At 73.6% G+C, this 115,343-nt stretch carries 96 protein-coding genes and 2 pseudogenes (2 of these 98 cut by a window edge); 44 read left to right on the top strand and 54 right to left on the bottom strand.

From position 1 onward, the window contains the following. From IEY99_RS08005 to IEY99_RS07980, 6 genes are all read right to left on the bottom strand, one after another. A protein-coding gene (locus IEY99_RS08005) for a galactose oxidase family protein (protein ID WP_229798315.1) crosses the window boundary here: on the bottom strand, positions 1–422 show its start. Its footprint begins 2,458 nt before the window's first position; only the first 422 of its 2,880 coding nucleotides appear in the window; its start codon is at positions 420–422; its stop codon lies beyond the left edge, outside the window. 126 nt (positions 423–548) lie between these two features. Further along, a complete protein-coding gene (locus IEY99_RS08000; RefSeq protein ID WP_189200993.1) occupies positions 549–1,280 on the bottom strand; it encodes a class I SAM-dependent methyltransferase in 732 nt (243 codons plus the stop codon). 15 nt (positions 1,281–1,295) lie between these two features. Further along, complete coding sequence (locus IEY99_RS07995) at positions 1,296–2,078, bottom strand: ABC transporter permease (protein ID WP_189200991.1); 783 nt, start codon at positions 2,076–2,078, stop codon at positions 1,296–1,298. Further along, on the bottom strand, positions 2,075–3,043 hold the full coding sequence (locus tag IEY99_RS07990; RefSeq protein WP_189200989.1) for an ATP-binding cassette domain-containing protein: 969 nt from the start codon (positions 3,041–3,043) through the stop codon (positions 2,075–2,077). Before IEY99_RS07990 ends, IEY99_RS07995 begins: the two co-directional genes overlap by 4 nt. Before the next feature lie 80 nt (positions 3,044–3,123). Further along, positions 3,124–3,969 carry a DUF4097 family beta strand repeat-containing protein gene (locus tag IEY99_RS07985; RefSeq protein ID WP_189200987.1) on the bottom strand — a complete coding sequence of 282 codons (846 nt, stop codon included), beginning with the start codon at positions 3,967–3,969 and terminating at the stop codon, positions 3,124–3,126. 26 nt (positions 3,970–3,995) lie between these two features. After that, positions 3,996–4,511: a toxin-antitoxin system HicB family antitoxin gene (locus tag IEY99_RS07980; protein ID WP_189200985.1), complete on the bottom strand. Its 516-nt coding sequence runs from the start codon at positions 4,509–4,511 to the stop codon at positions 3,996–3,998. Positions 4,512–4,668: 157 nt separating this feature from the next. Here IEY99_RS07980 and IEY99_RS07975 point away from each other — a divergent pair, with 157 nt between their 5' ends. Next, a complete protein-coding gene (locus tag IEY99_RS07975; RefSeq protein ID WP_189200983.1) occupies positions 4,669–5,319 on the top strand; it encodes a cyclodehydratase in 651 nt (216 codons plus the stop codon). A 164-nt stretch (positions 5,320–5,483) separates the two neighbouring features. On the opposite strand, the gene IEY99_RS07970 is transcribed toward IEY99_RS07975, so the two are convergent. The 3 genes from IEY99_RS07970 to IEY99_RS07960 form a co-directional block, all read right to left on the bottom strand. Then, entirely contained in the window at positions 5,484–6,407 is a 924-nt protein-coding gene (locus IEY99_RS07970; protein ID WP_189200981.1) for an ATP-binding protein, read from the bottom strand. A gap of 92 nt (positions 6,408–6,499) precedes the next feature. Next, positions 6,500–7,846 carry an ABC transporter substrate-binding protein gene (locus IEY99_RS07965; RefSeq protein WP_189200979.1) on the bottom strand — a complete coding sequence of 449 codons (1,347 nt, stop codon included), beginning with the start codon at positions 7,844–7,846 and terminating at the stop codon, positions 6,500–6,502. Positions 7,847–7,857: 11 nt separating this feature from the next. After that, entirely contained in the window at positions 7,858–9,501 is a 1,644-nt protein-coding gene (locus IEY99_RS07960) for a methyl-accepting chemotaxis protein (RefSeq protein WP_189200977.1), read from the bottom strand. A gap of 360 nt (positions 9,502–9,861) precedes the next feature. On the opposite strand from IEY99_RS07960, the gene IEY99_RS07955 reads away from it, so the two are divergent. From IEY99_RS07955 to IEY99_RS07945, 3 genes are all read left to right on the top strand, one after another. Next, complete coding sequence (locus IEY99_RS07955; RefSeq protein WP_189200975.1) at positions 9,862–11,385, top strand: Re/Si-specific NAD(P)(+) transhydrogenase subunit alpha; 1,524 nt, start codon at positions 9,862–9,864, stop codon at positions 11,383–11,385. A 4-nt stretch (positions 11,386–11,389) separates the two neighbouring features. Beyond that, positions 11,390–12,838, top strand: a complete 1,449-nt coding sequence (gene pntB / locus IEY99_RS07950) for a Re/Si-specific NAD(P)(+) transhydrogenase subunit beta (RefSeq protein ID WP_229798313.1) — start codon at positions 11,390–11,392, stop codon at positions 12,836–12,838. A gap of 74 nt (positions 12,839–12,912) precedes the next feature. Further along, a complete protein-coding gene (locus IEY99_RS07945) occupies positions 12,913–14,427 on the top strand; it encodes a gluconokinase (RefSeq protein WP_189200973.1) in 1,515 nt (504 codons plus the stop codon). On the opposite strand, the gene IEY99_RS07940 is transcribed toward IEY99_RS07945, so the two are convergent. Continuing rightward, positions 14,412–15,035 (bottom strand): DUF4360 domain-containing protein, encoded by a 624-nt coding sequence (locus IEY99_RS07940; RefSeq protein WP_189200971.1) that lies wholly within the window; start codon positions 15,033–15,035, stop codon positions 14,412–14,414. The two genes, IEY99_RS07945 and IEY99_RS07940, sit on opposite strands and share 16 nt — an antisense overlap. Positions 15,036–15,116: 81 nt before the next feature. On the opposite strand from IEY99_RS07940, the gene IEY99_RS07935 reads away from it, so the two are divergent. After that, positions 15,117–15,959: a hypothetical protein gene (locus IEY99_RS07935; protein ID WP_189200969.1), complete on the top strand. Its 843-nt coding sequence runs from the start codon at positions 15,117–15,119 to the stop codon at positions 15,957–15,959. 245 nt (positions 15,960–16,204) lie between these two features. Here the strand turns inward: IEY99_RS07935 and IEY99_RS07930 are convergent, their stop codons facing one another. The 3 genes from IEY99_RS07930 to IEY99_RS07920 are packed head-to-tail and all read right to left on the bottom strand — an operon-like array spanning position 16,205 to position 18,839. Then, complete coding sequence (locus tag IEY99_RS07930) at positions 16,205–16,600, bottom strand: ATP-binding protein (protein WP_189200967.1); 396 nt, start codon at positions 16,598–16,600, stop codon at positions 16,205–16,207. Then, positions 16,597–18,525, bottom strand: a complete 1,929-nt coding sequence (locus IEY99_RS07925; RefSeq protein ID WP_189200965.1) for a SpoIIE family protein phosphatase — start codon at positions 18,523–18,525, stop codon at positions 16,597–16,599. The genes IEY99_RS07930 and IEY99_RS07925 overlap by 4 nt, the downstream gene beginning before the upstream one ends. Then, a complete protein-coding gene (locus IEY99_RS07920) occupies positions 18,525–18,839 on the bottom strand; it encodes an STAS domain-containing protein (protein ID WP_189200963.1) in 315 nt (104 codons plus the stop codon). Before IEY99_RS07920 ends, IEY99_RS07925 begins: the two co-directional genes overlap by 1 nt. Before the next feature lie 157 nt (positions 18,840–18,996). Between IEY99_RS07920 and IEY99_RS35240 the strand changes: the two are divergent. Then, positions 18,997–19,086 (top strand): annotated as a pseudogene (locus IEY99_RS35240) (hypothetical protein); the annotation flags it as partial. A 23-nt stretch (positions 19,087–19,109) separates the two neighbouring features. Further along, the gene (locus IEY99_RS34070; RefSeq protein ID WP_229798311.1) at positions 19,110–19,400 is read left to right on the top strand and encodes an MFS transporter; all 291 of its coding nucleotides are present in this window, start codon (positions 19,110–19,112) and stop codon (positions 19,398–19,400) included. Between the two features lie 59 nt (positions 19,401–19,459). Here IEY99_RS34070 and IEY99_RS07905 read toward each other — a convergent pair whose 3' ends face one another. Beyond that, on the bottom strand, positions 19,460–21,685 hold the full coding sequence (locus IEY99_RS07905) for a M4 family metallopeptidase (protein ID WP_229798309.1): 2,226 nt from the start codon (positions 21,683–21,685) through the stop codon (positions 19,460–19,462). Between the two features lie 87 nt (positions 21,686–21,772). Then, positions 21,773–24,520, bottom strand: coding sequence for an AAA family ATPase (locus IEY99_RS34860; RefSeq protein WP_373293324.1), 2,748 nt, complete (start codon positions 24,518–24,520; stop codon positions 21,773–21,775). A 208-nt stretch (positions 24,521–24,728) separates the two neighbouring features. On the opposite strand from IEY99_RS34860, the gene IEY99_RS07895 reads away from it, so the two are divergent. The 5 genes from IEY99_RS07895 (at position 24,729) to IEY99_RS07875 (ending at position 33,104) form a co-directional block, all read left to right on the top strand. Continuing rightward, positions 24,729–26,573, top strand: a complete 1,845-nt coding sequence (locus tag IEY99_RS07895; RefSeq protein WP_189200959.1) for a GGDEF domain-containing protein — start codon at positions 24,729–24,731, stop codon at positions 26,571–26,573. A 159-nt stretch (positions 26,574–26,732) separates the two neighbouring features. Then, on the top strand, positions 26,733–29,363 hold the full coding sequence (gene lanKC, locus IEY99_RS07890; protein WP_189200957.1) for a class III lanthionine synthetase LanKC: 2,631 nt from the start codon (positions 26,733–26,735) through the stop codon (positions 29,361–29,363). 4 nt (positions 29,364–29,367) lie between these two features. Further along, positions 29,368–29,487 carry a SapB/AmfS family lanthipeptide gene (locus IEY99_RS07885; protein ID WP_189200955.1) on the top strand — a complete coding sequence of 40 codons (120 nt, stop codon included), beginning with the start codon at positions 29,368–29,370 and terminating at the stop codon, positions 29,485–29,487. 96 nt (positions 29,488–29,583) lie between these two features. Beyond that, complete coding sequence (locus IEY99_RS07880) at positions 29,584–31,284, top strand: ABC transporter ATP-binding protein (protein WP_189200953.1); 1,701 nt, start codon at positions 29,584–29,586, stop codon at positions 31,282–31,284. Continuing rightward, positions 31,281–33,104 (top strand): ATP-binding cassette domain-containing protein, encoded by a 1,824-nt coding sequence (locus IEY99_RS07875; RefSeq protein ID WP_189200952.1) that lies wholly within the window; start codon positions 31,281–31,283, stop codon positions 33,102–33,104. Before IEY99_RS07880 ends, IEY99_RS07875 begins: the two co-directional genes overlap by 4 nt. Here IEY99_RS07875 and IEY99_RS07870 read toward each other — a convergent pair. Together IEY99_RS07870 and IEY99_RS07865 are read right to left on the bottom strand one after the other, a co-directional pair. Beyond that, entirely contained in the window at positions 33,024–33,632 is a 609-nt protein-coding gene (locus IEY99_RS07870) for a response regulator transcription factor (protein ID WP_189200950.1), read from the bottom strand. The two genes, IEY99_RS07875 and IEY99_RS07870, sit on opposite strands and share 81 nt — an antisense overlap. 157 nt (positions 33,633–33,789) lie before the next feature. Then, a complete protein-coding gene (locus IEY99_RS07865; protein ID WP_189200948.1) occupies positions 33,790–34,563 on the bottom strand; it encodes a hypothetical protein in 774 nt (257 codons plus the stop codon). Positions 34,564–35,195: 632 nt separating this feature from the next. Here IEY99_RS07865 and IEY99_RS07860 point away from each other — a divergent pair. Together IEY99_RS07860 and IEY99_RS07855 are read left to right on the top strand one after the other, a co-directional pair. Further along, positions 35,196–35,603, top strand: a complete 408-nt coding sequence (locus IEY99_RS07860; protein ID WP_189200946.1) for a nuclear transport factor 2 family protein — start codon at positions 35,196–35,198, stop codon at positions 35,601–35,603. Positions 35,604–35,790: 187 nt separating this feature from the next. Further along, a complete protein-coding gene (locus tag IEY99_RS07855; protein ID WP_189200944.1) occupies positions 35,791–36,588 on the top strand; it encodes an ElyC/SanA/YdcF family protein in 798 nt (265 codons plus the stop codon). Positions 36,589–36,635: 47 nt separating this feature from the next. On the opposite strand, the gene IEY99_RS07850 is transcribed toward IEY99_RS07855, so the two are convergent. After that, positions 36,636–36,932, bottom strand: coding sequence for an antibiotic biosynthesis monooxygenase family protein (locus tag IEY99_RS07850; RefSeq protein WP_189200942.1), 297 nt, complete (start codon positions 36,930–36,932; stop codon positions 36,636–36,638). A 59-nt stretch (positions 36,933–36,991) separates the two neighbouring features. Here IEY99_RS07850 and IEY99_RS07845 point away from each other — a divergent pair, with 59 nt between their 5' ends. Both IEY99_RS07845 and IEY99_RS07840 read left to right on the top strand, forming a co-directional pair. Next, positions 36,992–37,339, top strand: a complete 348-nt coding sequence (locus tag IEY99_RS07845; protein ID WP_229798307.1) for a PadR family transcriptional regulator — start codon at positions 36,992–36,994, stop codon at positions 37,337–37,339. Continuing rightward, positions 37,336–38,388 carry a hypothetical protein gene (locus tag IEY99_RS07840; protein ID WP_189200940.1) on the top strand — a complete coding sequence of 351 codons (1,053 nt, stop codon included), beginning with the start codon at positions 37,336–37,338 and terminating at the stop codon, positions 38,386–38,388. Before IEY99_RS07845 ends, IEY99_RS07840 begins: the two co-directional genes overlap by 4 nt. Here the strand turns inward: IEY99_RS07840 and IEY99_RS07835 are convergent. Then, on the bottom strand, positions 38,385–39,302 hold the full coding sequence (locus IEY99_RS07835; RefSeq protein WP_189200938.1) for a LysR family transcriptional regulator: 918 nt from the start codon (positions 39,300–39,302) through the stop codon (positions 38,385–38,387). The two genes, IEY99_RS07840 and IEY99_RS07835, sit on opposite strands and share 4 nt — an antisense overlap. A gap of 80 nt (positions 39,303–39,382) precedes the next feature. Between IEY99_RS07835 and IEY99_RS07830 the strand changes: the two genes are divergently transcribed. From IEY99_RS07830 to IEY99_RS07815, 4 genes are all read left to right on the top strand, one after another. Further along, complete coding sequence (locus tag IEY99_RS07830; RefSeq protein WP_189200936.1) at positions 39,383–40,165, top strand: NAD(P)-dependent oxidoreductase; 783 nt, start codon at positions 39,383–39,385, stop codon at positions 40,163–40,165. After that, entirely contained in the window at positions 40,162–40,578 is a 417-nt protein-coding gene (locus IEY99_RS07825; RefSeq protein ID WP_189200934.1) for a RidA family protein, read from the top strand. The genes IEY99_RS07830 and IEY99_RS07825 overlap by 4 nt, the downstream gene beginning before the upstream one ends. Before the next feature lie 18 nt (positions 40,579–40,596). After that, positions 40,597–40,929, top strand: a complete 333-nt coding sequence (locus IEY99_RS07820; protein WP_189200932.1) for a TfoX/Sxy family protein — start codon at positions 40,597–40,599, stop codon at positions 40,927–40,929. 227 nt (positions 40,930–41,156) lie between these two features. Further along, positions 41,157–42,404, top strand: a complete 1,248-nt coding sequence (locus tag IEY99_RS07815; RefSeq protein ID WP_189200930.1) for a BtrH N-terminal domain-containing protein — start codon at positions 41,157–41,159, stop codon at positions 42,402–42,404. A 13-nt stretch (positions 42,405–42,417) separates the two neighbouring features. On the opposite strand, the gene IEY99_RS07810 is transcribed toward IEY99_RS07815, so the two are convergent. Beyond that, positions 42,418–44,016: a methyl-accepting chemotaxis protein gene (locus IEY99_RS07810; RefSeq protein WP_189200928.1), complete on the bottom strand. Its 1,599-nt coding sequence runs from the start codon at positions 44,014–44,016 to the stop codon at positions 42,418–42,420. A 136-nt stretch (positions 44,017–44,152) separates the two neighbouring features. Between IEY99_RS07810 and IEY99_RS07805 the strand changes: the two genes are divergently transcribed. Continuing rightward, positions 44,153–45,013, top strand: coding sequence for an ABC transporter substrate-binding protein (locus tag IEY99_RS07805; RefSeq protein WP_189200926.1), 861 nt, complete (start codon positions 44,153–44,155; stop codon positions 45,011–45,013). On the opposite strand, the gene IEY99_RS07800 is transcribed toward IEY99_RS07805, so the two are convergent. Beyond that, positions 45,010–47,268 (bottom strand): molybdopterin oxidoreductase family protein, encoded by a 2,259-nt coding sequence (locus IEY99_RS07800; protein WP_189200924.1) that lies wholly within the window; start codon positions 47,266–47,268, stop codon positions 45,010–45,012. The genes IEY99_RS07805 and IEY99_RS07800 overlap by 4 nt on opposite strands. Before the next feature lie 121 nt (positions 47,269–47,389). Here IEY99_RS07800 and IEY99_RS07795 point away from each other — a divergent pair, with 121 nt between their 5' ends. From IEY99_RS07795 to IEY99_RS07780, 4 genes are all read left to right on the top strand, one after another. Next, the gene (locus tag IEY99_RS07795; RefSeq protein WP_189200922.1) at positions 47,390–47,851 is read left to right on the top strand and encodes a MarR family winged helix-turn-helix transcriptional regulator; all 462 of its coding nucleotides are present in this window, start codon (positions 47,390–47,392) and stop codon (positions 47,849–47,851) included. Positions 47,852–48,017: 166 nt separating this feature from the next. Beyond that, entirely contained in the window at positions 48,018–49,550 is a 1,533-nt protein-coding gene (locus tag IEY99_RS07790; RefSeq protein ID WP_189200920.1) for an FG-GAP repeat domain-containing protein, read from the top strand. Between the two features lie 282 nt (positions 49,551–49,832). Further along, positions 49,833–50,471 carry a calcium-binding protein gene (locus IEY99_RS07785; RefSeq protein ID WP_189200918.1) on the top strand — a complete coding sequence of 213 codons (639 nt, stop codon included), beginning with the start codon at positions 49,833–49,835 and terminating at the stop codon, positions 50,469–50,471. A 204-nt stretch (positions 50,472–50,675) separates the two neighbouring features. Continuing rightward, entirely contained in the window at positions 50,676–53,066 is a 2,391-nt protein-coding gene (locus IEY99_RS07780) for an nSTAND1 domain-containing NTPase (protein ID WP_189200916.1), read from the top strand. Positions 53,067–53,105: 39 nt separating this feature from the next. On the opposite strand, the gene IEY99_RS07775 is transcribed toward IEY99_RS07780, so the two are convergent. From IEY99_RS07775 to IEY99_RS07765, 3 genes are read right to left on the bottom strand one after another with little or no spacing between them, the layout of a single operon-like run. Next, on the bottom strand, positions 53,106–53,279 hold the full coding sequence (locus IEY99_RS07775) for a hypothetical protein (RefSeq protein ID WP_189200914.1): 174 nt from the start codon (positions 53,277–53,279) through the stop codon (positions 53,106–53,108). Next, positions 53,276–53,770 (bottom strand): hypothetical protein, encoded by a 495-nt coding sequence (locus IEY99_RS07770; protein ID WP_189200912.1) that lies wholly within the window; start codon positions 53,768–53,770, stop codon positions 53,276–53,278. The genes IEY99_RS07775 and IEY99_RS07770 overlap by 4 nt, the downstream gene beginning before the upstream one ends. Positions 53,771–53,811: 41 nt before the next feature. Beyond that, positions 53,812–54,426: a TetR/AcrR family transcriptional regulator gene (locus IEY99_RS07765; RefSeq protein ID WP_189200910.1), complete on the bottom strand. Its 615-nt coding sequence runs from the start codon at positions 54,424–54,426 to the stop codon at positions 53,812–53,814. A 65-nt stretch (positions 54,427–54,491) separates the two neighbouring features. Between IEY99_RS07765 and IEY99_RS07760 the strand changes: the two genes are divergently transcribed. Both IEY99_RS07760 and IEY99_RS07755 read left to right on the top strand, forming a co-directional pair. Further along, entirely contained in the window at positions 54,492–56,126 is a 1,635-nt protein-coding gene (locus IEY99_RS07760; RefSeq protein WP_189200908.1) for an FAD-binding oxidoreductase, read from the top strand. Next, positions 56,123–56,656, top strand: coding sequence for a gamma carbonic anhydrase family protein (locus tag IEY99_RS07755; protein ID WP_189200906.1), 534 nt, complete (start codon positions 56,123–56,125; stop codon positions 56,654–56,656). Before IEY99_RS07760 ends, IEY99_RS07755 begins: the two co-directional genes overlap by 4 nt. Here the strand turns inward: IEY99_RS07755 and IEY99_RS07750 are convergent. After that, positions 56,646–57,599, bottom strand: a complete 954-nt coding sequence (locus IEY99_RS07750; protein WP_189200904.1) for a hypothetical protein — start codon at positions 57,597–57,599, stop codon at positions 56,646–56,648. The genes IEY99_RS07755 and IEY99_RS07750 overlap by 11 nt on opposite strands. 364 nt (positions 57,600–57,963) lie before the next feature. Between IEY99_RS07750 and IEY99_RS07745 the strand changes: the two genes are divergently transcribed. Next, on the top strand, positions 57,964–59,394 hold the full coding sequence (locus IEY99_RS07745) for a hypothetical protein (protein ID WP_189200902.1): 1,431 nt from the start codon (positions 57,964–57,966) through the stop codon (positions 59,392–59,394). Between the two features lie 97 nt (positions 59,395–59,491). Here the strand turns inward: IEY99_RS07745 and IEY99_RS07740 are convergent, their stop codons facing one another. The 3 genes from IEY99_RS07740 to IEY99_RS07730 all read right to left on the bottom strand — a co-directional run bounded on the left by IEY99_RS07740 (position 59,492) and on the right by IEY99_RS07730 (position 62,445). Further along, a complete protein-coding gene (locus IEY99_RS07740; protein WP_189200900.1) occupies positions 59,492–59,779 on the bottom strand; it encodes a hypothetical protein in 288 nt (95 codons plus the stop codon). Continuing rightward, the gene (locus IEY99_RS07735) at positions 59,776–60,654 is read right to left on the bottom strand and encodes a hypothetical protein (protein ID WP_189200898.1); all 879 of its coding nucleotides are present in this window, start codon (positions 60,652–60,654) and stop codon (positions 59,776–59,778) included. Before IEY99_RS07735 ends, IEY99_RS07740 begins: the two co-directional genes overlap by 4 nt. Positions 60,655–61,377: 723 nt before the next feature. After that, positions 61,378–62,445 (bottom strand): alkene reductase, encoded by a 1,068-nt coding sequence (locus IEY99_RS07730; protein WP_189200896.1) that lies wholly within the window; start codon positions 62,443–62,445, stop codon positions 61,378–61,380. 179 nt (positions 62,446–62,624) lie between these two features. On the opposite strand from IEY99_RS07730, the gene IEY99_RS07725 reads away from it, so the two are divergent. Then, the gene (locus tag IEY99_RS07725; protein WP_229798303.1) at positions 62,625–63,128 is read left to right on the top strand and encodes a MarR family winged helix-turn-helix transcriptional regulator; all 504 of its coding nucleotides are present in this window, start codon (positions 62,625–62,627) and stop codon (positions 63,126–63,128) included. A gap of 179 nt (positions 63,129–63,307) precedes the next feature. On the opposite strand, the gene IEY99_RS07720 is transcribed toward IEY99_RS07725, so the two are convergent. Next, positions 63,308–64,003, bottom strand: a complete 696-nt coding sequence (locus tag IEY99_RS07720; RefSeq protein ID WP_189200894.1) for a response regulator — start codon at positions 64,001–64,003, stop codon at positions 63,308–63,310. Beyond that, positions 64,000–64,788, bottom strand: coding sequence for a sensor histidine kinase (locus tag IEY99_RS07715; RefSeq protein ID WP_373293323.1), 789 nt, complete (start codon positions 64,786–64,788; stop codon positions 64,000–64,002). The genes IEY99_RS07720 and IEY99_RS07715 overlap by 4 nt, the downstream gene beginning before the upstream one ends. A 153-nt stretch (positions 64,789–64,941) precedes the next feature. On the opposite strand from IEY99_RS07715, the gene IEY99_RS07710 reads away from it, so the two are divergent. The 3 genes from IEY99_RS07710 to IEY99_RS07700 all read left to right on the top strand — a co-directional run bounded on the left by IEY99_RS07710 (position 64,942) and on the right by IEY99_RS07700 (position 69,322). Further along, entirely contained in the window at positions 64,942–65,649 is a 708-nt protein-coding gene (locus tag IEY99_RS07710; RefSeq protein WP_189200890.1) for an ABC transporter ATP-binding protein, read from the top strand. Then, the gene (locus IEY99_RS07705; protein ID WP_189200888.1) at positions 65,646–67,982 is read left to right on the top strand and encodes an ABC transporter permease; all 2,337 of its coding nucleotides are present in this window, start codon (positions 65,646–65,648) and stop codon (positions 67,980–67,982) included. The genes IEY99_RS07710 and IEY99_RS07705 overlap by 4 nt, the downstream gene beginning before the upstream one ends. A gap of 116 nt (positions 67,983–68,098) precedes the next feature. Continuing rightward, entirely contained in the window at positions 68,099–69,322 is a 1,224-nt protein-coding gene (locus IEY99_RS07700) for a PQQ-binding-like beta-propeller repeat protein (protein ID WP_189200886.1), read from the top strand. Here IEY99_RS07700 and IEY99_RS07695 read toward each other — a convergent pair. The 4 genes from IEY99_RS07695 to IEY99_RS07680 are packed head-to-tail and all read right to left on the bottom strand — an operon-like array spanning position 69,319 to position 75,987. Beyond that, the gene (locus IEY99_RS07695) at positions 69,319–70,302 is read right to left on the bottom strand and encodes a hypothetical protein (protein ID WP_189200884.1); all 984 of its coding nucleotides are present in this window, start codon (positions 70,300–70,302) and stop codon (positions 69,319–69,321) included. The two genes, IEY99_RS07700 and IEY99_RS07695, sit on opposite strands and share 4 nt — an antisense overlap. After that, positions 70,299–72,278, bottom strand: coding sequence for a dynamin family protein (locus IEY99_RS07690; protein WP_189200882.1), 1,980 nt, complete (start codon positions 72,276–72,278; stop codon positions 70,299–70,301). Before IEY99_RS07690 ends, IEY99_RS07695 begins: the two co-directional genes overlap by 4 nt. After that, positions 72,275–74,023: a P-loop NTPase family protein gene (locus IEY99_RS07685; protein ID WP_189200880.1), complete on the bottom strand. Its 1,749-nt coding sequence runs from the start codon at positions 74,021–74,023 to the stop codon at positions 72,275–72,277. The genes IEY99_RS07690 and IEY99_RS07685 overlap by 4 nt, the downstream gene beginning before the upstream one ends. Continuing rightward, positions 74,020–75,987, bottom strand: coding sequence for a dynamin family protein (locus IEY99_RS07680; RefSeq protein WP_189200878.1), 1,968 nt, complete (start codon positions 75,985–75,987; stop codon positions 74,020–74,022). The genes IEY99_RS07685 and IEY99_RS07680 overlap by 4 nt, the downstream gene beginning before the upstream one ends. A 333-nt stretch (positions 75,988–76,320) precedes the next feature. Between IEY99_RS07680 and IEY99_RS07675 the strand changes: the two genes are divergently transcribed. Then, the gene (locus tag IEY99_RS07675; RefSeq protein WP_189200876.1) at positions 76,321–77,175 is read left to right on the top strand and encodes a S1 family peptidase; all 855 of its coding nucleotides are present in this window, start codon (positions 76,321–76,323) and stop codon (positions 77,173–77,175) included. 95 nt (positions 77,176–77,270) lie between these two features. Here IEY99_RS07675 and IEY99_RS07670 read toward each other — a convergent pair whose 3' ends face one another. Continuing rightward, a complete protein-coding gene (locus IEY99_RS07670) occupies positions 77,271–78,485 on the bottom strand; it encodes an FAD-dependent monooxygenase (protein ID WP_189200874.1) in 1,215 nt (404 codons plus the stop codon). A gap of 93 nt (positions 78,486–78,578) precedes the next feature. Here IEY99_RS07670 and IEY99_RS07665 point away from each other — a divergent pair, with 93 nt between their 5' ends. Further along, positions 78,579–79,259, top strand: a complete 681-nt coding sequence (locus IEY99_RS07665) for a TetR/AcrR family transcriptional regulator (protein ID WP_189200872.1) — start codon at positions 78,579–78,581, stop codon at positions 79,257–79,259. 13 nt (positions 79,260–79,272) lie between these two features. Here IEY99_RS07665 and IEY99_RS07660 read toward each other — a convergent pair whose 3' ends face one another. Together IEY99_RS07660 and IEY99_RS07655 are read right to left on the bottom strand one after the other, a co-directional pair. Beyond that, positions 79,273–80,109, bottom strand: coding sequence for a LacI family DNA-binding transcriptional regulator (locus tag IEY99_RS07660; RefSeq protein ID WP_189200870.1), 837 nt, complete (start codon positions 80,107–80,109; stop codon positions 79,273–79,275). A 13-nt stretch (positions 80,110–80,122) separates the two neighbouring features. Further along, positions 80,123–81,325, bottom strand: a complete 1,203-nt coding sequence (locus IEY99_RS07655; protein ID WP_189200868.1) for an ROK family transcriptional regulator — start codon at positions 81,323–81,325, stop codon at positions 80,123–80,125. A gap of 171 nt (positions 81,326–81,496) precedes the next feature. On the opposite strand from IEY99_RS07655, the gene IEY99_RS07650 reads away from it, so the two are divergent. From IEY99_RS07650 to IEY99_RS07635, 4 genes are read left to right on the top strand one after another with little or no spacing between them, the layout of a single operon-like run. Beyond that, positions 81,497–82,810, top strand: coding sequence for an ABC transporter substrate-binding protein (locus tag IEY99_RS07650; RefSeq protein WP_189200866.1), 1,314 nt, complete (start codon positions 81,497–81,499; stop codon positions 82,808–82,810). Further along, positions 82,807–83,676: a carbohydrate ABC transporter permease gene (locus IEY99_RS07645; protein ID WP_229798302.1), complete on the top strand. Its 870-nt coding sequence runs from the start codon at positions 82,807–82,809 to the stop codon at positions 83,674–83,676. Before IEY99_RS07650 ends, IEY99_RS07645 begins: the two co-directional genes overlap by 4 nt. Beyond that, positions 83,673–84,494 (top strand): carbohydrate ABC transporter permease, encoded by an 822-nt coding sequence (locus IEY99_RS07640; protein ID WP_229798300.1) that lies wholly within the window; start codon positions 83,673–83,675, stop codon positions 84,492–84,494. The genes IEY99_RS07645 and IEY99_RS07640 overlap by 4 nt, the downstream gene beginning before the upstream one ends. Before the next feature lie 14 nt (positions 84,495–84,508). Beyond that, a complete protein-coding gene (locus IEY99_RS07635) occupies positions 84,509–86,971 on the top strand; it encodes a glycoside hydrolase family 2 protein (protein ID WP_189200862.1) in 2,463 nt (820 codons plus the stop codon). 27 nt (positions 86,972–86,998) lie between these two features. Here the strand turns inward: IEY99_RS07635 and IEY99_RS07630 are convergent, their stop codons facing one another. The 11 genes from IEY99_RS07630 to IEY99_RS07580 form a co-directional block, all read right to left on the bottom strand. Further along, a complete protein-coding gene (locus IEY99_RS07630; protein WP_189200860.1) occupies positions 86,999–88,000 on the bottom strand; it encodes a glycosyl hydrolase in 1,002 nt (333 codons plus the stop codon). Between the two features lie 391 nt (positions 88,001–88,391). Then, the gene (locus IEY99_RS07625) at positions 88,392–89,192 is read right to left on the bottom strand and encodes an isocitrate lyase/PEP mutase family protein (RefSeq protein ID WP_189200858.1); all 801 of its coding nucleotides are present in this window, start codon (positions 89,190–89,192) and stop codon (positions 88,392–88,394) included. Between the two features lie 100 nt (positions 89,193–89,292). Then, positions 89,293–90,690: a M36 family metallopeptidase gene (locus tag IEY99_RS07620; protein ID WP_229798298.1), complete on the bottom strand. Its 1,398-nt coding sequence runs from the start codon at positions 90,688–90,690 to the stop codon at positions 89,293–89,295. Positions 90,691–90,776: 86 nt separating this feature from the next. Then, entirely contained in the window at positions 90,777–92,786 is a 2,010-nt protein-coding gene (locus tag IEY99_RS07615) for a purple acid phosphatase family protein (RefSeq protein ID WP_229798296.1), read from the bottom strand. Between the two features lie 47 nt (positions 92,787–92,833). Beyond that, positions 92,834–93,847 (bottom strand): NADP-dependent oxidoreductase, encoded by a 1,014-nt coding sequence (locus IEY99_RS07610; RefSeq protein ID WP_189200855.1) that lies wholly within the window; start codon positions 93,845–93,847, stop codon positions 92,834–92,836. Next, positions 93,844–94,998, bottom strand: coding sequence for a phosphotransferase family protein (locus IEY99_RS07605; RefSeq protein ID WP_229798295.1), 1,155 nt, complete (start codon positions 94,996–94,998; stop codon positions 93,844–93,846). Before IEY99_RS07605 ends, IEY99_RS07610 begins: the two co-directional genes overlap by 4 nt. Then, positions 94,995–95,741 (bottom strand): SDR family oxidoreductase, encoded by a 747-nt coding sequence (locus IEY99_RS07600; protein WP_189200853.1) that lies wholly within the window; start codon positions 95,739–95,741, stop codon positions 94,995–94,997. Before IEY99_RS07600 ends, IEY99_RS07605 begins: the two co-directional genes overlap by 4 nt. Next, a complete protein-coding gene (locus tag IEY99_RS07595) occupies positions 95,738–96,550 on the bottom strand; it encodes an SDR family NAD(P)-dependent oxidoreductase (protein WP_189200851.1) in 813 nt (270 codons plus the stop codon). The genes IEY99_RS07600 and IEY99_RS07595 overlap by 4 nt, the downstream gene beginning before the upstream one ends. After that, complete coding sequence (locus tag IEY99_RS07590) at positions 96,547–97,812, bottom strand: acyl-CoA dehydrogenase family protein (protein WP_189200849.1); 1,266 nt, start codon at positions 97,810–97,812, stop codon at positions 96,547–96,549. The genes IEY99_RS07595 and IEY99_RS07590 overlap by 4 nt, the downstream gene beginning before the upstream one ends. A 71-nt stretch (positions 97,813–97,883) precedes the next feature. Then, entirely contained in the window at positions 97,884–98,894 is a 1,011-nt protein-coding gene (locus IEY99_RS07585) for an AraC family transcriptional regulator (protein ID WP_189200847.1), read from the bottom strand. 38 nt (positions 98,895–98,932) lie between these two features. Beyond that, positions 98,933–99,751 (bottom strand): DUF4142 domain-containing protein, encoded by an 819-nt coding sequence (locus IEY99_RS07580; protein WP_308427022.1) that lies wholly within the window; start codon positions 99,749–99,751, stop codon positions 98,933–98,935. A gap of 173 nt (positions 99,752–99,924) precedes the next feature. On the opposite strand from IEY99_RS07580, the gene IEY99_RS07575 reads away from it, so the two are divergent. Next, positions 99,925–100,935, top strand: coding sequence for a radical SAM protein (locus tag IEY99_RS07575; RefSeq protein WP_189200843.1), 1,011 nt, complete (start codon positions 99,925–99,927; stop codon positions 100,933–100,935). Between the two features lie 26 nt (positions 100,936–100,961). Here the strand turns inward: IEY99_RS07575 and IEY99_RS07570 are convergent, their stop codons facing one another. Both IEY99_RS07570 and IEY99_RS07565 read right to left on the bottom strand, forming a co-directional pair. After that, entirely contained in the window at positions 100,962–101,771 is an 810-nt protein-coding gene (locus IEY99_RS07570; protein WP_229798293.1) for a DUF8832 domain-containing protein, read from the bottom strand. Positions 101,772–101,845: 74 nt separating this feature from the next. Then, on the bottom strand, positions 101,846–103,150 hold the full coding sequence (locus IEY99_RS07565; protein ID WP_189200841.1) for a choice-of-anchor B family protein: 1,305 nt from the start codon (positions 103,148–103,150) through the stop codon (positions 101,846–101,848). A gap of 230 nt (positions 103,151–103,380) precedes the next feature. Between IEY99_RS07565 and IEY99_RS07560 the strand changes: the two genes are divergently transcribed. The 4 genes from IEY99_RS07560 to IEY99_RS07545 are packed head-to-tail and all read left to right on the top strand — an operon-like array spanning position 103,381 to position 106,607. After that, positions 103,381–104,160, top strand: a complete 780-nt coding sequence (locus tag IEY99_RS07560) for an esterase/lipase family protein (protein ID WP_189200839.1) — start codon at positions 103,381–103,383, stop codon at positions 104,158–104,160. Positions 104,161–104,205: 45 nt separating this feature from the next. Then, the gene (locus IEY99_RS07555) at positions 104,206–104,622 is read left to right on the top strand and encodes a MarR family winged helix-turn-helix transcriptional regulator (protein ID WP_229798291.1); all 417 of its coding nucleotides are present in this window, start codon (positions 104,206–104,208) and stop codon (positions 104,620–104,622) included. Then, positions 104,619–105,041, top strand: coding sequence for a hypothetical protein (locus IEY99_RS07550; RefSeq protein ID WP_229798290.1), 423 nt, complete (start codon positions 104,619–104,621; stop codon positions 105,039–105,041). Before IEY99_RS07555 ends, IEY99_RS07550 begins: the two co-directional genes overlap by 4 nt. Before the next feature lie 54 nt (positions 105,042–105,095). Then, a complete protein-coding gene (locus IEY99_RS07545) occupies positions 105,096–106,607 on the top strand; it encodes a GGDEF domain-containing protein (RefSeq protein ID WP_189200837.1) in 1,512 nt (503 codons plus the stop codon). 41 nt (positions 106,608–106,648) lie between these two features. On the opposite strand, the gene IEY99_RS07540 is transcribed toward IEY99_RS07545, so the two are convergent. Beyond that, positions 106,649–108,016, bottom strand: coding sequence for a M14 family zinc carboxypeptidase (locus IEY99_RS07540; protein WP_189200835.1), 1,368 nt, complete (start codon positions 108,014–108,016; stop codon positions 106,649–106,651). A gap of 132 nt (positions 108,017–108,148) precedes the next feature. Further along, positions 108,149–108,934: a hypothetical protein gene (locus tag IEY99_RS07535; protein WP_189200833.1), complete on the bottom strand. Its 786-nt coding sequence runs from the start codon at positions 108,932–108,934 to the stop codon at positions 108,149–108,151. Between the two features lie 214 nt (positions 108,935–109,148). Here IEY99_RS07535 and IEY99_RS07530 point away from each other — a divergent pair. Next, positions 109,149–111,555, top strand: a pseudogene (locus tag IEY99_RS07530) (phosphoketolase family protein). Positions 111,556–111,621: 66 nt separating this feature from the next. On the opposite strand, the gene IEY99_RS07525 reads toward IEY99_RS07530, so the two are convergent. Further along, positions 111,622–113,151, bottom strand: coding sequence for a M4 family metallopeptidase (locus IEY99_RS07525; protein WP_189202071.1), 1,530 nt, complete (start codon positions 113,149–113,151; stop codon positions 111,622–111,624). Positions 113,152–113,494: 343 nt separating this feature from the next. Then, positions 113,495–115,343: the 3' end of a hypothetical protein gene (locus tag IEY99_RS07520; protein ID WP_189200831.1), read on the bottom strand. Its footprint extends 2,204 nt past the window's final position; 1,849 of the gene's 4,053 nt are visible here — the last part of the coding sequence; the start codon falls outside the window, past its right edge — the gene reads right to left on this strand; it ends in the stop codon at positions 113,495–113,497.

Here is a 115,343-nt window from a genome sequence, read left to right as displayed (position 1 = left end):
TCGTCGTCGGCGAACGTCCCGCTCGCCACGTCGGTGTACGCGGTGCCGTCGGCGCTGACCGAGATCCGGTAGCGGCCGATCCGGCCGTTCGCCGAGTCGGACGGCGGCAGGTAGGTCAGGCCGCCGACCGCCACCACGTTGCCGGTGTCGATGGTGAGGGTGTGCGGGAGCGCGGTCGCCGCCGTACGCCAGGTCGTCGCCGGATCGCCGTCGATCGCGTTACCGGCGCCCGTCCCGCTCGGCGAGCTGTCCGCGGTGACCGTCCACCCGGCACGCGGCAGCGGCGCGGGCGCGGCGACCGCGACCGGCACCATCCGCGGCATGATGTGCGCGGCGTGCGGATCGCGCGCCGCCGCGGCCTGTCCATCGTGGTGGGTGGCGACCACCACCGCGCCGGTGCAAGCGCACATGATCAGGCTCACCGCGCTCCGCGACCACCGTCTCGCGTCCATTGCGCCCCCCGGGGAGTCCCGCCAGATGCGGTCACTCAACCCCGGGTGGCGCGCCGGAGAAATCGAAGAATCAGGTCCCGGACAATGGCAAGTTGCTTACCGGAGCACCAACAGATCCAGGGCGTCGACGACCGGCCCGGACTCCGTGCGCGCGGCCTCCCGCAGCCGCGCGACGCCGGCCGCGTACGCGTCGTCGCCGATCAGCTGGAGCGGGGTGTGCGCCGCGCGCCGGAGCCCGGCGGCGGCCTCGGCCAGGCTCGCGGCGGTCACCTGGGGAACCGGCTCGCAGCCCGCCGTCGCGAACCCGGCGGCCGCGAACGCCGCCTCGACGCCGGCGATGCTCGGATAGCGGTCCAGCACCGCGACGGCCTCCGGGAACCAGCGGAACAAGCTGATCGCCTCGTGCCGGCCGGCGAACGCGGACCGGATCAGCACCGGCGCACCCGGCTTGAGCACCCGCCGGATCTCCCGGGCGGCCGCACCGAGGTCCGCGACGTGATGGATCACAGTGGAGAGCCAGACGCCGTCGAGACTGGCGTCGGCGGCCGGGATGTCCTCGGCGGCCCCCGGCACGACCGGCTGGAACACCGCGCGCTCGCGCATCGCCGCGGAGGGTTCCACCGCGACGACGTCGACGCCGGGCCACCAGGTCCGGAATGCGCGCGCCCAGCTGCCGGTGCCGCATCCGAGGTCGAGCAGGCGCATGCCCGGGCGCGGGTCGAGGTGCCGCCCGATCGCCGCACGCCAGGCGGCGAGGGCGTCGTCGCTCAGGTGGCGGGTGGCTTCGAACGCGGCCGCGTCCGTGCTGTCGTACGCGATCAGAGCCATGCGGCGACCCTCCGGTCAGGCCGTCGCGCGCCGCCGGTACCTGCGCCTGGCCCACAGGTACGACAGCAGCGAGATCCCGGCGCACCAGGCCAGCGCGGTGACCGCGGCGGTGCCGATCCCGGAGCCGAGCAGCAGCCCGCGCAGGGTCTCGATGATCGGCGTGAAGGGCTGGTACTCGGCGAAGGTGCGCAGCCCGGCGGGCATCGTCTGGGTGGGCACGAACCCGCTGCCGAGGAACGGCAGCAGGCTCAGGAACATCGGGGTGTTGCTGGCCGTCTCGACGCTGTCGGCGACCATCCCGAGCGCGACGGCGAACCAGGTCAGGGCGAACGCCGTCGCGGTCAGCACGCCGAGCGCGGCGAGCCATTCGAGCGGGGTGGCGTCCGGGCGGAAGCCGGCGAGCAGGGCGACCCCGAGGACGGCGGCCAGCGCCAGCAGGTTCTGCACCAGGCTGCCGAGCACGTGCCCGGTCAGCAGCGCGGACCGGGCGATGGCCAGGCTGCGGAACCGGTCGACGATGCCCTCGGTCATGTCCATCGCCACCGAGACGGCGGTGCCGGTGGCGACGCCGGCCACGGTGAACAGCAGGATGCCCGGGGTCAGGTAGTTGACGTACGCGGCGCGGCCGCCGCCGATGCCGGCGCCGAGCGTGCCGCCGAAGACGTAGACGAAGAGCAGCAGGAAGATCACCGGCAGGCCGATCAGCATCACGGTCAGCGACGGGTAGCGCCGCAGGTGCAGCAGCTGCCGGTGCAGCATCGTCCGGGAGTCGGCGAGGGTGTGGGCCAGGGTCGTCATCGGGTCTCCTCGAGGGCCGCGTCCGCGGCCGGTGCGCCGGTGAAGGCGAAGAACACGTCGTCCAGGTCGGGGGTGTGGATCGTCAGGCTGCCCGGCTCGGCCCGGACGCGGTCGAGCGTGCCCAGCACCGCGCGCAGCGAGGCGACGTCGCCGTCGCCGGGCACCTGCAGGGTCAGCGCGTCCTCGTCGCGGTGCGCCGTGGCCAGGGCGGCGGCCGCGGCGCGCCACGCGGCCGGGTCGGTGAAGCGCAGCAGCAGGTGCCCGCCGGGGATCCGGCGTTTGAGCTCGTCCGGGGTGCCCTCGACGACCACGCGGCCGTGGTCGAGCACGGCGATCCGGTCGGCGAGCTGGTCCGCCTCGTCGAGGTACTGGGTGGTCAGGAACACCGTGACGCCCTCGGCGACCAGCTCCCGGACGATCTGCCACATCGCGTGCCGGCTGCGCGGGTCCAGGCCGGTGGTGGGTTCGTCCAGGAAGAGCAGACGGGGGTCGCCGACCAGCGTCATCGCCAAGTCCAGGCGGCGCTGCTGGCCGCCGGAGAGCAGCGACGCCGGCTTGCGCGCCGACGCGCCGAGGTCGAGACGCTCGATCAGGCGGGCCACCCGCCGGCCGGCCTCGGCCCGGCCGAGCCGGTGCAGGCGGGCCATCAACCACAGGTTCTCCCGCACGGTCAGCAGCCGGTCGACGGCCGCGAACTGGCCGGTGAGCCCGATCGCCGCCCGTACGCCGTCGGGGTCGCGGGCCAGGTCGTGCCCCGCCACGCGGATCGAGCCTCCGTCGGCCGGCAGCAGCGTGGCGAGGATGCGCACCATGGTCGTCTTGCCGGCGCCGTTCGGGCCGAGCAGCGCGAAGACCGTGCCCTCGGTGACGGTCAGGTCGACGTCGTCGAGGACCACCGTCGAGCCGAAGGTCTTGCGCAGGCCGGCCGCCGAGATGGCGGGCCGGGTGGTGAGTGTCGCTGTCATCGACGCCTCCTGGGGGTGTTCGGCGGGCAGGGGCCGTCGCCGGCCGGGCCACGGGCCCGGCCGGAGGACGGCGGGACGGGTCAGCAGCGGCGGATCAGGATGTCGCCGAAGGCGGTACGCGCGCGCACCTCGGCCTGCTCGTCGGTCTCGGCCGGAGCATCGGTGGCCGTCATCTCGTTGCGGATCTTGCCGTACTGGGTGTGCACGTCGAGGCGGGCCGCGGTGCCGGGCCGGATGCCGATCTCGATGCGGCCGGCGGCGCTGCGCAGGGTCGCGGACCCGCGGACCAGCTCGCGGACGCGGATGTCGCCGTTGGCGGTGTTCGCGGTCAGCGACGCGGCGGCGTGGTCGGCCGTGATGTTGCCGTTGGCCGAGTTGATCTTCAGCTCGCTGCCCGCGTGCCCGACCCAGGTCTCGCCGTTGCCGTTCTTCAGCACGGCCGCACCGGTGACCGAGCGCACCTGCAGCGTGCCCGATCCGGTGGTCAGCCTGGCATCGCCGGTGACGGTCTCCGCTGCCACGAGCCCCATCCCGGTCGTCACCGCCAGGGTGTCGGCGTGCTCGACCTGCAGGTCGCCGGCGCCGCTGCGCAGCCGGCAGTCACCCAGCGCCCCGGTGCAGCGGATCCCGCCGGCGCCGAGCTTGGCCTCGACGCCGGAGCCGGCCGGCAGCTCGACGACCACGTCGACGGCGCCGACCCGGCCGAACATCCCGAGCCCGGGCTGGCGGGGGCCGCGCACGGTCAGGGTGCCGGACGCGAACTCGACGCGGGTCTGCTCGGCGGCGCGGACGTCGCGGGTCTCGGTCTCGTCCGCCGGGCGTACGTGCACGACGGTGTCCGGCCGCTCGCTCGCCACCACCCGCAGGTCGCCGACGGCGAGCTCGACGGCGGCGGTGACGGGTCCGGGAGTGTCGAAGGTGGGCATGGGGGTCTCTCCGTTCTGGTCGGGGTTCAGCGGACCCAGCCAGTGAAGCGCTGGCCGCCGCTGGACGCGGTCCCGGTCGCGGGACGGGCGTGGTCGTCGTCGGCCGCGGCGGCCGCGGCGCGGATCAGCCAGGTGTTGATCGAGACGCCGGCGGCGGCGGCGGCCTGCTCGACCCGCGTCTTCAGGTGTTCCGGCAGGCGCAGGCTGATCCGCACGGTCGCCTCGTCCTCGCCCGGTGCCGGTGCCGGTGGCGGACCGGGTGGGGCCGGCGTGGCCGGCTGGTCGCTCCACGGGTCGGCCGGAGCCGGGGTCACGACGAAGCTCGGCTCGCGGTGACGCAGCCGCAGATCCACCGAGCCGGGGGCGAGCTCGCGGGTGATCTCGGCGGCCGCCTCGGAGAGGGCGTCGAGCAGGGCCAGCCGGGCCGCCGACTCCAGCGGCGCGGTGAGCCGCTCGGCCAGCTCGCGGGCGTCCTCGCCGCCGGCCGCGGCGGCGAGCGCGAGCTCGTGGCGCAGGGCGTCGATGTAGGGGCGCAATTCCATGATGCCACTATGGCATCACCGTGATGCCATGGCAACCCCGTATGGCATCACCTTCGGCCGTTCTCACTCATTACGAGAACATTTCACGTCGCTCCCCGCGGACCGATCAATTGATGGTGGTCTATCTGCATCCATGTCTCTCATGAGGGGAGTCCGGATGAGACGCCTCGTCCGAACCGCGGGTCTGCTCTGCGCCACCGGAGGTCTGCTGCTGGCCGGCCTGCTGGGGGCGGTCCCCGCCGCCCACGCCGCGGCCACCGTCCCGGTCACGCTCGACTGTCAGGGCCGGCCCCCGCTGGGCCCGCCGCAGCAGCTGACCCTGTCGACCTCCATCCAGGCCGACGCCCCGGCCACGGTCGGCGCGGGCACCGACTTCGAGGTGGCGCTCGCGCCCGATCCGATGACCGCGCCGCCCACCGCCGGCGGGTTCACCGTCGACAACCTCCGTACGCTCGTGCTGCGCGTCGCCGTGTCGCCCGGCGCCACGGTCCGGTCGGCCACCCTCAGCGGCGGCTCCAACCTCGGCTCCGGCACGCCGGCCGTCAGCCACGCCGGCAACCTGGTCACGGCCACCGTGCCCGGCCCCATCGCCGGCGGGAGCACCTTCCAGCTGCCCGCGCTGCACCTGCGGCTGACCGCCACCGGGGCCGCCGGCACGGCCGTCGTCACCACCCTGGCCGGCACCGGTTACGCCGACCCGAGCCTGACCTTCACCGCCGGCGTACGGGCCGGCCCGCTCACCCTGAACGTGCCGACCGCGTGCTACCCCACGCCCTCGCCGACCTTCACCAGCACCACGATCGCGTGAGCCGCGGGCCGGCGGCGCCACCGGCGTGACGCCGCCGGCCAGCTCGGTGCCGGTGAGCGCCGGCCGGATGATGCCGACCACGACCACGCGCGCGCTTCACGGGGCGACGGTGCCCGGCGCGATCGTGACCGGGCCGGGCGACGCCGGACTCACGGCTGCCCGCGCTACCTGTCGGAGGTCCGCCGCGCCGCGGACGCGTCGTGCACCGGGCCGGTAGGGAGACGGTGGTCGTGCCGGCCGGTGCGGGGGCCGACCGTGGCCCAGACCACCTTGCCGCTGGCCGTCGGCGTCGCACCCCACAGGGTCGCGGCCGCGTGCACGATGTGCAGCTCGAGCCCGCGCTGGTACGGCAGCACGTCCAGCGGCGCCGGAAAGGTGTCGCAGAGCCGGGGCAGCCCCGGATCGTCGTCGCCGACGGCGAGGTGCATGCCGGAGCCGCGGCGGGAAAGGATCACGGTGATCGCGGTGCCGGCGTGCTGGACGGCGTTGCTGACCAGCTCGGAGACCACCATGCGGGCACGGTCGTGCAGCTCGGGCAGCTGCCACGCGGCGCAGGCGTCGGTGACCGCGGCGCGCGCCCGGGCCGGGGCCCTCGCGCTGGGATGGAGGTGCACCACCAGGCGGTCGGTCAACGGCCGCTGCCCGGCCGCCGTCCGCGCCCGCTCGATGGTGGGGTAGACGGGCAGGAACCGCGCGGCGCCCAGCCGCTGGAGCCGGGCCGCGACCGCGGCGCCCGGCGGAACGCAGGCCAGGATCTGGACCGGTGGCTCCATGCCGTCGCCGAGGCGCCGGGCGGTGATCCACGTCGCCACGCTGGCGGCGTACGGATCCGTCAGGTCCCGCAGGTCGATGAGCAGCGTCACGGGATGCTCGCTCAGGCACTTCACCAACGCGGCGTAGGTCTTGTGCCGCAGGCGGGGCTCCCAGGTGCCGTGGACGGCGAACGTCACCATCGACGACTCCATGTCCATGGTGACGTCGACCCCCGTGTGCAGGGCATCACGCCGGACGAACAGATACGGCGGCTGCGCGCCCGGCACCTCGCGCGCAGGCGGGTTGTCGTTTCCCCCGCTCCGTGGACGATTCACGGTGGACCCGCTTCGTCGGACCGCCGCCTCGCTGGCGGCGGTGTCCCGCCCAGCGTCCCAAATGCGCATGCATGGTCACAAGCTGTTCACACTTAGTCCTTCCAGGACGCCTCGATGGCGTCGAGCGTGTCGCGCGTGTCCTTGCCCTTGATCCAGTCGGTCATGCCGGTCCAGAAGGAACCCGCGCCGACGGCGCCGGGCATCAGGTCGGAGGCGTCGAAGCGGGCCACCGCCTTCGGGTCCTGCAGGATCTCGGCCGACAGCCGGTCGATCGCGCCCGCGTAGGCGCCGAGGTCCACGCCACGGTTGGCGGACACCCAGGAGCCGAGCCGCACGCGGGCGGTGGCGAACTCGGCGCTGGCCAGGAAGGTCTGGAACGCCTGCACCTCGGGGCGGTCCGCGAAGGCGACGGCGAACTCGCCGCCGACGAGCACCGGCTTGCCCTTGGCCGGGTCGACGGCCGGGAAGTAGAACGCGTAGACGTCGCCGTCCTCGGCCACCTTCGTGCCGGACGGCCACTGGGTGGCGTAGAACGACGCCTGCCGGTGCAGGGCGCAGCGGCCCTGCAGGACCGGCAGCCCCGCCGTCTGGAACGGCGTACTGGCCACACTGGTCACGCCGCCGAAGCCGCCGTTGACGAACCGCGGGTTCTTCAGGATCGAGCCGGCCTTGTCCAGCGCGTCGACGACCGCGGGATCGTTGAACGGCAGGTCGTGGGAGACCCACTTGTCGTAGACCTCGGGACCCTGGGTACGCAGCATCACGTCCTCGAGCCAGTCGGTGGCGGTCCAGCCGGTGGCGCCGCCCGACTCGATGCCGGCGCACCACGGTTTCACGCCGTCGGCTGCGATCTTCTTGCTGAGCGCGATCAGATCATCCCAGGTGTCCGGTACGGCGTACCCCTTCTTCTCGAAGGTGGTGGGGGAGTACCAGACGAAGGACTTGACGTTCGCCCCGAGCGGTGCGGCGTAGAAGGTGTCCTTGACGGTGCCGTAGGCCAGCCAGTCCGCGGACCAGTTCTGCGACGCGAGCTGTTTGGTGGCGGCCGACGCGGGCTTGGCCGCGCCGTCCGCCGCCAGCTTGGGGATCATGCCGGGCTGCGGGAGGAACGCGATGTCCGGGGCGTCGCCGCCGGCCACGCGGGCCTGGAACTCCTTCTCGAAGTCTCCGCTCGCCGCGTACGCGACCTTGATGCCCGTGCAGTCGGAGAACAGGCGCCAGGCCTGCTCCAGGTGGACGCCCTCGACGTCGCGGATCGACGAGAAGACCGAGACGGTCGTGCCGCTGTTGCCCTGGTAGTCCCGGTAGGGCTGGCACTGCGCCGATTCGGCGAAGCTCTCCTCCTCGGCGGCGCCACCGCCGCACCCCGCGGCGAGCAGAGCCGTCGCCAGCACGCCCGCCAGTGCCCGCCGGCGGCGCCGGCCTCCGTAGCCCACCATGACGTCCCTCCTCACGCCCGGAACCGGCGTACGGCCTGGCGCAGCTCGTCGGCCGTACCGGCGAGGTTCTCGGCGGCGACCCGGGCCCGCGCGCCGTCGTCCGCCGCGCTGCCGACCGCGTCGGCGAGGACCTGGATGGTGCCCGCGATCTCGCGCGTGCCGGTGGCCGCCTCGCCGACGTTGCGGTTCATCTCGTTGGTCGTCGCGGTCTGCTCCTCGACGGACGAGGCGATGGACAACTGGAAGTCGTTCATCTGTTCGATGATCCCGCTGATCCGGTTGATCGCGGTCACCGCGCCCGAACTGTCCGACTGGATGGCGTCGACGCGCCGGGCGATGTCCTCGGTGGCCCGCGCGGTCTCCTGGGCGAGCTCCTTCACCTCGCCGGCCACCACGGAGAAGCCCTTGCCCGCCTCGCCGGCCCGGGCGGCCTCGATGGTGGCGTTCAGCGCCAGCAGGTTGGTCTGCTCGGCGATGGCGGTGATCACCTTGACGACGTCGCCGATCTCGGCCGAGGAGTGGCCCAGCTTCGCGACGGACGTCGTGGTCTCCGCGACGACGGCGACCGCGTCCGACGCCACCCGGACCGCCTCGTTGGCGCTGTGCGAGATGGTCCCGATCGACGCCTCCATCTCCTCGCCGCCCGCGGCGAGGGTGAGCACGTTCTGGGAGACGAGCTGCGCGGTGGAGGTCGCGCTCACCGCCTGCTCCGCCGCGCTGGCCGTGGAGCTGGCGATGCTGGCGCTGGAGGCGGACACCTGCTCGGACGCCTCGCTGACCGCGTTCGCCGCCGTCGTCAAAGCGGTCACGGTGTCGCGCATGCCCTGCCGGGCGCGCTCGTACCAGCCGGCCATGCGGCCGATCTCGTCCTGGCTGTCGACCTCGACGGTCGCGGTGAGGTCGCCGCCGGCCATGGCCTCCAGGGCGGTCTCCACCCGGCGCACCGGCCGCAGGATCGACGAGGCGGTGAGCAACGCCCACGCGGCCGCGAGCAGCACCCCGAGCGCCGTGGCCGCCAGCATCAGCCGGGTGGCGTCGGTCCGGGCGTCGCGGATGCTGCGGCCGCCGGCCGTCACCGCGTCGGTCTCGGCCGTCGCCAGCTCGTCGAGGTTGCCCTTGGCGACGCGCAGCACCGCGATCTGGGTGAACCGGGCGTTCTGGAAGGCGCCGAGGTCGCCCTTCCGGCTGGCCGGCAGCATCGTCGTGTCGCGGAACTGCCGGTACGTGGCGAGCGCGCTCTCGGTGGCTCGGATCGTGCCGTACCGGTCGCCGCCGGCCTTCGTGAACGCGGCCCACGCCTGGTCGTACGCGGCGTCGGCGGCCTTGATGTCGTCCTCCGCACGCCGGCGGGAGACGTCGTCGGTCAGCGCGACGTGCTCCAGCAGGGTGGTGTCCGACTCCAGCAACGACGTCCGGGCCGCCTCCAGGCGCAGCGCCTGCTGCACCCGGTGGTCGGCGATCCGGGTCGCGGTGTCGGCCACGGAGTCCAGTTGCACCATGCCGCCCACCCCGACGCCCACCGTGGCGAGGCCGGCCACTGCCGCGACCAGGAGCAGCTTGGCCCGTACCCCCATGGCCCGGCCACCCGTGGCCCGGGCGGCCACGACCCGCAGGCCCCGGGCCCGCGTGCCGAGCTCACGCAATGGAATCCGCACGAGATCCTCCGTAAAGGTGGCGGTATCCGAACGATTCCATACTTTCGCGCCGAAGATCCGCCGAACCGGCGCGAACTTGTCCGGCCGGTACGGCGTCCCCGGCGTGGGCCCTACGGAAGCGGACCGGCTTCCTCCGGCCGGGCGGCGACGCAGGTAGCCCGCCTGCCGGAAGGTGGCCGGGCAGCTCTCGAGCGTCTCTGGCCGCTCATCCGATCGGCCCACGGCACAGTGACCGCCGGGCCCGGGAGGTGGGACCGGGATTGACCAACATCCCTACTGGCGAGTAGGAAATCGCTGAGGCGTTGAACCGGCCGGTCGGATCCCACGTTTCCATGGTCAAGTTCAATAGGGGAGTCAAGGATGATCATCGGTGTACCGCGGGACCCGCATCCGGGTGAGCGGCGCGTCGCGGCGACACCCGCCACCGTGACACAGCTGGTCAAGCTCGGCTACGACGTGGTGGTGGAAGCGGGCGCCGGGGCCGGCTCCTCGTTCTCCGACGAGGCGTACGCCGGCGCCGGGGCGACCATCGGCGACCCCCTGGCGGCGGACGTCCTCTTCACCATCAACCCGCCGCCCGCGGAGAAGCTCGACCGGCTCGGCGCCGGGACCACGCTGATCGGGATGCTGAACCCGCGCCTGGACCCGGACCTGGTCGCGGACCTCGCCCGCCGCCCGATCACGGCGCTGTCGATGGACGCGGTGCCGCGGATCTCCCGGGCCCAGTCCCTCGACGTGCTGTCGTCGATGGCCAACATCGCCGGCTACCGCGCGGTCGTCGAGGCCGCGCACGCCTTCGGCCGGTTCTTCACCGGGCAGGTGACCGCGGCCGGCAAGGTGCCACCGGCCAAGGTGCTGGTCGCGGGCGCGGGCGTCGCCGGACTCGCGGCCATCGGCGCCGCGGGCAGCCTGGGCGCGATCGTCCGCGCGACCGACCCGCGGCCCGAGGTGGCCGACCAGGTCAGGTCCCTCGGCGGGGAGTACCTGTCGATCGAGGCCGCGGACGTCGAGGTCTCCTCGACCGGCTACGCCAAGGAGATGTCCGACGACTACAACGAGCGCGCCGCCCGGCTCTACGCCACGCAGGCCGGCGAGGTCGACATCATCATCACCACCGCACTGATCCCCGGGAGGCCGGCGCCGCGCCTGATCACCGCGGCGATGGTGGCGACCATGAAGCCGGGCAGCGTGATCGTCGACATGGCCGCGGCCAACGGGGGCAACGTCGAGGGCACCGTCGCGGGCGAGGTGGTGGTCACCGCGAACGGCGTGACCATCATCGGCTACACCGACCTGCCCGGCCGGCTCCCCGCGCAGGCCTCCCAGCTGTACGGCACCAACCTGGTGAACCTCATGAAGCTGATGACGCCCGAGAAGGACGGTCAGCTCGTCCTCGACTTCGACGACGTCGTCCAGCGCTCGATGACCGTGGTGCGCGACGGCGAGCTGACCTGGCCGCCGCCCCCGGTCGCGGTCTCCGCCGCGCCCGCCGCGGCGCCGGCCGTCGCCGCACCCGTGGCACCCGCCCCCGCGCCGCGGCGGCCGGGACGTCAGCTGGCGATGGTGGGCGCCGCCGCGGCCGCGCTCTTCCTGCTCACCGCGCTGGCGCCGGGGGCCCTGCGCGGTCACCTCACCGTCTTCGCCCTGGCGATCGTCATCGGCTACTACGTCATCGGGCACGTGCACCACGCCCTGCACACGCCGCTGATGTCGGTGACCAACGCGATCTCCGGGATCATCGTCGTCGGCGCCCTGCTGCAACTCGGGCACGGCGACGACCTGGTGACCGGACTGGCGTTCGTCGCAATCCTGCTGGCCAGCATCAACGTCGTCGGGGGCTTCGCGGTGACGCGCCGCATGCTCGCCATGTTCTCCAGGAGCTGATCTGATGACCGTCGAAACCGCGGCGCAGGCGGCGTACATCGTCGCCGCCCTGCTCTTCATCCTCGCGCTGGCCGGTCTGTCGAAGCACGAGACCGCCAAGGCCGGCAACACCTTCGGCATCGCCGGGATGGCCGTCGCGCTGGCCGCCACCATCGCCCTCGCGGTCGCCCGCCAGATCAGCAGCACCGGCCTGATCCTGCTGGTCGTGGCCGTCCTGATCGGTGCCGCGATCGGCGTGTACCGGGCCGGCAAAGTCGAGATGACGGGCATGCCGGAGCTGATCGCCGTGCTGCACAGCTTCGTCGGCCTCGCCGCGGTGCTCGTGGGCTGGAACGGCTACCTGCACGTCGAGGCGCACCCGGACGGCGCCGAGGCTCGGTCGCTGGACGCTCTCGGCATGCTCGGCATCCACAGCGCCGAGGTGGTCATCGGTGTCTTCATCGGCGCCGTCACCTTCACCGGCTCGATCGTGGCGTTCCTCAAGCTCTCCGCCCGGATCAAGTCGAGCCCGCTGACGCTGCCCGGCAAGAACCTGCTCAACGTCGGCGCGCTGGTGGCGTTCGCCGCGCTCACCGCCGGGTTCGTGGTGTCGTCGCAGCTCTGGATGCTGGTCGTGGCCACCGTGGTGGCCCTGCTGCTCGGCTGGCACCTGGTCGCCTCGATCGGCGGCGGCGACATGCCGGTGGTGGTGTCGATGCTCAACAGCTACTCCGGCTGGGCCGCCGCGGCCGCCGGGTTCCTGCTCGAGAACGACCTGCTCATCGTCACCGGCGCCCTTGTCGGTTCGTCCGGCGCCTACCTGTCGTACGTGATGTGCAAGGCGATGAACCGGTCCTTCCTGTCCGTGATCGCCGGCGGCTTCGGCATCGAGGCCGGCCCCGCCGGCGACAAGGACTACGGCGAGCACCGCGAGACCAGCGCCGAGGGCGTCGCCGAGCTGCTCACCAGCGCCGAATCGGTGATCATCACCCCCGGGTACGGCATGGCCGTCGCCCAGGCGCAGCACGGCATCGCCGAGCTCACCCGGGTCCTGCGCGAGCGCGGCGTGAACGTGCGCTTCGGCATCCACCCGGTGGCGGGCCGCCTGCCCGGTCACATGAACGTGCTGCTCGCCGAGGCGCGGGTGCCGTACGACATCGTGTGCGAGATGGACGAGATCAACGACGACTTCGCGGGTACCTCGGTGGTGCTGGTGATCGGCGCCAACGACACGGTCAACCCGGCGGCCACCGAGGACCCGGGCAGCCCGATCGCCGGCATGCCGGTGCTCACCGTCTGGGAGGCCGACGAGGTCGTCGTCTTCAAGCGGTCGATGGCCTCCGGGTACGCCGGCGTGCAGAACCCGCTGTTCTTCCGGGACAACTGCGCCATGCTCTTCGGCGACGCGAAGGAGCGCGTGGACGACATCCTCCGCGCGGTGACGGCCGCCGCACCCGTGGCGGCACGCCACTGAGCCGTGGCGGCCGTTCGGGGTTAAGGTCGGCTAGGTCTCGCCGGAGACCCGCGCCGCCGACGACGAGGACTGCGATGAGCCGGACCGACGACGACGTCACCCTCGACGCCGCGCTGGACCCGCTGGTCCTCGCGCTGGACATCGGGTCCACCGCCACCCGGGGCGGCGTGCACGACGCGTCGGGCCGGCGGGTCCACGGCCTGCAGCACAAGGTGCCGCACGCCTTCACGGTCGCGCCCGACGGCACCTCGGTCATCGATCCGGACCAGGTGACCGCGGAGGTCGCGCAGGTCCTCGACGCGGTGACCGGCGGCCGGCGGCTGGGGACCCGCGTCGCCGGCGTCGCGATGGACACCTTCGCCGCCTCGCTGATCGCGGTGGACGCGGCCGGGCGGGCGCTCACCCCCTGCCTGACCTACGCCGACTCGCGCAGCGCCGGTGCCGTCACCGCGCTGCGGGAGGAGCTGGACGAGCACGCGGTGCAGCAGCGCACCGGCACCCGCCTGCACACCAGCTACCACGCCCCGCGCCTGCGCTGGCTCGCGGCCGCGGAACCACGCCTGGCCGCCCGGGCCGCGCACTGGTGGTCCCTCGGCGAGTACGTCCTGGCCCGGCTCGCCGGGCAGCCCCTCGCCGGGACGTCCACGGTGGCCTGGACCGGCCTGCTCGACCGGCGCACCGGCGCGCTCGACGCCGAGCTGCTCGCCGCCGCGGGCGTGGGCCCCGAGCAGCTCTCCCCGCCGCGGGACCTGACCGAGCCGGCACCCCCGGCGGCCCCGGCGCGCTGGCCCGCCCTCGCCCGAGCCGTGTGGTTCCCCGCCGTCACCGACGGCTTCGCCAGCAACATCGGGTCCGGGGCCACCGACGCCACGGTGCTCACCGCGGCGACAGCCACCAGCGGCGCGCTGCGGGTCCTGCTCGACGGCCCCGCCGATCCCCTGCCGCCCGGGTTGTGGAACTACCGCGTCGACGCGGGACGCACGCTGCTCGGCGGGGCCATCAACGACGTCGGTCGCGCCGTGAGCTGGGCGCAGAGCACGTTGCGCCTCGGCCCGGCGCTCGCGGCCGTCCTCACTGCGCCGCCGAGCGACGCCACGCCGCTCGTGCTGCCGTACCTCACCGGTGAACGCGCGCCCGGCTGGGTCGGCGGGGCACGCGCCGTGCTCGGCGGAGTGTCGGCGGCCACGGACGCCGACGCCCTGTTCCGGGGGATCGTCGAGGGCGTGGCCATCACCTACGCGCGGGTCGCCGACGAGCTGTATCCGGCCGCCCCGCGGGTCGTGGAGGTCGCGGCGGCGGGGCGGGTCAGCAACGACCGGCCCGAGTGGCTCCAGGTCCTGGCGGACGTCCTCGGGCGGCCCGTGACGCATGTGACCCGGCAGCGCGCCACCCAGCGCGGTACGGCGCTGCTGGCGCTCGACGTGCTGGCACCCGGCGTCCCGCGCGCGCCCCGGGCCACCGGGGCGACGTACGAGCCCCGGCCCGCGCATGTGGAGCACTACGCGGACCGGCGCGCGCGGTTCGCCGCGGTGTACGACTCGCTGCTGCGCGACCGACGGACCGGCCCGCGGGGTCAGCAGCTGCGGTAGGCGAGGTGATAGGTGCTGGCAACCTCGCTGTCGGTGGAATCCATGGTGATGTGGCTGATGGGTGCGTCGGCCCGGTGGGCGCTCGCGCGGAGCTCGGTGTCGATGTCGACCTTGCGGCCCTGACCGCACGAGCTGAACACGATGCCGCTGCCGGCCGAGTCGGTGACCTGCCAGTTGTCGTCCAGTCCACCGGCGAAGGAGTGGACGCTGTGGGCCGGCGCACCGGAACCCTGGAAGTGGTAGCGCGCCGCAAGGGTGGCCGAAGCACCCGGTTCGAGGTGGGCGAACCCGCGGTAGTCCACGGCGGTGATGGCGTACCGCAGGGTCGGGGGAACGTCGAGCCGGACGGTGAGGCTGCAGGTCCGGCGTTGATCCTGGTTCCGGGCGCCGCTGCCGGCCTGGGCGAGGTAGGCGCTGTACATCACGGTGAACGCCGCCTTGTCGCTCGACAGCGCGACCGCGACCGTGTCCGCCCGGCAGCCGCTGCCGTTCACCGTCAGCTTCTCGATGGTGACCTGGTCACCGGGCGGGACGGCCGACGGCGGCGGAGCCGGCGTCGGCATCGTGGCGGACAGGAGCAGTGCCGCGATCGCGGGCATCCCCGGCATGCAGGCCTCCATCGACGGTCCACAGTGCGCCCGCTCGATCGTGGGATTTATCGACGGGACACCGTCGGGCACGATTCTCCCATGGACCAGTATCCCGAGGACCCCGACCGCCGCGCGTCACTGACGTTGATCACGGAGATGGCCATCTCCGCCGTTCCCGGCGTCGGAGGACCGCTGCAGATCGCGTTCAAGGAGGCCGTCGGCCGCGCCCTCGCCGACCGGCGCATCGCCTGGTCGAACGGCCTGCTGGCCAGGGTGAACGAGATCGAGTACCGGCTGGCCGACCTGGAAGGCCTGGTCGGTCGCGACCCGGCCGGGGCCCAGTGGCAGCTGGCGCAGTCAGCCACCCCCGTGGAGCCGATCGCGGACAGCACGGCGGCGCCACCCCCGGACGTGCTCTCCGCCCCCGTCCCGCCCCTCGACGGCGGCTCCTACCTCGACTACGGCCGTCCGGGGACGCCGAACGGTGCGGAAGGCGGACCGGCCCCCCGGCCGGCCGACGGGGTTGCCGCCAGCTCAGCCGCCGCTGCGGGCGACCCCGTCAGCGGGTCACCCGTGGACACCGGATCATCGGCCGCGCGTACGGACGGCGTGCCGGTCAGCGCCGCCTACGCGAGTGCGGGCTGGCGGGGCCGGACGTTGCGCCTGATGGACCGGTGGTGGTCCGCGGACCGGAGCAAGATCGCGCGGGAGTTGCGGGAGTCCTTCCACTATGGGCCGCGGGAGTTCGAGGCTCGCCTGCGGATGAACGGCGACAACCCGCAGTGGTGCCGGTTCTGGGCGCAGACGCACGCCGATTGGTGCGCTCACGACCGGCGGCGCCGGGCGGAACGGCGGGCCGAGCGCCGGGCCGAGCGCCAGGCCGCGTCCGCTGCCCGGTCCGCCGCCTCGGGCGGCGATTTCTCCGGATGGACGGGCATCTGACGAGATGCCTGGCTGCGGGCATCGCGGCAGGTCCTCGGTGCCTACCCGAGGTATCCGTCTCCGGGTGGACCTGGGAGAGGAAGCGACGGACCGCCGCCTCCTGATCCGCCATCGTGGACGGACGCCGGTCCGACGATGCCGAGGAGAAGCCGTAGCCTCGGTGCGGTCCTCGAGTTCACCGACCGGCGGACGGATCGCGACGGGGCACGCTTCCGGGGGGTTCCGCCGGTGAGCCGGCTCGGGCGCTAGGAGGCGAGGCAGGAGAGTGTGATCTTCGTGCCGTGCCGGCCGGTGTCGATGAGGAGGTCGTCGATGCCGGCGGTGGCCAGCCAGAGTCCGCGGCCGCCGACGGCCTGCGGGTCGGGGCGGCCGGGGCGGCGCCGGTCGGCGGGCAGGCCGGTGCCCCGGTCGGTGACCCGGCAGTGCAGCCGGTCGCCGGTGCGCCACAGCTCGATGCGGCCCCGGCCGCCGCCGTGCCGTACGGCGTTCGTGGTGATCTCGTTGACGGCGACGACGAAGCGGTACAGGGCGAGGTCGGCCAGGCCGTGGCGCTGGGCCCAGCGGTGCACCTCGTGGCGGAGAGCGACCAGCGTGGCGAGGTCGAAGTCCCGGGTGAGCGGTTGCGGTCGCTGGGGGATCATCGCGGTACGAGCCTCGTCGGACGAGCCGGCCGCGGCGGGCTTCCCGGCTCCGGGGGTGCCTGCCCGGCGTGCCGGCGGGCGGCGAGGATGCAGGTGTCGTCGTCGGGGTTGGCGCGGCGCAGCGCGCTGAGCAGGTCCTCCAGCGGAGGGGGGCCGGGCGCGGCGGTGACCCGCCGGAGGACGGCGAGCAGGGGGGCCAGGCCCTCGTCGAGCGTCTGCGAGCGGTGCTCGATGAGACCGTCGGTGTAGAGCAGCAGGACGTCGGCGAGATCCAGGCGCGTGGTGGAGGTGTCGTAGCTCGCGCTCCGGATCGCGCCGAGCAGCGGCCCCGGCCGGCCGGACAGCTCGGTGACGGCCCCGGCCCGGGCGACCAGCGGCGCGGGGTGTCCGGCCCGGGCCCAGGTGAGGTCGCCGGTGGCCGGGTCGAAGCGGGCGACCGCGGCGGTGCCCGTCTCGGCGTCCGCGGCGTAGAGCAGCCGGTTGAGGTGGGCGAGGAGATCGGCCGGGTCCGACGTGGTCGTCACGGCCAGGGCGGCGAGGGCGTGGCGCAGCTGGGCCATGGTGGCGGCGGCCTGCAGGCCGTGCCCGGCGACGTCGCCCACGGCCAGGACGATGCTGCCGTCGCCCGCCGCGGCCGCGTGGTACCAGTCGCCGCCGACCCGGCTGGCCTGCTCGGCCGGCAGGTAGCGGACCGCCGCCCGCAGCCCGTCGAGCTCGATCGGGCCGTCCGGGATGGGCAGCACGATGTGCTGCAGCTGCGCGGCCAGGCGGTGCTCGGCGAGCAGGCTCTCCTGCTGTGCGCGGAGCTCCTCCTGCACCTCGGCGAGCTTGAGGCGGCTCGTCTCCCGGGCGGTGACGTCCTGGATGATCCCGTAGATCTTGATCGGGCGGCCGTCCACGTCACGGACCGCGTCGATCACCGCGCGCAGATACTTGATCTTGCCGTTGATCATGGCGCGGGCGGTGAGGTCGACCGTCTCGCCGCGCCCGAAGGCGTCCGCGGCCTCCCGGCGCAGCGGCTCGTCCTCGGGCAGGCCGAGCGCGTCCGACTCCTCGCGGGGCAGGGGGCCGTCGGCGGGGTCCCGTTCGTAGATCCGGTACAACTCGTCGGACCACACGGTCTCGTCGGTGACCAGGTCCCATTCGCCCCATCCGAGGTTGCCCAGCCGTTCGGTCTGTGCGATGCGCTCGGCCAGGCGGGTCTGCTCGTCGGAGCGGACCCAGGTGTTCAGCAGGCCGGGCCCGACCGGCTGGACGCGTACGGACAACAGGTGCTCGGAGGCCTGGTCGTCGTCGCGGTGCACGTAGGGGAAGGGCCCGACCTGACGCTGCTGGCCGTCGGCGAGGGCGTCGGCCCACGCCTGCCACACGGGCCCGCCGACGATCGTCGGATAGGACTCGCTCACCCGCCGGCCGACCAGCCGCGAGCCGGTGTTGCCGGACAGGTCCACGAGGGAGTGGGTCACCGCGACGAGCCGGTAGTCGACCAGCCGCCCGGCGTCGTCGCGCATCGGGACCAGCACGATGTGGTTGCCCGGCATGGCGTCCAGGACCTGTTGCACGACGTCGGCCCAGCCGGGCGCCGCATCGTCGGGCGGCGCCGGTCGGTGACGCTGACGTGGCGTCGGCGACTGGTGGGCCACCCGGAGCACTTCCTCGGCGGTGCGGCGCAGCCGCCCGGAGGGCGTCGCCTGCCGGGTCTCCAGCACGGAGATGATCCCCGCCGCCACGGCAGCGAGGTCCTGGTCCTGCTGGCGCGCGAGGGTCCGCAGGTGGGCGAGGGCCTCGTCGATGCGGCAGCCGATCCGCCCGGCGAGCAGCCCCGCGGCCCGCTCGACCACCACGTCGGGACTCAGCCGGGCACTGCCGATCTGTTGCTCCAGCTCGGCCAGGCGCTGCAGATAGCCCGGAGTCCCGTCCATCATCAGGTTTCCGGCGGCGGCTGGGGCAGACCGAACGCCTCCAGCAGGCCGGACATCCGCAGCTGGTCGAGCACCTTGTCGGTGGGCTCCTCGACGCGGAAGTCGGCGCCGACCTCGCCGGCGGCCTTCATGGCCCGCACCAGCAGGCCGATGCCGGACGAGTCCAGGAAGGTGACCTCTGCCAGGCGCACCCGTACCGCACGCGGCCGGCCGCCGACGATCGCTTCCTTCACCACCTTGGCGACCTGCGAGGCGTTGGTGAAGTCCAGCTCCCCGCGCAGCACCACATCCAGCCGGCCGTCGACGCTCGTGTCCATCGAGACTGTCCGCACAAGCGCCCCTCTCCGCATGTCCGGTTACTCACGCTACGCCCCGGGCGTCGCGAGGGGGAGGCACCGATCGGCCGAACGACACACGGCGGCATGCGGGCACCGGACGGTGGTAGATCGTCTCGGTGGTGGTTAGACATCGCCGGTGACCGTCCCCGCACCCGCCGCCGTACCGGCCGCGCCGTCGGCGTGGGCGCCGTTGCGGATCGCGGCCTTCCGCAGCCTGTGGCTGGCCCTGCTGGCCAGCAACGTCGGTACGTGGATGCAGACGGCTTCTGGCCCGAGCCCCATCTGGAGCTGGACCCCGACGACCACGACGGGCCGTACCTGCTGCATCGCCTCGGCGAACGCGTCCTCGTGGTGCGGCCCGACCGCGACGGTGAGAATCCGGGCCGCTTCGTGGAGGCGTACGTGGTGCCCAGCCGGGACGAGCACCTGCGCCAGCACACCGGCCGGCTGACCGGTGCGGATCAGGCGGTCGAGCAGCGGGCCCAGGCGCTCGCCGAGGGCCCGCCCCAGGTGAGTCACCTGCTCTCCGGACGGCGATGACCCGGGCCACCGGAGTCCGGCGGCCCGGGTCGCCGGGCGAGGCGGGGGGGGTCAGTGGGTCAGAGGGTCAGCGTCCAGGTGTCGAGGTGGCCCGTGTCCGCGCTGTACACGTCGCGGACCTGCAGCTTCCAGGCGCCGTTGCCGGCCTCGGCCGAGAGGTTGGCCGTGTAGGTGGCGTTCACGTTGTCGGCGCCGTCGGAGATGCTGCTGTTCTTCAGCCGGTAGGCCGTGCCGTCCGGCGCGACCAGGTCGATCACCAGGTCACCGCGGTAGGTGTGGACGATGTTCACCGCCACCGTGGAGGTCGCCGACGCGTTGCGCCCGCAGCCGCTGACCGTGATCGTGCTGGTCACCGCGGCGCCCGCGTCCGGGATGGAGACGTCGGTGCCGTTGCTGGCGGTGCAGCTGCCGCCGGGGCCGCCGGTCACGGTCAGCGTGTACGTCACCGAGTGGGTGGCCGAGCCGGTGCCGGTCACCGTGATCGGGTAGCTGCCCGACGGGGTCGACGCGCTGGTCGAGATCGTCAGCGTGGCGGAGGATCCCGAGGTCACCGACGCCGGGTTGAACGTCGCCGTGGCTCCGCCGGGCAGCCCCGAGGCGCTCAGCGCGACGGTCTGCGCCGCACCGGAGGTGGTGGCGGTGGCGATCGTGGTGGTGGCCGCCGCGCCCGCGGCGACGCTGCCGGACGCCGGCGAGGCCGAGACCGAGAAGTCGTTGCCCGGGGTGCCCGTGCAGGTCGCCTCGCCCGGCTGCGCCGGGACGCTGATCGCGTTCCAGGCCGCCTTGACCGTGTTGAACTCGGTGCAGCTGTTCGGGTACAGGTTCTTCGCCGCGGTCAGCGACGCCGTACGGACGTTGGCGTACTTCCAGGTGGAGGTCTTGGCCTGCAACGCGTTGTAGTAGATCTCGCCGGCCTTGCGGATGGAGATGCCGGTGACCGAGCTCGAGTTGCAGGTCGGGCTGGCGGGCTGGCCGTTGGTCGGCGCGGAGCCCTCGGCGACCAGGTAGAACCAGTGGTTCAGCGGGCCCGCCGCGGCGTGCACCTCGGTCGAGGGGATCGAGGTGGACCAGCAGTTGGGGTCGCCGGCCAGCGACGGGTTGTACATGTAGCGGATCGGGCCGTCGCCGACCAGGTCCACTTCCTCGCCCACCTGGTAGTCCGGCGGGTCGAGCGGGCTGTTGGCGTACGCCTCGGTCAGCGCGCCGAAGATGTCGCCGGTGGCCTCGTTGATGCCGCCGTTCTCGTTGCCGCCGCCGGCCCCGCCCGGCGTGTACTGGAAGATCGCGTGACCCATCTCGTGCGCCACCACGTCGATCGGCGTCGCCTGGCGGGTGTTGGCCTGGTTGTGGCCGAAGTTCGTGTAGGACCCGTTCCAGTAGGCGTTGACGTCGTTCAGCCCGACCCGGATCGGCGGGTTGTTGCCGTTGCCGTTGATGCCGTTGCGGTTGAACCAGGCGCTGAGCATGTCGGCCTCACGCTGGGCGCCCCACAGCGCGTCGACGCAGGCGGTCTCCAGGTTCGTCCCGGAGCCGTTGCCCCACACGTCGTCGGTGCCGGTGTACGCGCTGCCGTTCTGCCCGCCGCACTTGAGGCCGGGGCGGGTGGGGTCGGTCATCGACCACGACGAGCCGGAGCCGGAGGTGCTGATCGTGACGTTGCCGTAGTAGTAGCCGGTGCCGGTGCCCTCGCGCACGTAGTCGACCTGCTCGACGACCTTGCCGGTGTGCGCGTCCACGAAGACGTGCAGGTTGCTGGGCTTGTGCTGCGCCGTACGGCCCTCGACGACGGCCTCGTACACGAGCGTGGGCGTGCCCCAGGCGAGCACCTCGAGCCGCGGCGCGGTCGCGCGGTCCACGCTGGCCAGCCGGCCGCGGGCGGCCGCGGCGGCCTGCGCGGCGGTGACGGTCGCGGTGGTGCCGACCGCGATCGGTGCGGTCTGGGCGACCGCGGTGTCCTTGACCGTGCCGGCCGCGTCCGTGGTCACCACGACGTCGCCGCCGACCACCGGCAGCCCCCGGAACGTCCGGGCGTACGTCACGTACTGCAGCCCGCGGGTGCCCTGCACGACGCCGGTCCGCTCGAGCGTGTCGCCGTCGGAGCGGCGCAGCAGCGACGCGGTGCCGGCGCTGTGCACGAGCCGGTCGGCGGCCGCCGCGGCCAGGGCCGGACCGGACGGCGGGCCGGGCGCGCGCTGCGGCTGGGCCGAGGCCGGCGCCGCGGCCAGCGTCAGCGCGGCCCCGGTGGCGAGCGCCGCCGATGCTGAGATGAGTTTTCTGCGTCCCACGCTCATCACTCCTTCTCTCGACCCGGTCCGGGCCAGGCCTGGGTGCTCTCCCGGGGTCGGGAGGAACCAGGCTGTCGAGCAGTGACGCTATGCATCGACGGTCGTCACCGAATCGGGGAAAACCCTTGTCGCCGGGAGCCGCTGGGAGAGCTGGGTCCGCGAGCGGACGCCGAGCTTGCGGTACACCCTGGTCAGGGTCGCCTCGACGGTCTTGACGCTGAGGAACAGGCGGCCGGCGATCTCGCGGTTGCTGGCCCCGTCGCGCACGAGTCCCGCGATGCGGGCCTCGGTCGAGGTCAGCCCCAGGTCGGAGGGGGGCGCGGCGGTTCCCTCGGTACGCGCGAACGCGTGCCGGGCCTGCTCGGTCCACGGCTTCGCCTCGGCGGCCAGGAACAGGGCGAGCGCCGCGCCCAGGGCGGCGCGGGCGGCGGCGTACCGGCGGCGGCGCCGTTCCGCCCCGCCCTGTACCAGCAGGGCATGGGCCTGCTCGAGGGGCTGGCGCAGGTCCGCGAAGTGCTGCGCGGCGGTGGCGCACAGCAGCACCGCGGAGTCGGCCTGGCCCCGCTCGGAGAGCACCACCGCGGTCGCCCGGTCGAGGTAGCCGTGCAGGCCCGGGGCGGCGCCCAGCCGGTCGGCGGCGGCCCGCGCCGCCGCGAGGGTCGCGGCGGCCTCGTCGTGCTCGCCGAGCGCGGCCAGGCCGCCCGCGAGGTCGCCCTGCCAGCGCACGATCATCGGGTCCGCGGCGCCGTCGGCGAGCTCGCTCAGCCGGCGCAGGGTCGCCACGCCGCCCCGGGTGTCGCCGGCGCGCAGCTGGGCCTGTCCGAGGGCGTGCAGGCTCCGCCGCAGATACAGGCTGTCGCCCTCCTGCTCGGAGGCGCGGACGCCGCGGCGGGCGTACCCGCTGGCGGCGGCGAGGCTGCCCCCGGCCAGCTCGGCCACGGCGGCCGTGTACCAGGTGGGTCCGGGGCTCAGGCCGGCCTGCTGGGCGGCGGTGACGGCGCGGTGGGCGTACCGCAGCGCCTCGCGGCACCGGCCGGCCCGGGTGGCCACCTCGGAGAGGCTGCGCAGCACCTCCACCAGGGCCTCGCCGGCGCGGTCGTGCTCGGCGACGGCGAGCAGGGTGAGCAGCTCGGCGCGGGCCTCGTCGAGCCGGTCGTCCATCATGGCGAACCGGGCCGCCAGGTAGCGCGGGCTCAGATGCAGCAGGCCCGGCACCTGCGGCGCGGGCAGCGACAGCGCCCGGCGCAGCGTGCCGGTCCACTGCGGCTCGCCGCGCAGCCGCTGGACCTGGGCGAGGGAGCTGAGCGCCATGGCCTCGGTCGTCGGGTCGCCGGCCGCGCGGGCCGCCCGCGCCGCCTCGGCGGCGCACACCCCGGCCGAGCGCACCGCACCGCCCAGCATCGCGGCCCAGGCCAGCCGCAGTTTCACCGGGGCGAGCAGCGCCACGTCGGTGCCGGCCTCGTTGAGCGCGCCGGCGAACGTCTCGTCCATCTCCGCGAGGGCCTGTCCGGCCAGGTCCAGCAGCACGATCCGGGCCTGGACCCGGTGGGCGGCCGGGGCGTCGGCGGCGGCCAGGACCGCCTCGGCGGCCCGCCCGGCGACCGCGGGAACCCCCGTGGCGGTGGCGGTGCGCGCCGCGGCGACGAGCCAGTCGAAGCGCTGGGCGGCGAGGCTGCGGGGGCAGCGGTCGGCGGCGAGGAGGTACAGCTCGGCGGCCGTGCGAGCGGCGTTGCGGCGCACCGCCCGCTCGGCCGCCTCGAGCAGGTCGCGCGCCACGTCCGCGTCCGGGCGGCCGCTGCGCAGGGCCCGGTGCCGTACGGCGATCGTCTCGTCCAGCGCGGTGTTGGCCAGCGCGTCGTGGACCCCGGCCCGGCGGGCGGCGCCGGCGTCCTCGGTGAGCACGTCGGCGAGCGCGGGCGGGGTGAACCGGATCGTCTCCCCGTCGGTCCGCACCACGCCGGCGGCCGCGGCGACCCGCAGGTCCCGGTCCGCGTCCTCGTGGCCCGCCCGGACCAGGACCGTGAGGGTCGGTTCGGTGGCCAGCGCGGCCACCAGCAGGGTCGCGGCGACCGGCGGGGGCAGCGCGGCCACCCGGCGGCGCAGCAGGTCCCGGGCCGCCTCGGGCAGCGGTGCCGGCCGCCAGGGCGGCCCGGGCGCGACGGCGCCCAGGGCCAGCGCCAGGAACGGGTTGCCGCCGCTGGCCTCGTGCAGGCGGGCCGCCGCCCGGCAGGGCAGGCCCCGCGCCTCCAGCAGCGCGCTGAGATCGTCGGCGTCCAGCGGCGGCACCAGCAGGTCCGCCACCGGGGCCGGGCACAGCCGGGCGGCGCGGTGCCGTCCGGCGTCGTCCGGCAGGCGCTGCGCGGCGACCACCCGCACCCGCGGCCCGGGACGCCGGCGCATCGCAAAGCCCACCAGCTCGGCCGACTCGGCGTCGAGCCACTGCACGTCGTCGAGCACCAGCAGCACCGGCCGGGCCCGGGCACAGTGCGCGAGCAGGCCCGGCAGCACCAGGCGGCGGGCCAGCGCCGGGGCGCCGGTGCGCGGGGCGGCGCCCTGGCGCAACATCGCCAGGGCCGCACGGTGGGCCGGGGGCAGGGCCGCGACGGCGGTCTCCGGCAGCTGCGCCACGAGATCGGCGATCCCCGCGTACGGAAGCAGCCGGTCGGCCGCCGCGGGCCGCACCCGGACGACCAGTTCGTCGCGCGCGGCGGCCGCGGCGGCCACGGCGTCGAGCACGGCGGTCTTGCCGATGCCCTCCGGCCCGTGCAGCGCCACGCCTCCGCCCGAGGCCAGGCGTGCCTCGACGGCGGCGAGCAGGGGCGCCCTGCCGAACAGGGCGGTCGCGGTCCGTGCGTCGGTGTCCAGGGCCGTCTCCCCTCGCGCGCAGCGATTCGAGGAGCTTCAGCCTAGAGAAATTCACCAGAAAGCATCAATGCCTGTGAATGTGACAATCTTGCGAAGGCCCTGTTGCGGCCGATGACGGCTACCGTCTGGCAACGCTGGGACAACCGGCCGGTGCATGCCGCGCTGATGTCATGGTGACGTGACATCTGTGGATCGCCCGGGACAGGCCGCCGCGCGTACGACGTCCGCGTGGTCGCGGGCCTGGATCGCCTGGTCGGCGGCGGCGCTGCTGCCCATCGCCGGCTACTACACGGTGCCGGCCACCGACGCCGGGGCCGTGCTCCAGACGGTGCTCTACTGCCTGGTCAGCGGGTCGACCGCGGTCGCGCTCGCGGTGGGCATCCGGCGGCACCGGCCGCGGCCCGGCTCGATCTGGTGGCTGTTCGTCGCCGGCCAGGTGATGTACACCTCGGGCGACGTCACCTACTACATCGCCTCCCAGCACGACGCCAGCTACCCGGTGGCGGCGAACGTGCTCTACCTCGCCCAGTACTTCTTCGTCGCCGCCGCCCTGGTGCAGCTGACCCGGCGGCGGTCCCCGCAGCGCAACACGGCCGCGCTGGTCGACACCACGATCCTCGCCGTGGGCGCCGCGGTGCTGTGGTGGGTGTTCCTCATCCACCCGACGGTCACCGCCCCGGACATCGACACGGTGGACCGGGTCGCGGCCACCGCCTACCCGGTGATGGACCTGTGCGTGCTCACCGTGGCCATCCGGCTGATGCTCAGCGGCGGCGTCCGCCAGCCGGCCTACCACCTGCTGCTGGCCTTCCTCGCCCTGAACCTGTTCGCCGACACCGCCTACGGCCTGCTCACCCTGACCGGCTCGTTCGCCGACGGCGGGTGGACCGATGCGCTGTGGCTGCTCGGCTACGTCGCGCTCGGCGCGGCCGGGCTGCACCCGTCGATGCGGCACCTGGCCGACCCGGCGGAGCCCCGCTCGGGCGCCACCCCGTACCGCGTGGTGCTGCTCGGCTTCGCCACCGCGATGGCCCCGGCCGTGCTGGTGGTGCAGAACCTGCGGGGTGCGGCCCGGTCCGACCTGGTCGTCGTCGGCGCCTCGGCGGTGCTCTTCCTGCTCGTGCTGGTGCGCATGGCGGGCCTCATCGCGGCGCAGCGCCGGCTGGCCATCACCGATGCCCTGACCGGCCTCTACACCCGCCGCTTCCTGTCCGAGCAGCTGCGGGTGGAGAGCGAGCGCGCGGCCCGGTCCGGCGGTCCGCTCGCCCTCCTGCTGCTCGACGTCGACCACTTCAAGCGGATCAACGACACGTACGGCCACCCCGCCGGCGACCAGGTCCTGGTCGAGGTCGCCCGGCGGCTGCGCGCCACCTGCCGCGCCGGCGACGTCGTGGCCCGCTTCGGCGGCGAGGAGTTCGCCGTACTGACCACCGCCACGGACCCGCAGCACCTGACGGCCGTGGCCGAACGGATCCGCACCCAGATCAACGCGGTCCCCGTCCTGGTGGACGGCCACACTCCGGTCGCGGTCACCGTGTCGATCGGGGGCACCACCGCCGAGCCGCCGCAGACGCCGGACGAGCTGGTCAACGCCGCCGACACCGCCCTCTACGCGGCCAAGCGCGGCGGCCGCGACCGGGTGGTGGTGACCACCGGCCTGGCGGACCTCGCACCGGCCACCGCGCCCGAGGCCCACCCCGGGGAGCTGCCCGAGCTCGACCGTTCCATCCAGGACTGGGCCGCGGTGGTGGGCGAGGCCGCACGCCGCCGTGCCGACGCGGTACCGGTCCCGGCCAGCGCGATCGCCGGGCTCTGCGCCGCGTGGGCCGTCATGCGCGCGCCCGGCCCGGGCAAGCCGGCGATGCCGGCCGGCGAGGCCCGCGCCGAGCTGCGCCGGTGCCGCGGCGTGCAGTTCCCCCCGCACCTCGTGGACGAGTTCCTCGTGCTCGAGGCCAACGGCGTGATCGGCACCCTCGACCCGGCCCCCGTCGCCGCGGACGAGCCCGTCACGGTCGCCGCGTAGGACCGCTCCGGCCTGCCGCGCCGCGGTGCAAACATGACCGCGGTCAGCAATCCGTTCTGACTCCGCGCACCGTCACCCGGTGACGGTGCGCACTGGGGCGCGACCCCTCCTGCCCGAAGACTGGTGGCAAGCAACCAGGAAGCGGGAGAGGAGCGGGCCGTGGACAGGCAGTACGAGCGGTTCTGTGTGGTGGATCCGCTCTTCTACGACTCCCTGAGCACCCGGCGGCCGGTTGCGGGGCTCTTCGCCGCGGCCCGGCGAGCGGTCCCGCCCGGCTGGCGGCGCGAGGCCCTCGACGACTGGCTCGTGTACGCGCCGACCGACGGCAGCCTCCCGGACCAGGGCTGGAAGATCCACGTGTCGGCCTGCCTGCACAACGCCGACCGGGTACTGGACGTGGTGTTCGGCTACTGCGTGGCCCACGCCGTGGCGTTCAAGTTCGTGCACGGCCCGGCCGCCCTGCTGCTGCGCAACGCCAAATACGCCCGGCGCGGCACGAGCGGCAAGTTCGTCACGGTGTACCCCCGCGACGAGGCCGAACTCGAGCTGGTGTGCAAGGAGCTCGGCGACCTGCTGCGCGGCGAGCCCGGCCCGTACGTCCTGAGCGACCTGCGCCTCGGCTCCGGCCCGCTGCACGTGCGCTACGGAGGCTTCGCCGCCCGCTACTGCGTCGTGGACGGCGTCGTCGAGCCCGCCATCGCGGACCCGTCCGGCCGGCTCGTCCCGGACCGGCGCGACCCGGTCTTCCGGATGCCCGGGTGGGTCTCGCTGCCGGCGTTCCTGGCCCCGGATCTCGCCGCCCGCAATGCCACGACCACCGCCGATCTGCCGTACCGCATCGACCGGGTGATCCACTTCTCCAACGGCGGCGGCCTGTACGCCGCCACCGACACCCGCTCCGGCGACCGGGTGGTGCTCAAGGAGGCCCGGCCGCACGCGGGGCTCGACGCCACCGGCGCGGACGCGGTGTGGCGCCTCGACCAGGAGCACGCCGCGCTCCAGCGGCTCGCCGGCCTCGCCGTGCCGCGGGTGCACGACCGGTTCCGGCTGGGCGAGCACGAGTTCCTGGCGCTGGAGTACATCGACGGCACGCCCCTGAACAAGCTGCTGGTCGAGCGCTATCCGCTCGTCGACCCGACGGCCGACCCGCAGCGGTACCGCGCGTACGCCGCCTGGGCGACGGACATCCACCGGCAGGTGGAGCGGACCGTCGAGGCGATCCACGAGCGTGGCCTCGTCTACGGCGACCTGCACCTGTTCAACGTGCTGGTGCGTACCGGCACCCCGGAGGGTGACACGATCGCGCTGGTCGACTTCGAGGTCGCCGGCCCGGTCGACGGCTACCGCCGGCCCGGGCTGCGCAACCAGGGCTTCGCGGCGCCCCGCGAGGTCGGCGGGCGCGACGTCGACCGGTACGCGCTGGCCTGCCTGAAACTGGCGCTGTTCCTGCCGCTCACCGCCATGCTGCGGCTGGCACCCGGCAAGGCCCACCACTTCGCCGAGGTGATCCGGGAGCGGTTCGGCGTACCCGAGGACTACCTGGCCGACGCCGTCGCCACGATCGCGTCGGCGTCGTCGGCGTCGTCGGGGTCGGTGACCCGGCCGCGCGGCGGGTGGCGGCAGTTCCCGTCCGGCACCGCCGGCTGGCCGGTGCTGCGCGGGCAACTCGCCGAGGCCATCGTGGGCAGTGCCACGCCGCAGCGCGACGACCGGCTCTTCCCGGGCGACGTCGAGCAGTTCCGCTCGGGAGGGCTCAACCTCGCCTACGGCGCCGCCGGCGTGCTGTACAGCCTGCACCTCACGGGCGCCGGCCGGCACCCCGGCTTCGAGGACTGGCTCGTCCGGCGGGCGGTCGACCCGCCCGCCGGAGCGCGGCTGGGCTTCTACGACGGGCTGCACGGCGTCGCGTACGCCCTGCACCGGCTGGGCCGGCGGCAGGAGGCGCTCGACATCGTCGACCGCTGCCTGCGCGAGAGGTGGGACGAGCTCGGCTCCGACCTGATGAGCGGGCTCGCCGGCATCGGGCTCAACCTGGCGTACCTGGCGGACGCCACCGGTGAGGCCGCGCTCGACGCCGGGGCCCGGAGAGCGACCGACCTGCTGTCCGAACGGCTCCGCGGCGCGGGTGACACGCCCGCGACCAGCGGCGTCCGCCTGCGCCCCGCGGGGCTCACCCACGGCTGGACCGGTCCCGCGCTGCTGTTCCTGCGGATGTACGAGCGGACCGGCGACGGCACGCTGCTGGACCGCGCCGCCACGGCGATCCACCGGGACCTCGACCGCTGCGTGGTGCGCGACGACGGCGCGCTGGAGGTCGACGAGGGCTGGCGGACCATGCCGTACCTGGCCCGGGGCAGCGTCGGCATCGGCACGGTCGCCGACCAGGTGCTGGCCCACCGCGACGACGACCGCCTCGCCGGGGCGAGCGCCGCGATCGGCCTCGCCGCGCGGTCGCCGTTCTACGCGCAGTCCGGGCTCTTCGCGGGCCGGGCCGGCATCATCCGGTACCTGGCCGGGCGCGACCGCGACGGCGAGCCGGTACGGGCCCAGATCCGCGACCTCGCCTGGCACGCGGTGCCCTTCCGGGGCGGGCTGGCATTTCCCGGCGAGCAGTTGCTGCGGCTGTCGATGGACCTGGCGACGGGATCCGCCGGCGTCCTGCTCGCCCTCGGCGCCGCACTGCACCACGAGCCCGTCGACCTGCCGTTCCTGAGCCCGGCAGCGGGCACTTCCCGAGCTTCCCTCCGGCCGGAGGGAAAGAAGATCCACACCGAGCACGGAAAGGGGTAACGAGATGGCACTTATGGACCTGCAGGGGATGGAACTGACCCCCGAGGCCGCGTACGGCGGTGGAAGCCGGGCCAGCCTGCTGCTCTGCGGCGACAGCTCGCTCAGTGTGACGACCTGCGACTGACGAGCACCAGCCGGTACACCGGAACCGCCCCGAACCGGACTGCCCCTTGCTCCGGTTCGGGGCCCCACCGTGCAGACCCAGCGGTCAGGAGGTGCCATGTCCGTCGTGGAGGGCGATCGGCTGCTCGTCCGCTCGGTCCGGCACGGCGGCCCGTGGGCGGCCGGGCTGGCGGTGGCGGCCCTGACGGCCGCCGTCGCGGATCTGCTCCTGCCGGCCGCGCTGGGCGCCGCCGTCGACGCGGTGCTGGCACCGGACGCCCGCCCGGGACGCTGGCTGGCCGTCGCCGTCGGACTCGTGGCCCTGATCGCCGCCGCCGAGATCTCCACCGACCTCGCCGCCGGGATGAGCGGTGCGCGGGCCACCGCCCGGCTGCGGCACACGCTCGCCGGTCACGTCCTCGCGCTCGATCCCCGGGCGGCGCGCCGGTTCCCGCCCGGCGACCTCGTCAGCCGGCTCGCCGGCCAGGTCCCCGAGGCGGGAGGCGCCGCGGCGGCCGTGGTCCTCGCCGGCGCCGCCGTCGTCCCGCCACTGGGCAGCCTGGTCGCCCTCGCCCTGATCGACCCGTGGCTCGGCGCGACGTTCGTGGGCGGGCTGGCGGTGCTCGTCGCGCTGATGCGGACGTACGTCACCGACGCGGCCGAGGCGACCACCCGCTACCAGCGCACCCAGAGCGACATCGCGGCCCGGCTGACGGAGGCGCTCGCCGGCGCCCGGACCATCGGCGCGGCCGGCACCGTGGAGCGGGAGATCGCGCGGGTCCTGCGGCCCCTGCCGGACCTGGGCCGGCACGGCGGCCGCACCTGGGACATGCTGGGGACGGCCGCGGCGCGCGGCGCGGTGGTGGCCCCGCTGGCGCAGCTCGCCGTCGTCGCCGTGGCCGGCCTGGCGCTCACCGCCGGCCGGCTCACGCCGGGTGCGCTGCTGGCCGCCCTGCAGTACGCCACCCTCGGCGCGGGCCTGGGCGGCGTGGTCGGCGTGCTGGGACGCATCGCCCGGGCCCGGGCGGGCAGCGGGCGGATCGCCGAGGTCCTCGCCGCGCCCGCGCACCGCCACGGCGACGCCGGTCTGCCTCCGGGGGACGGCCGGCTGGAGCTGCGCGCGGTGACCGTGCGCCACCCCGCGGGCGGCGACCGGCCCGTGCTCGACGGGATCGACCTCGAGGTGCCGGGCGGCGCGACCGTGGCGGTGGTCGGCCGCTCCGGCGCCGGCAAGTCGACCCTGGCCGCCGTGGCCGGCCGGCTGCTCGACCCGGACGAGGGCGACGTGCGGCTCGACGGCGTGCCGCTGCGCCGGCTGCGCCCGGAGGCCCTGCGCCGGGCCGTCGGGTACGCCTTCGCCCGTCCGGTGCTCGTCGGCGACACGGTCGGTGCCGCCATCGGGCTCGGCCCGGACCGCCGCACCCCGGAGCTGGTGCGCGCCGACGCCCGCGCCGCGCGGGTCGACACGGTGGTCGAGCGGCTGCCCGCCGGCTACGACACCCCGCTGCGCGAGGCCCCGTTGTCCGGCGGCGAGGCGCAACGGCTCGGCGTGGCCCGGGCGCTGCGTGCCGAGCGGCTGCTCGTGCTCGACGACGCCACCTCCAGCCTGGACACGGTCACGGAGCACGAGGTGTACCAGGCGCTCCTGGGCACCCGCGACCGCCGTACCCGGCTGGTGGTCACCCACCGGGCCGGCACCGCCGCGCGGGCCGATCTCGTCGTCTGGCTGGACCGCGGGCGGGTCCGCGCCTGCGCGCCGCACGACGTGCTGCGGCCCGACCCGGAATACCGGGCGCTCTTCCCGGCGGCCGGGCGATGAGGTTCCTGCTGGCGTTCCTGCGCCGCCGTCCCCGCGTGCTGGTCCGGCTGGCCGGCTGGTCCGGGCTCGAGGCGCTGCCCGCCGTCCTGTCCGGACAGGCCGTCGCCCGCGCGGTCGACCGCGGCTTCCTGGCCGGCGACCCGGCCGCCGGTCTCGGCTGGCTGGGCCTGCTCGCCGCGGCGGTCCTGCTGGGCGCGGCCGGCACCCGGCGCACCTTCCGCTGCCTCGCCGACCTGGCCGAACCGCTGCGCGACGAGCTGGTGGCGCACGTGGTCGCCGGCACGCTGCGCCGGGCGGCGAGCGCCGGTGGGGGAGCGGACCGGTCGGCGGTGGCCCGGCTCACCCACCAGGTGGAGATCGTCCGGGACACGTTCGCCGGCCTGATCGTGACCATGCGCGGGTTCCTGTTCGCCGTCGCGGGGGCGCTGCTCGGACTGGCGTCCCTGGCGCCGGTGGTGGCGCTGCTCGTGGCGGCGCCGCTGCTGGCGGGGCTCGCCATGTTCGCCGCGACGGTGCCGCGGGCGGCCGCCCGGCAGCGCGCGTACGTGCGCGCCGGCGAGGATCTGGCCGAGCACGCCGGCCGCGCGTTCGCCGGGCTGCGCGACATCGCCGCCTGTGGAGCCGGGCGCCGGATGGCCGCCGAGATCTCCGTCCCGGTCGACGCGCAAGCCGCCGCGGAACGGGCGGTGGCCCGGACGACCGCGGCGCGCGGGATCAGCCTGGCCGCGGGCGGCTGGCTGCCGCTGGCGGTCGTCCTGACGGCGGCGCCGTGGCTGGTGCACCACGGGCTGACGGCCGGGGCGGTCCTGGGCTCGCTCACCTACCTGCTGCACGGGGTGCAGCCGGCGCTCACCATGCTCGTCGGCGGCCTGGGCGGCGGTGGCGTACGCCTGGCGGTGACCCTCGACCGCATCCTGCACGGCGGCGACTCCGCGCCGGCCGCGCGCGGCACCTCCGCACTGGCCGCGTGCGGCGACTCCGCGCCGGCCGCGTGTGGCGCCTCCGCGCGCGGCGGCCCGGCGGCGCGGCCCGGCGGCGCGGACGTGCTGCTGCGCGGCGTCACCTTCGCCTACGGCCGGCGCGCCGAGCCCGTCGTCTCCGGCCTCGACCTGGACGTCCGCGACGGCGACCACCTGGCGATCATCGGGCCCAGCGGCATCGGCAAGTCCACCCTCCTGAGCCTGCTCGCGGGCACGCTGCAACCGCAGCAGGGCGACGTGCGCCTGGGCGGCGTGCGCACGGACCGGCTGGACGTCCGCACGCTCGCCCGCCACCGCGTGCTCATCCCGCAGGAGGCGTACGTGTTCACCGGCACGCTGCTCGACAACCTGCGCTACCTGCGTCCCGGCGCCGCCGTGCCCGACATCGACCGGGCGGCCGAGGCGATCGGTCTCGACGCGGTGGTCCGGCGGCTGGGCGGCTACGACGCGCGCATCACCCCGGACGCGCTGTCCGCGGGCGAACGCCAGCTCGTGGCCCTGGTCCGCGCGTACCTGTCGCCGGCGCGGCTGGTCCTGCTCGACGAGGCCACCTGCCACCTGGACGCGGCCGGTGAGGCCCGCGCCGAGCGGGCGTTCGCCGCCCGGCCCGGCGCGCTGGTCGTCGTCGCCCACCGGGTCAGCTCGGCGTGGCGGGCGTCCCGGATCCTGCTGCTGGACGGCTCGTCCGCGACGCTCGGCACCGACGGCTCGCTGCGCCGCACGTCACCGCTCTACCGCGACCTGGCCGGCCGTTGGCACTCAGTCGAGCCAGCCGGCCTCCCGGGCGATGCGGACCGCCTCCAGCCGGTTGCGGGCGCCGGTCTTGCGCAGGATCGCTGAGATGTAGTTGCGCACCGTCCCGGTGCTCAGGTGCAGCTTGGCGGCGATCTCCTGCGAGGGTGCGCCGGACGCGGCCACGACGAGCACGTCGCGCTCGCGCGCCGACAACGGGTTGCGCGGCGCGGCCAGCACGGCGACCGCGAGGCGCGCGTCCATCACGCGCTCGCCGCGGGCCGCCCGCCGGATGCCGTACGCGAGCTCGTGCGGCCCGGCCTGCTTGTCGACGAAGCCGCGTACCCCGGCGTCCAGGGTCCGGCTCAGCCGGGCGGGCGCGTCGGCACCGGCCAGCAGGAGGATCCCGCAGTGCGGCAGCTCCAGGCGCATCCGATCGACCACGCCCGGCTCCGGGGCGGCGAGCAGATCGGTGTTGATCACGGCGACGTCGGGTGACACGACGCGCGCCATCGGGAGCACCTCGTCGAGCCGCCCGAGGTCGGCGACCACGTCCAGGTCCTGTTCTTGCGAGAGGGTGGCGGCGAGGGCGCCGCGGAGAAGGTTCATGGGTTCGGCGAGCAGTATGCGGATCACGGTGGCCTCCCAGGCCAGGATGAGAGCGTGGCGGTGGGACGCCGGCGCCCGGCGACGGACACCTCTCGGGTGCCCGGATCACGCGGGGCGGCGGCGGACGGCCCTCAGCGGCGACGCCGGTGACGGCCTGCTGGCTGTCCCTCGAGGGGAGGCCCGCTCAGCTGGGAGGTCCTGCGTAGACGACGGTGCGTCCCCGGGCGGCGGTCGCCTCGCCCGGCGGGACGGATGCCGCCGCCGGTCCGGGCCGCCACGACGACGGCAGCGCACCGACGGCCGGTGCGCCGCCGGCGGCTCCACCGGCCGCCCGCTCGCTCGTGCCGTGCGGGGTGGGCCGCGACGGCAGCTCCGGCCGCGGCGTCCGGCCCGCCGCCGACCCGGGCCGGGTCCGGTCCCCGCGGGTTCCGGCATCCGCGACCGGTGCCGTGGCGTGTGGCCCGCACCCGGTCCCACCGCGGCACCGCACCACGCCACCGGCCCTGCGCGGCGTTGCCGGCGCGGCCGCCGAGGCCGCGGCGGCCGCGGCCGGCCCGGCGGCCGGGGGAACGGCGGGCGGCACGGTATGCCCCGCGGATCCCCATGCCGGGAGCGGTGCGGGCATGCGGGGTGGCGTGCCGCGACCCGGCAGCGCCGGCAGGTGCAACCCGACGGTCAGTCGAGGCGCCGCCGCCAGGTGCACAGCGACGTTCACATCGAGCAGTGCCGGCAGGTGCAGGGCGGCGTTGAGGTCGAGCAGCGCGGGCAGGTGCAGGGCGGCGTCGAGGTCGAGCAGTGCCGGCAGGTGCAGAGCGGCGTTCACATCGAGATGCGCGGGCAGGCGCAGGGCGGCGTTGAGGTCGAGCAGCGTGCGCACCTGAAGCGCGACATTTAGGTCGGGCAGCGGCAGCCGAGCCACCCCGGCCGGCGGCGCCGGGCGCACCAGGATGTCGGCCACCGTCCGCACCTTCCCCGGACGAGGTACCGTGCGTGCCCGGTCCCGGACCGCACCCGCCGCCCGGCGCGGCTCTGCCATGGCCCCGCGCGGCTTTCCCGCATCTCGGCGGGACTTCTCCGCGCCCCGGCGCGGCCTTTCCGACGACCAGCGTGGATTTTCCGAAGCCGGGCGTGACTGTTCCCCGGTCCGCCGCGGTTCCTCCGCGGTCCGGCGCGGCTTTTCGGCTGCCCGGGGCGGCGGCTCGGTGGCTCGGCGGGGTGGCTCGGCCGCGGGATCGGCGCGCCTGGTGCCCGGCCGGGACGGCTCGGTCGCGGGTTCCGACCGCTCGACGACCGGCCGCAACGGCGTTGCGGTGACCACCGGGCGATGAATCACCGGAGTCCGGGCTCTGTCCTCACCGGCGGGACGGGCAGCCGCGTCACGGATGCCCAGGTCGGCGCGGGCCGGACGATCCAGCAGACCGAACACGAGGTACGCCGCGACAACCGCCCCGGCGAGCAGAAGCAGACGGAGAAGGGCAGCGACCGCCGGTACGGCGACATGTCGGCGCACGACCCTCACCTCCTCGGCCGAGGCTACCGTCGCGCGAGGACGGTCGCGAGTCGACCAAGGCGCACCGGCTATGCTGGAGAGTGGCACTCACTCACAGAGAAATCTTCGAACGGTACGTGTACGCCGGCGCGATCTCCCGCAACCCGGAAGCGGTCGCCGCGATGTTCACCGAGGACGGGGTGTTCGAAGCGCCCCTGGTTCCCGGCGGTCATCCGCTGCCTTCTCGCCTGGTGGGCCGGGACGCGATCCGGTCCGGACTCGCCGCCTCCTACGAGTACTGGGCCGACCTGGGCGCGGTGAACACCGAACTGTCCACTCTCGTCCTGCACGAAACGGCGGACACCGACGTGTTCATCGCCGAGACCGACACCGTCCTGGAGCAGGCCGGCGGACAGCACACGACTCTGTCGCTGGTGCAGATCTTCCGCCTGCGTGACGGGCAGATCGCCAGGCTCCGCGACTACTTCGCCGTGCCGCCCTCGCACTGATCCCCGGGCGGCGGCCGGTCTCCACCGCCGCGGCGGTGGCCGGCCGCCGGGCCCGGCACCCGACCCGGCCGCGGCGGCCGGTCCTCGTCCCGGTGGCGGGGGCCGGCCGCCGGGCCCGGCACCCGACCCGGCCGGGAGCGCCCCGAACGCCGCTGCGTGACGCCCGGGCACGGCTACCCTCGGATCCGTGGCCGGAACCGATGTCGTCGCGAACCTGAACACCCTCGTCGACTTCTGCGCCCTGCGCGACGTCGGCACGCTGAGCCGTGCCGCGGTCGACGAGGCGGCCGGTGGCCGGGTGGACGTCGCCATCCTCTTCGGCGGCAGCATCCTCGCCGGCGGCGACCTGTTCGCCCGGGCCGTCAAGGACGACGTGGCCGCCCGCTTCATGGTCGCCGGCGGCCAGGGCCACTCCACCGACGTCCTGCGCGCCGCGATGCGGCGCCACACGGACTGCGATGACGTGGCGGACCGGACGGAGGCCGCCCTCTTCGACCGCTACCTGCGCGAACGGTACGGCATCCAGATCGACCTTCTGGAGCACGAGTCGACGAACTGCGGCAGCAACGTCCGCAACGCGCTGGCCCTGCTCGCCGCCCGGGACGTCCCGCACCGGCGGATCCTGATCATCCAGGACGGGTCGATGCAGCGGCGCATGGACGCCGGATTCCGCCGGTACGCCCCGGGCGTACGGCTGGTGAACTTCGCCGCCCACCGGACACCCGTCGAGCTGGTCGGCGACGAGCTCGGGTTCCGGTCGCCGCCCGCCGGCATGTGGCCGGTGGACCGGTACGTCTCCCTGCTGATGGGCGAGATTCCCCGGCTCACCGACGACCGGGAGGGCTACGGGCCGGCGGGCCGTGGCTTCATCGCGCACGTGGGCGTGCCGGCCGAGGTCACGCGGGCCTACTCGGCGCTGCGGGCGCACGGAGTGGGCACGCCGCGCGCCGCCGATCCGCGGTGGGCGTCCACGGAAGGTCCCTAGGTCCGGTCCTGTTTCGCAAGCGACCCGGACCAGCAGTCCGGAGCCCGTCAGGCGGTGAGGACCTGCTCGTAGTGTTCCACCGTCGGGAACGGCTCGTAGAAGTGATGCAGCAGCTCCCGCCATCGCTGGTACTGCGCCGAGCCGCGGAAGCCGATCGTGTGGGCCTCCAGCGAGTCCCACTCCACCAGCAGCAGGTACGTGCCCGGCCGCTCCACGCACCGGGACAAGGTCAGGCGAGCGAAGCCGGGCATGCCGGCGATGATGCTCCTGGCCTGCCGGAAGGCCGCCTCGAACGCGGCCTCCTGTCCGGGCCTCACCGGCAGCAGCGCATGCTCGAGGATCATCGGGAGATGATCTCAGACGGACCGATGCACGATATCTTGCCTTGCATTATATTGGGCCCATGACCGCACGCCCCATGACCGAGCCGGCGTTCTTCATCCTCACCGCGCTGGTCGACACGCCCCGCCACGGGTACGGCATCGTCAGCGAGGTGAACCAGCTCTCCGAGGGCCGGGTCGCGCTGAAGATCGGCACGCTGTACGGCGTCCTCGACCGGTTGGTCGCCGACGGACTGGTCGAGCTGGACCGGGAGGAGCCGCACCAGGGGCGGCTGCGCCGCTACTACCGGCTCACCGACCGGGGCATCGCCGCGCTGAGCGAGGAGGTCGCCCGGCAGGCCGCCAACGCCGAGGCCGCCGGCCGGCGGCTGGCCGCCTACCGGCCCGCGACCGCGGGAGGCCTGGGATGACCAGTCTGCTCGAGGAGCGCTACCGCCGGGTGCTGCGCCTGCTTCCGGCGGACTACCGGCACGCCTGGGAGGAGGACATGGTCGACACCTTCCTGCAGGCGGCGTACGACGCCGATCCGGAGGACCCGGAGGGCGTGGAGATCAGCAGCCCGGGCAAGGCCGAGGTGGCCAGCATCGTGGCGCTCGCGCTGCGGTTGCGCCTCGGCGGCGCCGGTGCCGCCCCGCGGCGCTTCGCCTGGGGCGAGGCGACCCGCCTGGTCGCCCTCGCCGGCCTGCTGGCGCCCACCGTCCTGGCGCTCTCCGACGCGCTGTTCATGGCATGGGTGGCCGGGCACATGGACGATTTCATCGGTCCCGAGGGCATCCCGGAGGGCAGCTGGCTCGCCGACCGCTGGCTGGCTCTCTGGGCGCTGACCGGGCTGCTGTGGCTCCCGGCGTATCTGTCGGTCCTGTTCGGTCACCGGCGCGCGGCGCACGTGCTGGCGGTGATCGCCCTGCTCCCGGTACTGATCTCCGGCGCCGAGCGGCTGTCCCGCGACGAGTTCACGGCCACCGAGGCCTATGAGCTCCTGCTCGTCGTCCTGCCGGTACTCGCCCTCGCCGCCTTTCACCGGGACGCCCCGCCGGTCCGGTGCCGGCCGTGGCTGATCGCCCTTCCCGCCGGCGTCGCGCTCGTCCTCGCCGCCCATCTGCCCCTGCGGCTCGCCGGTGACTGGGACGCGTGGTTCCTGCCCCTGGTGGACCGGCCCGCCCTGGCATGCGCGGTGCTGATCGGCGCGACCGTCATGCAGGCGGTCCCGGGGTCGCGCATCCCGAGCTGGCCGCTGGCGCTCGCCCTGCTGGTCGCGGCGGCCCTGGTCCTTCGCCTGATGACGACGCTGGGCTACCTCGGCTACGACTCCCCGAACCACATCGCGATGGCGACGATCGGCGCCGTGCAGTGCGCCGCCCTGCTGGCCGCGGGCGGCTACCTGACCCGGGTGGCCGTTCGCGGCATGCGCCGCCTGCCGGCGCCGGCCCGGCCCGCGACCGACGCCCGCCACGGCTAGTCGCCCCGGAGGGGCGCGCCGGCGAACTGCCGCGCCTCCTTCCTGAGCTCGGCCAGGAAGTGGGTCACGGCAGCGGGGCTGGTGCGCCCGGCCGGCGTGGCGGCGTGGATCCGGCGTACGGACTCGTCGTCGGCGTGCAGGTGGAGCAGGGCGACGTCGGGTGGGGCGCTGCGCGCCGCGAGAGCCGGCACCAATGCCACGCCGAGGCCCGCGGCCACGCAGCCGAGCTTGCCGGTCCAGTCGGCGGCGACCAGGTCGATCTTCGGCCGGAAGCCGTGGGGCAGACCGGCTCGGAGCAGGCCCTGTTCCGCGGTGGCCGAGCCGACGACGAAGGGGTCCGCGGCCAGGTCGGCCAGGCGTACCGTCGTCCGGTCCGCCAGCCGGTGCCCGCGCGCCACGGCGACGAGGAGCCGCTCGTCGACCAGGTGGTGCAGCGTGAACCGCGCGGGGTCGATCGGCGCGGACGGCGCGGTGCTCACCACGGCGACGTCGGCCTCGCCCGCGGCGAGGCGGTCGAGCAGGGCGGGGGTCAGGCCTTCGAGCAGGGACAGGCCGACCGAGGGGTACGCGGCGCGGAACGCGGCCAGCGCCCGGGGCACCAGGGCGGCGACCGCGGTCGGGAAGGCGCCCACCCGCAGCCGGCCGGCGTCGAGGCGGCGGAGGTCGTCGACGGCGCGACGGGCCGCCGCGAGCCGGTCGAGGATCTCCTCCGCGTACGGAAGCAGCGCCCGCCCGGTCTCGGTCAGCGCGACCCCGCGCGGCAGCCGGTCGAACACCTTGCCCCCGACCTCGGCCTCGAGCGCGCCGATCTGCCGGGAGACGGCCGACTGGGTGAAGCCGAGGCGCCGCGCCGCGGTGGTGATCGACCCGAGGTGCGCCACCGTCCGGAAGACGTCGAGCAGATGGGTGTCCATGCCTGATATGCTAGACGGGCATGTCAGGCATGCCAGAGATTCGCTGGTGACATGGCTCCCGAGCCCCTAGCGTCGTGCGCATGATCAACGTTGCACTGCTCGGCACCGGACTGATGGGCGCGGCGATCGCCCGGCGTCTGCTCGCCGCCGGCCACCGGGTGACCGTGTGGAACCGCACCCCGACCAGGGCCGCGCCGCTGGCCGCTCGGGGCGCCTCGATCGCGCCCACGCCGGCGGCCGCGGTGGCATCCGCCGAGGTGGTGATCACGATGCTGACGGACGCCGCGGCCGTGCGGGACGCCCTGTTCGCGGACGGGGTCGCGCTGCGGCCCGGCACGACGGTGATCCAGATGTCGACCGTCACGCCCGACCAGATCCGCGAGATCGCCGCCCGCGTCCCCGCCGGGGTCGCGTTCGTGGATGCTCCCGTGGCCGGCAGCGTCGACGCCGCGGCGGCCGGACGGCTCACCATCCTGGCCGGCGGCGGCGCTCCCGAGCTGCTCGACGACCTCGGCACCGTCCGGGAGTGCGGACCGGTCGGCGCCGGCAGTGCGGCGAAACTCGTGCTCAACACCGCTCAGCTGACGGCCCTCGGCGGGCTGCGGGACGCGCTCGTCGTCGCCGGGGCGCTCGGCGTGCGCGCACCGCTCGACCTCCTCGCCGCGGGGCCCCTGCAGGGCGTGGTCGCCCGGGCGACCTCCACGACGGCCTCCTTCGCGATCGCGCTGGCCGCCAAGGATCTGCGGCTGGCCGTCGGCGACCGCACGACGACCCCGGTGGCCCGGGCCGTCCTCGGCCTGCTCGAGGGCCACCCCGATCCGCGGGCCGACGTCTCGGCCCTGACCCGCCTGGAGTGCCGATGAAGCTGACCCTGGACAACCCGCCGACCGTCGCCGCCCCGTTCGGCGACCGCTTCGCGCACGTAGCCCGCCTGGACTTCCCCGGCGGCGGGGCGCTGCTGACGCTGTCCGGCCAGGTCGCCGTCGACGACCAGGGCGCGGTGGTCGCCCCGGGCGACGCGGGCGCGCAGGCCCGGCGGATCTTCGAGATCATCGGCGGGATCCTCGCCGCGCACGGCGCCGGCTTCGGCACCGTGCTGCACATCCGTACCTTCCTGACCGACCTCGCCGACCTCCCCGCCTACGCCGCCGTCCGCCGGCCGCTCTTCCCGGCCGTGCCGCCGGCCAGCACGACGGTCGAGGTGAGCCGGCTCTTCCTGCCCGGCGCCGTGCTCGAGGTGGAGGTCACCGCGGCCGTACCCGGGCACGGGGGCTAGCGGTGGCACACTGTCGGCGTGGCTTACGACGAGGACCTTGCCGACCGCATCCGGGAGATCGTGCAGGCCGAGCCGGGACTGAGCGAGAAACGGATGTTCGGTGGGCTGGCGTTCCTCGTCAACGGCAACATGGCGGTGAGCGCGAGTGGCCAGGGCGGCCTGCTGCTGCGGGTCGACCCGGCCGAGACGCCGGCCCTCGTCGCGCGGCCCGGGGCCAGCCGGTTCGAGATGCGCGGGCGGGCGATGGACGGCTGGCTGCGCATCGACACGGCCGCGCTGGCCACCGACCGGGAGCTCACGTCGTGGGTGGCCCGGGGCATCGGCTACGCCCGCTCGCTACCGGCGAAGTGATTGCCGCCGGTCGGGTGCGAGGGGTACGGTCGCGCTCGGCGCGGTCCGCGCGCCGTACCCCCTGACCGGTGACCACGCACGCCGGCGATGCGGGGGGCGAAGGTGGTCACCATGCCATCGCGGAGTTCGGGTCGGAGTCGTGCATGTCCGCCGCGGATCAGCCGGACGGGGTGCGGCGAGCCGGCGTGGGGCAGAGCCGCTGCCACCGTCCGTGGACAGGACCTGACGTGACCGACCGACGCCGACTCAAGCAGCTGGTCCGCGAGCGCATGGCGCGCACCGGCGAGTCGTACACCACCGCCCGCCGCCATGTGGTCCGGCCGGAGCCGGCCGCGCTGCCGAGCGGCCTGGTCCCCGGGTACGACGAGTTCGGGCCGGGGCAGCACCGGCTCAGTTCGCTCGCCGTGCACCTGCTGCGGCAGGCGGGTGTCGCCTGCTCCGAGGCGATGGTGTGCGGGCTGGCCGGAGGCATCGGCTTCATGTACGCGGTCTTCGAGTACCGCGGCATGCCGCCGATCATGACGATCGTGGCCCAGCACCACCCGGATCCCTGGGTGGAGTCGGCGCTGCGCCGGCTGCCGCTCTCGTTCGCCGAGGAGCACAGCACGTCGACGCTGCGCGCCCTGGCCGCGCTGCGCGCCGCCGTCGAGCGGGGCAGGGCGGTCTACGTCAGCGTGGACCGCTCGCGGCTGCCCTGGCACAGCGGCCGGGCGGCGCTCGCGACGGAGCCGTACGGCGTCGTGGTGGCCGGCATCGACGGCGACACCGTGCTCGTCGACGACTCCGCCGCCGTGCCGCACCGGCTGCCGATGGACGAGTTCGCGACGGCCTGGGCCGGGCACAAGAAGGGCCGGCACCACCGGATCGTGGTGGAGACCGCCGGCGCCGGCCGCCCGGATCCCGGCGCCGCGATCGCGACCACCGTCGCGCACCTCACCGGGCCGGTCCTCGGGCACGCCTTCGACGCCAACTTCGGCTTCTCCGGCATGCGGCGGCTCGCCGCCCAGCTCCGCGACGGCCGCACGAAGTCCGGCTGGCAGCGCCGGTTCGGCTCGCCGGAGGCGTTCGGCGCGGCGATGCGCCGGCTCTACGAGTGCCTCGAACTGTCGTACACCGCGCCCGGCGGCACCCGCCCGCTCTACGCGGACTTCCTGGACGAGGCGGCCGGCATGCTGGGCCGGCCGGCACTGGCGGACGCGGCCGGGCTGTTCCGCGAGTCGGGCGCCCACTGGTCGGCGCTCGCGGCACGGGCGGAGGCCCACGCGGGCGAGTACGGCGACCTGTGCGAGCGCCGGATGGTGCTCGCGATGGCCGGCGCCGACGTCCGCGAGCTCGACGACCGCATCGCCGCCCTGCCGCCGGTGGCCGACCTCGGCGCCGACGGCCGGGCCGCCCTGTTCGCCGAGCTGGCCGAGCTGGTCGACGCCGCGCACGACCTGGAGACCCGTGCGGTGAAGCTGCTGGATCGCGAATAGCGGGCCGGCGGCGTCAGGTCAGCTGGAACTCGCGGACGAGCGTACGCAGCTGGACCGCCAGCCGCGCCAGGTCGACCGCGGCGCTCTGGGTCTCGCCGGCGCCGACGCTGGTCAGCGACGCGCCCTGGACGACGTCGCCCAGGCTGGCCGTGATGCCGTCGACGGCGGCCACGGCCCGCTCCACGCTGGCCGAGATCTCCGCCGTCGCCCGGCTCTGCGCCTCCACGGCCTCGCCGATGACGTCCTGGGTGCCGTTGATGTCGCCGACGATGCGGGCCACCTCGGCGATGGCGTCGCGCATCGCCTGCGAGTCGCGCTGGATGGCGTCGATCTGCCGGGAGATGTCCTCGGTGGCCGCGGCGGTCTCCCGGGCCAGGTCCTTGACCTCACCGGCGACGACGGAGAAGCCCTTGCCGGACTCGCCCGCCCGGGCCGCCTCGATGGTGGCGTTGAGCGCGAGCAGGTTGGTCTGCTCGGCGATCGAGGTGATCAGCTTGACCACGTCGCCGATCGCGGCGCTCGACGTGTCGAGGCGCTGCGCGAGGTCGCCCGAGGTCGCGGCCGCGCCGGCGGCGTCGGCGGCGATCCGCCGGGCCTCGACGGTACGGGCGGCGATCTCCTCGATCGAGTCGCCGATGTGGGTGACGCTGGACGCCGCCCCGTTCACCGCCTCGTGCACCGTCTCGGCCGCGGTGGACAGCACGGAGGTGCGCTCCACCGTCGTCTCGGCGCCCTGGGTCATGCTGCCGCTCGTGGCGTGCATCTCCTCGGAGGCGCTGGCCAGGGTGGCGGCCGCCTCGTCGAGCTCGGTGATGGCCGTGCGGACGTTCTCGGTGGCCCGGCCCATCGCCAGCGACAGCTCGGTCAGCTCGTCGGAGCCGGTGACGTGCGGCTGCACGGTCAGGTTCTTGTCGGCGATGGCGTTGGCCACGGCCAGGCAGTCCTTGAGGCGGCGGCTGGTGTGCCGGGCCAGCACGATGGCGGAGCCCAGCAGCAGCACGGCGGCGACAATGCTGCCGGCGATCGTGAGCGTACGGGCGGAGCGCTGTGCGGCGTCGGCGTCGAGGCGGGCCTGGCGGGCCTCGGCGGTGATGGCCACCTCGACCGGCTCCAGCGCGGCGCCGAGCGCCTCGGAGGACTTCTGGAACTCGGGCAGCGCGGCCCGCGCGCGGTCCTGGCCGGGGTCCGTGACGCCGAGGTTGGCCAGGCTCACCACCCGCTGGCTCAGCGTGATCAGCTGCTCGACCTTGTCGTCCACGCCGGCGGCGGCGGCCCGTACCGGGGCCGGTGCGCTCTCGGCGTGCAGGGCCGCGATGCTGTCCCGCAGCGTCGCGGCGTCGCCGCCGAGGCTGTCCAGCGCGGCGCGGCGCTGCTCCGCGGTGCGGGCGACCATGGCCGCCAGCACGTCGCCCCGCAGCACCGCCTGGGCGGCGGCGACGGCCCGGTCCGCCCGCACGGCGTCCGTGGCGCGCACCAGGCGGTCCTGCGCATGCTGCTGCTGGGCGGCCGCGAGCAGACCGATCCCGCCGACGGCCAGGACCAGCGCCAGGCCGGCTGTCGCCAGGGCGACGATCTTGCGGCCGAGAGTCAGGCGGGGCGTAACGCGGAGCATGGTGACCTTTCGTCAGACAGCTTGTTCTTCGAATCGGCCGACTTGAGCGGAATCTGAGTCGTGACCGAATCTCATCTCGCCCGGGTGCCGGCCGATCAGAGGGTTCGGAAACAATTCACGTACCAGGGAGAAGCTCATGCGCGCGATCCGTGTCATGACGGCACTGGCCGTCGCGGCCGCTGTCACCATCGGCGGTGCGAGCTACTCCGGCGCGGCGCCGAGCGGGCAGAGCACGGCGGCCGCCGCGGTACCGGCCGACGTCCGCGAGGCCGGCGTGCTCGTGGTGGCCTCGGAGATCGCCTACCCGCCGTTCGAGTTCTACGACGACCAGAAGAACCCGCAGGGCGTCGACTACGACCTCGCCGTGGCGCTGACCGAGCGGATGAACCTGCGCCTGGACTTCCGCAACGTCGCCTGGGACGACATCATCCCCACCGTCGCCGAGCACAAGGCCGACGCCGTCATGTCCGGGATGACCGACAACGCCGAACGGCAGCAGAAGCTGACCTACGTCGACTACCTCGTCGAGGGCTCCCAGGTCGTGGTGGCGCAGGGCAACCCGAAGGGGATCGAGGGCCTCGAGTCCATCTGCGGCCGCCGGGTCGCGTTCCAGGCCGAGACGACCCAGGACGAGCTGGTCCAGGCCCAGGCCAAGCTGTGCACCGGCGCCGGCCGCCCGGCCCCGCGGGTGAGCGCCGTCGGCTCGGGGGAGGCCTACCCGATGCTGGAGAAGGGCACCGTGGACGCCGTCGTGGACGGCTACACCAGCGCCGCCGCCCAGGTCGAGGAGGGCCAGGGCGCGTTCGAGCTGGTCGGCGTCCAGCTGGAGGCCAGCCCCATGGGCATCGGCCTGGCCAAGGACCGGCTGGAGCTGCGCCACGCCGTCCAGCTCGCGCTGCGCGAGATCATCGCCAACGGCACGTACGCCAAGGTGCTCGACAAGTGGGGGCTGGGCGCCGAGGCGCTGACCACCGCCGCCATCGACGGCGGGGTCTAGGCCCCCGACCGGGGCTCGGCGGCCGCGACCGGCGCGGGCCTGGGCCCGGGCACGTCCGGGGTGGGGACGCGGGCCAGGGTGACCGCGCAGACCTTCAGTTCCGGCTGGAACGAGAGCGGGTCGACGGCGTCGCTGGTCACGGCGTTGATGCTGAGGTACTCGCCGAACAGGTCGTTGAAGTGGAACGGGGCGAAGCAGGCGCCGGGCATCACCCGGTCGGTGACGACCGCGGGCAGGACGGCCCGCCCCCGCCGGGAGGCCACCTCCACCCGGTCGCCCTCGGCGATGGCGAGGGCCTGCGCGTCGGCCGGGTTGATCTCGACGAACGGCCGCGGGTTGAGCCGGTTCAGCTTGGCGACCTTGCCGGTCTTGGTCATCGTGTGCCACTGGTGCGGGAGCCGGCCGGTGTTCAGCACGAACGGGTAGTCCTCGTCGGGCAGCTCCGCGGCGTCCAGGTGCGGGCGCGCGAAGAAGACCGCTCGGCCGCCCGCGGTGGGGAACCTGGGCCGGGGGCCGCTGCCGTCGTCGTGCAGGTAGCGGATCGGGTTGCGGCGGTCGCCGCCGGGTGCGGCGGGCCACTGCACCGGCCCGCCCTGTAGCCGTTCGTACGAGACTCCGCGCAGGTCGTACCCGGTCTGCGGGTTCGCGAAGCGCTGGATCTCGGCGAAGACCTCGGCGGCGTCCGCGTACGTGAACGCCTCGCCGTAGCCCATCTCCGCCGCGACCCGGGCGATCAGCCGCCAGTCCGGCAGGGCCTGCCCGGGCGGGTCGGCGACGCTCGCGAGCCGGGTGAGGGTCCGCTCGGAGCTGACCATGACGCCGTCGGTCTCCGGCCACGTCGCCGCGGGCAGGACGATGTCGGCGTACGCGGTGGTCTCCGTCTCGGCGAACGCGTCCTGGACGACGACGAGCTCGGCGGCCTCCAGCGCCTCGATGACGGTCCTGCGGTTGCCGACCGAGGCGACCGGGTTGGTGCAGATGATCCAGCAGGCCTTGATCCGCCCCTGGGCCATGCGGGAGAACATCTCCACCGTGCCCTTGCCGGCCTCGGCGCGCAGCGTCCCCGCGGGCAGGCCCCACACGGTCTCGGTGAACGCCCGGTCCTGCGGCACGAGGACGGACCGCTGGCCGGGCAGGCCGGATCCCAGGTAGCCCATCTCCCGGCCGCCCATCGCGTTGGGCTGGCCGGTCAGCGAGAACGGTCCCGAGCCGGGCCGGCAGATCGCACCGGTGGCCAGGTGCAGGTTGATCAGGGCGTTGGTGTTCCAGGTGCCGTGGGTGGACTGGTTGAGGCCCATCGTCCAGCAGCTCATCCAGGTGCGCGCCGTCCCGATCAGCTCGGCGGCGCGGCGCAGGTCGGCCTCGGCGATCCCGGTGATCCCGGCGACCCGCTCGGGCGGGTAGCCGGCCAGGAACGCGGGCATCGCCTCCCAGCCCTCGGTGTGGGCGGCGACGAACTCCTCGTCGAGGTGCCCGCCGGCCACGATCAGGTGCAGCAGGCCGTTCAGCAGGGCCAGATCGGTGCCGGGCCGGAGCTGCAGGAACAGGTCCGCCCGGTCCGCGGTGGCGGTGCGCCGCGGATCCGCGACGATCAGCTTGGCGCCGGCCTTGAGCCGGTCCCGCAGGCGCAGGAACAGGACCGGATGGCAGTCGGCCATGTTGGCACCGATGACGAGGAAGACGTCGGCGTGGTCGAAGTCGTCGTACGAGCCGGGCGGCCCGTCCGCGCCGAGCGACAGCTTGTAGCCCGAGGCGGCGCTGGCCATGCACAGCCGCGAGTTCGACTCGATCTGGTTCGTGCCGATGAAGCCCTTGACCAGTTTGGTGGCCAGATACTGGGCCTGGAGGGTCAGCTGCCCGGAGACGTACACGGCGACGGCGTCGGGGCCGTGGGTGTCGACGATGGACCGTAGCCGCCGGGCGGTCTCGGTGATCGCGGCGTCCACGTCCAGGTCGGACGGCGCGGCGTCGCGCTCCCGGCGTACCTTCGCGGTGGTCAGCCGCCCGGGTGCGGCGAGCAGGTCGGCGCTGGTCGCGCCCTTGGCGCACAACCGGCCGGCGTTCGCCGGATGCGCCCGGTCACCATCGGCTCTGAGCACCGTGCGGCGCCCGTCCGGGCCCGGGCCGACCTCCAGCACCATTCCACATCCGACACCGCAGTACGAGCACACCGTCCGAATCCGCGTCGCGTCGCTTCCGCCGACAACCCCCACCACCGCGCACCCCCCGGCCCGGCAGCGTACGCCGAAGATCATGGTGGCGCTGTCCCGTGCCGGACGCCTCCCGGCGAGGGGACCCTGCCCACGGTTGTATCATGCAACTCAGCCGGAGGTGTGGCCCCGGCATGGTTGCATGCAACAACCGTGGAGGTCGTGGGTGGTGGACGAACCCGACTCGCTGCGGCAAGGTCTCGGGCTGCTGTTCCGGCTGCGGGGCGTCCTCGACCCCACCCGGGCGATTCCCGGCCTGGGCGCCTCGCTGTCGGAGGCGATGACGCTGCAGGAGCTGCATGCCCGCGGGCGAGCCTCGCAATGGGAGCTCGGAGACTTCCTCGGCCTGGAGAAGAGTACGGTCAGTCGCCTGGTCGACGCCCTGGCCGCCAAGGGCTGGGTGACCAAGGAGCGGGACCCGGCGAATCGTCGTTTCGCGCAGGTGCGGCTCACCGAGGCGGGCGTGCGGACCGCCGCCGAGGTCGCCGCGGTGATGCGGGCACGGCATGAGCGGATCCTCGCCGCCCTGACCCCGGCGGAGCGGGAGGCCGTGGCGGTCGGCCTCACCGCGCTGGTGCGGGAGATGGCCGCGGAGCTGGACCGCGTGGCCGGAGCAGCGACCGGCTGACGGCACAGTGGATGAACTTCTCAGCCAGCTCCCAGCCGGACCGTCCTTCCCTGCCGGCGTCGCATGTGGCAGGTTGGGGCAGCGACACCGTCATCGGGCAAGGGGACCGGAACATGGCAGTTGATGCGGCGCATCCTCAGGACCTGCACCGCCGAGGATGTGCGGCATGAGGCGTCCGGGCCGGAGACCCGCCCTGATGGTCGCTGTGCTCGCCGCGGGATCGCTGCTGTCGTCCGCCTTCGCCTACGCCGGCAGCTCGCGGGCGGCGATCCCGTCCGCACCGTGCCAGCCCGCCGGCGTCGCCGCGGCGGACACGGCCATCGCGGACCAGCTGCGGCCGCTGATGAACGGTCCGCGGCTCGGTGCCTCCGTGACCGGCTACAACATCTCCTGTGCCCGCGCCATCGTGAGCAACGTGCGGACCCGCGGGCTGGGTGAGCGGGCGGCGGTGATCGCCGTGACCGCGGCCATCGCCGAGAGCACCCTGCACAACTACACCGTCGCGGTCGACCACGACAGCCTGGGGCTCTTCCAGCAGCGCCCGTCGCAGGGCTGGGGCCAGCCCGGCCAGCTCGCGGACCCGCGCCATGCCACCCACGCCTTCCTCAACGCGATGATCCGCAAGCACCCCGCGGGAAGCTGGCAGAGCGGCGACATCGGACAGATCTGCCAGCGGGTGCAGGGTTCGGCCTTTCCGCTGGCGTACGCCCCGGAGGAGCACGACGCCCACCTGATCGTGGCCGCGCTGTGGCGCGACCGGAGCGGCACTGCGGCCGCCCCGGCCGGGCCGGAAGCCGCCCCGCCGAAGCCGGCCAAGCCGGCCGGGCCGTTCCAGCGCTCGCTGATGGCGACCGCGACCGGCCAGGGGCCGGCCGACAACCGGCACGACATGTCCATGGCCGACTGGAACGGCGACCGCCGCCCCGATCTGGTGGTGGTGCAGCGCTCCGGGACCGGCAGCGGCCGCACCGAGCTGTTCATCCTGGACGCGACGTCGAGCCTTCCCCAGCAGGCGTCGAGCTTCCAGCACCTGCTCCTGCACACGGGCACCGCGCTGGGCGCCACGGACGAGCGGCACGCGTTCTCGATGGCGGACTGGAACGGCGACGGCCGCCTCGATCTCGTGGCGGTGCAGCGGTCGGGCACCGCGAGCGGCCGGATCGAACTGCGGGTGATCGACGGCGCCGCGGGCTTCCAGCGCTACCTCCTCGAGACCACCACGGCGTTGGCGGCGACCGACGAGCGCCCCGCGTTCTCGATGGCGGACTGGAACGCCGACGGCCGCCTCGACCTCGTGGTGATCCAGAAGTCGGGCACGGCGAGCCGGAAGACCGAGATCCGGGTCCTCGACGGTGCCGCGAGCTTCCAGCGGCCCCTGGTGGAGACCGCCACCGCACTGGGCACGACCGACGAGCGGCACGCGCTGTCGACGGCGGACTGGAACGGCGACGGACGGCTCGACCTCGTGGCGGTGCAGAAGTCCGGCACCAGGAGCGGCAAGACCGACGTCCGGGTCCTCGACGGCGCCCGCGGCTTCGGGCGCGATCTCGTGCAGGCCCGCACCGCCTGGGGTGCGGCGGACGAGCGGCACGTCTTCCTCACCGCGGACTGGAACGGCGACGGCCGCCTCGACCTGGTGCGGGTGCAGAAGTCCGGGACGAAGAGCGGCCGTACGGAGGCCCAGGTCCTCGCCGGCTAGGTTCCGTCTCGTCCGCACCGAAAGGTCACCGAAAGGGCGCCGGCCACAATGCCTCGGTACGCGTGCAACCTCCGCACGTCCGTTCGAGGGAGAAATCATGCAGCGACCGACCGTCGCCCTTGCCCGCACGCTTCTCGTCCCCGCCGCAGTGGTCGCCGCCGGCCTCGTCGGTGTGCCCGCGCCCGCACTCGCGGCGGAGATCGGGCGGACGGAGCCGACGACCTGTCGGGCGGCGACGGCTATGACCACGTCGACTACCTGAACCGGGCGGCCTCCGTCATCGTGAAGCTGGACGGCTTCAGCGGCGACGGCGCCCTGGACGAGTTCGACAACGTCCAGCGCGATGTCGAGCATGTGACGGGCACCCCGTACGCGGACGTCCTCACCGGCAACGACGAGGCCAACTGGCTCGACGGCTCCCGGGGCAACGACAAGATCGACGGCCGGGAGGGCGACGACAAGCTCGTCGGCGACGCGGGCAACGACACGATCGACGGCGCCGGTGGGGACGACTGGATCAGCGACGGGACGGGCGCCGACATCGCCTCCGGTGGCTACGCCGACGACACGTTCTCCCTGGATGGCGACGCCGACGCCGGTGACACCCTCGTGGGTGGCTACGGCACAGACCTCGTCGACTTCCAGTACCGCCGCGAGGCCGTGCGGGTCTCCCTCGACGGTGTGGCGAACGACGGCGTCGCCGGCGAGAACGACAACCTCTCCGAGGTGGAAACGATCCACGGTACGGACTACGACGACGTTCTCGTCGGCGGGAAGGCCCTCGTCAGCCTGTTCGGCCGCGGCGGCGACGACGCGATCGACGTGGCGGACGGGAACCCGGGCGACGTCGCCGACGGCGGCGACGGCACCGACAAGTGCCGCGCCGACGAGCCCGACTTCGTCCGCGACTGCGAGTCCTGACGAATCGCTGAGTATCGGATGACGCCCGATCGCCCGTCCCGGACGGCGGATCCATTGCAGATAGTGAAATCGCGGAGTCCGGTTCAACCGTGACGCCCGCTGCGCCGTGTCTGTCAGCGCGGGGCCGTCCGGTCCTCCGGCGATCCCGCGCGCCGTCGCGCCGCGACCGGCGACCTGGGGACGACCGGGAGTGGCACGAAGCCCATGGCCGAGCAGCAGACCGAGGCAGACCCTCGACGCGCGTTCGCCGACAGCCTGCAAGAGCTGCGGACGGCGGCGGGGTCGCCGTCGCTGCGCTGGCTGGCCGAGCGCATCCGGCGGCGCTCCGGCGACACGCCGGTTCCGGCGCCTCGGGGTAAGCCGGGGCGAGCCGTACGGGGAACGGGCAAGTCGAGCGTCGACGACAAGCTCAAGGGCGACTCGTTGCCGTCGAGGGAATGGCTGCAGCTGTTCGTGGACGCGTGCGTGGCCTGGGCGCGATCGCACGGCGCGGTGCTGACCGACGCCATGGTCGACCAGCACGTGTGGCTGCGCCGGCTCACGGACCTGCTCGAGACGATCGAGCTCGACCGGCACAACGACATGCGGTCGGCCGATGCCAGCGAGAGACTGCGGATGCTCGCCGTGCCGCGTCGCCTGCCGCCCACGGCGCCGTACTTCGTCGGGCGTGACACCGAATTGGCCGCGTTGACGGCCGTCCTGGACCACGCCGGAGGAACGCCGGCCGCGCCAGGCGTGGCCGTCGTCTGCGGGCTCTCCGGCTCGGGCAAGAGCAGCCTGGCCGTCTGGTGGGCACATCTCGTCGCCGGACGTTTCCCGGCGGGTCAGCTGTACCTGGACCTGCGCAGGCCCGACGGCACCCCGCTCCATGCCGCACAGGCTGCGCGGGCTTTGCTGTTCCAGCTCGGTGAACGGCCTCCGGCCACCGACGAGGAGCAGCAGGAGGTGCTGCGTGGCCGCCTCGCCGGGCAGCAGATGCTGATCGTCCTCGACAACGCCGAGTCGGCCGACCAGATACTTCCGCTGTTGCCCGCGGCGAGGGGGTCCTTCGTGCTCGTCACCGGTCGCTCCGCCCTCGATCGCCTCATCGAGGACCGGGGAGCCCAGGTGGTACGCGTCGAGGCGTTCACCGCCGCGCAGGCCCGGCTTCTGCTCGTGGAGCGGCTCGGCGAGGAGGTCGTCGCCGCGGATCCGGCGGCGACCGCGACGGTCATGACCGCCTGCGCGGGCCTGCCCTTGGCCGTGAACGTCGCGGCGGCGCTGGTGGAGCGGAACAGGGACTCCTCGCTCGGCCGGGTGGCCGCGGCGGTGACCTCGGCAGACCTGCGCCTGGGCGCGGGGCGCGGCGCCGGCGTCGAGCGGGTCTTCCGGCTGTCCTACGCCGACCTGGAGCCCGGGGCGGCGCGCGTCTTCCGGTTGCTCGGCGTCCATCCCGGGCCGTTCGTGACCCAGGGCGTCGTGGCGAGCCTTGCCGCGACGACCGTGCCGGAGGCCGGGCGGATCATCGCCGCGCTGGTGGACCGGCACCTGCTGGAGGAACGGCAGTCCGGGCGGTACGGCCTGCACGATCTGCTGCGGGAGTACGCGATCGTGCTGGCCGGCGCCGAGGAGACAGCCGCGGGGAGACGGGCCGCCATCGCCCGGGCACTCGACTTCTACCTGCACGGCGCCCACCGAGCCGCCATGGCGTGGGATCCGCCACGCGATCCGCTCAGCCTGTCGCCCCCGGCGTCCGGTGTCCCCGTCGAGAGGATCGTCGGTGCCACCGAAGGCCTCGACTGGCTGAGGCGCCAGCACCTGGGCGTGATGCGGATGATCCCGATCGCGGTCGACCTGGGTTTCGACACCCACGCGTGGCAGCTGGCCTGGACGATGAGCGACTTCCTCAACCGTCAGGGCTACTGGCATGACCTGGCGGCGGCGGTGGAGCAGGGTCTGGTCGCGGCGCGCCGGGGCGGGGACAGGCGCGCCGAAGCCCGGATGCAGCGGCTGCTGGGGCGCACGTACGCGCTTCTCGAACGTCTCGACGACAGCGATGCCCAGCTGGAGGCGGCGCTGCGGCTGTGGATCGCGGCGGATGACCCGGCCGGCCAGGCGCACACGTACATCGACCTCAGCCGCAACGCCGATGCACGCAAGCTCTACTCCCGCGGCGCCGAGCTCGCGCGGCGAGCCGCGGAGTGTTACGCGGCGGCCGGCAACGCCGCGGGCGAGGCCAACGCTCTCAACGCCGTCGGGTGGTATCTGAGCCTCGGCGGCGCGCACGCCCAGGCCCTGGCGGTGTGTGAGCAGGCGTTGCTCCGCAACCGTGCGGCGGGCGACCGGTCCGGCGAGGCGGCGACCCTGGACAGCATCGGCGCCGCGTACCTGCGGCTCGGTGATCTGCGGAGCGCCGAAACCAACCTGGTGGCCGCTGCCGCGCTGTTCGCCGAGACCGGCGACCCGGGGGAGCAGGCGGCATCGCTCGGCCGGCTCGCCGACGTGCATGTCGAGGCGGCCCGGCAGGCCCTGCGCCAGGCGGTGGGTCTGCTCGAGGGTGTCGGCGCGCACTCAGCCGCGCAGGAAGCGCGAAGCGCGCTCGACCGGCTCGGCTGACGGCCCCCTGGGCCGGAGCCCCGGGGGCCGCCGCCCTGATCAGTTGAGGCGCACGCCCTGGTTGTCGGTGGTGCCGGGGCCGTGTCCGCCGAGCCCGGCGTTGTGCTTGTCGGCGACCTTGCCGACCAGCGCGCCGGCGGCCATGACGGTGACCTTGCGGCCGAGGGGCGAGGCCCAGATGGCCTTCGCGACGGGGACGATAGCCTGGATCATGACTCCTCCAGAGTCTCTAGGTGCCGTTGCCCACCACGATCCGGCAGATCCAGGAGTGTCCGAGCCGATTCCGGACACTTTTCCGAGGCGCGCTCAGGGCACTGCCGAGGACCTGAGCCGGCGGCGAACGCCTCCGGCTCGAACAGGGAGTAGCCCCAGCGCGTGGCCCGGGTGACGCCCAGCAGGCGCAGGTAGCGGCCGTGACCGGCCAGGCCGGTGAAATCGTCCACGCCGACGTCACCGTCCGGGTGGTCGCCGCCGGGTGGCCGGGCGCCCGGCCACCCGGCGGCGATCATCGGCCGGAACGCGCCGTACGTGGCCGCCGCCTTCCGTGTCCCAGGTCTGCCGGGTGGCGGCGTCCACTCGCGCAGGGTCGGGATCATCGCGGCCTCCGCCGGCACGCCGGCGGAGGCGGCGGGGGACTGCGTGGCGACGACGCCGGCCAGCGCCGCCACGAGCAGGGCCGGCAGGGCGGCGGCGCGACGACGCATGGTGCTCCCCTCACCGCGGCATACATCGATAATTATCACTATCACCTGGGATGGAGGACCGCGGAGAGGCGCGCGAACCTGGAGATCATGTCCTCCGCGCTCTGCTCGGGGTGGTGCCGCCACCAGGCGACGGCGGCGCTCACGGTCCCGTACCAGAGGTGGGTGGCGAGGTCGGCGTCCAGCGCCTCCCCGGCGCGGGCGGCACCGAGGACCTCGGCCACGCCGGCCGCGCCCAGCCGGTTCAGCTCGCGCCGGTACACGGTGGCGGCGTCGTGCAGCTCGCCCTCGGCCGGCAGCGTCGAGTCGTAGACGAGTGCCCAGTCGTGCACCCGTGACTCGAGCGCCCGGAAGATCGCCTCCAGCGTGCGCGCGGCCCGCGTGATGTCGGACGGACCCTCCTGGGCGGACCGTACGGCGGCCACGAGGCGGGAGCCCGCGCGGATCACGCAGGCGAGGTAGAGGCCGTCCCGGGACTTGAAGTACTCGTAGATCAGGGGCTTGGTGATCCCGGCCCGCGCCGCGACCTCCGCGGTCGACCCGCGCGCATAGCCCTTGCGGGCGAACTCCTCCGCCGCCGCGTCCAGGATCAGCTGTTCGCGTTCCTTGCGGGGCATCCCCTTGGTGCCGACCGTGCGCGCGAGGTTCTGCTTGCCCATGGATCCACCCTATGTCAAAGTGACCGCGGGGTAACTTACCTAGCGTTCAGATAGGTGGTGCGGCGGTGGGCGGCAAGACGCGCTCGTGGTGGGGATGGGGACACGTCGAGGACGCGGTGGCCGGCGCCGAGCGGGCGGAGCTCACCCGGCGCACCGCGACGCTGCTCCCGGACGCGGACCTCACGGTGCACGAGGCGCCGCCGGTCGAGTCGTTCGGCGTGCGCGCCGCCCGGGTCCGGGCGCCGCGAGCCCTGGAGCCGATCACCTCGCAGGACGTCCGCGACCGGCTCGCGCACAGCCACGGGCAGGCGTTCCGCGACGTGGTGCGGGCGCTGCTGGGCACGCTGCCGTACGTTCCCGACCTCGTCGTGCGCCCCACCTCGGAGGAGCAGGTCGTCCAGGTGCTCGACTGGTGCACCGGCGCGAACGTCGCGGTCGTCCCCTTCGGCGGGGGCTCCTCGGTGGTGGGAGGCGTCGAGCCGCGGGTCGGCGACGAGTACGCCGGCGTGGTCAGCCTGGACCTCGGCTCGATGAACCGGGTCCTGGAGGTCGACCCGGCCAGCCGGGCCGCGCTGGTGCAGGCCGGCGTGCTCGGCCCGCACCTGGAGGAGCAGCTGCGGCCCCGGGGGCTCACGCTGCGCTTCTTCCCGCAGTCCTTCGAGTTCTCCAGCCTGGGCGGCTGGCTGGCCACCCGGGCCGGCGGCCACTTCGCCACCCGGCTCACCCACATCGACGACCTCACCGAGTCGCTGCGGGTCGTCACCCCGGCCGGCGTGGTCGAGACCCGCAGGCTCCCCGGTTCGGGTGCCGGCCCGTCTCCCGACCGGATGTTCCTCGGCTCCGAGGGCTCGCTCGGTGTGATCACCCAGGCCTGGGTGCGGCTCCAGGAGCGGCCCCGCTGGCGGGCCGGCGCCTCGGTGAACTTCGCCGACTACGACGACGGCGTGCGGGCGGTGCGGGCGCTCTCCCAGTCCGGGCTGCACCCGGCGAACTGCCGGCTCCTGGACCCCATGGAGGCACTGATCAACGCGGGCTCGGCGACCGCCGTGCTGGTGCTCGGGTTCGAGTCCGCCGACCATCCCGTCACCGCGGGGATGAAGCGGGCGCTGGAGCTGTGCCGCGACCACGGCGGCGTGCTGAGCGAGCCGGCCCGGTACACCGACGCCGCCGGCGGCGACGCGCGCACCGCCACCGCCGACGCCTGGCGTTCGGCGTTCGTACGGATGCCGTACCAGCGGGACGCGCTCGCCGCGCAGGGCATGATCGTGGAGACCTTCGAGACCGCGTGTACGTGGGACCGGTTCGACGCCCTGCGCGCGGCCGTCCAGGCCGCGGCCGCGGACGCCCTCCGGCAGGTCGGTGCCCTCGGCGTCGTGACCTGCCGGTTCACCCACGTCTATCCCGACGGCCCGGCGCCGTACTTCGGGATCTACGCCGCGGGGCAGTGGGGCCGGACCGTGGAGCAGTGGGACGAGATCAAGATCGCGGTCTCCGACGCCCTGATCTCCGGCGGCGCCACCATCACCCACCACCACGCGGTGGGCCGCGACCACCGGCCCTGGTACGACCGGCAGCGCCCCGACCTGTTCGCTTCCGCTCTCCAGGCCGGCAAGGCCGCCCTCGACCCGGCCGGCATCCTCAACCCCGGCGTGCTCATCGACCCGGTACGCCCGGGCCCGGCAAGGACAGGACGGCAATGAGAATCGCGTACGACGGCCACACCCCCTGGGTCGCCCCCACCGCGTGGACGGCGCCCACGGCCACCCTCGTCGGCCGCGTCCGGATCGGCGAGCACAGCAGCCTGTGGTACGGCGCCGTGGTCCGGGCCGACGGCGAGCGCATCACCATCGGCGAGCGCTCCAACGTCCAGGACGGCTGTGTCCTGCACGCCGATCCCGGCTTCCCGCTGGCGGTGGGAAGCCGGGTGTCCGTGGGACACAACGCGACCCTGCACGGGTGCACCATCGGCGACGACGTGCTGATCGGCATGGGCGCCACCGTCCTCAACGGCGCCCGGATCGGCGACGGCGTCCTCGTCGCCGCGGGCGCGCTCGTGGGCCAGGGCGCCGAGATACCCGGCGGCGTGCTGGTCGCCGGCGTGCCGGGCAAGGTCCGCCGCGAGCTCACGCCCGCCGAGGTGGCGCAGATCAGCGCCAACGCCGCGACCTACGTGGACCTGGCCGGCGCGCACCGGCGGCACATCGCCGGGTCGCCGCGGCTCAGCCCCTGACGACGGCCTTCGTGCCGGAGGCCTTGACCGTGTACGCGACGGTCTTGCGCGTCCACGGGTTCGTCGCGTACACCCGCACGCCGCGGCTGACGTCCGCGAGCTTGATCATTCTCGTTCCGGCGCGGGTGTTGGTCACGGTCGCCCAGTAGCGGACGGCCGCGCGCAGGGCCGCCACCTTCAGCGTGCGCCCGCCCGCCGTCCGGACCGCCTCCGCCGCGCCGTCGGACGCGACCTTCTTCACGGCGGCCGGCATGGTCAGGTAGGTCACCGCCTGGGACAGCGCCTTCTCGCCGATCGTCACGGACGCCGCCGGCAGCGTCGCCTGCTGGGCGCCGTACGTGTACGTCAGCGTCGCCGACAGACCGGTGGAGGTGACCTGGACGTCGGTCAGCGCCCCCGCCGGGTCGACCTGCATGGTGAAGGTGTTGCCGTCGTCGTCGGTGTACGTGTAGTCGGTGGACCCGTCGTCCTGCACGGTCTTCGTACCCGCATGGGCCGGGTCGTCGGTCAGCACCTTGGCGGGCGTCGGGCCGGTCGCGTCCACGTAGTCGTCCAGATTCAGCGTGGGCTGCGACCGGAACATGTACCGGACCGCCGGGCGGCCCATCATCCGCACCGCGGCCCGCATGTTCTTGGAGTAGGCGATGTACGTGTACGTCCCCCTGCCGGCGGCGGCGTACGCGGCGACCGGGCCCGTGCCGAAGTCCGACTGGTCCATCACGACACCGTGTCCGGCGTCCACGACGTACAGGCTGGAGTAGGTCATCGAGCCGCGCACGGCGGACATGGTGGCCTTCCAGCCGCCCTGGGAAGCGGCCGTCGACGTGGTGGACACCGCCTCGAGCGCCGCGACCATCTCGGTGGCGGACAGCGCGGTGGTGCCGGCGGCGTACGCGGCCTGCGGGACCGCCACGAAGCCGGCGGTCAGCGCGATGGTCGTCATCAGGAGAGCGGACCGGGACGGACGGAACATGCATCACTCCGGGGGGAAGGGTGGGGTCGCGGTGACCAAGCAGAACGGGTGGACGGTGCGTGGCGGGTGCGCGCCGGTTGCGGAACGGGTGCCGGCGGCACGCGCACCGGACGGCCGACGAACGTTCCCACCGGCCACGGCGAGATCGGGCCGGGTCGGAACTCCCGGGGGAGCTGTGTGGCGACGGCCCGGTGGCCGAGCCGGTGCGGCCGGCCGGCCGTTCGGCGGACCGGCCCGGCCGCGGGCGGTCGGGGCCCCGCCGGATCGGGGCAGCGCGGAAGGCGACCGGACTGCAAGGATGAGCCCGCCAAGAAAAGGGATTCACCTTCGAGGAGTGGCTGTGCCCGACGGCGACGACGTCATCCTTCCCGCGGCGGGGCCGGCCGCCCCGGCGTTCGTGCCGTCACCGCGCCCGCCGGATGCCGCGGAGATGTTCCCGGGGGCGCCGCTGGGTGTCCCCGCGCCTCCGGCCGCGCCGCCGGAACCACCACCGGGGCCGCGCGGCCGCCGCGGGCTCCTGTGGGCCGGCGGTGTGCTCGCCCTCGTCGCCGCGCTCGCCGTCGCCGGCGGGGTCGTCCACGTCGCGCAGCGCGAGGCGCCCGGTACGCCGGCCGGGGCCGCCGCCGAGCCGTCCGGCCCCCAGACCGCGAAGGAGTGGGTGGACGCCATCCTGCTGTACCAGGCGCAGGCTCTCCTGACCGGCGACGAGAAGGCCTGGCTGGAGCCGGTCGACCCGGGCCGGCCCGGGCTGCGCACCCGCTACCGCACCATGTTCCGGTCGCTGCGGTCGCTCGGCGTGCGGCACTTCGAGCACCTCACCACCGACGTGTACGACGAGGACGAGGACACGTTCAAGGCCGACGTGCGGATCAGGTACTGCCTCACCGGCGACCTCTGCGACTCCGCGCCGGTCCTGCCGGAGGCCCTCCAGGAGCTCAGCCTCGCGTGGCACGACGACCTGCCGCTGGTCACGTCGGTCGCGTCGACGAAGAGCGACGACGACCTCCTGCCCGCGCCCTGGGAGGAGACCGAGCTCATCGCCGCCCAGGGCAAGCGGCTCACGCTGGTGGCCGCGCCCGGCGAGCGCAAGTACCTCGAGCGGCTGCTGCCCGTCGCGGAACGCGCCGCCGCGGTCGTCGACCGCTTCGCCGGGATGGTCGGGAACCTGCAGCGGCACTACCGGATCTACCTGGCCGGTCCCCGGCAGTGGAAGACCTGGTACGGCGGCGCCCAGGGCACGGCATGGGTCGGCTACACGCAGACGATCACCCCGACGATGACCGACGTGGTGCTGAACATGGCCGAGCTGAAGGACGACCCGGAGCTCCTCGCGCTGACGATCCAGCACGAGCTCGCCCACGTGGCGACCGTCGGCGGCGTCGACCTGAGCGCCTCCGGGTGGAGCGGGATGTGGCTCGAGGAGGGCATCGCCGAGTACATCGGCTGGTATCCGAAGCCGGCCACCGCCAGCTGGAGCCGCCAGTCCGTGCGCGACGCGGTGCACGGCAGCGGGCGCCCGGAGTCCGTCGCGCTCTCCGCGCTTCCCGACGACGCCGGCGGGGAGGAGACCGACGCCTTCTACGGCCTGGGTCACTTCGCCGCGAGCTGCTTCGCCGCGAAGTACGGCGAGCGGGCCCTCATGACCTTCGTCCGGCTGTATCTGCGCGAGGACAAGGACCTCGACCGGGCGTCCGGGGAGGCCTTCGGCAAGCCCTTCGCCGCCGTCGACAAGGCCTGTCTCACCTGGATCCGCCGCAAGGCCTAGGGCCGCGGCGGCGACCGGTCCGCACGCCCGCGTCGAGGGCATCGGCCCGGGCCGGGCCGATGCCCTCGACGGTGGTGGTACGAGGAGCGCGGGAGACCTATCCTCCGGGCTGCAGGCGCGGCGGCGTGCAGTTGCGAAGGACGTACTGGCGTCCTGGGGCGCCGTGGCTCGCCGGCTTCCCGGAGGCCGGGGGCAGCGGGGCGATCTCGGTGTGGTCGAGGTCGCCGGCGATCTCGACGGTCCTCCCGGCCAGCGCAGCCCAGCCGGACTTGCCGTCGATGTAGACCGGCGTGCCACCGCCGAGCACGAGCACCGCCCCGGCGGCCGCGTCGCCCGCGATGCCGCGCAAGGTCACGTGCCGGCCCACGAGATGGTCGATCGTCACGGGTGGTTCCGTGCGAACGTCACGGAGAAGACCTGGCGGTCGAAGTCCAGCAACGGCCGGGAATAGTGCCTCAGCGTGCTCTGGTAGACCTTCATCCCCGGTTCGGCGTGGTTTGCGTGCCACCAGTTCCCGGTGCCTTCGTCCAGCCAGCCGTAGTCGAAATTGACATATCCCGGCTTGGCCACGTAACGATATCCCGTCATGTCGACCTGGTCCGTTTCCGGGTCCGGAAGGAATGCGCGTGCGGCCTGTTCGTCCGTCCATGTCGGATCCTGCTTGGAATAGAAACGCTTCGAGAAGATGACCGCGGTCCACTGGGACGTCGGGCCGCCGGGCAGCGAGCGGGTGACGTTGTCGATCCGGCTCAGCAGCGGGTGCTGCTCGACGGCCCGGACGAACTGGCTGCTCGTCGGGTTGGTGGCCAGGATGTCGTTGATCGCGTCCTGCACGTTGCGGGCGGTGTCGAACGTGCCGAACGACATGCCCAGCGGCGGGTTGATGTTCCCGCGTTCCAGGTTGACCGTGGTGACGCCGATGCAGCCCCTGGCCAGGGCCTGCTTCTCGGTCTCGGTCATCGGCCGGCCGTACTTGTTCTCGAAGAGCTCGATGAACGCCGGCACGGACCAGGTCTTGGTGCTGACCCCCGGAGGCAGGGCCGGAGCCAGGGGTGCCAGCTCGATGGCGGTGGCCGCGTTGGCGTTCGCGAGCGACCTCTCCGCGGGCGGCACCTCGGCGATCGCCGGCTGACTCGCGCTCGCCGCCGGAGCGGGCGTCCGCGGATCGTGGTCGGTGGCGAGCGCCGGAGCCGACACAGAGGTGGCGAAACTCATTCCGGTTACAAAGATGACAAACAATCTACCGAGGCTCTTTGCCATCGATACCTCCCTATCTACGCGGAAGGAACTTACACCATTCGATCGGCCATTGCGACGCGGGAGTCCGTCCTCATGGGATCGGCGGTGGAATACGCTTATCCATTTGCTTGGACAAATGGCGTGGGTCCGCGTGGACAAGGGTGCGGGTGTGGGTGCCGAGCCCGGTGCGGAACTGACCGCCGTGCACCTGGCGATGCTGCGCGAGGAAGCACGGTCGTGCCGGGCGCGGGCGTGTGGGAGCAGACCGACGGCGCCGCCCGGCGCGTCGACGCTGACGGCACGATCGCCCGGATCGCGGTGGCGCTCGGCGGGGGCCGGCGGCTGCACCTGTTCACCCCGGTGCCGGGCGGTGGAGTGGCGGAACACGTCGCCTCGGTGGCGGCCACGCGGATCGACCGGAACGGCGCTGTCGCCGCGGCCACCGGTGCCGACGCCCGCGGCATCGGCGCGATCGCGGCGGCACGCGCCGGTGACGAGCTCTTCCTGAGGGGGCCCGGTGTGAGCGTCGAGACGTGTCGGGCCGCCGGTCCGGGAGCCGGCTGGACGCCGGACCGGCGGACACCACCCGGGCGAACGTGCCGGACGTCTTCGCCGCCGGCCCGCCGGGCGGCTCGTTGCACGGGGCTACGGTGCCCGGGGTGTCCTACCGCACCCGATCGCGAAACCGCGCACGCCCGGCCGTTCGGGCCGGGCGTGCGCGGTTCGCGGGGATGGGCCGGCCGCTCAGGCGAGAGCCGGGTAGTCGGTGTAGCCGTGGTGGTCGCCGCCGAAGAAGCTGGCCGGGTCGGGGGTGTTGAACGGACCGCCGGCGGCGAGGCGCGCGGGAAGGTCGGGGTTGGCCAGGAACAGCGCGCCGAAGGCGATGACGTCCGCGGTGCCGTCCTCGATCAGCTCCAGCGCCTCGGGGCCGGTCGGCGCGGGGTGGGTGAGGGGGTTGAGGATGAACGTGGTGGGCCATTCCTTGCGCAGCCGGCGGGTCAGGTCGCGGTCGGGTCCCTCGACCAGGTGCAGGTAGGCCAGGCCCAGCGGAGCCAGCCGGTCGACCAGCGTGCCGTAGGTGGCGTCCGTGTCCTCCTCGACGATGTCGTTGTAGGAGTTGCTCGGCGAGATGCGCAAGCCCACCCGCTCGGCGCCGATGGCGTCGGCGACGGCGGCCGCGACCTCGGCGCCGAACCGGGTGCGACCCTCCACGGTGCCGCCCCAGGCATCGGTGCGCCGGTTGGCGTTGGCCGACAGGAACTGGTGGACCAGGTAGCCGTTGGCACCGTGGATCTCGACGCCGTCGAACCCGGCGGCGACGGCGTTGCGGGCGGCGGTCGCGAAGTCGCGGATCGTCTCCCTGATCTCCTGCTCGGTCAGTTCCCTCGGTGCGATGAACTGCTGCGGCCCCTGCTTCGTGAAGATCTGGCCGGCGGGGGCGACCGCGGACGGCCCGACGGGGGTCAGGTCGCCCGGCAGCACGCTCGGGTGGCCGATGCGCCCGGCGTGCATCAGCTGGGCGAAGATCACTCCGCCCGCGGCGTGGACGGCGTCGGTCACCGTGCGCCAGGCGGCGACCTGCTCGGCCGAGTGCAGACCGGGGGTGTCGGGGTAGCCCTGCCCCACAACCGACGGCTGGATGCCCTCGGTGATGATCAGACCCGCCGAGGCGCGCTGCGCATAGTACGTGGCCATGAGGTCCGTCGGCGTCTCGCCGGGACCGTAGGCACGGCTGCGCGTCATGGGTGCCATCGCGATGCGGTTGGCCAGGCGCTTGCCGCCCAGCTCGTGCGAGTCGAATGCTGAGGTCATGATCAGTCCCTGTCCCGAGGATTTACCTGTCCGAACAAGTAAAGCACCGCCGGATGGCGCGGGGAACGCTCCCGTAACTCACGTCACTTGCGGCAACAAGCTGGGAATAAGTGCGTACGGTAAACTGAGGGCCGCAAAATCACTGCTCGCACAATGTTTCGGCCCGCCGAGGAGGTCACGTGCCCGCCGAAGGACCGACCTGCCCGGAGCCGAGCCTCGCGGAGGGCGTGCCGGTCCCGGCCTGCGCCCGGAACGGGCCGGTCAGTCACGCGATCTTCCGGGTCGCCCGGCTGCACCGGATGCACGTCGGCCAGCTGCTGCGCCGGGTGGGCCTGCACCCCGGGCAGGAGCTGGTCATGATGCATCTCTGGGAGCGCGGCCCCCAGCGCCAGGCCGACCTCGTGCGGCTGCTCGACTCGGACGCCGCCACCATGACCCGCACCATCCAGCGCCTGGAGCACGCGGGCTTCGTCCGCCGCTGCCCGTGCGCCACCGACAAGCGCGCCACCTTCATCGAGCCCACCGCCGCGAGCCTCGCCCTGCGCCGCGAGGTGGAGAGCATCTGGACCGAGCTGGAGGACAGGACCCTCGGCGACCTGAGCGCCCCCGAACGCGCCGAAGCCCTCCGCCTCCTGGAGTGCATCGAGGACAACCTCGCGGGTGCCGCCACTCAGGACGGCTGAGATCGGGAGGACCGCTCGGACCCGCTGCGGGCCGGCTCCGACGGCCGGAGCTGACCGCGCTCACCGCGAGAGCCCGTGGATGCCCCGGATCCCGACCGTATCGAGGCCCACCCGGAGGGGCTGGCCGCGGATGCCGCCAACCGCGGCCGGCGGGCTCGACACGACCTACTGACCGCCGGTCACTCGTCCCGGTCGCCCGGGACGACGAGTCCCGTCTCGTAGGCGACGACGACGGCCTGGGCGCGGTCCCGGAGGGCGAGCTTGGCGAAGATCCGGGCGACGTGGGTCTTGACGGTGGCCTCCGTGAGGGTCAGTGCCCGGGCCAGCTCGGCGTTGGACAGGCCGCGGCCCATCAGCGTGAGAACCTCGAGCTCGCGCGGTGTCAACGAGGCGAGGTCACGGTGCACGGCCGGCGGCTCGCCGGACGCAGCACGCCGATGGTCGGCGGCGAACCGTTCGACGAGCCGCCGGGTGATCGACGGGGCCAGGAGGGCGTCGCCGGTGCCGACCAGGCGTACCGCGGCGGCGAGGTGGGCCGCGGTCACGTCCTTGAGCAGGAAGCCGCTGGCGCCCAGGGCCAGGGCGGCGTAGACGTAGCGGTCCAGGTCGAAGGTCGTGAGCATGATGACCCGGCAGGCCGGCTGTTCCCTCAGGATGTGCCCGGCGGCCTGCAGGCCGTCCATGGTGGGCATGCGGATGTCCATCAGCACGACGTCGGGCCGCAGCCGGCGGGCCGCGGTGACCGCCTCGGCGCCGTCGGCGGCCTCGCCGGCCACCTCGATGCCCCGGGCGGTCAGGATCATGCGGAACCCGGTGCGGACCAGGGACTGGTCGTCCGCGATGAGGACGCGAGGCGCCGGCTCGGGAGTGGTCACGCCGTCCGCTCCAGAGGGATGCGGGCGCGGACCCGGTAGCCGCCGCCCAGGCGTCGCCGGGCGTCCAGGTCACCGCCGTAGACGGCGACCCGTTCCCGGAGTCCCAACAGACCCCGGCCCGGCCGGTCGGCGGCCGGTGCGGACGCCGGCCCGGCTCCGGTGTTGAGTACCTCGACCCGCAGGTAGCGGTCGCCGTACCGGATGGCCACCTCGGCCTTGACCCCGTCTCCGTAGCGCAGCGCGTTCGTCAGGGCCTCCTGCACGATCCGGTACGCGGTGAGGTCGACCCCCGCGGGAAGGGGCCGGGGCTCTCCCGAGATCCGTACCTCGACGGGGAGCCCGGCGAACGCGATCCGGTCGACGAGCGGGCCCAGCCGGCTCAGCCCCGGCTGCGGCGACAGCTCGGCATCGCCGTCGCCGCTCGGCGACGGGGCCAGCAGCCCGAGCAGGTGGCGTAGTTCGGTCAGCGTGTTGCGGCCCGCCTCCTCGACGGCCGCCAGCGCCGTCGCGGCGTCGTCCGGGCTGGTGGCCAGGACTTCCCGCGCGGCGCCGGCCTGGACCACCATCACGCTGACGTTGTGACTGACGATGTCGTGCAGTTCCCCGGCGATGCGGGCCCGTTCGGTGTGGACGGCGGCCTGGGCGGCGGCCTCCCGTTCCCGTTCCAGCAGCCAGGTGCGTTCCTCGATGGCCGCGCGGTGCAACCGCCGGGTACGCCGCAGCGCGACGGCGAGCCCGGCCGCGGCCGCGACGGCCGCCACCAGCAGCGCCGCCGACCAGAACACCCCGTACCGCCACACGCCGACCACCTTCGCACCCCGTGACAAGATCCGCATCATCCCCCGGTACCGGCGGCATACATCCGCGGGATGACCCCGGTGCCCGGCTACCACCTCGGGCCGATGCCCGGCACCGGGCGACGTCCTACGGTTCTCGCCATGATCGACGACAACGGGGAGGCGCGGACCGTCGTGCAGATCGACGGCGTGCGCAGACAGTACGGCGAGACGACGGCCCTGAACGGGGTGTCGCTGCGGATCGGCGCCGGTGAGGCGGTGGCGGTCATGGGGCCGTCGGGGTGTGGCAAGTCCACACTGCTCAACATGGTGGCCGGGCTGGACCGCCCGACGTCCGGTTCGGTGGTCGTGCACGGTCAGGACCTGGGCTCGCTGGACGAGACCGGCCTGGCGCTGTTCCGCCGCCGCCGGATCGGCATGATCTTCCAGTTCTTCAACCTCATCGACGACCTGCCGGCCCTGGACAACGTCGCGCTGGCCGCCCAGCTGGCCGGGGTGCCGGCCGGTCAGGCCCGCCGGCGGGCCCGCGAGCTGCTCGGCGAGCTGGGCATCGCCGACCGGGGCGACGCCTATCCGGCGGTGCTCAGCGGCGGCGAACGGCAGCGGGTCGCGGTGGCGCGGGCCCTGATGAACCGGCCCGCGGTCCTGCTGGCGGACGAGCCGACCGGGGCGCTGGACAGCGAGTCGGGCGAGCAGGTGATGGACCTGTTGATCGACCTCAACGAGATGGGGCAGACGTTGCTGCTGGTCACCCACGACCACCGGCTGGCGACCCGGTGCGCCGGCCGGCTGGTGGAGGTCGCCGACGGCCGGGTGGTCCGCGACGGCACGCTGGAGCGTACGCCGTGAGCGCGGTGTGGCGGGTCGCGCGCGCGGCGGTCCGGCGCCGCCGGCTGCAGACCCTGGTCGTCGGCCTCGTCTCGGTCCTGTCCACCGCCACCGTGACGGTCGCGCTGGCCCTGCTGACCGCCGCGTCGGGCCCGTTCGACGCCGCGTTCGACCGGCAGCACGGGGCACATCTGGTCGCGGCGTTCGACGCCGGCAAGGTTTCCGCCGGGCAGCTCGGCGCGCGGCCGGCCGGGGTGGCGGCCGTCGCGGGTCCCTTCGCGCAGGCGGTCCTGGACGTCCCGGCGACCGCCGACTCGACGCTCGGGCCCGTGTCGCTGACGGTGGCCGGGCGCGCCGATCCGGGCGGCCCGGTCGACCGGGTCGAGGTGTGGACCGGCCGGTGGGCGACCGGGCCGGGGGAGATCGTGCTGAACGCGCCTCCCGACCGGCGGGCCGCGACGCCCCCGGGCGCCGGTGAGCAGCTGCACGTTCCCGGCGGCCCCACGCTCACCGTGGTCGGACGCGCGTACAGCGTGAGCCACAGCGCCGACGCCTGGGTCGCTCCGGCGCAGATCTCGGCGCTTCGTCCCACGGCCCTGCAGGTGCTGTACCGGTTCTCCCACGCCGACCGGCAGGCCGACCTCGATGCCGGGCTGGCGGCGGTGCGCTCGGGCCTGCCGCCGGACGCGGTTCTCGGCACCCGGTCGTACCTCACGATCAAGCAGGCCCTGGCCGCCGGGCCCGGCGCTTATCTGCCCTTCCTCGTCGTGTTCGGCGTCCTCGGGCTGACGGTGGCGGTGCTCATCGTCGGCAACGTGGTCAGCGGCGCGGTGGTGACCGGGCTGCGGCACATCGGCGTGCTCAAGGCGCTCGGCTTCACCCCGCGCGCGGTGGTCGCGATCCACCTGGTCATGGTGCTGGTGCCGGCGACGGCCGGGGCCGTGCTGGGCACCGTGGCGGGGGCGGTGTCGGCCCAGCCGCTGACCCGCTCCGCGTTCCAGGCGGCCGGCTACACCGCCGGCCTGGGCGCCGACCTGGCGGTGATCCTCACGGCCCTGGTCGTGGTGCCCGCGGTGGTGACGGTCGCCGCGCTGGTGCCGGCGCTGCGGGCGTACCGGCTGCCGGCGGCCCGGGCGATCAGCGCGGGCAGCGCCCCGCGCACCGGTCGCGGGCTGTGCGTCCAGCGCCGGCTGAGCGCAAGCCGGCTGCCCCGCCCGGTCGGCCTCGGGCTCGGCCTGCCGTTCGCGCGCCCGGGCCGGACCGGCCTGACCCTGGCGGCGATCCTGCTCGGCGTGACGACCGTGACGTTCGCGACCGGCCTGGTCGGCACGGTCACCCGGTACGCCGCCGCGGCGGACACCAACAACGCGGCACCGGTGGCGGTCCGCTCCGGCATCGCCGCGCTGGGCGAGGTGGCGACGCCGTTGTCCGGCGCGCGGCTCGAGGCGCTGCTCCGGTCGCTGCCGGGAACCGCGCAGGTCACGGCCAGCACGAACATTCCGGTGACGGTGGCCGGCCGCAGCGGCTCGCTCACCGGCACCTTCCTGCGCGGCGATCACGCCACGACGGGCCTGCCGAAGCAGGTGATCGACGGCCGCTGGCCGGCGGCACCGGACGAGATCGCCGTACCGTCCGCGGTCCTGCACCGGCACGCCCTGCACGTCGGCGACCGGCTCGCGCTGCAGCGCGGCGACCGGCGGGTGACCGTCCGCATCGCCGGCGAGACCCTGTCCGGCGGGGTGGGCGCCAACGACTTCTTCGCGACCTGGCCCACCCTCGAGGCCCTGGCGCCGGGCTACGAGCCGGTCACGAGCGAGATGTTCTACGAGATCGCGCCGGCGCCGGGCACCGACGTCACGAGGTACGTCGAGGCCGTGCGGGCGGCCGCACCCGGCCTGACCGCCTGGGACAACCGCGCGACGAACGACTTCACCACCGCCATGGTGGCCCTGAGCGCGACGCTGTCGGTGCTGCTCGGCGTCGTCGCGGCGCTCGGGGTCCTGCACACCGTGCTGCTCAACGTCCATGAGCGACGCCGTGACCTCGGCATGCTCAAGGCGATCGGGATGACGCCGAGGCAGGTGGTCGCGATGACGGTGACGTCGATGGCCGCGCTCGGCCTGCTCGGCGGGCTGCTCGGCGTGCCGGCCGGGATCCTGGCCCACCGGCTGATCACGCCGCTCGCCGCCCGGGCGGCACAGATCAGCACCCCGGCCTTCCTGCTGGACGTCTGGCGTCCCGCGACGATCGGCGGGCTGGCGCTGTCCGGGATCGCGATCGCGATCGCCGGTGCGCTGATTCCCGCCCGGTCGGCCGCGCGGCTTCCGGTGGCCCAGGCGCTGCACACCGAGTGAGGAGCGAGTCGCCACGCCGCGGGTCCGGCCCGCGGCATGGCGCCGGAAGTGGTCCGGTCGGCGGACATTCCTTATTTCCCAGATTCGTCATTGAAGTCCGCTTTATCGTTCCTTTTATGCGTTTAGCCTTTATTGCGCGCCGTGCCCTACCGCAGCGGCGCCACCTCGGACTGGTGCTCGCCGCGGTGCTCGCCGCGACGAGCACTCCCACCGCCGCCGTCGCGGCGACGCCGCTGGTGTCGGTCGTCCCGGCCCGCTCGGTCGGCTTCGACGGCCTGGTCTACGCCAGCGCGTACGCCGGATCCACGGTGTACGTGGCCGGCAGCTTCCGCAACGCCATCGTGGACGGACGGTCCGTGCCGCGCAAACGCCTCGCCGCGCTGGACGCCCGTACCGGCCAGCTGCTGCCGTGGGCGCCGGCGACCAACGGCACCGTCTTCGCGATGACCGCGTTCGGGGGGTCGTTGTACGTCAGCGGCAAGTTCACCACCGTCGCCGGTCAGCCTCGCGCGGGCCTCGCCGGCATCGATCTGCAGACCGGCGCCGTCGGCTCCCTGCGGCACACGGTGACGGGCGAGGGGCGCGCGCTCGCCGTGGGTGGCGGACGGCTCTTCCTCGGCGGGGAGTTCAGCGCGGTGGACGGACGCGCGGCCCGCAACCTGGCGGCGTTCCGCCTCGCCGACGGCGCCCGGGACACCGCGTTCACCAGCGGCGCCGACAAAGAGGTGAAGGCCTTGACGGTGGCCGGCTCCCGGCTGTACGTCGGCGGCTCGTTCCACCGCCTCAACGGGGCCGACGGCACCGTCCGGCTGGCCGCGCTCCGGCTGGCCGACGGCAAGGTCGACACCACGTTCCGGCCCGCCACGCCGTACGGCGTCATGGCGCTCACCGTCGCACCGGACACGGTGTACGCGGGGCTGGCCGGCCCCGGCGGCCGGGTCGCCGCCTACCGCCCGGACGGCGGCCTGGTCTGGAGCAGCGTCACGGACGGCGACGTACAGGCGATCACCTACCTGGACGGGACCGTGTACGCCGGCGGGCACTTCACCGTCGCCTGCCCGCAGCGGTCGCGCACCGCCACCTCGTGGTGCCCGGCCGACCTGCGCACCCAGCCGAAGCTCGCGGCATGGAACGCCGGGACCGGCGCGCTGCTCGCCTGGAACCCCAAGAGCAACGGCAAGTGGGGAGTCCTCACCATGGACGCCAACCCGGCCCTGCGCCGGATCGCGGTGGGCGGCGAGTTCACCACCTTCGGCGGCGCCGACCGCCCGCACTTCGCGCAGTTCTCCGCGCCTTGTCCCTACGGATGCGGCGGCCGGTCGGGCTCTCGCGCCGGCTAGCAATGGTGGCCGGCCGGGCCGGGCCCGTCGTCGACACCGCCGTCGTGGTGTACGTGACCGATGTCGGGTGACAGGTCAGGGCCGGCGTACGGCTCGAAGTGGTGGTGCATCTCGACGTCCGCGTTCACGTGCACGTCGAGATGCACCGTCACAGTGTCGTGGGGATGGCCCGATGCGGCGGTGCCGGGCGGCGGGCCGTGCGGGGCCTGGGGCGAAGGGTCGTGGGTGAGGTCCGCGTGCACCTCGGCCCCGACCGTGGCATGGCCGCCGTATCCGACGGCGCCCCACCCGGCGACCGCCCCGAGGCCCGGTACGACGGCCCGGGAGGCGCCGCTGCGCCGGACCCGCAGCATCATCCCGGCCGTGGCCGCCGGGGCCGGCCCGGGCGGCGCCGGTGCGGGGCCCGGGCGGGGCGTGTGCAGCCACGCACTACTGCGGAAGTTCTTGCCGGGCACGGCCACCGCGGTCGCCGTGAAGTCGGCACCGTCCAGCGTGGAGTCACCCGGCCTGACCACCGCCTGGAACAGCTCGTCGGTCACGGCCAGGGCGAGATCGATCGAGTCGTCGTCCACCAGCGCCGCCCGCATCTGCGGCGAGTCGACCACCCGGCAGGCCTCGATGACCGCCTCACCCACGTACCCGTTGGCTCCGGTGGCGATGATTCCCTCGGCCAGGGCCGCCCGCAGGCGCAGCCGGCCGAAGAGGCCGCCGTCCCGGTTGGTCTCGTAGAGACCGTGCCGCAGGCCGAGAACGAGCGCGGGAACCGCGTGCGTCTCGTCCAGCCCGGGCCGCATGACGATCAGCTGCCCGTCGCCCTGCTTCTGCGGGCGCGGCCAGACGATGCCCGCTCGTGCGCACGCGTCCTGCATGACCCGGGTCAGCCGGCGCTGCGCGTCCACCTGCTCGCGGTTGCTGTGCCGGCTGTACCGCTCGATGTCGGTGACCAGGCACAGCCGGCGACGGAACCGGGGCGTGCTCACGGGATCGCCGCGAACTGGGTGATGATGTCGACCGCCCCGGCGTCGACCTCCGCGAGCCGCGCACGGTGGCCCGCGAGCCGCTGCTTCATCTCGGCCGCGCCGCCCTGGCCGCGGGTGAGCTCCTGCAGCACGTCCTCGACGTCGTGGCGTACGGCGGCCAGCTGGGCACCGAGGCTGTCGTCGATGCCGGCCCGGATCGCGTCCAGGGCCGCCTGCACCTCGACCCCGATCTTCGCCGTCTGCTCGGCCGACCCGCTGCGGATGTCGTCCGCGACCTTCTCCGCGACCTTGGCGGCCAGGTGCTCGTTCGCCTTGTCCACGCCGATGACCAGCTGGACGAACGCCGCGCCGGCCAGCACCAGGGCCAGGCCGACCGGTCCCAGGCCGACCAGCACGCCGAGCACCGCGACGCCGAGCTGGGGTCCGACGCCGAGCAGCACCTGCTTGAAACCGAACCGGGCGCCGACCAGCGCCATGCCGGGGCTCAGCAGGACGAGCGCGACGGCGCTGGCGGCCGTCCGCTCCAGGGCGGACGGCTGCGCGACCGCCGTGCCGTCCGCCGTCGCGCCCGCGGTGAAGGACAGCTTGACGTCGTCGACCCCGGCCACGAAGTGGCGCAGGCTCCCGTCGATCTCCTGCTCGAGGCGCTCCATGTGCCGCTCGAGCAGCGGCATGAGCGTGTCCTTCTGCCACGTGGCGAAGTGCTCCTGGAGCTTGGCGCCGAGCCGGTCGGCGAGCTCCTTGGTGGCCGCCTCGGTCTGCTTCCGCGCGGTGATCGGATTCGCGGTGATCTTGTGGGTGCGCTCGGCGGCACGGGCCCACCCGGCACAGGACGACGCCGCCTCGGCCAGCATCCGCTGCGCCGACGTCTCGGCCTCCATCCGGGCCTTGGCGAGTTGCTCGTCGACCAGCTGGACGATCAGCCGCCGTTCCTGCTCCAGCCGCCGCAACGGCTCCTGTGCGCGTTCGTAGCGGTCGCGCAACGTCTCGACGTTCTGGTCGAGCATCATGATCTGCCGGTCGATGGCATCCCGCGCCTCGGCCACCATCCGCTGCAGCAGGCGGGCCGGCGGCACGATCTTGACGCGGGCCCGCTGGTTGCTGAGGAAGCGCTCCAGCTCCCGCTCGAACTCCGGGATGCCGGAACCGGCCACGGCGGCGGCGTCTCCGGTCTGCCGGCCGACCAGCGCGGCCTTCGCGTTGACGAAGAACACCCGGTGCGGGCCGGCGTCCCAGTTCTGCGACAGGATCCGGCGCACCCGGTGGCGTACCCGCTCGCGCTCGTCCGGATCGTCGTCGACGAAGTTGATCCGGTTGCATACGAAGAACATGTCCTCGTGGCCCTGCGCCTTGATGTGCAGGTTGAGGAAGTCCTGCTCACTCGCCGAGAGCACGCGGGTGGCGTCCGAGACGAACACGATCGCGTCGGCGCGTCCCATGTACCCCATGGTCACCCGGCTGCGGTGCGGATGCTCGTTGAGGCCGGGGGAGTCGACCACGGTGACCCCGTTGCGGCAGAGCTCCAGCGGCCAGTCGATCTCGGCCAGGCCCCACGGGCTCTCGCTCTCCGGGTCGTTCTCGTCGATGGTGATGTAGTGGGTGAGGTCCTCGATGCGGACCGGCTTGGCGACCTCGGACCGACCGTTCGGCGCGGCGGGGTCCAGCTCGTACAGCCGGGCCGCCTTCTCCTCGCTCCACCGCACGACGCTCAACACCGCGGTCGTGGGCGTCGCGTACGCCGGCAGCACCTTGTCGCCCAGCACGGCGTTGATCGTGGTGCTCTTGCCGGTCTTGAACTCGCCGGCCACCAGCACCACGAACTCGTCGCTGCGGACCCGGTCGCGCAGCTCGTCGAACGCGGAGAGCTGCGGCAGCCGCAGGTCCCCGGCGACCTCGCCCATGACGTCCACCAGGCGCAGCAGCTCGCCGCGCACCTGGCCGACCCATTCGTAGCCGGTCTGATTCCTGCCGCTCATGCCTCGGTCCCGTCCGTCGTCAGGGTCGATTCGATCTCGTCGCGCAGCCGGGTGGCCGCATCCGCGATCTCCGTCCACCGGGTGGTCCGGTCCGCGGGCGGTGCCGCGCTCAAGGCCGCCTCGCGGTCCGCGTACCACTGCTTGCGCTGCTGCACGGCCTCGTCGACGAGCTGGTCGTAGAGGGAGCGGATCGCCTCGGCCACGCCCAGGCCGAACTCGCTCACCGCCCGGTCGACCAGCCCGGCGAGGTGGCGCTCGGCCACCCGGCGCTGGTTGTCGACCGCGCCGCGGAGCAGCACCTCGCCGAAGACGACGCCGGCCGCGGTCGCGCCCAGCGAGGCGAAGGGGAAGAATCCCGCGCTCAGGGTGCCGATGAGCAGTGCCAGGCCGAGCGGTCCCACCCGGTACGCGATCCGCCGGTTCCGCAGATCGCCCAGCTTCAGGTCGTCCGGGTCGACCTGCGGGGCGCGCAGGCTGGTCAGCGTCACGTCGAGGCCGGACGGCTCGATCCGGAACCGCTCGGCCAGCTGCCGGCGCAACCACTGCAGGTCCAGCTGGACGCCGCCGAGCAGCGACTTCTCGTACTCCTTGGCGGCCGTCGCCAGTTCCCGGCGCAACCGGTACGGCAGGTCGCGCTCCCACCAGGTCCGCGGCTCCGGATGGTGGTAGAGCTCGTACCGCAGGATCTCGGCCAGCCGCTCCCTCGTGCCCGCCAGGTGACCGCGGAAGCGGGCAGCCGCCGCGTTCTGCCGTCGCCGCAACTCGACGCGGATCTCGTCGAAGGCCAGCAACTCGTCGGTCAGCGCGAGGCGGGCCTTGGCGACGTCCTCGGCGCGGGTGTCGGCGTCGAGCGTGGCGGCGTCCGCCGCCGTGGTGGCCAGGTCGGCCAGGCCGCCCATGACCCGGGCGAGTTGCGCGCTGAGCTGTTCGGTACGCAGCCGTACCCGATCGCCGTGGCGTGCGTTCGCGGTCAGCCAGCTCGCCACGGGACCGGCGCCGTGCCCGTCCCGCAGATCCGGTCCGGGAAGAACCGCCAGCCGCGGCGAGATTCCCGCGGCGCGGCTGGTGACGTACGCGAGCACCTGGTCGCGCTCGTCGGCCTCCACCTGGTCGAGCCGGCTGAGCACCAGGGCGATGAGCGGGATGTCGGCGGCCAGCACGAACTCGCGCAGGAAGCGGGTCTCGGTCAGGCTCAGGGCGGCGGTGGCGGACAGCACCATCAGCGTCGCGTCGGCGCCGCGGACCGCCGTCCGCACGCTGGCCGGCACGTCCGGGTCGGCGTCGTTGCAGCCGGGCGTGTCCAGCAGTTCGACGTCGAGGCCGGTCAGCAGGGCGTGCGGCGTGCCGCGGCGCACCACGCTGCCCTCGTCCGGCGGCCGTTCGCGCAGCGACGCCCAGGCCGCCGCGGTGGCGGGGCCGGTCTCGGCCGCGCCGTCCCGCCGGACCTCCAGCCAGTCCGTGGTGTCCCCGACCACCAGGACCGGGACCGGCGAGTCCGCGGCGACGACGTCCCCGCCCAGGAGCTGGTTGACCAATGTGGTCTTGCCGCGGCCGCGTTCGCCGGCCACCACGACGCGGAACGCCGGGCGGGTGGTGTGCCGCTGGATGGCGTTCAGGTCGTCGGCCACCCCGGCGAGGGCGGAGCCGTCCGTCAGGCGCCGGGCCCGCGCCAGCCAGGCGCCCAACGCGGCGGCGCTCACCGTGCCGTCGGGGGTCCCGGTCGCGGTTGCTGTCTTCTCGGTCATGACGTCATCGCCCTTCGCGGCTCGGACGGGATGGTGGTGGGGCGGTGGCGGCCCGGGGCGGAGGGCGCCGGGCCGCCGGTGGCCAGGCGCACGCGCTCCGCCTCCAGCCGGGCGCGGTGCGTGGCCGTTTCCGTCCTCGCGCGCTCCAGCTGCTCCGCACGCCGCCGCAGTTCCTCCCGGCGGCGGTGCTGATCGCTGCGGATGCGGTCGACCGTCTGCCGATAGCTGTCCCGGTACCAGCCGAGGTGATCGCGCAGGGCCAGCTCGGCGCGGTGCGCGGTCTTGGCCACGGCGGCGTCGAGCTGGGTGGCGGCCTGGGCGAACACCGCCTCGGTGGTGGTCACCGCGCTGGTCGTCGCCTCGGCTCGTACCTCGGCCAGGTCGCGGGAGAAGACGGCGCCGGCCACCAGGCCGAGGAACCCGCCGATGACCGTGCCGACGCCCGGCACGATCATCGTGCCGATGGCGGCGCCGGACGCCGCACCCCATCCGAAGGCCATCTTGTCGCGGCTCCGGTCGGCGGTGGCCACGGCGACGGCGGCGCCGAACGTCTCGGTCAGCACGAGCTGATCCGGCGAGATCCGGGTGACCGGTGGCGCGGCCGCCCGCGGCCGGCCGGCCCGCTCCAGCCGGTGGTACTCGCGGTCGAACGCGGTCTGGACGACGCCGGTCGCGGTGCGCAGGCCGTCGGCGAAGATCGGCCGTGCCTCCCCGGCGATCCGGCCGGCCAGCGCGTCGAGCTGCGTGCGGACGAGCTGCGGTACGGTGCCGCGCAGCGCGTCCTCCAGGGCGGAGGTGTTCGGGCAGCCGGCGATCGCCGAGCGCACCTCGGCCCGCGTCCGGCTCAGCGCGGCGGCGTGCACCTTGTGGCTGGCCGCCCGGGCGGCCGACGCGGCTTCGCGCAGCGCCCGGGAGGCGGCCTTGTGGTGCCTGCGCAGGAAGTCGTCGAGATCCGCGATCTGGGCAGCGTCCAGGGCGGACTCCTGCCGGCGCGCCTGCGCCCGGTCCTCGGTCAGTCCGTCGTCGAGCCCGGACAGCAGGTCGTCGAGCAGACGCAGGGCGGTATCGGCGACGGCCGCCGGGCGGCGCTCGCCCACGGTCACCGCGAGCCAGTCGGCGAGTGCGTCGAACTGGGGGGCCCATTCCGCCTGCGCGGCACTGAGCGGCACGCCGCGGCGGAGACGGACCACCGCCCCGGGTGCGCCGAACGCGACGGCGGGCTCCGCCACCCCGAGCGCCGTGCGGACCCGCTGCACGGCGTCGGCCCGCACGCGGTCGTGGTCCTCGGCGTCCACCTCGTCCATCCGGGTGACGACGAAGACGCACCGGCCGAGCAGGTGCGGATCCAGGGCGCCGACCAGGAAGGAGCTCAGCGAGGCGGGCACCAGGGTACGGGCGTTCAGCACGACCACCGCCGCGTCCGCGTCGAGAACGGCGCGCCGGGCGGTCTCGGAGTGCCCGGCGTCGTCGTTGGTTCCCGGCGTGTCGACGATGACCAGCCCCTGGCGCAGCACCGGCGCGCCGTGGTCGAGCTCCACGGCGGTGACCCGGGAGGCCAGGTCGTCGCCGGTGGTGAGCCGCCGCAGCGTCTCCCGGATCGCGCCGTCCGCGACGTCGGCCGGGTTCGACGACCATTGCGTGCCGTCGCGGAACCGGGCACGGACCACCGGCCGCGGTCCATAGGAGATCCGCACGGCCGCCGTCGTCGTCGGTACGGCCGAGGCGGGGAACAGTTCCTCGCCGAGCAGGGCGTTGACGAATGTCGTCTTGCCGCTGGAGAACTCGCCGATGACGGCCAGCCGCAGCCGCGGGTCCGCCAGTCTGTCGTGGACCTGCGCGATCCGGCCCCGCCAGACGTCCCGCCGCTCGTCACCCGGCGGGAAGAGGTCGATCAGGCGGTGTGCAAGGTCGAGATGCTCGCCGAGCCCATGGGCAGCGGGCGGCACCCGGACGCCGTTGGTCACGGCTGGTACCTCCGCGTCGCTGTCGAGAAGGTGCGATGGACGCCAATGAGCTGAGTGGAGCAGCGGCACGGAACCGGCCGCAAGAGGCGCGGAACGCGGCGAGCTCTCCGACCGTGGAATCGAGCCGGGCAGGCCCCCGGCGTGCTCGATCGGCGCCGGACGGGGCCTGAAGTGGTGAGGCCGGGATGCCGTACGGACGACCCCCGGAGAGTCCGCCGGTCGCACGGATGATTTACATAAACCGATATCGATGTCAGGATCGTGGCACCGAGATCATGTGGTGCCCGCACAGTCGTCGATCCGGCCGCGGCACCCAGCAGAAGGGACCTCCCGATGCGCCTACGTCGTGCGCTCGTCCTCGGCGCCGCCTCCCTCGCGGCCGCCGGCAGCCTGCTCGCCGGCACCGCCCCCGCTCACGCCGCCCCCGCTGAAGCCGCCCCGGCGCTGGCCGCCCGCGCCGTCACGCTGGCGTCGACCATCAAGCTGAGCAACTGCTCCGCCGCCCTGGTCCGGTACCCGAACTCCGTCAGCTCCGACCGGGCGATGATGCTCACCAACGGGCACTGCTACGAGCGCGGCTTCATCCCGGCCGGACAGGTGGTGCAGAACCGGGCCAGCAGCCGCTCCGGCACGCTGCTCGACAGCACCGGCGGTGCCCTGGGTACGCTCCGCGCCGACCGCGTGCTGTACGCGACGATGACCGGCACAGACGTCACCCTGTACCGGCTGACCAGCACGTACGCCTCGATCCAGAGCCGCTACGGCGCGACCGCGCTGACCCTGTCGAGCACCCGGCCGGCCCCCGGTAGCTCGATGACCATCCCGTCCAGCTACTGGAAGCGGATCTGGAACTGCAAGGTCGACACCTTCGTCGACACGCTGCGCGAGGACCAGTGGACGTGGCGGGACTCGATCCGCTACGACTCCGCGTGCGACACCATTCACGGCACCTCCGGGTCCCCGATCGTGGACGACAGCACGGGACGCATCGTCGGGATCAACAACACCGGCAACGACGACGGCGAGATGTGCACGCTGAACAACCCCTGCGAGGTCGCCGCCGACGGGACCACCCGGGCCTACCAGGGCCAGAGCTACGGCCAGCAGACCTACTGGTTCACCACCTGCCTGACCAGCAGCCGGGCGATCGACCTGAACCTGCCGGGCTGCCTGCTCACCAAGCCGTAGCCGAACAAGCCGTAGCCGAAGAGGCAGGCCGCGGCTCCCGCGCCCGGCGGGCCACCGCCCGCCGGGCCCGTCGCGGGTCGGGGCCGGACGATCGCCTAGCGGCCGGACGGGCCGGTGGCATCGAGGTCTCCACCCACCTGCCGATAGTCCGGCAATGCGATGCTCTCGGTCCGGTTCCGGGCGATCCGCAGCGTCATGTCCATCGCCCACCTTCGGTTGAGCAGTGCGTTGCGTGCCCGCGCCGTCCACGCACGCCGGGGGGCCAGGAACTTCCCGGCGCCGTCGCCGCTCTTCTGGCACCGGCGTGCGAGACCGCTCAGCAGCGCCTCGTAGCGCGGATACGCCACGGTGTGGTCGCCCTTGGCCCGAGCGAGCTCGCCGGCCAGGATGTACGCGCCGAGCACCGCCGTGCCGGTGCCCATCCCGCCGAGCGTGGCGCCGGCGGCGGCGTCACCCACCAGCGCGACCCTTCCTCGCGACCAGGCCGGCAGGTCCACCCGGCAGATCGCGTCGAAGTACAGGTCGGTGGCGTCGGGCAGCGCGTCCAGCAGCCGCGGTACCTCCCAGCCGAGCCCGGCGAAGCGCTCGTGAACGATGGCCCGCTGCGCGTCGAGGTCGTGCCGGTCGTAGTCCAGCGGCGGTGAGGCGAACATGACGAAGGCGAGCGCCCGGTGCGGGTCCCGGTGGTCGCCGCCCACGCTCGCCATGAGCCCGGGCGCGTTGTGCAGCAGCGAGTCCCGCCCGGCTCGGGAGTGGCCGGCCACGCTCCAGGTGGCGACGTAGTAGCCGAGGTGGCGTACGAAGTCCGCCTCCGGACCGAAGGCCAGGCGCCGAACCTGCGAGTGCACCCCGTCCGCCCCGACGACGAGGTCGAACGTGCGGGCGGCGCCGCTCGCGAAGGTGACCCGCACGCCGTCGGCGGTGTCGGTCAGGGCGGTCACGCTGTCGCCGAAGATGTACTCCGTCGCGTCGCGGCTGTGCTCGTACAGCACCCGGGACAGCTCGCCGCGCAACACCTCGAGATCCCCGCCGGCGAAGTCGGCGGGCAGCTCCATCAGCCGCCGGCCCTGTGCGTCGACGAAGCGCATCGCGGTGCCACCGGTCTGTATCGCCCGTAGTGGGCCCAGCACGCCCATGCGCTCCAGCACCGTCAGGTGGTTCTCGCCGCGGAAGTCGACCGCGTTGCCCCCGGGGCGCAGCCCCGGAGCGATCTCGACCACGGTGGGCCGGAAGCCGTACCGGCCGAGCCAATGTGCCAGGGCGGGGCCGGCCACGCTGGCGCCTGAGATGAGCACGGTCCTGTTCCGCATGCGCCGGTCTCCAAACTGTGTCCGCCGGAAGCTGTTCAGATTTGTGTACGGTAGAAGCAGTTCTGCCCGACCGCAACCCCCGCGGAGTGCCCGATGTCGATGGAACTGCTCTGGGGCGGCCGCGCACGGCCCAGCCGCGGGCCCAGGCCGACGCTGGACCTGGCCGGCCTCGCCGAGGCGGGGGTAGCCCTCGCCGACGCCGAAGGGCTCGCCGCGGTCTCGATGCAGCGGGTGGCCGCCGCGCTCGGCGTCACCAAGATGGCGCTCTACCGGTACGTTCCCGGCAAGGCAGAGCTCGTCGCCCTGATGCTCGAGCGTGCGATCGGCGCACCGCCCCGGCTGGACCCCGGCGACTGGCGCACCGGGCTGGCCCGATGGTCGCGCGCGCTGCTCGACGCCTATCTGCGCCACCCGTGGGTGCTCGACGCCACGGTGGGCCCGCGTCCTCTCGGCCCGCACGAGCTGACCTGGATGGAGGCGGGCCTGCGGCTGCTCGCCGGCACGGGGCTGCGCGGCGCCGAGCGGCTCGACACCCTCGCCGCGCTCGCCGCGCAGGCCCGCTCGATCGCCGACCAGGCGCGTGCCGGCGCCGACCCCGAGGCGCAGTTGACCAGCGTCATCGCGACGGTGCTGCGCGAGCACGGGGAACGGTTCCCCGCGCTCGCCGCGGCCGTCGCCGAGTCCACCGACGACGAGCGCGAGCAGGCGTTCGAGTTCGGGTTGGAGCGCATCCTCGACGGTCTGGCCGCCCTGATGCACCGGCGAGCCCCGTGAGGGCGTACGACGCCTACCGGGTGCTGTCGCGCACGACGATGTGGGCCCGGGGGGCCTCGTAGACGTCGGCGGGGGCTCCGCGCATCGCGTCCAGCAGCGCGCCGGCCGCCAGTTCGCCGATGCGGCCGACGTCGTGGCTCATCGCGGAGAGGGCCGGCACGGCGAGCTGGCACTGGGCGGAGTCGTCCCAGGCCACCACGGAGACGTCGGCCGGGACCCGCAGGTCGTGATCCGTGATGGTCTCCAGGCCGCCGAGCGCCATGACGTCGTTGTCGTAGACGATCGCGGTGGGCCGCACCGGATGCGCGGCCAGCACCTGCGCGGTGGCCGCGCGCCCGGAATCCTGTGAGTAGTCGCCCTCGGCGGTGACGAGGGTCAGGCCGCGGTCGGCGGCCTCGGCCTCGAAGCCGCCGCGGCGCAGCTGGGTGTGGGCGAACCCGAGCGGTCCGCAGACGTGGCCCAGCACGGTGTGCCCGCGGTCGGCGAGGAACCGGACCGCCTCGCGGGCGAATCCCGCGTCGTCGGTCCAGACCGTGGGCAGCCCGGACGCGGTCGACGGGTCGCCGATCACGACGGCCGGCATGCCCAGTCCGCGCACCAGGCCGACGCGGTCGTCGTCCGGGCTGAGGTCGACCAGGATTACGCCGCCGACCTGCCGCCGGGCGGACCACCGCTCGTAGGTGGCGGTCTCGGCGGCGCGATCGGTGACGACCTTGACCAGCACCGACAGGCCCGCGGGCGTCAGCACGCGTTCCAGTCCCTCGAGGAACTCGTGGTAGTAGGGCTCCTCCCCGAGGACCTGGGAAGCCCGGGTCAGCACGAGACCGATCCGCCCTGGCGCCTGAGTCACCGCATTCTCCGCATCAGATGGTGGACAGGTACGGTAGCGCCTGCCCGGGCGTGTGGCCGGGAGCGACGGACGCCTGGACCACCAGCACCGCCGCGCCGATGCCGGCCGCGTCGCGGGGCTGGGCGGAGAGCTCGACGGACACGGTGTGCCGCCGCCGGGAGCGCGCCGTACGGCCCAGGTGGGTGCGCAGCCGGCGGGCGAAGATCGATCCGGCGAGCGCGACCCCCGGTCCGGTGAGCACCAGGCGGCCGAGGTCCAGCAGGTTCACCACCGACGTCGCGGCGACGCCCAGCCGGGCGGCGGCCTGGTCCAGCACCTGGTAGGCGTCCGGGTCGCCGTGGACGGCGGCCCGCGCGATCGCGTCGTAGGCGTCGGACTCGCTGCCGTCCAGCGGCAGCCGGGCCCGCAGCGCCGCGTTCTCCCGGGCGGCCGCCACCGCCGCCCGGGTCGAGGCGTACTGCTCCACGCAGCCCCGGTTGCCGCACGGGCACGGGCGTCCGTCGTGGTCGATGGAGACGTGGCCGAGCTCGCCGGCGCCGAAGCTCGCGCCGCGGAACAACGCTCCACCGAAGACGAAGCCGGCGCCGATCCCGCTGGACAGGTAGATGCACCCGAACGCCTGTTCGCGCGAGACCCGGCGGCTCCAGAACTCCCCGAGCGCGGCGGCCGCCGCGTCGTTCTCGGTCAGCACCGGCACGCCGATCCGCTCCGCGAGCTCGGCGCGCACCCCGGCCGGATCGGCGCCGGGTTCCCCGGATCCCGGTACGGCGGACGGCGCGACGATCGCCAGCCCCTCGACCCGGCCGCGGGGGAGGTCGAGGCCCGCCGTGAAGTCGTCGAACCGCTCGGCCAGCCGGTCCACCCGCCACGCCTCGTCCGGCGGCCGGGGGACGACCTCGCGGCCGACCACGCCGCCGGTGAGGTCGATGGCGATGCAGGTGACCGTCTGCGGGCCGAGGTGGAAGCCGATGCCGAACCGGCTGCCGGGGTTGATGGCGATGAGCTTGCGCCGTCTGCCGTGGGTCGAGTCGACCGAGCCGATCTCGTGGATGATGCCGTCCGCGATGAGGTCCCGGACGATGTTCGAGATCGACGGCTGGGTGAGGCCGGTCAGCTGGGCGAGCTCGCCCCGGCTGATGGTCACCGCGGAACGGACGACGTCGACGATGAGGGCGCGGCTGCCCGGCCCGGCCGCGGGCGATTCTCGACGTGCCATGACCGACACCGTACCCGTCGGCGGGCACGCCTCTCACCAGCGGCTCGGCGTCGCACGCATCAAATAAATTAGTAATCTAACCTTGACAGCGCCGTGACGCCGGTCTCATGCTGAGCGCTCCAGCGGGCGGTCGGCATCCACCCCCGTCGAACCGGCAGGACGGACATCGTCATGATCAACAAGAGATCCCTCGCGGGCGCCGTCGCGACCGTGGCGCTCGGCCTGGTGACCGGGTGCACCGGGGGAGCGGCGGAGGAGGGCCCGGGGAGCGGCGACTTCTCCGGCGAGGTGAAGGGCGCCATCACGGTCCTGACGAACAGGACGGACCTGGTGAAGACCACACTGCCGCAGTACGCCGGCAAGTTCGAGGCGAAGTATCCCGGCACCAAGGTCACGTTCGAGGCGGTGACCAACTACGAGCGCGACGTCACGACCCAGCTCGGCTCCGGCGACTACGGTGACGTGCTGCTGATCCCGAACACCGTGGCCGTCGACCAGCTGTCTCAGTTCTTCGCGCCGCTGGGCACCGTCGACGAGCTCAGGACCGAGTACCGGTTCGTCGACGAGAAGGCGTACGACGGCCGGGTGTACGGCCTCTCCCTGGGCGGCGTCGCCAACGGCCTCGTGGTCAACAAGCGGATCTGGGCCCAGGCCGGGATCACCGAGCCCCCGGCGACGCCGGAGGCGTTCCTGGCCGGGCTGCGGGCGATCGCCGACCGGACCGGCGCGATCCCGTACTACACAAACTACCAGGACGGCTGGCCGCTGAGCATGTGGAACAACCAGCGGGCCATCCTCGGCGATCCCCGGATCACCGAGGACTTCCCGGCCGACCCCAGTCCGTGGCAGCCGGGCAAGGTCCAGTACATCACCGACGGCCTGCTCTTCGACATCGTGCGCGGGGGGCTCAGCGAGAAGGACCCGCTGACCACGAACTGGGAGGGCGCCAAGCCGATGATCGCCACCGGCAAGATCGCCACCATGCTGCTCGGCTCCTGGGCCGTCCCGCAGATGAGGGACGCCGCCACGGCGGTCGAGGCGGACCCCGGGGACATCACGTTCTGGCCGTTCCCGTACCAGGCCTCCGGCCGGTTCCACGCCCGCATCGAGGGCGACTACAAGGCGGCGGTCAGCCGGAACTCCCGGAACAAGGCGACCGCCCGGGCCTGGCTGGACTGGTTCGTCCGCGAGTCCGGCTTCGCCGCGGACCAGCAGGCCATCCCGCCCACGCTCGACCAGCCGCTGCCCGCCACCCTGCAGGCCTTCACCGCCACCGGCGTCGAGCTGCTCGAGATCCCGGAGGCCACCACCCACGCCGGCAAGGAGGACGAGATCATCCGGGAGTCCGAGATCGACCTCGAGGGCGACATCTACCGGCAGAAGCTGGTCGACATCGCCCGCGGGGCGGCCGAGGGCGACAAGGGCTCGTACTTCGCCGAGCTCAACAAGCGGTGGGGCGCCGCCCAGGCCCGGGTCATGAGGTGATCGCTCGCCTCCGGCGCGGCCCGTGGCCGTACCTCGCGCCCGCGGTCGTTCTCCTGATCACCTTCACGTACGTGCCGGTCGGCAACATGCTGTTCTACAGCTTCCACAAGTGGGACGGCCTGGACCCGACCATGGACCCGGTGGGCTGGGACAACTACGTCCGGGTCTTCACCGAGGAGCGGTACCGGCGGGTCTTTCTGGTCAGCCTCTACTACTTCGCCGCGTCGTTCGCGCAGATCGCGATCGCCCTGTACTTCGCGGTCGTCCTGTCGTTCCCCGTGCGGTTGCGCAACCTGTTCAAAGGCATCCTCTTCTTCCCGTACCTGCTGAACGGCGTCGCGGTCGGTTTCGTCTTCCTCTATCTGTTCCAGCCCGACGGCACACTCGACACGGTGCTGCGGCTGATCGGACTGGGCGAGCACACCAGGCTGTGGCTCGGTGACCCGGACATGGCGAACGTCTCGCTCGCCGCCACGTCGGTCTGGCGGTTCACCGGGCTCAACTTCGTGCTGTTCCTGGGCGCGATCCAGTCCATCCCCGGCGAGATCTACGAAGCCGCGGAGATCGACGGCGCCAACCGGTGGCACCAGTTCCGGCACATCATCGCCCCGGGGATCCGGCGCATCATCAGCCTGTCCTTCATCCTGGCGGTCTCCGGCAGCCTCTCGGTGTTCGAGATCCCGTTCATCATGACCGGCGGCGCGAACGACACCCGGACCTTCGTCGTCCAGGCGTACGAGACGGCCTTCCAGTTCCGGCAGATCGGCCTGGCCTCGGCCATGGCGGTGGTGCTGCTCGTGGTGGTCCTCGTCGTCACCTGGATCCAGCGGCGGCTCCTGCCCGACGAGGAGGTCACGCTGTCGTGAGCACCCTCGCGCGCGTCGCCAAGTACGCCTCACTCGTGGTCGCGTCGGCCGTGGTCCTCGTCCCGCTCGTGGTGGTCCTCTTCGCCTCGTTCAAGACCCACGCGGAATACCGGACCACCGGTCCGCTCACGCCTCCGCGGAACTGGCTCAACGTCGGCAACTTCGTCACCGCCTGGACCGACGGGGACATGCTGCGCGGCTTCTGGAACACCACGGTCATCCTCGTGGCGTCGCTCGCCGGCACCGTCCTGGTCGGCACGCTGGCGGCGTACGCCATCAGCCGTTTCGCCTTTCCCCTCAAGCGTGCGGTCCTCGGACTCTTCCTGGTCGCCGCGCTCGTGCCCGGCGTCACGACCCAGGTGGCGACCTATCGGATCGTCAAGTCGATGGGCCTGGTCAACACCCCGTGGTCGGCCATCGTGCTGTTCCTGGGCACCGACATCGTGTCCATCTACATCTTCATCCAGTTCATGCAGTCGATCCCCCGGAGCCTGGACGAGGCCGCGATGCTCGACGGCGCCGGCCGGTTCACCGTCTACCGAAAAATCGTGCTGCCGCTGATGAAGCCGGCCATCGCCACTGTGGTCATCATCAAGGGGATCGCCGTCTACAACGAGTTCTACATCCCGTTCCTCTACCTGCGATCCGAGGACCTGAACGTCATCTCGACCGCGCTGTTCCGCTTCAAGGGACCGTACGGCGCCCAGTGGGAGACGATCGCCGCCTGCACCATGATCGTCATCCTGCCCACCGTCGTGCTCTTCCTGCTGCTGCAGCGCTTCGTCTACCGCGGCATCACCGCCGGAGCCACCAAGTGAGAAAGGACGTTCCCATGCGGCAGGTCCAGGATCTCGGCGGGGCGTGGGAGCTGCGGGTCGACGCCCACGGCGCGCCGGCGGAGCAGGCCCGGGCGCTGGCCGGTGTCACCGTGCCGGCGCTCGTCCCGGGATGCGTGCACACCGACCTGATGAGCGACGGGCGGCTCGAGGATCCGTTCCACGACGACAACGAGACCGCGGTCGCGTGGGTCGGGCGCACCGGCTGGCGGTACCGCCGCGCGGTGGCCTGGAACGGGCCGGCGCACGAGCGCGTCGACCTGGTGTTCGAGGGGCTCGACACGGTGGCGGCCGTCGAGCTGGACGGCGTCGCCCTCGGCGCGACCCGCAACATGCACCGCAGCTACCGGTACGACGTCACGGCGCTCGTCGACGCCGTCCCGCGCCCGCTCACCGTGCGCTTCGCGTCGGCGTACACCGAGACGGCGCGGGTCCGCGAGCTGCTCGGGCCGCGACCCGGCGCGTACCCCGAGCCGTACAACCTGATCCGCAAGATGGCCTGTGGTTTCGGCTGGGACTGGGGTCCGGCGCTGGTCACCGCGGGCATCTGGCGGCCGGTGCGGCTGGAGGGCTGGAGCACGGCGCGGCTGGCCGTCGTCCGTCCACTGGCGACGTACGACACCAGGGGCCGGCTGGAGGTGACCGTCGACGTGGAGCGCACCCGGGAACGCGACCTGCGTGCCCGCGTCCTGCTCGACGGGCGGGAGCTCGCCGATCTGGATCTGCCGGGTGACTCGACGACCGCGCACGCGGTCGTCGACGCCGGCGAGGTGACGCCCTGGCATCCGCGCGGATACGGTGAACCGCAGCTGTACGACCTGACCGTCGAGCTGCGCGACGGTGACCGGGTGCTCGACCGGTGGGAGCGGCGCACCGGATTCCGTACCGTGAGGATCGACCGGTCCGCCGACGCGGCCGGGCACCGGTTCGTCTTCCACGTCAACGGCGAGCCCGTGCTGGTCAAGGGCGTGAACTGGATCCCGGACGACATCTTCCCGGCCCGGATGACCCGGCAACGCTACGAGCGGCGGCTGCGCGAGGCGGCCGACGCCGGCGTCAACCTGGTCCGGGTGTGGGGCGGCGGGATCTACGAGGACCGGGCCTTCTACGAGGTCTGCGACGAGCTGGGGCTGATGGTCTGGCAGGACTTCCTGTTCGCCTGCGCCTGCTATCCCGAGGAGGAGCCGCTCTACTCCGAAGTGGTCGCCGAGGCGCGGGAGAACGTGCTCCGCCTCGCGCCGCACCCCAGCCTCGTGACGTGGTGCGGCACCAACGAGAACCTGTGGCTGCGCGAACCGTCCGGCTGGCCCGACCAGCCCGGTGGCGAGTCGAGCTGGGGTGAGAGGTACTACCTGGAGACGCTGCCGGCCGTCGTCGCGGAGCTGGACCCGTCCCGGCCGTACCAGGCGGGCAGCCCCTGGTCGGGCAGCTGGGAGCATCCGCCGAACGACCCGGACCACCACACCCACCACTCCTGGGAGGTGTGGAACCGGCGGGACTACCTCCACTACCGTGACTCGGCGCCGCGGTTCGTCGCGGAGTTCGGCTGGCAGGCGCCACCGGCGTGGACCACCTTGCGCGACGCGGTGTCCGACGATCCGTTGCTGCCGGACTCCCCGGGCGTGCTCCACCACCAGAAGGCCGAGGACGGCAACGGCAAGCTGGCCCGCGGCCTGGCCGCGCACTTCCCGGCGCCGGCGAGCACCGAGGCCTGGCACTATCTCACCCAGCTCAACCAGGTACGGGCGATCCGCACCGGCGTCGAGCACTGGCGCGCACACTGGCCGCACACCGGCGGCACGATCCTCTGGCAGCTCAACGACCTGTGGCCGGTCACCTCGTGGGCGGCGATCGACGGCGCGGGACGGCACAAGCCCCTCTACTTCGCCCTCCGCGAGCTGTACGCCGAGCGGGCCGTCACGATCCAGCCCCGCGACGGCGGTCTCGTGGTGGCCGTGCTCAACGACCACGCCGCCGACTGGACCGCCACCCTGCTCGTCGAGCGCCAGGACGCGGCCGGCGCGGTGCGGGCCACCGCGGCCGAGCGGGTGTCCGTGCCGGCCCGGTCGGTGGCGCTGGTGCCGGTGCCCGCCGCGGTCGCCGGCCTGGCGGTCACCGAGCTGGTGGTCGCCCGGCTCGGCGGTGCCCGCGCCCTGTGGTTCGCGGCCGGGGGCCGGGACCTCCCGGACGGGGATCCGGGGCTCACCGTCCGCGTCGAGACCGTTCCCGGCGGGCTCGACGTCCACGTCCACGCGGCCCGCCTCGCGCGCGACGTCCTGCTCCAGGCCGACCGGGTGCACCCGGAGGCGGTGGTCGACCGGGGCTTCGTCACCCTCCTGGCCGGCGAGTCCACGGTGTACCGCCTCCGCGCCCCGGTGGAGCTGGACGCCGGGCTCGTCAAGGCGCCCTGGGTGCTCTCCGACCTGTTTTCCGTGCTGCGCACGAGGCCGCCCGGATGACATCCGGACGGCCCCGCGGAGGGCGGGTCAGCCTCCGATGCGGACCTCGCCGCGGTTCAGGACCCGGGGATGGAAGTACGCGGCCTGGATCTCGGCGTTGGAGTTGCTGCCGCGCAGCTGCTCCGACCAGACCATGAAATAGCTCCACCGCGGCTGGCCGGTGAGCAGGGCGTCGTCCGGCACCCGGCCCATCTCGGCGATCGCGATCGGCTTGCCGGCCGCGATCGACTGGATCTGCTCGTAGTCGGAGGCGGACGGGTGGTCCTGGTACCAGGCGTCCAGGGAGACGATGTCCACATAGGCGCTGCCGGGGTAGTACGACACCCACCCGCCGGCCGGATTGTCCTGGACGTTCCACACCCAGACGAGGTTGTCGAGCCCCTGGCTGTCGAAGTAGTCGCGCATCTGCTGGTAGATCTTGGCGCCGCCGTTCGCGCCGGGCCGCGCGCCCCACCAGTTCCAGCTCTCGTTCATCTCGTGGAACGGCCGCCAGAGCACCGGGACGCCGGCGTCCCGCAGCTGCCGCAGGAAGGGCACGACCGCCGCCATGCGGCTGCGCCAGACGGAGTTGAGATAGGTGCCGCCGGTGACGATCTCCTGGAACTGCGCGGAGGAGATCTGCGTCTTCACCCCACCCTCGAACTCGCACGTGGCGCCGACGGTCGGTGAGCAGGCGTGCCAGGTGAGCGCGACCAGCGAGCCGGCCGACCACTGGGCTCTGGCCTCGTCGACCACGCGCTGCCGGTCGGCGACGTCCTCGGCCCGGAACATCATGTCGCCGCCCCACAGCCCGGGCCACTGGCCGGTGACGTCGAAGGCCTGCTGGCTGTACTGCCGGGGTGCGGCCGCCGGTTCCTTGTTGTGCTGGCCGGACACGATGGACGTCCCGGTGATCGACCGCAGGTAGCTGATCACGGTCGACCTGGGGGTGGGCGGGAACGCCTCGGCCCGGGTGGCGGTGTGGACCATGCCGGCGCCGAGCAGCACCAGCGTGGTGCCGGCAGCCCAGGCAGGGCGGGGGATCTTCATCGAGGACCTCCGTGGGGGACGGACTTCCGGGGATGCGGGCTCAGCATGCGACCGTCCACTCCACCCTGTCAAGCTTAGATTAATAATTTAAGTGCCACCTCCTCGCGGCTCGCCGATGCAACCCGCCGGCGCCGGTGGCGACGGCCTCACCCCGTCCGGCGTCCGCGGCCCGGTTCCTCGAAAAGAGATGGACGCCACATGAGTGGCGGCGGGAGCGGGGGGATGGGCAGGCTGTGCAGCAACGTCGGCAAGCCGGAAACAGCTCGAGAAAGCGTTGAAGAATGCGCCGACGTCACGCGGACGGCATGTCTGAACGGCGGCCGGTGGCCGCCGCCGGCGCAAGGGCGAGGCCTCCGGAGATGTCATCGCATGTACGCCGGCGTGGCCTGCCTCAGGCGCTCCGGCCGAAGGCGTTCTCGATCTCTTCCCCGGAGAGGGCGCCGGCCCGGAACGTCGTGGTTCCCGCCTCCAGCAGTTCCCGGGCGGCGTCCCGCAGCGCCCCGTAGGCGGCCCAGGCCAGCGCGCCGCCGGTCGAGACCCGCCGGACGCCGAGCCTGGCCAGCTCCGCGACGTCGGGGGTGTCCGCCATCGCCAGCACGTTGACCGGGGCGGTCACCGAGTCCACCAGCCGGGCGATGTCGGCGGAGGTGCGTACGCCGGGCGCGTACACCACGTCGGCACCCGCGGCCTCGTAGGCGCGGAGCCGGCGGATCGTGTCCTCCAGATCGTCGTGGCCGTACAGGTGGTTCTCGGCGCGGGCCGTCAGCACCACGCCGTGCCGGGCGCAGGCCCGGGCCGCTGCCGCGACGCGCTCGGCGGCTGCCGGCACGGTCTCGATGCGCCCGGTCGCCGGGTCGTAGTCCTCGATCGAGATGCCGGCGGCGCCGGCGTCGGCCAGCATGTCGACCGTCTCCGCGATGCCGGCCGGGGTGTCCGCGAAGCAGCGCTCGGCGTCGACGTTGAGGGGAACCGACACCGCGGCGGTGACCGCCGCGACGTGTGCGACGAGTTCGGCGCGGGTGACCTGCTGGTCGAGCTTGCCCAGGCTGGCGGCGAGGCCGGAGGACGTGGTGGCCAGCGCCGGGAATCCCAGCCCCTGCAGGAGCCGGGCGGAGCCGGTGTCCCAGGGGTTCGGCAGCAGGAAGGTGCCGGACTCGTGCAGCAGGCGGAAGCGATCGCGAAGGCCGTTCATGGCGCTCAGCCTGGCACAGGGCGGCTCGGAGCCGGCAGCCGGTGGTCAGCTGCGGGCCCGCTCAGGTGCCCGCAGCTGACCGGGAGACCGGTAGGGCGTGCTAGGAGAGGATCCCGCGAGCCTGGAAGGCTTCGCGGGTCCGGGTCGCGGCGCGTGGTCCGTAGAGGACGCTGGCGGCGGCGACGGTCGCCTCGGCCGCCTGCGGCATGGTGACGTCGGGGGTGAAGCGGAACTGGGCCTCGAGGATGATCCGGTTGGCCCTGGTGCGGCCCAGGGCCTGGTTGACGTCCCAGAGGGCGTGCGACCAGATCTCCCCGTCGGCGTGCACCTGGCCCACCAGGTCGGCGGGGTAGCGCTTGCCGGTGTCGGTGCGGCGCAGGCAGTGCGGTTCGTCGTCGGTGTACGAGGTGGCGTCCCAGTCCATGACGCAGGCCAGCGGCGTGACGGCGGTGTCGGGGCTGGTCGCCTGGGACATCGTCACGGCCCAGTAGTCGCCGAAGCCTTCGCCGACGGCGCCGGCCTCCACCGTGCTGCCGAAGCCCGGCACCTGGTCGTCCTGAATGGCGTGGCCCAGCTCGTGCCAGATCACCTCGTTGTCCTCGGCGTCGTCGACGCCGCCGGTGCCCAGGGTGATCGCGTCCACCGACGGGTCGTAGTACGAGTTGTCCGCGGTGAACCCGGTCGTGACGTAGTCCTGCGGTTCGTTGTTGACGTCGATGAACCCCAGCCGGTGGATGTACTCCTCGGCCGTGGTCATGCTGTGGTAGGTCATCACCTGCTCGAAGCCGGGATCCGAGCGCGGGTAGACGTACGTGCGCTCGGCCGAGGTGACGGCGGGCTCGCTGAGGTTGTTCGCGTACGAGCCCTGCAGCGTCTCCTTGTCCGGGTCGAGGTGGCGCAGGATGACGCGCCGGTAGGCGGCCTGCAGCGCGGGGTGGTCGGTGTCGTCCTGGTCGGTGAGCGACTCGTCCTGCAGGGCGACGACCGGGTTCGGGTTGAACACCTGGCCGGTGCCGTTGGCCTCGCGGACCGTGTTCTCCTCGCGCAGCACGGCGCCGGTGCCCGCGTCGATCAGCGAACGGACGGTGCCGCGCGCGGTCGGGGTCAGGGTCTGCCAGGCCAGCGTGGCGGCCGGCCCCGGGACGACGACGAGCTCGGCGCGCGCGGGCTGTCTGCCGAGCCGGCCGGCCACCGCGGACCGCGCGCGGTGCTCGGTGAGGCCCGCGGCGGTGCCGGTCAGGCCGGTGATCGTCTTGCGGCCGTCGGCGGTGGTGACGGTGCCGTCGGTGGCCTGGTGCGTGGCGTAGTAGCCGCCGAAGACCGGGATTCCCCGGTACGTCTGCTGGTACCAGGTGTGGGTGCCGAGCAGCGACTGGCGGGTCTGGAGCTGCCGCAGCTCGCCGGGCACGGCGGCCGGTGCCGCGGCGGCAGGTCCGGCCACCACCGTCGCGAGGCCGGTGAGGAGTACGGATACGAGCACGGGCGGTGTCTTCTTCAACGCGTCTCCTGTCGCACGTGGATCCATCGATGCTAATCACTTTCGATCACCACCGATAGCCGCCTGCGTGCGGTGTCGTGGACGCGTCAGCGCAGAGGTTCGAGCCCCTCCCGGACCGACGCCGCGATCGCACCGCGGCCGGCGGTGCGCGCCAGGGTGATGCGGTCGATCTCGGTGTAGGGCCCCGTGGTGCCCGGCAGGGCGTCGGCCAGGCTGCGCACCGTCAGCGTGGTGCGGGCCCCGCGGGCGGCGGGCACGACGTCGACGGCGATGAACGCGTAGTCGTCGTAGCGGACCTGGGACCAGTCGACCACCTCGGGGACCCGGCTGCCCGCCGGGTGGCCGGCCGGCTTGACCGAGCTCTTCTCCCTCGACCAGAAGTAGCTGTTGACGATGTTCTCGGTGTTGTTCTCGCTGGAGTTCGGGCCGCCGGGCGGCTGGTATCCGCGGTAGCGCTGGCCGGCGGCGAGCTTCTGCGGTCCGGTCGGCGTGACGCCGGCCGGGGGCGGCGCGGCGGGGCCCGGCGCCTGGCGGAACGGGTACCGTGGACGGCCGCCGGATCCGACGCAGATGTACGTGACGCCGTCCTTGGCCGGGTGGATCGTCGAGCCGTCGGGCGCCGAGCGGGTCCGCTTGCCGTACCGGATCGGGTCGGTGCGTTCCAGCAGGTGGTTGTGGCCCTGGACGACCAGGTCGACCTGGTACTTGCTGAACAGCGGGTCGAGCGCGTCGCGCACGCCGCCGTCGGAGGCGTGGTTGTTGGTCGTCGAGTAGGCGCAGTGGTGCAGGAACGCGACGACGAAGTCGATGTTCTTCGCCCGCTCGCCCGGGGTGCGCCATTCCTTCAGGGTGCGCTTGAGCCAGCTCAGCTGGGCGCCGCGGGAGTAGCCGGTGTTGGTCTGCAGCTCGGCGGAGAGGTCGTTGGCGTCGATGGAGATCACGCCGACGTTGGCGTAGACGAACCGGTACACCGACGGGCAGGTCTTCGGGCCGTTGCCCGGGAAGTCGAGGCGCTCGACGAGACCGCCGTACCCGTGGGTGGGGCTGTCACCCAGGAACCTGGTCTTGCCGTAGAGCGGTTCCATGTCGTGGTTGCCGGTGGCGAACATCCACGGCGTGTAGGCGGCCAGCGGCTCGATCTGGTTGAGGAAGACGTCCCAGACGTACGGGTTGTAGAGGTTCTTGCCCTTGGGCGCGACCCGGGTGAGCGCCGTCGTGTCGTCCGCGGGCAGGCCCGAGCCGGACGGGTTGGCGTAGCAGATGTCGCCGGCCAGCAACGTGAAGACGGGCTTCTGCGTGGCCATGAGCAGGGTCTGCGTCAGCGCGGGACGCCGGTCGGTGCCCTGCGGCCCGGCGACCGGGTCGTCCGGCAGGTACGAGTTGTCGTCGAAGACGCCCGCCGGCCAGGTGCCCCCGGCGGCGACGACGGAGGAGGGATTCTGCCCCCAGGCGTACCGGGGATCGGTGGGGGCGGTGTTGGTGCCGACGTCGGCGAAGGCGGTGAAGGTGAACGGGGCCGGCACCGCGGCGCCGCGTACCGGGGCGGTGGTGAAGTGCGCGTCGCCGCTGACGGTGCCGTCGGAGAGCCGGACCCGGTAGTGGTACACCGTGCCCGGGCGCAGGCCGTCGACGGTCGCCTTGAGGTAGAACTGGCTGCCGATCGGCCCGCCCGGGATCGCGTACTGGCCGACCAGGTGCGTGATGGCCGCCTCGACCCTGGTGCCGTACTGCCCCGGGGCGGCGCCGACGTCGACGAACGCCCGCAGCTTGGCCGGCAGGGTGCCGGTCTTGCTCACCAGCTGCGCCGTCACCGCCATCGCGGGCCGCAGCACCCCGTCGGCGCCGGGCACGAAGGACAGGTGGCGGCCGGACACCACCACCCCGGCCCGGCCCGCCGTGCCGCCGCCCGCGGCGAAGGCGGCCTCGGCGAGCTGGAACTGCGCGAACGCGTAGCCCCCGGCGCCCGCCATGACCGCCTTCAGTACGGAGCGGCGGCTGATCCGCTCCCGCGCCAGCTCCTGCGCGTTCCAGTCGCTGTACTCATCCACCGTGACGGGACGGCCGCCCTTCGCGTACACCACGAGGGCATCCTTCACCGCCCACCACCGTCACGTGTCGGACATGCCCGGATTAGGGCCGGATTTCACTCATCCGCCACCTTGAGGACGAGCTTTCCGGTGTTCTCGCCACGGAACAGCCGCAGCAGGGTCTCCGGGAAGGCCTTCACGCCGCCCTCCACCACGTCCTCCAGAGACCGCAGCTTCCCGGCCGCCAGCCACCCGGACATCTCGGCGGCGGCCTCGCCGTACCGGTCGGCGTAGTCGAAGACCACCATGCCGGTCATGGAGGCGCGGTTGATCAGCAGGGACATGTAGTTGGCCGGGCCCTTGACCGGCTCCGTCGCGTTGTACTGCGAGATCGCGCCGCAGATGACGATGCGGGCGCCCCGGGCCAGCCGGGTCAGGACCGCGTCCAGGATGTCGCCGCCGACGTTGTCGAAGTAGACGTCCACCCCGTCGGGTGCCGCCTCGCGCAGTGCCGTGCGGACGTCCTGCGACTTGTAGTCGATGCAGGCGTCGAAGCCGAACTCCTCCACGACCAGGCGGCACTTGCGCTCGCCGCCGGCGATGCCGATCACCCGGCAGCCGTGGAGCTTGGCGATCTGGCCGACCACGCTACCGACCGCCCCGGCCGCGCCGGACACCACGACGGTCTGCCCGGGCTGTGGGCGGCCGATGTCGAGCAGCCCGAAGTACGCGGTCATGCCCGGCATGCCCAGCACGCCGAGGTAGACCGGCAGGGGCGCCAGCGCCGGGTCGACCTTGGTCAGCCCGCGGCCGTCCGACAGGCAGTACTCCTGCACGCCGAGGGCGCCCGACACGTGGTCCCCGACGGCGAAGCGCGGGTGGCGGGAGGCGACGACCCGGCCCACCCCGCCGGCGCGCATGACCTCGCCGATCCCGACCGGCGGGATGTAGGACTTGCCCTCGTTCATCCAGCCGCGCATGGCCGGGTCCAGCGACAGGTAGAGGGTCTGGATCAGCAGTTCACCCTCGCCCGGCTCGGCGGCCGGTTCCTCGGCGTACTCCCAGTCGGTGGGCTTCGGCAGGCCGACCGGGCGGGCTGCCAAGCGGTACTGACTGTTGCTGCGGCTCATTTCGAGGGCTCCTCGGTGGTCGGGCGCCGTCCCGGGTGGGACGGCCGGACGGGGGTGGCGGCGGTGCGCGGGGACATCCTGCGGGCGCGCCGGATGATGCGGCGGCACCGCAGCTCGAGGACCACGACGGCGATCCCGAAGAGCCGGAACTGGGGGTTCGTGGTCTGCCGGCTCAGGTACCGCTGGTACACCTGCTGGGCGATGACGGCGACCCGGAAGAGGCCGAACACCTGGTACCAGGCCCACTCGGCGTGGGTGACGGTGGCGCCGGTCCGGGCGCAGTAGTAGGCGACGACCTGCTCGCGGGTCATCATCCCGGGCAGGTGCGTGGGCTGGCGGCGGAAGAGGCGCAGCAGCAGCCCGTCGCCGGGCTGCACCCAGTAGCCCAGCGAGCTGGCGAGGTCGAGCAGCGGATCGCCGACCGTGGCGAGCTCCCAGTCGAGCAGGCCGATCGGGCGGGTCGGATCGGCCGGGTCGAGCACCACGTTGTCGAAGCGGAAGTCGTTGTGGACGAGCGTGTGCGGCCGCTCCGCGGGCCGGTGCTCGTCCAGCCAGCGCATCACCGTCTCGAAGCTGCCGACGTTGCGGGTGCGGGCCCGGCGGTACCGCTCGGACCAGCCGGAGACCTGCCGGGCGACGTAACCGTCGCCCTTGCCGAGGTCGCCCAGGCCGGTGGCGGCGACGTCCACCGAATGCAGGCCGGCCAGCAGGTCGATGACGTTGCGGCAGAGTGCGGCGGTCTGCTCCCGATCCAGGTGTACGCCGCGGGGAAGCTCCTTGCGCGGGATGGGACCGTCGAGCCGCTGCATGACGTAGAACGGCGTGCCGATGACCGAGGCGTCCTCGCACAGGGCCACGGTGCGGGGTACGTAGGGCAGGTGCCGGGCCAGCTGGGTCTGCACCCGGTGCTCGCGGGCCATGTCGTGCGCGCCCTTGACGTGCGTCCCCCGGGGCGGCCGGCGCAGGATGAGGTCACCGCCCGGGTAGCGCAGCAGGTAGGTCAGGTTCGACACGCCGCCGGAGAACTGGCGCACCTCGGGAACCGCGGTGAGGTCGATCCCGGCGTCCGCGCCGGTGGCGTTCGCGGCCAGCCAGGCGGCCATCGCGCGGACGTCGAAGGCGTCCTCCCCGCGTACCTCCCGGTCGCTCACGTGAGCCTCCGGACGATGCCCAGGGGCAGCACCTTCATGGCGGCGGCCAGCGGCACCCAGGGCCACTGCGGGACGTACGCCTTGACGCGGCGCTTCTCGATCGCCCGGACCATCGCCCGCACGCCGGTCTCGGTGCCGACCATGAAGCGGGTCTTCTGCTCGACGTGGGCGTTCATCTCCGAGCGGATGTAGCCGGGATAGATCACCGAGACGTCGAGCCCCCGGATGCGCTCCGAGCGCAGTCCCTCGGCGATCGCCGCCACGCCCGCCTTCGTCGCGGCGTACGTGGTCATCGAGCGGCGCATGCCGCGCAGCGCCGACATCGAGGAGATCAGGACGAGATGGCCGCGTCCCTGCGCACGGAAGATCTCGAGGGCGGCCTCGCACTGCGACAGGGCCCCGACGAAGTTGGTCATCGCCGTGGCGAGGTTCGCGTCGGCGCGGCCGGTGCCCAGCGGGGCGCCCTTGCCGAGGCCGGCGTTGACGATCACCCGGTCGAGCCGGCCGAACGTGGCGGCGAAGGTGTGGAAGACCTTGGTGACCGCCTCGGCATCGGTGACGTCCAGCGCGGCCGTCTCCACCCGCCGCCCGGTGTCGGCGCGGATCCGGCCGGCGAGCACGTCGAGCCGGTCCGTACGCCGCGCGCACAGCGCCAGGTCGTAGCCGAGAGCGGCGAACTGGCGGGCCATCTCCGCGCCGAGGCCGGCGCTCGCGCCGGTGATCAGGACGACGCCGCGGGTCACGACGCCTCCCGGGCGGCGGCGTCGTCGCCGAGCTCGATGTCGCGGATCCGGGCGCCGGCGGCGATCATCCGGCGGTCGTAGAGCGGACGCGCCAGGCGCTTGCTCCAGAACGCCCTGCGGGCCGGCCGGTCCGGCAGGATCAGGAAGCGCCTCGCGTCGACTCCCCGCAGGACCCGGGCCGCCATCTCGGTGGCGTCCAGCGGCGCGCGGGCGATCAGCCTGGTCGCGATCCGCTCCATGAGCGGGTCGTCGCCGCCGAGCGAAGCGGCCAGATTGGTACGGAAGAACGACGGGCAGACGACACTGACGTCGACGCCCCAGGGCCGCAGCTCGTGGCGCAGGCCTTCGGACAGCGCGACGACGGCCGCCTTGCTGGCGTCGTACGAGCTCATCGCGGCCGGATGGGTGAGCCCGGCGATCGACGCGACGTTGACGATGTGGCCGTTCCCCTGCAGCTTGAGCATCGGGGCGAAGGTGCGGCAGCCGTTCACCGTGCCGAGGACGTTGATCTCCAGGACCCGGCGCCAGTGCGCGTCGCCGAGCCGGTCGACCCGCCCGCCGGCGGCGATGCCGGCGTTGTTGACGAGCAGGTCCAGGCCCCCGAAATCGCGCTCGACCCGGTCCCAGGCGGCTCCCCAGTCGCCGGCCGAGGTGATGTCCAGGCGCTGGTACAGCGCGCCCGCGGGCACGTCGTGCTCCGGCGCCAGGTCGGTGACGAGCACCCGCTCCCCGCGGGCCGCGAGCTGCGCGGCGAGGGCCCGGCCCAGGCCGGAGGCCCCTCCGGTGACGAGGACCCGGCGCCCGCTCATCGGGCCGCTCCGTGCTTGCCGAGCTCCACGCGGGCGACCACGCCCTTGTGGACCTCGTCCGGGCCGTCGGCCAGGCGCACCGCCCGGGCCGCGGTCCACGCGCCGGCCAGCGGGAAGTCGCCGGACAGCCCGGCGCCGCCGTGGATCTGCATGGCGAAGTCGACGACCTGCTGGGCCACGTTCGGCGCGGCGACCTTGATGGCGCTGACCTCGCTGAGCGCGCCGGTGGGGCCGTACCGGTCGAGTTTCCAGGCGGCGTGCAGGATCAGCAGCCGGGCCGAGTCGATGGCGATGCGTGCCTCCGCGATGCGCTCCCGGTTGCCGCCGAGGTCCACCAGCGGCTTACCGAAGGCCCGGCGCGACAGGCCGCGCTCGCACGCCAGGTGCAGCGCCCGCTCGGCCAGCCCGATCATGCGCATCGCGTGGTGCACCCGGCCCGGCCCGAGCCGGCCCTGTGCCAGCTCGAAGGCCCGGCCCGGACCGGCGATGACGTGGGTGGCGGGGACCCGGACATCGGTGAACGACACCTCGCCGTGGCCGAAGGGCTCGTCCAGGAACCCCATGGTGTCGAGCATCCGCTCGACCTTCACGCCGGGCGTGTCGAGGGGGACGAGTACCATCGAGTGCCGTTGGTGCCGGGGTGCGTCCGGCGCGCTGAGGCCCATGACGACCAGGACGGCGCAGTCCGGGTGGCCGATCCCGGTCGTCCACCACTTGCGGCCGTCGAGCACCACCTCGTCGCCCTCGACGACCGCGGTCAGCTGCATGTTCGTGGCGTCCGAGGACGCCACCGCCGGCTCGGTCATCGCGAACGCCGACCGGATCCGCCCGTCGAGCAGGGGGTCGAGCCACCGCTCGCGCTGTTCCGGCGAGCCGTAGCGCAGCAGCAGCTCGGCGTTTCCGGTGTCCGGCGCGTTGCAGTTGAACACGTACGGGGCGAGGAAGGACCAGCCCGTGGCCTCGGCGATGGGCGCATAGTCCACGTTCGTCAGTCCGGCGCCGCCGCGGGTGCCGAACCGCTCGGCGTACGGGCCCTCGTGGCCCGCCGGCAGGAACAGGTTCCACAGGCCCTGGGCGCGGGCCTTGCGCTGCAGTTCGCGGACCTCGTCGGGCACCCGCCACAGGTCGGCTCCGCCGCCGTGGCGGCGCGCCTCGCCCGCCCGGGTGTGCAGGTGGTCCTCGACCGGGGCGATCTCGTCCTCGACGAAGGCGCGGACGGCCTCCGTGAGCTCGGCCGCGCGGGGGGACGGGCTGAAATCCATGCCCCCAGCGTAGGCAACCTACCGACGAGTAATTGATCCTACGCGACAATGATTTGATCCTGCACGACAGCTCAGTCGCGGCTGCGGGCCTCCCGCCGCAGCTGCGAGGGCGTACGTCCCCACCACCGCTTCGCGCACCGGGTCAGCACCGCCTGCTCGGCGAAGCCCACCAGGTTGCTGACCTGGGCGAGGGGCATGGTGGTCGTGGTGAGGTACGAGCGCGCCCGGGCCCGGCGCACCGAGTCGAGGACGGCCCCGAACGAGGTCGCCTCCGCCGCGAGCTGCCGCTGCAACGTCCGGGGGTGCACGGCCAGCGCGCGGGCGACGTCCGCGAGCTCGGTCGACCCGGTGCCCAGCGACTGGTCGAGCACCGCGCGCACCCGCGACGTGACGGCCTTGCCCGCCTCGGGGGACTGGCGCGACAGGAAGGCCAGCGCCAGCCCGCGTACGGTCGCATCGACGCCGTCCAGCGTGCGGGACAGCAGGCTGGACGGCAGCCGCAGCACCGCCGCGGCGCGACCGAAGCGCACCCGCGCGCCGAACGCCTCCTCGTAGCGCCGCCGGGGCGCGACCGGGTCGTGCGGCAGGTCGACCGACTTCAGCCCGTACTGGCCGCCCGCGAGAAACATCACCGTACGGTGCAGGAACAGCACCGTCATGTCCGTGGCCTGCGGCAGCGGCCGTACCCCCGGGAACGCGTAGCGGAGGGCGACCACACCGCGGTCGCCCTCCGGATCCTCGACCAGCGAGACGCTCTGGTCGCGGGCGTGCACGAACATGTAGCGCGACGTGCACTCCAGGGCGTCGGCCACCGACGGCGAATGCTGGATCGCGACCGCCAGCGGCCCCAGCAGGCTCAGGTCCTGGGCCTGGCCCACCCGCAGCCCGAGATCGGGACAGCCGAGGTCGGCCGCCGCCACCTCGAGCACCGCCGCCAGCTTCGAGTCCTCGACCAGCAACTCGTCGGTGTCCAGCGCCTCCACCGGCAGCCCCACCCGCCGGGCGCAGCCGACGGCGTCACCACCGAGAGACTCGACGACCTGCCGGAACATCTGTAGACCGGCGGAGCGGACCAGCGACATGCCCCCAGGCTAGGGACAGCGCCCTCCGCCGGTGCGGATCAGGAGGTGAAGTAGCGGCCTCGCTGTCGCCGGTAGGAGTAGGACCGGCGGGAATCCCGAATGAAGTGCCGGCAGATGAAGACGGTGACGGCCGCGCTCGCGAGGGCGACCAGGACGAGGGCCACCACCGGCGCGCCGCCGACCGACGTCGTCGTCGTGGACCTTCCCGCGGTCTGCAGCTGTGCGGCGCCGGCCGGTCCGTTCGGGGCGGCGTTCGGCGGCGGCGCGGTCGGCAGCGCGGCGAAGTTCACGATGCCGCTGCTCTCCAGCAGGGTCATGTGCGTCATGACGAACTGGTTGGTGCGCTGGGCGAGCTTGCGTACCGTGTCGTTGCGGGTGCTCGCCCGGATCGTGGCGATGGCCGGGAAGATCTTGCCGTGCGCGGCCCGCAGCCGGTCGATGTACACCCGGTCGAAGTCCTCGCCCTCCGCGTCGCGCATCTCGGCGAGCCAGCCCTGCTGGTCGGAGTTGGGCTCGTCCGGCAGCTCGACGTCCAGCTTCTTCGCGGCGTCGCGAACGAGCTTGTCGAGCGCGACGTGCTGGGCGGCGATGTCGCGCCCGATGGACTGGATCCGGGGGTCGTCGGACTTCTCCTGGGCCATCTTGCCGGCGGGGATCTCCCACAGCCCGGCGAGGCGGACCTTGACCGCGAAGTCGCGGTCAGCGTCGGAGACCTCGCCCTTGCCCCGGTCCGTCAGCAGCCCGTTGGGCGGATCCGGCACGCCGGGCTCGGCGCGCGCCCCCTGCGGGTCGAAGAGCATCATCGCCACGGCGACCAGCGCCGCACCCGACAGACGGCCGGGCCATCGAAACGTCACCGCGAACATCTCTACCTCCAGCCACGACCGTGGATGGTCCCTGGTGAGCCGGAGTACGTAGCGTGCCCCGCTTCGGATCAATGCGTGCGACCCCCCGGTTTCTGCGCTGGCGGGGCGCGGCCGCCGGGCCGTCACCCCGGTTTGCCGCGGCGCGGGCGGGGCACTCCCTCGTCATGTCGACCGGCATCGATTCCCCGCCGCTTCCGTCCCACCTCCAGCTGGAGATCACGTCGGCGTGCAACCTGCGCTGCATGATGTGCCTGGTGCGCTACCGGCCGCCGGTGAACAAGCTCTCCGGGGCGATGCGACCGGAGTTGTTCCACCGCCTGGTCGAGCAGGTCCCGGAGCTGCGGCGGCTGACGCTGCAGGGGCTCGGCGAGCCGTTGCTGTCGCCGTACCTGCCGGAGATGATCCGGACCGCGGTGGACCGGCGCATCACGGTGGGCTTCAACACCAATGCCACCCTGCTGACCGCGCGGCGCGCCGCGGAGCTGGTCGCGAGCGGGGTGGACTGGCTGCACGTCTCCCTCGACGGCGCCCATCCGCGGGCGTACGAGAAGATCCGCGAGGGGGCGAGCTTCGACGCCGTGGTGGCCAACCTGGCCGGCCTGGTGACCGCCAAGCGCGCCGCGGGCAGCGCGACGCCGTGGATCCGGGTGGTCTTCGTGGCCATGCGCGACAACGTCGGCGAGCTGTCCGGCCTGGTGCGGCTCCTCGGCGGGATCGGCGTCGACGAGCTGCACGTGCAGAACCTGTCGCACAGCTTCTCCGACACCGACCCCGCCGGCCGCTACGAGGGCATCCGCAGCTTCACCGCCGAGCAGGCCCTGTGGACCGGCGCCGACCAGGACCGCGCCCGGGAGGCGTTCGCCGCCGCCGCCGAGGCGGCCCGCGACCTGGGGCTGCGCCTGCGGCTGCCGGCCGTCGGCGCACCGGACCCCGGCGGCGCGCACCGGCGCGGCTGCTCGTGGCCCTGGGACGCCGCGTACGTCACGAGCGCCGGGGTCGTCCAGCCGTGCTGCATGGTCATGGGCGACGACCGGGTCTCCCTGGGCGACGTCACCGAGCAGACCTTCCCGGAGATCTGGCGAGGCCCGGCGTACCGCGAGTTCCGCCGCCGCCTCACCGGCGACGACCCGCCCGAGGTGTGCCGCGGCTGCTCGCTGTACCACCGGACCTTCTGAGCCGTGGCCGGTCGCCCGTCCACCGGTCAGGTCGTGAAGATGGTGAAGGCCACCTCGTGGACGGTGCCGCCGGCGCGGAACTGCAGGAACAGACGCTTGTCGCCGCGTTCGGCGAAGGCGGCGTGGAAGGACAGGACGCCGTCGGCCGGGGCGTCGCCGGTGGCGTTGGCCGGCAGCGGGTGCAGGTGCTTGAGGCCCTGGGTACGGACCTCGAAGGCGGACAGGTGGGCGTACGCGCCCAGGTACGGTTCGAGCCTCGCCGGGCGGCCGTCGCGCGACACCTGGAACTGCAGCGCCGTCGGGGCCCCGGAGGCCAGGTCGGCGGTGCCGTCGAGGCGGCGCACGGTGTACGGGCCGGAGCGGGCCCGCTCCTGCGGTGCGGGCACCGGGACCATGGTGGTGTCGCCCGCGATGACGAACGGCACGCCGAGCACGGTGGGTTCGGCGCCCGCGGGACGGTCGTGCGGGACGAACTCGGTGTACACCCGGTACGCGCCGCCGTCGGCGATGGTCACCGGGGCGGTCCACGCGCCGTCGACGACCTCCGGGTGCAGGTGCTGGTAGCCGGAGAGGTCGTCGCGCAGCACGTACATGTGCATCGGCTTGGTGTGCACGTGCCGCAGGTCGGTGACCGGCCCGGCGGGGCCGGTGATGCGCAGCGACAACCGGCCCGGGCCGCGGGCCGTGGGCAGGGTCAGCGCCTCGGCGCGGAAGCCGTCGTAGGCGTCGGAGAGTCCGTCGGTGTGGTAGGCGGCCGGCGGGAGGGCCGGCGCCGGGGCCGGGCCACGGCTGTCGGCGAGCAGATAGGCGGCCGCGACGGACGCGGCGAGCGTCACCGCCGCGGTCAGACGGCGGTGACCCCGGCCGGTGCCGGCGCGGACCGGGCGGTCCGCGCCGGCGGGCTGACCGGTCAGCGGACGGCCGCCGCGCCGGTGGGCCGCACGAGGTACAGGCCCACGCCGATGCTCTGGACCGCGACCACCCCGTTCTTCAGGTACGGCAGAACCATCCAGGTGGCGCTGTAGCCCTTGGCGTTGGAGTCCGGGTCGGTGTCGAAGTAGCCGACCTCGGGCAGCCGGGCGGAGGCGGCGGAGGTGGTGTCCAGGATGCGCAGGCCGCCGCGGTAGGACGCCTGGAAGTGCCGGTTGCCGACCGTGTAGCCGTTGTGGTTGACGAAGGTGCCCCGCGTGCTGACGTCCTTGCCCACGTAGCGGGCGGCGTCGAGCCGTTCGATGTTGTAGACGAAGTCGGGGCTGCCACCCCGGGTGCTGATCGTCTCGTCGTTGACGATCATGTGCTTGTAGTCGCTGGTGGGGAAGCCCTGGTGGACGAAGCTGGCGCCGGGGTGGGCGACGCTGGACAGGAGCTTGATGTCCGCCTTGTCGGTCACGTCGAGGATCTGGAAGCGCTTGCCCTGGCCGGTGTAGTTGAAGGCGATCTCCCGCCCGGTGAACCGGGTGTCCGGGCCGCTGTAGTTCACCACGATGGACTCGTGCGAGTAGACCTCGCGGTCGTAGCACGCCGCCAGCTCGAGGGTCAGCGGCGTCGTGATGTCGTAGATCGTCAGGCCCTTGCGGCAGGTGTTGGCGCCGGAGACGTACAGGAAGCCGGTGGCCTGGTTGATCCACAGGGTGTGGCTGTTGGTCAGGCCGGTGAAGTGGGCGTCCGGGGTGAACGTCTGCGTGGTGGTCACGCCGCGCAACCGGTTGAGGTCGAAGACCTGGATGCCGTGCGCCACCGAGTCCTTGCCGATGTAGGCGTAGTTGCGGTACGTGCGGACGTCGCACCAGGAGGAGTTGAGGCCGTTCGTGGCCGGGAGGTTGCCGACGTACCTCGGGTTGACCGGGTCGGTGACGTTGACGAAGGACACCCCGTTGGAGCGGCAGTACAGGACGTACTCGTTGCGGTCGGTGGCGTCCGTCCAGTACCACATGCTCGACGAGCCGCCGCCGCCCAGCTCGGACTGCGGCAGGAAGCTGAGCAGGTCGACGTTCTTGCACGGGTACTTGTCGACCTTGCCGTCGACACAGCTCAGCGGCGCGCCGGCGAGGCGTTCGCCGCTGCGCCAGGTGGGCTCGTAGATGCGGAGCAGCTCCGCCTGCTCGGCCCGGCCCTCCGGGGTGCCCGGGTCGTGCGCCGTGGCCGGCACGCCCGCGACGGCGAGCAGCAGGAGCGCGGTGACAGCGAGCGTCGTGCGGCGTACTCCTCGGAGCATGGTGGACTGCCTTTCGGGCGGAGGAGCCGGCAGGGGACCGCGCCGGTTACGTTCTTGAACGCTAAGTAACAAAGTGACAGTCGTCAATGGCTGCGCGGTGCGGCTCAGTCCATCTGAAAAAGGTGATACGTGCATATCGCAGGCCATATGCGGCAGGCGTTATGGCGGCGCGGGCGGCCGGCATCCCCGATCGCCGGAATGTGCCGTGGCCGGTGCGCGACGATGGGGCAATGCCGGCCCGACGTAGCCTCCTGATCGGCGTGGGTTCCGCGGTGGCGCTGGTCCTGCTGGTGCTGGCCGCCTTCCGGCTCGTCGCCGACGACCGCCCCACGGCCCGAGCGGACCAGGCCAGCCCGGGACCGGTCCTGCTGGTCCCCGGGTACGGCGGCAGCCGGGCCTCGCTGGCGCCGCTGGCCGAGCGGCTGACCGCGGACGGCCGCCGCGCCACCGTGCTCACCCTGCCCGACGGCGGCACCGGCGACCTGCTGCGCCAGGCCGCCGTCCTCGACGAGGCCGTGCGCCGGGAGCTGGGCGACGGCGCCCCCTCGGTCGACGTGGTCGGCTTCTCCGCCGGCGGCGTCGTGGCCCGGATCTGGATCGACCGGTACGAGGGGGAGGTCGTCGCCCGCCGTGTGGTGAGCCTCGGCTCGCCGCTGCACGGCACCCGGCTCGCCGCCGCCGGCGCGGCCTTCGCCCGCGACGAGTGCCCGACCGCCTGCCGCCAGCTCGCCACCGGCAGCGACCTGCTGGACGAGCTGGCCGACGCCCCGCTGCCGGAGCGGCTGCCCTGGCTGTCGGTGTGGACGGAGGACGACCGGACGGTCCAGCCGCCGGACTCGGCCCGGCTGGACGGCGCGGTCAACGTGGCGCTGCAGGACCTCTGCCCCGGTGCCCGGGTCGCGCACGGCGAGCTGCCGGGCAACCCGCTGGTGGTCGCGCTGGTCATGCGGGCGCTGGGCCCGGCCGCTCTCACGGCGCCGGCCGGCTGCCCGGCCCCGGCCGGTGGCTGATCCGCGGCTCGACGGAAGTTGTACGAAACCGTATAATCCTGATCCGTGAACACCGAATCCGTAATACTTGAGCTGCAGCGCGCCACGCATGCCACGCTCCAGCTGATCACGACCGAGCTGGTGGACCTCGATCTGACGGCGTCGGAGATCAACGCTCTCGGCAACCTGGCGGACGGTGTGCCCCGCACGGTCTCCGAGCTGGGCGCCGCCGTGGGGTCACGGCCCACGACGCTGACCGGCATCCTCGACCGCCTGGAGCGCCGGGGCCTGATCACCCGCGGCGCCCGGCCGGGCGACCGGCGCGCCGTGCTCATCGAGCTCACGCCGGACGGCACCGGGACCGCGGCGCTGATCCGGCAGAGACTGCGCGATCTGGAGCAGCGGGCGCTCGCCGGCGTCCCGGCGGACACGGTCGCCGCCGCCCGCGCGGTCCTGCGAGCGTTGACCGAGGCCGGGCGGTGAGCCGCGATCCGGCCACGGACCCGGAGCCGCCCGGCGACCGGGCGTTCGACGCCCTGATGGCCGACGTCATGGCCGGTGCCGACCGGTTCGGCCATCGCGAACACGTGCACCTGACCTGGCTCGCGGTGCGCCGCCACGGGACCGCCGCCGCGATCGCCCTGGTCGGCGACGGCATCCGGCGCACGGCGCGGTACGCCGGCACGCCGCAGAAGTATCACGCGACCGTCAGCCGGGCCTGGGTCGAGCTCGTCGGCCACCACGCGGCGGGCGGCGGCGACGACTTCGAGACCTTCGTCGGCCGCCACCCGGCACTGCTGGACAAGCGGCTGCTGGCCCGGCACTACCGGTCGTCGACGCTGGCGACGGCCGAGGCGAGAACCGGCTGGGTGGCACCCGACCTGCTGCCGCTGCCGGACTGACATGGTGGTCGATTGGAGGGTGACGGCACCCCACCTCCCGTAGCCTCGGAGATCGTGAGCGACGGCCGGGGTGCGGGGCGGCTGGTCGGCGTCCGCGTACCGCGGTGGGGTGCCCGGGCGGGCGCCTCGCTGGTGCTGCTCACCGCGGCCGTGGCCCTGATCGCCGTCCTCGCGGCACTGCTCGGTCCGCGGATGCCGCTGGGCGGGGACGCCGGGCGGTACGTGCTCTACACGCTGTCGGTGCTGCTGTCGGCCGCCGCGTGTCTGTGCCGGGCGGCGGCGACTCCACGGGAGCGGCCGGCGTGGACGCTGCTGGGCGCCGCGCTGCTGCTGTGGGGGCTGGGCAACATGTACTCGCTGGTGTGGCTGCGCCACCTGGACACGTACCCGGTGCTGAGCCTGGGCGACGCCGCGTGGCTGGCGTGGTACCCGCTGGTCGGCGCGGCGCTGGTGCTGCTGCTGCGAGCCCGGATCTCGGCGGTGCCGCGCAACCTGTGGTTCGACGGCGTCGTGGTGGGCTGTGCCATCGGGGCCGTGTACGCCGTCGCGGTGGTCGACGTCTACCGGCCCGGCGACGCCGCGTCGGTGCGCGTGGTGGACCTGGTGGCCGCGTTCGCCTATCCGGCCGGCGACATCGTGCTGCTGGCGATGGTGACCAGTGTCCTGGCCGTGCACGGCTGGCGCGTGCACGGTGGCTGGGGCTGGCTGGTCGCCGGCCTGGCCGGCAGCGCCACGATCGACGGCGCCTACCTGTCGGCGCACGCCTCCGACCGGCTGTTGTTCGGCGCCTGGCCGTTCGTGGCGGTGGCGCTGGCCCGGGCCGCGTGGCAGGCGGTACCGCGGGTGGAGCAGGTGGAGGTCACCGGCTGGCGGATGTTCGCCGCACCCGCCGGCAGCGCGCTCGTGGTGCTGGGAGTGCTGCTGCACGCCGCGTTCGGCCACTTCAACCCGGTGGCGCTGGTGCTGGTCACGGTGAGCTACCTCGCCCTGGTGGTCCGGGTGGGCCTGCTCTTCGCCGACGTGCGCCGCGTCCAGGCGCGGCTGGAGGCGGCGCACGCCGTCGCCGACCGCCTGTCGCGGACCGACCCGCTGACCGGTGCCGCCAACCGGCGGGCGTTCGGCGAGGCCTTCGACGGCTCCCGCCGCGGCGCGAGCGCCGGCATCCTGCTCGTCGACATCGATCACTTCAAGCACATCAACGACCGGTACGGCCACGAGGCCGGCGACGCCGTCATCGTCGCGGTGACCCGCCGGTTGGCGGCGGCGGTGCGCGCCGACGACCTGGTGGGACGCTGGGGCGGCGAGGAGTTCTGCGTGCTGCTGGGCGCCGTACCGGACGCCGGGGTGCTGCGGCTGGTCGCCGAGAAGGTCCGCAGCGCCGTGTGCGGCGAGCCGGTGCCGCTGCCGGACGGGCGCGCCGTCGACGTCACCGTGTCGATCGGTGCGGCGCTGCTCGACCACGTCACCACGCTGGACCTGGCGATCAGCGCCGCCGACGAGCAGCTGTACGCCGCCAAGCGGGGCGGGCGCAACCAGGTCCGGGCCACCGTCGTCCCGGTCGGCTGAGGCCCGCCCCGGTACGCCCCCGACGTCCCGTGCCGCGCCGCTCAGCTACCGGTCGGGTAGGGACGCGCCGCCGCGTTCGCCAAGGCCATGAAGGCGGGCAGGTTGAGGTTCCAGAAGCCCGCCATGCACGAATAGCGGGGGAAGAAGCCGCCGCAGCTGGAGGAGCTGGGGCCCACCTCGATGGTGTAGCCCGGCACGCCCAGCGTGCCGTAGATCCAGTCGTCGGTGGCCCCGGGCGCGAAGTAGTTCAGGCCGCCGTCACCGTGCACGACGTCGTAGTGGTTGGCCCGGCTCATGGCCGTGGCGATGGCCCGGAGGTCGTCGTTGTTCGGCGCAAGCGAGTTCGTCCAGCCGTACGGGTAGATGTTGAGCTCGGAGAAGCTGTGCAGGGTGAGGAACGTGCCGGTGGTGTCGGTGGTCGCCGGCGAGAAGTCGGCGCCGGGCTTGGAGTCGCGGTAGATGCTGGACAGCAAGCTCTGGATGGCCTGCGTCTCCGGCTCGCTGGCCGCGCTGGTGCCCGGATAGGTCTCGCTGCACGTGGTGCCCTGGTTGGCGTCCCAGTGGTAGCTCGAGTTGCGGTTGAGGTCGACGCCGCGACCGGTGCCGGAACAGCCGTTGTCGTGGGCGTTCTTGCGCTGGGAGACGGGCCGGGTCGGGTTCGACGAGACGATGTCCACGCCGTCCGGGTTGGCGATCGGGACGACCCACAGCTCGGTGCTGTCCATCAGCCGCGTCACGTCGGCATTCCGGCCGTAGTTGGTCACCAGGTGGTCGATCCACAGGTACGCCAGCTCGCCGGTCGCGAGCTCGCGCGCGTGCATCTGGGCCATGAGGGTGAACTTCGGCTTCCGGCCGCCGGTGTTCGTCGCGCAGTCCCCAGCCTGGATCCTGGTGATGCACAGGGCCTGGATGTCGTGGCCGCCCCGCCCCTGGGTCTTCAGCCAGGACCGGCCGATGGTGCGCAGGACGACCAGGTCGGGATGGGCCGTGGCGACCTGCTGGTGGTGGGCCTCGTGCCCGGCCGTGGTGTGGTAGCCGCCGTAGTACGTGCCGGCCGCCGCCCGGAAGGACGCCGGCACCGGCTGGTGCAGGGGACCGGCGTAGCGCACGGTCAGGCCGCGGTGCCGCAGCCGCTGGGCGTCCGCGGCGGTCGCCAGGATCGGTACGCCGTCGGTCAGCGGCCCTTCCAGCACGTCGTAGCCGCCCCGGACCAGGTCGCCGGCCAGCGCGCCGGTGCTCGCGGACGGCGACGTGACGTCGTAGTACGCCGGCTCGCCCGGGCCCGGGACGGCCCCGGCGGCACCGCCGGGCGCCGTCACCTGAGCGCCGAGCAGGGCCAGCAGGAGGGCCGTGGCGGCGGCGAGCGAGCTGCGCAGGCGCGACCGGCGCGACAGCGTGAACCTGGTCATCGGAACCTCGATCGTCGAGATGGGCCCGGCGTCACCGCACACGGGGCCGGTTGACTATTCACAATCATCGATATCGACGATCCCGTCAACAAAAATGGCCCTACGCCGTCGGCAATGAGGGCGATGCGGGTTCTAGGGCCGGGAGGTCACGATGCCGACCGTGGCGCGGCCGAGGGACCCGTCCAGCGGCCAGGTGCGGACGGTGAAGTCGCCGGCCTCGCGCAGCGGCCCGACGGTGACGTCGCCCGGGCCGGACACCACGCCGCGATAGGCGACGGCGTCGCTCTGTGCCCGGCGCACCTCGATCCACAGCCCGGGGGTCGCGCCGGCCTCGCGGGTGGCCATGGCGACGTCGGTGACGCGCAGGGCGACGAACTGCTCCGGCGTACCCGCGAAGCGCAGGTCCTTGTCCTGGCCGACCCGGTCGTAGCGCACCTGCCGGCCGGGGCCGTCGACCCGGGTCGTGCCGGCCACCTGGCGTGCCGAGACGGCGGCTGCGACCCGCAGGGTGGACGTGGCCTGGATCGGCGCCAGCACCAGCGTGTACGTGCCGTCGCGGGACAGGGTCGGCACCGGCACCCGGAACGTCGGCCGCACCTGCGGGCTCTCGGCACTGAACACCGCCACGACGGCGCCGCCGGGATCGAGCACCGTCGCGCGGCTCGCATAGCCGCGCCAGCTGCCGTCGTCGAGCGGGATGTAGAGGCCGATGGCGAGGTCCTGCCCGATCCGGCCCTCGAACGGGTGGCAGACGGCCACCCCCGGCTCGGTGGTGACGGCGTATGCGGTCTCGCCGTCCACGGTCAGCGGGCCACCGGGCTGACAGGCGGGCCCGGCGGACGCCGCCGCGGACGGACCGGCGAGGGCGGCGCCCAGGGCGGCGACCACGATCGAAGCCATCATCCCGATGCGTCTCATGGCTCCACCCTCACCCGGCCGCCGACCGCCGGCCAGGGATGTCGACGGGTCTTCATCGGACGTTGTCATGCCGGGAGAAAAGTGGCGGAAACGTGAATCGCCTGCGCGCGGGGGTAGGGCCGAAGGTCCCGGCGGCCGCGTCGAGCGACCCTGGGACAGGCGTCCGCGGCGCGCCTAGGGTGGGGCGAGGACCCGTCCTGCGGAAGGAATCGCCGTGACCACGGTTGCCCCGGATCTGTTGCGTACGCTCGCCGAGCCCGACGAGACCGACCTGGCCCGCCTCGACGCGTGGTGGCGTGCCGCCAACTATCTCACCATCGGGCAGATCTACCTGAGGGCCAATCCGCTGCTGCGAGAGCCGCTGTCCGCCGAGCACGTCAAGCCGCGGCTGCTGGGCCACTGGGGCACCAGTCCCGGCCTGTCGCTGATCTACGCGCACGTGTCCCGGTTGATCCGGCACACCGGGCAGGAGGCGATCTATCTGGCCGGGCCCGGGCACGGCGGTCCCGCCCTCGTCGCCGCCGGGTGGCTGGAGGGCACCTACAGCGAGATCTACCCCCGGGTGTCGCAGGACGAGCAGGGAATGGCCCGGCTGTTCCGCCAGTTCTCCAGTCCCGGCGGCATACCGAGCCACGTCTCGGTCACCACGCCCGGATCCGTCCACGAGGGTGGCGAGCTGGGGTACGTGCTGGTGCACGCGTTCGGCGCGGTGATGGACAACCCGGACCTGCTGGCGGTCGCGGTGGTGGGCGACGGCGAGGCGGAGACCGGCCCGCTGGAGGGATCGTGGAAGGGCATCTCGTTCCTCAACCCTGCCCGGGACGGCGCGGTGCTGCCGGTCCTGCACCTCAACGGCGCCAAGATCTCCGGTCCGACGGTGCTGGCCCGCAAGGACCCGGACGAGGTGCGCGCCCTGCTGCGCGGCCACGGCTACGACGTCATCGAGGTCGAGGGCGACGACCTGCCCGGCATGCACCGCCGGTTCGCGGCGGCCCTGTCACAGGCGTGGGGCCGGATCCGCGAGATTCAGACGGCGGCCCGGGCGGGGGAGCGGGCCGGCGGCCGTCCCGTCTGGCCGCTGATCGTGCTGCGCTCGCCCAAGGGCTGGACCGGGCCCGAGCAGGTCGACGGGGTCCAGGTCACCGGCACGTGGCGCTCGCACCAGGTGCCGCTGGCCGGCGTCCGCGACAACCCGGAACACCTGGCGCTGCTGGAGCGCTGGCTCCGGTCGTACGGTCCGGAGGAGCTGTTCGATGCGACCGGCGCGCCCACCGCTCGCGTCCGGGAGCTGGCACCGGAGGGTGACCTGCGGATGAGCGCCGTCCCGCACGCCAACGGGGGGGTTGCTCACCAGGGATCTGGACCTGCCGGACTTCCGCGACTACGCGGTGCCCGTGTCGCGGCCCGCGGAGAGCCGGGCGGAGTCCACCCGCAAGCTCGGCGAGCTCATGCGCGACATCTACGCCCGCAACCCGGACCGGTTCCGGCTGTTCTGCCCGGACGAGACGAACAGCAACCGCCTCGGCGCCGTGTTCGAGGTGTCCGACCGGGCGTTCATGGAGAACGTCGTCGGTGGCGATGTGGCGATCGGCCCGGACGGGCGGGTGATGGAGGTACTGAGCGAGCACAGCTGCCACGGCTGGCTCGAGGGGTACACGCTCACCGGCCGGCACGGCATGTTCGCCACGTACGAGGCGTTCGCCATGGTCAGCGCCTCGCAGACGGTCCAGCACGGCAAGTGGCTCCAGGAGGCCCGGCAGCTGCCCTGGCGTGCCCCGGTCCCGAGCCTCAACGTGCTGCTCACCTCGACGGCGTGGCGCAACGACCACAACGGCTTCTCCCACCAGGGGCCGGGCCTCATCCAGGTGGTGCTGACCCAGCGCGGCGACGTCGCCCGCGTCTACCTGCCGCCGGACGCCAACTGCCTGCTCTCGGTCGCCGACCACTGCCTGCGCTCGCGCTCGTACATCAACCTGATCGTCATCGACAAACAGCCGCAGCTGCAGTACCTGACGATGGACCAGGCGACCGAGCACTGCGCCCGCGGCGCCGGGATCTGGGACTGGGCCGGCACCGACGACGGCACCAGCGACCCCGACATCGTGCTGGCCTGCGCCGGCGACGTGGTGACGATGGAGACGGTCGCCGCCGCGCAGATCCTGCGGGAGCGGCTGCCCGGGTTCAAGGTCCGGGTGGTCAACGTGGTCGACCTGATGACCCTGATCCGGCCGAAGGACCACCCGCACGGCATGAGCGAGACGCTGTTCACCGAGCTGTTCACCGACACCGTGGACGTGGTCTTCTCCTTCCACGGCTATCCCGGGGCGATCCACCAGCTGGTCCACGGCCGGCCGGACGCCGACCGGTTCCGGGTGCGCGGGTTCATCGAGCAGGGCACCACGACCACCCCGTTCGACATGACCGTGCGCAACCGGGCCTCGCGCTACCACCTGGTGATGGACGCCATCAACAACGCCCGGCGGCTGCCGCGCGGGGCCGCCGACCTGAAGGCCTGGTGCGAGAAGCAGCTCGAGCGGCACGAGGCGTACGTGGTGGAGCACCTGGAGGACCTGCCGGAGGTCCGGGACTGGACCCTGGGCGACTGGGCGCAGCGGGGCTGACCGCGGACGTGCCGCGGCGGGCGTCCGGTCGGACGCCCGCCGCGGTTCCCCGAGGTGCGCGTCGGCTCAGGCCGAGCAGGTCGGGTCGCCCGACCGGGCCCGGACGCTGACCGCGTCCCAGGCTGCCTTCACGGTGTCGAACTCGGCGCAGCTGCCGGCGAAGAGATCCTTGGCCGCCCGCAGCGTCCAGGTCCGGTACGCCGGGTACGAGGCGTCGGAGGTCTTCATCAGCATCGCGGTGTACATGATCTTCGCTGCCTTCTGCAGGCCGACACCGGTGACCGAGGAGTTGTTGCACGTGGGGCTCTCCGGCTGGCCGTTGGTCGGCTTGCTGCCCTCGGCGAGCAGATAGAACCAGTGGTTGCCCGGCCCGGCGGCCGCGTGGACCTCGTCGTCGTCGGTGCTGCCGGAGTAGCAGTTGTCGTGGCCCACCTTGGACGGGTCGTACATGTTGCGGATCGGGCCCCGGCCGATCAGGTCGACGGCCTCGCCGACGGTGTAGTCCGGTGCGTCGAACTCCTGCGGCTCGTTGGCGTACCACTCGGTCATCGCGCCGAAGGTGTCGGCGACGAACTCCTGCGTGCCCTTGCCGGAGATGCCGCCGGGGGTGTGGTCGTCGATGCCGTGCCCGATCTCGTGGCCGACCACGTCGAGCGAGGCCACCCAGCCGCCGTCGGCGTTGTGCCCGAGCACCACCTGGGTGCCGTCGTAGAAGGCGTTCTGGTCGTCCAGGCCGATGCGGATCGGCCAGGCGCCGCCCTCGCCGTCCATGCCGTCGCGGCCCAGCCACTCGGTGAGCATCTTCGCCTGGGTCTGCGCGACGAACAGCGCGTCGGTGCAGCCGGTCTCCCGGCTGTCGGCCTTGCCGTCGCCCCACTCGTCGTCCGGGCCCTCGAAGGTCTTGTTGCCGTCGTAGTCCTGGCACGACAAGTTCCTGGTCTTCGGGTCCGTCATCGAGAAGGTGCCGCCGGACGAGGTCGTCTCGAGCTTGAGCGGGCTCGGGCCGTTCAGGGCGCCGGTGCCGCTGCCGTGCACCACGTGGTCCTGGGTGTGCAGCACCGCGCCGCTCGCGGCGTCCACCTCGACGGTCAGCCGGCTGGGTCCGTCCTGGTCACGGCCGACGACCGTGCTCTGCCAGGCCAGCCGCGGCGTGCCGGACAGCGCGAACACCACCAGGCGGGTGTCCTCCGTCCCGGTCACCGTCGGCAGTTGACCGCGCGCCACCTTCTCCGCGCGGGCCGCCGTGATCGTCGGCGTGAGCGAGATGTCGCCGATCGGCCGCTTCTGGGCCACCGACGTGTACCGCGTGTGGCCCGACGAGTCGGTGACCACGACGAAGTCGCCGCCGACCACGGGCAGGCCCCGGTGCGTGCGCTCGTACGGCACGAACTGCAGCGGCCCGGACGAGAGCACCGGCTTCGCGGTGAACGCGTCGTTCGCGCTGGCGTGCAGGTAGGCCGGACGGCCGGCGACCAGGTCGCCGGCGACCTCGGCGGCCAGGCGGCGGGCCTGACCGGCGTCCGGCGCGGGGCTCGGCGGCGTGGGTGCCGCCGTGGCGGTCGCGGTACCGCCGATGATCACACCGGCGGCGGTCATGGTGGCGATCGTCGCCCGCACCGGCATCCGCGGTCGCGTACGCCTGTGAGCTCTTGACATCTTGCCTCCCCGGCGGAACCGCCGTTCGGCCACAGGACGATGACCAAACGGCCAGATCCGTTCATCGAATGGTCATCACCGTATGAACCACATATCGAGGAATGCAAGTATTGAAATGGCTCCCAAAGGTTGTTATTTCGCATGCGCGGGAAGAGAGCGCTCTCTTTCCTGCGCGGCGGGGCGGTTCCGCGACTTCCGGCGGCGCCGTCGTGACGACCGGGTTACGGTCACGCCATGAGATATTTACCCATGGCGATGGAATCCGGGGATGGTGCGGGGTCGCTCACGCCCAGTCCGGTTTGTAGGGGAACCACAGGGTGGGCGCCACGTTGCGCGGTGGCGGCGCCACCGGCGGCGGGAGCTGGACCTCCAGCGGGTGTTCCAGCATCGCCTGCAGCGCGTCGTGGATCTGGTCGCGCTCGGCCTGCGGCCGGCTGGCGTAGTCGGGGATCCTGCCGGTCAGGTAGGCGATGCGCTCCTCGCGTTCGCGCTCGCGCCAGTTGTCCGGCTTGATGCCCAGCGCGAAGCCGGCGAACAGGCCGCCGGGCAGCTTGCTCAGCAGCGTGCCGAAGGTCATCTCGGTGGCCACCTCGCCGGCCACCACCAGCGCGCCGCGCAGGTCGCCGCGGGCCAGGTAGCTGGCTCCTTCCGCCACGGCCAGCACGAGCAGCACCCCGTCCAGCACGGCCGTGCCGCGGACCGCCCGCTTGATCGCCCCGCGGGGGAGCTTGGTGAACGCGTCGAGCCAGGCCGCCCGCTCGCCGGGGGCGAACAGCCGCATCAGGCGTACGTCGAACACGTGCAGGCCGCCGTCGAAGACCGCCTGGGTGAAGCGGGTCTCCGCGCCGGCCCAGGCGTTGCCGACCACCCGGTTGACCCGGCCGGCGTCGATGGCCTCCACGGCCGGCACCGCGGCCGCCCGGTTCGGGTAGACGTCGGCCAGGAACCGGCGCGCGTCGGCGAGGTTCCGGGTGTACTGCGACCCGGTCAGCGCGGCCGCACCGGAGATGCCCTTCAGCTGGGCCTTGTTGTCGACCAGCCACACCGTCTTCGTCGCCGGGTCGTAGGCGATCAGGTCCACCCCGTTGGCGTTGACGTTCTTGCTCCAGTCGTGGAAGACGGTCAGCCCCGTGGCGGTCAGCGCGTCCGCGAGGTTCTGCTCGCCGATGAGGCCCAGGAGCGAGTTCCTCGTCCCGGCCGGCGGGGTGTAGCGGGTGTCCACCTGCGCCAGGTCGCCGGGGGTCAGCGCGTTCTGCACCGCCTGCCCGTACGCGGCCCGGGCCTCCTCCGGCGTGAGGTAGCCGGAGTCCTGTGCCTGGCCCAGGGTGCGGCGCAGATCCTGGAGGTCGCGGTTGACCGCGGACGGCTGCTGGGGGCCCGAGCGCTGGCCGCCGATGCCGCCCGCGCCCGTCCCGCCGTACCCGCCGCCGTACCCGCCGGCCCCGCCGCCGCCCGTGCCCCCTTGGATGCGGCGGGCCACGTTGGCCGCCTCGGCGATGCCGATCGTGTTGTCCGACAGCCGTTTGAGCAGGTCGGCCACCTCGGCGCGGCCGGACATGTCGCGGAAGACGTTCGGGGTGGCGAGCGCCGCCAGCGCGGCGGCCGTCCCGGTCGGGTCGGGCGCGGGCGCCGGGTTGACGATGTTCACCACCGGAGCGGGCAGCGGGCCCGGGGTCAGGTCCGGGTTCTGCGGCTGCGGTTGCACCGGCTGCACCGCGGCGATCTCCGGGGCCAGGTGCGGGATCGGCGAGCTCTGCCAGTCCCAGAACCGGGAGTTGTCGATCTCCTCGGCCGCGCTGCAGTGACCGAGCCGCGCCTCGGCGAACGCCCCGCGCGCCGGCAACGTGACCAGCTCCTCGACCGGCGGGTCCGGCGGCAGCTCGCCGCCGGCCTGGCGGATCCGGTCCGACCAGGCCGGGTCCGTGCAGGGCAGGCACACCCATGGGCCGGCGAACTCCACCAGCCGGTTCTCCACGTGCTCCAGCACGCTGGAGTTGTCGGGCAGGCGGATGCCGGCCAGCCACCGCTCCCGCTCCGCCGGGCCGAGTGCCACCAGCAGCGCACGGCCGTAGTGCAGGGGGTTGGCGCGCAGGTGCGCCAGGAGGTGGTCCGCACGGGCCAGGTCGTCCAGC

This window comes from Couchioplanes azureus, assembly GCF_014648355.1.
GTDB lineage: Bacteria > Actinomycetota > Actinomycetes > Mycobacteriales > Micromonosporaceae > Actinoplanes > Actinoplanes azureus.
This window is presented reverse-complemented; position numbering and strand designations above follow the sequence as displayed.

Bases quoted from the DNA above. Each gene is read 5' to 3' on its own strand.
- IEY99_RS08000 (WP_189200993.1), bottom strand. From the start codon at position 1,280: ATGGCTCTGATCGCGTACGACAGCACGGACGCGGCCGCGTTCGAAGCC.
- IEY99_RS07995 (WP_189200991.1), bottom strand. From the start codon at position 2,078: ATGACGACCCTGGCCCACACCCTCGCCGACTCCCGGACGATGCTGCAC.
- IEY99_RS07990 (WP_189200989.1), bottom strand. From the start codon at position 3,043: ATGACAGCGACACTCACCACCCGGCCCGCCATCTCGGCGGCCGGCCTG.
- IEY99_RS07985 (WP_189200987.1), bottom strand. From the start codon at position 3,969: ATGCCCACCTTCGACACTCCCGGACCCGTCACCGCCGCCGTCGAGCTC.
- IEY99_RS07980 (WP_189200985.1), bottom strand. From the start codon at position 4,511: ATGGAATTGCGCCCCTACATCGACGCCCTGCGCCACGAGCTCGCGCTC.
- IEY99_RS07975 (WP_189200983.1), top strand. From the start codon at position 4,669: ATGAGACGCCTCGTCCGAACCGCGGGTCTGCTCTGCGCCACCGGAGGT.
- IEY99_RS07965 (WP_189200979.1), bottom strand. From the start codon at position 7,846: ATGGTGGGCTACGGAGGCCGGCGCCGCCGGCGGGCACTGGCGGGCGTG.
- IEY99_RS07955 (WP_189200975.1), top strand. From the start codon at position 9,862: ATGATCATCGGTGTACCGCGGGACCCGCATCCGGGTGAGCGGCGCGTC.
- pntB (WP_229798313.1), top strand. From the start codon at position 11,390: ATGACCGTCGAAACCGCGGCGCAGGCGGCGTACATCGTCGCCGCCCTG.
- IEY99_RS07945 (WP_189200973.1), top strand. From the start codon at position 12,913: ATGAGCCGGACCGACGACGACGTCACCCTCGACGCCGCGCTGGACCCG.
- IEY99_RS07940 (WP_189200971.1), bottom strand. From the start codon at position 15,035: ATGCCGGGGATGCCCGCGATCGCGGCACTGCTCCTGTCCGCCACGATG.
- IEY99_RS07935 (WP_189200969.1), top strand. From the start codon at position 15,117: ATGGACCAGTATCCCGAGGACCCCGACCGCCGCGCGTCACTGACGTTG.
- IEY99_RS07930 (WP_189200967.1), bottom strand. From the start codon at position 16,600: ATGATCCCCCAGCGACCGCAACCGCTCACCCGGGACTTCGACCTCGCC.
- IEY99_RS07925 (WP_189200965.1), bottom strand. From the start codon at position 18,525: ATGATGGACGGGACTCCGGGCTATCTGCAGCGCCTGGCCGAGCTGGAG.
- IEY99_RS07920 (WP_189200963.1), bottom strand. From the start codon at position 18,839: ATGGACACGAGCGTCGACGGCCGGCTGGATGTGGTGCTGCGCGGGGAG.
- IEY99_RS07885 (WP_189200955.1), top strand. From the start codon at position 29,368: ATGGCACTTATGGACCTGCAGGGGATGGAACTGACCCCCGAGGCCGCG.
- IEY99_RS07880 (WP_189200953.1), top strand. From the start codon at position 29,584: ATGTCCGTCGTGGAGGGCGATCGGCTGCTCGTCCGCTCGGTCCGGCAC.
- IEY99_RS07875 (WP_189200952.1), top strand. From the start codon at position 31,281: ATGAGGTTCCTGCTGGCGTTCCTGCGCCGCCGTCCCCGCGTGCTGGTC.
- IEY99_RS07850 (WP_189200942.1), bottom strand. From the start codon at position 36,932: ATGATCCTCGAGCATGCGCTGCTGCCGGTGAGGCCCGGACAGGAGGCC.
- IEY99_RS07845 (WP_229798307.1), top strand. From the start codon at position 36,992: ATGACCGCACGCCCCATGACCGAGCCGGCGTTCTTCATCCTCACCGCG.
- IEY99_RS07840 (WP_189200940.1), top strand. From the start codon at position 37,336: ATGACCAGTCTGCTCGAGGAGCGCTACCGCCGGGTGCTGCGCCTGCTT.
- IEY99_RS07835 (WP_189200938.1), bottom strand. From the start codon at position 39,302: ATGGACACCCATCTGCTCGACGTCTTCCGGACGGTGGCGCACCTCGGG.
- IEY99_RS07830 (WP_189200936.1), top strand. From the start codon at position 39,383: ATGATCAACGTTGCACTGCTCGGCACCGGACTGATGGGCGCGGCGATC.
- IEY99_RS07825 (WP_189200934.1), top strand. From the start codon at position 40,162: ATGAAGCTGACCCTGGACAACCCGCCGACCGTCGCCGCCCCGTTCGGC.
- IEY99_RS07810 (WP_189200928.1), bottom strand. From the start codon at position 44,016: ATGCTCCGCGTTACGCCCCGCCTGACTCTCGGCCGCAAGATCGTCGCC.
- IEY99_RS07805 (WP_189200926.1), top strand. From the start codon at position 44,153: ATGCGCGCGATCCGTGTCATGACGGCACTGGCCGTCGCGGCCGCTGTC.
- IEY99_RS07800 (WP_189200924.1), bottom strand. From the start codon at position 47,268: ATGATCTTCGGCGTACGCTGCCGGGCCGGGGGGTGCGCGGTGGTGGGG.
- IEY99_RS07790 (WP_189200920.1), top strand. From the start codon at position 48,018: ATGAGGCGTCCGGGCCGGAGACCCGCCCTGATGGTCGCTGTGCTCGCC.
- IEY99_RS07780 (WP_189200916.1), top strand. From the start codon at position 50,676: ATGGCCGAGCAGCAGACCGAGGCAGACCCTCGACGCGCGTTCGCCGAC.
- IEY99_RS07775 (WP_189200914.1), bottom strand. From the start codon at position 53,279: ATGATCCAGGCTATCGTCCCCGTCGCGAAGGCCATCTGGGCCTCGCCC.
- IEY99_RS07770 (WP_189200912.1), bottom strand. From the start codon at position 53,770: ATGCGTCGTCGCGCCGCCGCCCTGCCGGCCCTGCTCGTGGCGGCGCTG.
- IEY99_RS07765 (WP_189200910.1), bottom strand. From the start codon at position 54,426: ATGGGCAAGCAGAACCTCGCGCGCACGGTCGGCACCAAGGGGATGCCC.
- IEY99_RS07755 (WP_189200906.1), top strand. From the start codon at position 56,123: ATGAGAATCGCGTACGACGGCCACACCCCCTGGGTCGCCCCCACCGCG.
- IEY99_RS07750 (WP_189200904.1), bottom strand. From the start codon at position 57,599: ATGACGACCATCGCGCTGACCGCCGGCTTCGTGGCGGTCCCGCAGGCC.
- IEY99_RS07735 (WP_189200898.1), bottom strand. From the start codon at position 60,654: ATGGCAAAGAGCCTCGGTAGATTGTTTGTCATCTTTGTAACCGGAATG.
- IEY99_RS07730 (WP_189200896.1), bottom strand. From the start codon at position 62,445: ATGACCTCAGCATTCGACTCGCACGAGCTGGGCGGCAAGCGCCTGGCC.
- IEY99_RS07710 (WP_189200890.1), top strand. From the start codon at position 64,942: ATGATCGACGACAACGGGGAGGCGCGGACCGTCGTGCAGATCGACGGC.
- IEY99_RS07700 (WP_189200886.1), top strand. From the start codon at position 68,099: ATGCGTTTAGCCTTTATTGCGCGCCGTGCCCTACCGCAGCGGCGCCAC.
- IEY99_RS07690 (WP_189200882.1), bottom strand. From the start codon at position 72,278: ATGAGCGGCAGGAATCAGACCGGCTACGAATGGGTCGGCCAGGTGCGC.
- IEY99_RS07685 (WP_189200880.1), bottom strand. From the start codon at position 74,023: ATGACCGAGAAGACAGCAACCGCGACCGGGACCCCCGACGGCACGGTG.
- IEY99_RS07675 (WP_189200876.1), top strand. From the start codon at position 76,321: ATGCGCCTACGTCGTGCGCTCGTCCTCGGCGCCGCCTCCCTCGCGGCC.
- IEY99_RS07670 (WP_189200874.1), bottom strand. From the start codon at position 78,485: ATGCGGAACAGGACCGTGCTCATCTCAGGCGCCAGCGTGGCCGGCCCC.
- IEY99_RS07665 (WP_189200872.1), top strand. From the start codon at position 78,579: ATGTCGATGGAACTGCTCTGGGGCGGCCGCGCACGGCCCAGCCGCGGG.
- IEY99_RS07655 (WP_189200868.1), bottom strand. From the start codon at position 81,325: ATGGCACGTCGAGAATCGCCCGCGGCCGGGCCGGGCAGCCGCGCCCTC.
- IEY99_RS07650 (WP_189200866.1), top strand. From the start codon at position 81,497: ATGATCAACAAGAGATCCCTCGCGGGCGCCGTCGCGACCGTGGCGCTC.
- IEY99_RS07635 (WP_189200862.1), top strand. From the start codon at position 84,509: ATGCGGCAGGTCCAGGATCTCGGCGGGGCGTGGGAGCTGCGGGTCGAC.
- IEY99_RS07630 (WP_189200860.1), bottom strand. From the start codon at position 88,000: ATGAAGATCCCCCGCCCTGCCTGGGCTGCCGGCACCACGCTGGTGCTG.
- IEY99_RS07625 (WP_189200858.1), bottom strand. From the start codon at position 89,192: ATGAACGGCCTTCGCGATCGCTTCCGCCTGCTGCACGAGTCCGGCACC.
- IEY99_RS07610 (WP_189200855.1), bottom strand. From the start codon at position 93,847: ATGAGCCGCAGCAACAGTCAGTACCGCTTGGCAGCCCGCCCGGTCGGC.
- IEY99_RS07595 (WP_189200851.1), bottom strand. From the start codon at position 96,550: ATGAGCGGGCGCCGGGTCCTCGTCACCGGAGGGGCCTCCGGCCTGGGC.
- IEY99_RS07590 (WP_189200849.1), bottom strand. From the start codon at position 97,812: ATGGATTTCAGCCCGTCCCCCCGCGCGGCCGAGCTCACGGAGGCCGTC.
- IEY99_RS07585 (WP_189200847.1), bottom strand. From the start codon at position 98,894: ATGTCGCTGGTCCGCTCCGCCGGTCTACAGATGTTCCGGCAGGTCGTC.
- IEY99_RS07575 (WP_189200843.1), top strand. From the start codon at position 99,925: ATGTCGACCGGCATCGATTCCCCGCCGCTTCCGTCCCACCTCCAGCTG.
- IEY99_RS07565 (WP_189200841.1), bottom strand. From the start codon at position 103,150: ATGCTCCGAGGAGTACGCCGCACGACGCTCGCTGTCACCGCGCTCCTG.
- IEY99_RS07560 (WP_189200839.1), top strand. From the start codon at position 103,381: ATGCCGGCCCGACGTAGCCTCCTGATCGGCGTGGGTTCCGCGGTGGCG.
- IEY99_RS07540 (WP_189200835.1), bottom strand. From the start codon at position 108,016: ATGACCAGGTTCACGCTGTCGCGCCGGTCGCGCCTGCGCAGCTCGCTC.
- IEY99_RS07535 (WP_189200833.1), bottom strand. From the start codon at position 108,934: ATGAGACGCATCGGGATGATGGCTTCGATCGTGGTCGCCGCCCTGGGC.
- IEY99_RS07525 (WP_189202071.1), bottom strand. From the start codon at position 113,151: ATGACCGCCGCCGGTGTGATCATCGGCGGTACCGCGACCGCCACGGCG.